Origin of the sequence: Rhodobacter sp. 24-YEA-8, from assembly GCF_900105075.1 — a bacterium.
In the GTDB taxonomy this organism is placed as follows: domain Bacteria; phylum Pseudomonadota; class Alphaproteobacteria; order Rhodobacterales; family Rhodobacteraceae; genus Pseudogemmobacter.
In genome coordinates, this window is the sequence record NZ_FNSK01000001.1 from 667,871 (window position 1) to 777,860 (window position 109,990).

General features: G+C 63.7%; 112 protein-coding genes, 1 tRNA gene, 1 pseudogene and 1 riboswitch (1 of these 115 only partly in view). Of the genes and pseudogenes, 73 read left to right on the top strand and 41 right to left on the bottom strand.

Annotation, left to right across the window (positions count from 1 at the left end; all coding sequences use genetic code 11):
• Positions 1-263: 263 nt before the first annotated feature.
• The gene (locus BLW25_RS03260; RefSeq protein ID WP_253188189.1) at positions 264-2,060 is read right to left on the bottom strand and encodes a DEAD/DEAH box helicase; all 1,797 of its coding nucleotides are present in this window, start codon (positions 2,058-2,060) and stop codon (positions 264-266) included.
• A gap of 368 nt (positions 2,061-2,428) precedes the next feature.
• On the opposite strand from BLW25_RS03260, the gene BLW25_RS25470 reads away from it, so the two are divergent.
• On the top strand, positions 2,429-2,875 hold the full coding sequence (locus BLW25_RS25470) for a TFIIB-type zinc ribbon-containing protein (RefSeq protein ID WP_092896317.1): 447 nt from the start codon (positions 2,429-2,431) through the stop codon (positions 2,873-2,875).
• A 69-nt stretch (positions 2,876-2,944) separates the two neighbouring features.
• Here the strand turns inward: BLW25_RS25470 and BLW25_RS03275 are convergent, their stop codons facing one another.
• Positions 2,945-4,543 carry a peptide chain release factor 3 gene (locus BLW25_RS03275; RefSeq protein WP_092896319.1) on the bottom strand — a complete coding sequence of 533 codons (1,599 nt, stop codon included), beginning with the start codon at positions 4,541-4,543 and terminating at the stop codon, positions 2,945-2,947.
• Between the two features lie 153 nt (positions 4,544-4,696).
• Between BLW25_RS03275 and BLW25_RS03280 the strand changes: the two genes are divergently transcribed.
• A complete protein-coding gene (locus BLW25_RS03280) occupies positions 4,697-5,629 on the top strand; it encodes a hypothetical protein (protein WP_092896321.1) in 933 nt (310 codons plus the stop codon).
• Between the two features lie 12 nt (positions 5,630-5,641).
• Here the strand turns inward: BLW25_RS03280 and BLW25_RS03285 are convergent, their stop codons facing one another.
• Complete coding sequence (locus tag BLW25_RS03285) at positions 5,642-6,799, bottom strand: Hint domain-containing protein (RefSeq protein WP_092896323.1); 1,158 nt, start codon at positions 6,797-6,799, stop codon at positions 5,642-5,644.
• 368 nt (positions 6,800-7,167) lie between these two features.
• Between BLW25_RS03285 and BLW25_RS03290 the strand changes: the two genes are divergently transcribed.
• On the top strand, positions 7,168-7,947 hold the full coding sequence (locus BLW25_RS03290) for an SDR family oxidoreductase (RefSeq protein ID WP_092896325.1): 780 nt from the start codon (positions 7,168-7,170) through the stop codon (positions 7,945-7,947).
• A gap of 19 nt (positions 7,948-7,966) precedes the next feature.
• Here the strand turns inward: BLW25_RS03290 and BLW25_RS03295 are convergent, their stop codons facing one another.
• The gene (locus tag BLW25_RS03295; RefSeq protein WP_092896327.1) at positions 7,967-8,338 is read right to left on the bottom strand and encodes a helix-turn-helix transcriptional regulator; all 372 of its coding nucleotides are present in this window, start codon (positions 8,336-8,338) and stop codon (positions 7,967-7,969) included.
• 247 nt (positions 8,339-8,585) lie between these two features.
• Here BLW25_RS03295 and BLW25_RS03300 point away from each other — a divergent pair, with 247 nt between their 5' ends.
• The 5 genes from BLW25_RS03300 (at position 8,586) to BLW25_RS03320 (ending at position 12,989) form a co-directional block, all read left to right on the top strand.
• Positions 8,586-8,807, top strand: a complete 222-nt coding sequence (locus tag BLW25_RS03300; protein ID WP_092901423.1) for a twin-arginine translocase TatA/TatE family subunit — start codon at positions 8,586-8,588, stop codon at positions 8,805-8,807.
• Positions 8,808-8,967: 160 nt separating this feature from the next.
• Positions 8,968-9,867, top strand: coding sequence for a Sec-independent protein translocase protein TatB (gene tatB / locus BLW25_RS25475; protein ID WP_216279324.1), 900 nt, complete (start codon positions 8,968-8,970; stop codon positions 9,865-9,867).
• Complete coding sequence (gene tatC / locus BLW25_RS03310; protein ID WP_092896329.1) at positions 9,864-10,772, top strand: twin-arginine translocase subunit TatC; 909 nt, start codon at positions 9,864-9,866, stop codon at positions 10,770-10,772. The genes tatB and tatC overlap by 4 nt, the downstream gene beginning before the upstream one ends.
• Positions 10,769-11,641: an ATP-binding protein gene (locus tag BLW25_RS03315; RefSeq protein WP_092896331.1), complete on the top strand. Its 873-nt coding sequence runs from the start codon at positions 10,769-10,771 to the stop codon at positions 11,639-11,641. Before tatC ends, BLW25_RS03315 begins: the two co-directional genes overlap by 4 nt.
• 64 nt (positions 11,642-11,705) lie before the next feature.
• Positions 11,706-12,989 carry a hemolysin family protein gene (locus BLW25_RS03320; RefSeq protein ID WP_092901426.1) on the top strand — a complete coding sequence of 428 codons (1,284 nt, stop codon included), beginning with the start codon at positions 11,706-11,708 and terminating at the stop codon, positions 12,987-12,989.
• Between the two features lie 145 nt (positions 12,990-13,134).
• Here BLW25_RS03320 and BLW25_RS03325 read toward each other — a convergent pair whose 3' ends face one another.
• From BLW25_RS03325 to surE, 3 genes are all read right to left on the bottom strand, one after another.
• Entirely contained in the window at positions 13,135-14,265 is a 1,131-nt protein-coding gene (locus BLW25_RS03325; protein WP_171909596.1) for a peptidoglycan DD-metalloendopeptidase family protein, read from the bottom strand.
• Positions 14,266-14,420: 155 nt separating this feature from the next.
• A complete protein-coding gene (locus BLW25_RS03330; protein ID WP_092896335.1) occupies positions 14,421-15,101 on the bottom strand; it encodes a protein-L-isoaspartate(D-aspartate) O-methyltransferase in 681 nt (226 codons plus the stop codon).
• Positions 15,098-15,883: a 5'/3'-nucleotidase SurE gene (gene surE / locus BLW25_RS03335; protein ID WP_092896337.1), complete on the bottom strand. Its 786-nt coding sequence runs from the start codon at positions 15,881-15,883 to the stop codon at positions 15,098-15,100. Before surE ends, BLW25_RS03330 begins: the two co-directional genes overlap by 4 nt.
• A 232-nt stretch (positions 15,884-16,115) precedes the next feature.
• Here surE and BLW25_RS03340 point away from each other — a divergent pair, with 232 nt between their 5' ends.
• The 9 genes from BLW25_RS03340 to BLW25_RS03380 all read left to right on the top strand — a co-directional run bounded on the left by BLW25_RS03340 (position 16,116) and on the right by BLW25_RS03380 (position 24,018).
• A complete protein-coding gene (locus BLW25_RS03340; protein WP_092896339.1) occupies positions 16,116-16,913 on the top strand; it encodes a S49 family peptidase in 798 nt (265 codons plus the stop codon).
• Position 16,914: 1 nt separating this feature from the next.
• The gene (locus tag BLW25_RS03345; RefSeq protein WP_092896341.1) at positions 16,915-17,097 is read left to right on the top strand and encodes a hypothetical protein; all 183 of its coding nucleotides are present in this window, start codon (positions 16,915-16,917) and stop codon (positions 17,095-17,097) included.
• The gene (locus tag BLW25_RS03350; RefSeq protein ID WP_092896343.1) at positions 17,094-17,879 is read left to right on the top strand and encodes an SDR family oxidoreductase; all 786 of its coding nucleotides are present in this window, start codon (positions 17,094-17,096) and stop codon (positions 17,877-17,879) included. Before BLW25_RS03345 ends, BLW25_RS03350 begins: the two co-directional genes overlap by 4 nt.
• A gap of 326 nt (positions 17,880-18,205) precedes the next feature.
• Entirely contained in the window at positions 18,206-20,059 is a 1,854-nt protein-coding gene (gene uvrC, locus BLW25_RS03355) for an excinuclease ABC subunit UvrC (RefSeq protein ID WP_092896345.1), read from the top strand.
• Between the two features lie 90 nt (positions 20,060-20,149).
• A complete protein-coding gene (locus BLW25_RS24630) occupies positions 20,150-20,830 on the top strand; it encodes a hypothetical protein (protein WP_216279325.1) in 681 nt (226 codons plus the stop codon).
• 68 nt (positions 20,831-20,898) lie between these two features.
• Positions 20,899-22,158: a PAS domain-containing protein gene (locus tag BLW25_RS03365; protein ID WP_143040431.1), complete on the top strand. Its 1,260-nt coding sequence runs from the start codon at positions 20,899-20,901 to the stop codon at positions 22,156-22,158.
• Positions 22,159-22,651: 493 nt separating this feature from the next.
• Entirely contained in the window at positions 22,652-23,317 is a 666-nt protein-coding gene (pgsA, locus tag BLW25_RS03370) for a CDP-diacylglycerol--glycerol-3-phosphate 3-phosphatidyltransferase (protein WP_092896351.1), read from the top strand.
• On the top strand, positions 23,314-23,562 hold the full coding sequence (moaD, locus tag BLW25_RS03375; RefSeq protein ID WP_092896353.1) for a molybdopterin converting factor subunit 1: 249 nt from the start codon (positions 23,314-23,316) through the stop codon (positions 23,560-23,562). The genes pgsA and moaD overlap by 4 nt, the downstream gene beginning before the upstream one ends.
• 3 nt (positions 23,563-23,565) lie before the next feature.
• On the top strand, positions 23,566-24,018 hold the full coding sequence (locus tag BLW25_RS03380) for a molybdenum cofactor biosynthesis protein MoaE (RefSeq protein ID WP_171909462.1): 453 nt from the start codon (positions 23,566-23,568) through the stop codon (positions 24,016-24,018).
• Between the two features lie 19 nt (positions 24,019-24,037).
• On the opposite strand, the gene BLW25_RS03385 is transcribed toward BLW25_RS03380, so the two are convergent.
• Positions 24,038-25,048, bottom strand: a complete 1,011-nt coding sequence (locus BLW25_RS03385; protein ID WP_092901432.1) for a P1 family peptidase — start codon at positions 25,046-25,048, stop codon at positions 24,038-24,040.
• 296 nt (positions 25,049-25,344) lie between these two features.
• Here BLW25_RS03385 and BLW25_RS03390 point away from each other — a divergent pair, with 296 nt between their 5' ends.
• Positions 25,345-26,223: a L,D-transpeptidase gene (locus BLW25_RS03390; protein WP_092896355.1), complete on the top strand. Its 879-nt coding sequence runs from the start codon at positions 25,345-25,347 to the stop codon at positions 26,221-26,223.
• Between the two features lie 158 nt (positions 26,224-26,381).
• Here the strand turns inward: BLW25_RS03390 and BLW25_RS03395 are convergent, their stop codons facing one another.
• On the bottom strand, positions 26,382-26,729 hold the full coding sequence (locus BLW25_RS03395; protein ID WP_092896357.1) for a cupin domain-containing protein: 348 nt from the start codon (positions 26,727-26,729) through the stop codon (positions 26,382-26,384).
• 214 nt (positions 26,730-26,943) lie between these two features.
• Between BLW25_RS03395 and panB the strand changes: the two genes are divergently transcribed.
• On the top strand, positions 26,944-27,783 hold the full coding sequence (panB, locus tag BLW25_RS03400; RefSeq protein ID WP_092896359.1) for a 3-methyl-2-oxobutanoate hydroxymethyltransferase: 840 nt from the start codon (positions 26,944-26,946) through the stop codon (positions 27,781-27,783).
• A complete protein-coding gene (gene panC, locus BLW25_RS03405) occupies positions 27,780-28,619 on the top strand; it encodes a pantoate--beta-alanine ligase (protein WP_092896361.1) in 840 nt (279 codons plus the stop codon). The genes panB and panC overlap by 4 nt, the downstream gene beginning before the upstream one ends.
• Before the next feature lie 175 nt (positions 28,620-28,794).
• Here the strand turns inward: panC and BLW25_RS03410 are convergent, their stop codons facing one another.
• Entirely contained in the window at positions 28,795-29,844 is a 1,050-nt protein-coding gene (locus BLW25_RS03410) for a substrate-binding domain-containing protein (RefSeq protein WP_092896363.1), read from the bottom strand.
• A gap of 287 nt (positions 29,845-30,131) precedes the next feature.
• On the opposite strand from BLW25_RS03410, the gene BLW25_RS03415 reads away from it, so the two are divergent.
• The 7 genes from BLW25_RS03415 to mdoH all read left to right on the top strand — a co-directional run bounded on the left by BLW25_RS03415 (position 30,132) and on the right by mdoH (position 38,482).
• Positions 30,132-30,371, top strand: a complete 240-nt coding sequence (locus tag BLW25_RS03415) for a hypothetical protein (protein ID WP_092896365.1) — start codon at positions 30,132-30,134, stop codon at positions 30,369-30,371.
• A 249-nt stretch (positions 30,372-30,620) separates the two neighbouring features.
• Positions 30,621-31,535 carry a LysR family transcriptional regulator gene (locus BLW25_RS03420; RefSeq protein ID WP_092896367.1) on the top strand — a complete coding sequence of 305 codons (915 nt, stop codon included), beginning with the start codon at positions 30,621-30,623 and terminating at the stop codon, positions 31,533-31,535.
• Positions 31,536-31,667: 132 nt separating this feature from the next.
• Entirely contained in the window at positions 31,668-32,042 is a 375-nt protein-coding gene (locus BLW25_RS03425; protein WP_092901435.1) for a pore-forming ESAT-6 family protein, read from the top strand.
• A 121-nt stretch (positions 32,043-32,163) separates the two neighbouring features.
• On the top strand, positions 32,164-33,588 hold the full coding sequence (locus tag BLW25_RS03430) for a protein adenylyltransferase SelO (RefSeq protein ID WP_092896369.1): 1,425 nt from the start codon (positions 32,164-32,166) through the stop codon (positions 33,586-33,588).
• A gap of 303 nt (positions 33,589-33,891) precedes the next feature.
• Complete coding sequence (locus tag BLW25_RS03435) at positions 33,892-35,154, top strand: OpgC family protein (protein ID WP_092896371.1); 1,263 nt, start codon at positions 33,892-33,894, stop codon at positions 35,152-35,154.
• Positions 35,151-36,752 carry an OpgD/OpgG family glucan biosynthesis protein gene (locus BLW25_RS03440; protein WP_092896373.1) on the top strand — a complete coding sequence of 534 codons (1,602 nt, stop codon included), beginning with the start codon at positions 35,151-35,153 and terminating at the stop codon, positions 36,750-36,752. The genes BLW25_RS03435 and BLW25_RS03440 overlap by 4 nt, the downstream gene beginning before the upstream one ends.
• A gap of 2 nt (positions 36,753-36,754) precedes the next feature.
• Positions 36,755-38,482 (top strand): glucans biosynthesis glucosyltransferase MdoH, encoded by a 1,728-nt coding sequence (mdoH, locus tag BLW25_RS03445; protein ID WP_092896375.1) that lies wholly within the window; start codon positions 36,755-36,757, stop codon positions 38,480-38,482.
• Between the two features lie 190 nt (positions 38,483-38,672).
• On the opposite strand, the gene BLW25_RS03450 is transcribed toward mdoH, so the two are convergent.
• Positions 38,673-40,316 carry a CTP synthase gene (locus BLW25_RS03450; RefSeq protein WP_092896377.1) on the bottom strand — a complete coding sequence of 548 codons (1,644 nt, stop codon included), beginning with the start codon at positions 40,314-40,316 and terminating at the stop codon, positions 38,673-38,675.
• 151 nt (positions 40,317-40,467) lie between these two features.
• On the bottom strand, positions 40,468-40,935 hold the full coding sequence (secG, locus tag BLW25_RS03455) for a preprotein translocase subunit SecG (protein WP_092896379.1): 468 nt from the start codon (positions 40,933-40,935) through the stop codon (positions 40,468-40,470).
• 307 nt (positions 40,936-41,242) lie between these two features.
• Here secG and BLW25_RS03460 point away from each other — a divergent pair, with 307 nt between their 5' ends.
• Complete coding sequence (locus BLW25_RS03460) at positions 41,243-42,244, top strand: DMT family transporter (protein WP_290438660.1); 1,002 nt, start codon at positions 41,243-41,245, stop codon at positions 42,242-42,244.
• On the opposite strand, the gene BLW25_RS03465 is transcribed toward BLW25_RS03460, so the two are convergent.
• Positions 42,205-42,897, bottom strand: a complete 693-nt coding sequence (locus tag BLW25_RS03465) for a thiamine diphosphokinase (protein WP_092896381.1) — start codon at positions 42,895-42,897, stop codon at positions 42,205-42,207. The two genes, BLW25_RS03460 and BLW25_RS03465, sit on opposite strands and share 40 nt — an antisense overlap.
• A gap of 135 nt (positions 42,898-43,032) precedes the next feature.
• On the opposite strand from BLW25_RS03465, the gene BLW25_RS23870 reads away from it, so the two are divergent.
• Complete coding sequence (locus BLW25_RS23870; RefSeq protein WP_143040432.1) at positions 43,033-46,188, top strand: hypothetical protein; 3,156 nt, start codon at positions 43,033-43,035, stop codon at positions 46,186-46,188.
• 599 nt (positions 46,189-46,787) lie between these two features.
• On the top strand, positions 46,788-48,392 hold the full coding sequence (locus BLW25_RS03480; RefSeq protein WP_092896385.1) for a trimethylamine N-oxide permease: 1,605 nt from the start codon (positions 46,788-46,790) through the stop codon (positions 48,390-48,392).
• A 73-nt stretch (positions 48,393-48,465) separates the two neighbouring features.
• Here BLW25_RS03480 and BLW25_RS03485 read toward each other — a convergent pair whose 3' ends face one another.
• Genes BLW25_RS03485 through BLW25_RS03495 form a run of 3 tightly spaced genes read right to left on the bottom strand, consistent with a single transcriptional unit; the run spans position 48,466 to position 50,303 of the window.
• Entirely contained in the window at positions 48,466-48,750 is a 285-nt protein-coding gene (locus BLW25_RS03485; RefSeq protein WP_092896387.1) for a putative quinol monooxygenase, read from the bottom strand.
• 1 nt (position 48,751) lies between these two features.
• Entirely contained in the window at positions 48,752-49,006 is a 255-nt protein-coding gene (locus BLW25_RS03490) for a DUF2842 domain-containing protein (RefSeq protein WP_092896389.1), read from the bottom strand.
• Positions 49,007-49,010: 4 nt separating this feature from the next.
• On the bottom strand, positions 49,011-50,303 hold the full coding sequence (locus BLW25_RS03495) for an adenylosuccinate synthase (protein WP_092896391.1): 1,293 nt from the start codon (positions 50,301-50,303) through the stop codon (positions 49,011-49,013).
• A 225-nt stretch (positions 50,304-50,528) separates the two neighbouring features.
• Here BLW25_RS03495 and BLW25_RS03500 point away from each other — a divergent pair, with 225 nt between their 5' ends.
• The 6 genes from BLW25_RS03500 (at position 50,529) to BLW25_RS03525 (ending at position 58,521) form a co-directional block, all read left to right on the top strand.
• Positions 50,529-51,908 (top strand): L-serine ammonia-lyase, encoded by a 1,380-nt coding sequence (locus BLW25_RS03500; RefSeq protein ID WP_092896393.1) that lies wholly within the window; start codon positions 50,529-50,531, stop codon positions 51,906-51,908.
• Between the two features lie 229 nt (positions 51,909-52,137).
• A complete protein-coding gene (gene rpiA / locus BLW25_RS03505) occupies positions 52,138-52,923 on the top strand; it encodes a ribose-5-phosphate isomerase RpiA (RefSeq protein ID WP_092896395.1) in 786 nt (261 codons plus the stop codon).
• Positions 52,923-54,347 (top strand): FAD-dependent oxidoreductase, encoded by a 1,425-nt coding sequence (locus tag BLW25_RS03510; protein ID WP_171909463.1) that lies wholly within the window; start codon positions 52,923-52,925, stop codon positions 54,345-54,347. Before rpiA ends, BLW25_RS03510 begins: the two co-directional genes overlap by 1 nt.
• A 119-nt stretch (positions 54,348-54,466) precedes the next feature.
• Positions 54,467-55,690, top strand: coding sequence for an FtsH protease activity modulator HflK (gene hflK, locus BLW25_RS03515; RefSeq protein WP_092896399.1), 1,224 nt, complete (start codon positions 54,467-54,469; stop codon positions 55,688-55,690).
• The gene (hflC, locus tag BLW25_RS03520; RefSeq protein WP_394328421.1) at positions 55,690-56,652 is read left to right on the top strand and encodes a protease modulator HflC; all 963 of its coding nucleotides are present in this window, start codon (positions 55,690-55,692) and stop codon (positions 56,650-56,652) included. Before hflK ends, hflC begins: the two co-directional genes overlap by 1 nt.
• A gap of 462 nt (positions 56,653-57,114) precedes the next feature.
• Positions 57,115-58,521: a Do family serine endopeptidase gene (locus BLW25_RS03525; protein ID WP_092896403.1), complete on the top strand. Its 1,407-nt coding sequence runs from the start codon at positions 57,115-57,117 to the stop codon at positions 58,519-58,521.
• Between the two features lie 103 nt (positions 58,522-58,624).
• Here BLW25_RS03525 and BLW25_RS03530 read toward each other — a convergent pair whose 3' ends face one another.
• Positions 58,625-59,230: a peptidoglycan-binding domain-containing protein gene (locus BLW25_RS03530; RefSeq protein ID WP_092901441.1), complete on the bottom strand. Its 606-nt coding sequence runs from the start codon at positions 59,228-59,230 to the stop codon at positions 58,625-58,627.
• 346 nt (positions 59,231-59,576) lie between these two features.
• On the opposite strand from BLW25_RS03530, the gene BLW25_RS03535 reads away from it, so the two are divergent.
• On the top strand, positions 59,577-59,900 hold the full coding sequence (locus BLW25_RS03535) for a 2Fe-2S iron-sulfur cluster-binding protein (protein WP_092896405.1): 324 nt from the start codon (positions 59,577-59,579) through the stop codon (positions 59,898-59,900).
• A 120-nt stretch (positions 59,901-60,020) separates the two neighbouring features.
• On the opposite strand, the gene BLW25_RS03540 is transcribed toward BLW25_RS03535, so the two are convergent.
• The 3 genes from BLW25_RS03540 to BLW25_RS03550 form a co-directional block, all read right to left on the bottom strand.
• Positions 60,021-60,419: a hypothetical protein gene (locus BLW25_RS03540; RefSeq protein ID WP_092896407.1), complete on the bottom strand. Its 399-nt coding sequence runs from the start codon at positions 60,417-60,419 to the stop codon at positions 60,021-60,023.
• Positions 60,420-60,517: 98 nt separating this feature from the next.
• The gene (locus BLW25_RS03545) at positions 60,518-60,880 is read right to left on the bottom strand and encodes a VOC family protein (protein WP_092896409.1); all 363 of its coding nucleotides are present in this window, start codon (positions 60,878-60,880) and stop codon (positions 60,518-60,520) included.
• Positions 60,881-60,927: 47 nt separating this feature from the next.
• Complete coding sequence (locus BLW25_RS03550; RefSeq protein ID WP_092896411.1) at positions 60,928-62,130, bottom strand: pyridoxal phosphate-dependent aminotransferase; 1,203 nt, start codon at positions 62,128-62,130, stop codon at positions 60,928-60,930.
• Positions 62,131-62,226: 96 nt separating this feature from the next.
• Here BLW25_RS03550 and BLW25_RS03555 point away from each other — a divergent pair, with 96 nt between their 5' ends.
• The 3 genes from BLW25_RS03555 to BLW25_RS03565 all read left to right on the top strand — a co-directional run bounded on the left by BLW25_RS03555 (position 62,227) and on the right by BLW25_RS03565 (position 63,545).
• On the top strand, positions 62,227-62,649 hold the full coding sequence (locus BLW25_RS03555) for a helix-turn-helix domain-containing protein (RefSeq protein ID WP_092901444.1): 423 nt from the start codon (positions 62,227-62,229) through the stop codon (positions 62,647-62,649).
• Positions 62,650-62,652: 3 nt separating this feature from the next.
• Complete coding sequence (locus BLW25_RS03560; protein ID WP_249496727.1) at positions 62,653-62,946, top strand: FAD assembly factor SdhE; 294 nt, start codon at positions 62,653-62,655, stop codon at positions 62,944-62,946.
• A gap of 101 nt (positions 62,947-63,047) precedes the next feature.
• Positions 63,048-63,545 (top strand): MarR family winged helix-turn-helix transcriptional regulator, encoded by a 498-nt coding sequence (locus BLW25_RS03565; RefSeq protein WP_092896413.1) that lies wholly within the window; start codon positions 63,048-63,050, stop codon positions 63,543-63,545.
• A gap of 2,089 nt (positions 63,546-65,634) precedes the next feature.
• On the opposite strand, the gene BLW25_RS03585 is transcribed toward BLW25_RS03565, so the two are convergent.
• Both BLW25_RS03585 and BLW25_RS03590 read right to left on the bottom strand, forming a co-directional pair.
• Entirely contained in the window at positions 65,635-66,102 is a 468-nt protein-coding gene (locus BLW25_RS03585; protein ID WP_092896421.1) for a DUF1178 family protein, read from the bottom strand.
• A 126-nt stretch (positions 66,103-66,228) separates the two neighbouring features.
• Positions 66,229-66,702: an NUDIX hydrolase gene (locus BLW25_RS03590; RefSeq protein ID WP_253188191.1), complete on the bottom strand. Its 474-nt coding sequence runs from the start codon at positions 66,700-66,702 to the stop codon at positions 66,229-66,231.
• A gap of 260 nt (positions 66,703-66,962) precedes the next feature.
• On the opposite strand from BLW25_RS03590, the gene thpR reads away from it, so the two are divergent.
• The 3 genes from thpR (at position 66,963) to neuC (ending at position 69,775) form a co-directional block, all read left to right on the top strand.
• Positions 66,963-67,529, top strand: a complete 567-nt coding sequence (thpR, locus tag BLW25_RS03595) for an RNA 2',3'-cyclic phosphodiesterase (RefSeq protein WP_253188193.1) — start codon at positions 66,963-66,965, stop codon at positions 67,527-67,529.
• 84 nt (positions 67,530-67,613) lie between these two features.
• Positions 67,614-68,654: an N-acetylneuraminate synthase family protein gene (locus BLW25_RS03600; protein ID WP_171909464.1), complete on the top strand. Its 1,041-nt coding sequence runs from the start codon at positions 67,614-67,616 to the stop codon at positions 68,652-68,654.
• Entirely contained in the window at positions 68,651-69,775 is a 1,125-nt protein-coding gene (neuC, locus tag BLW25_RS03605; protein ID WP_249496723.1) for a UDP-N-acetylglucosamine 2-epimerase, read from the top strand. The genes BLW25_RS03600 and neuC overlap by 4 nt, the downstream gene beginning before the upstream one ends.
• Before the next feature lie 21 nt (positions 69,776-69,796).
• Here the strand turns inward: neuC and BLW25_RS03610 are convergent, their stop codons facing one another.
• The 4 genes from BLW25_RS03610 to BLW25_RS03625 form a co-directional block, all read right to left on the bottom strand.
• Positions 69,797-70,588, bottom strand: a complete 792-nt coding sequence (locus BLW25_RS03610) for an SDR family NAD(P)-dependent oxidoreductase (protein WP_092896425.1) — start codon at positions 70,586-70,588, stop codon at positions 69,797-69,799.
• Positions 70,581-71,291, bottom strand: coding sequence for an acylneuraminate cytidylyltransferase family protein (locus BLW25_RS03615; protein WP_092896427.1), 711 nt, complete (start codon positions 71,289-71,291; stop codon positions 70,581-70,583). Before BLW25_RS03615 ends, BLW25_RS03610 begins: the two co-directional genes overlap by 8 nt.
• Positions 71,288-72,235, bottom strand: coding sequence for a Gfo/Idh/MocA family protein (locus BLW25_RS03620; protein WP_092896429.1), 948 nt, complete (start codon positions 72,233-72,235; stop codon positions 71,288-71,290). The genes BLW25_RS03615 and BLW25_RS03620 overlap by 4 nt, the downstream gene beginning before the upstream one ends.
• A 144-nt stretch (positions 72,236-72,379) precedes the next feature.
• Positions 72,380-73,825 carry an amidase gene (locus BLW25_RS03625; RefSeq protein WP_092901459.1) on the bottom strand — a complete coding sequence of 482 codons (1,446 nt, stop codon included), beginning with the start codon at positions 73,823-73,825 and terminating at the stop codon, positions 72,380-72,382.
• A 172-nt stretch (positions 73,826-73,997) separates the two neighbouring features.
• Positions 73,998-74,237, top strand: a riboswitch (cobalamin riboswitch).
• 137 nt (positions 74,238-74,374) lie between these two features.
• Here BLW25_RS03625 and BLW25_RS03630 point away from each other — a divergent pair.
• The 7 genes from BLW25_RS03630 (at position 74,375) to BLW25_RS03660 (ending at position 80,764) form a co-directional block, all read left to right on the top strand.
• Entirely contained in the window at positions 74,375-76,270 is a 1,896-nt protein-coding gene (locus BLW25_RS03630) for a TonB-dependent receptor plug domain-containing protein (protein WP_092896431.1), read from the top strand.
• Positions 76,270-77,130, top strand: a complete 861-nt coding sequence (locus tag BLW25_RS03635) for an ABC transporter substrate-binding protein (RefSeq protein WP_092896433.1) — start codon at positions 76,270-76,272, stop codon at positions 77,128-77,130. The genes BLW25_RS03630 and BLW25_RS03635 overlap by 1 nt, the downstream gene beginning before the upstream one ends.
• A complete protein-coding gene (locus BLW25_RS03640; RefSeq protein ID WP_092896435.1) occupies positions 77,127-78,110 on the top strand; it encodes a FecCD family ABC transporter permease in 984 nt (327 codons plus the stop codon). The genes BLW25_RS03635 and BLW25_RS03640 overlap by 4 nt, the downstream gene beginning before the upstream one ends.
• The gene (locus BLW25_RS03645; RefSeq protein WP_092896437.1) at positions 78,107-78,850 is read left to right on the top strand and encodes an ABC transporter ATP-binding protein; all 744 of its coding nucleotides are present in this window, start codon (positions 78,107-78,109) and stop codon (positions 78,848-78,850) included. The genes BLW25_RS03640 and BLW25_RS03645 overlap by 4 nt, the downstream gene beginning before the upstream one ends.
• On the top strand, positions 78,847-79,533 hold the full coding sequence (locus BLW25_RS03650) for an adenosylcobinamide amidohydrolase (RefSeq protein ID WP_092896439.1): 687 nt from the start codon (positions 78,847-78,849) through the stop codon (positions 79,531-79,533). Before BLW25_RS03645 ends, BLW25_RS03650 begins: the two co-directional genes overlap by 4 nt.
• 421 nt (positions 79,534-79,954) lie before the next feature.
• Positions 79,955-80,122, top strand: a complete 168-nt coding sequence (rpmG, locus tag BLW25_RS03655) for a 50S ribosomal protein L33 (protein WP_023666545.1) — start codon at positions 79,955-79,957, stop codon at positions 80,120-80,122.
• 87 nt (positions 80,123-80,209) lie between these two features.
• Positions 80,210-80,764 carry an AAA family ATPase gene (locus tag BLW25_RS03660; RefSeq protein WP_092896441.1) on the top strand — a complete coding sequence of 185 codons (555 nt, stop codon included), beginning with the start codon at positions 80,210-80,212 and terminating at the stop codon, positions 80,762-80,764.
• 92 nt (positions 80,765-80,856) lie between these two features.
• Here the strand turns inward: BLW25_RS03660 and BLW25_RS03665 are convergent, their stop codons facing one another.
• Positions 80,857-81,633, bottom strand: a complete 777-nt coding sequence (locus tag BLW25_RS03665; RefSeq protein ID WP_092896443.1) for a Bax inhibitor-1/YccA family protein — start codon at positions 81,631-81,633, stop codon at positions 80,857-80,859.
• Positions 81,634-81,852: 219 nt separating this feature from the next.
• On the bottom strand, positions 81,853-82,074 hold the full coding sequence (locus BLW25_RS03670; RefSeq protein ID WP_092896445.1) for a DUF1127 domain-containing protein: 222 nt from the start codon (positions 82,072-82,074) through the stop codon (positions 81,853-81,855).
• Positions 82,075-82,201: 127 nt separating this feature from the next.
• On the opposite strand from BLW25_RS03670, the gene BLW25_RS03675 reads away from it, so the two are divergent.
• Positions 82,202-83,065, top strand: a complete 864-nt coding sequence (locus BLW25_RS03675) for a LysR family transcriptional regulator (protein WP_092896447.1) — start codon at positions 82,202-82,204, stop codon at positions 83,063-83,065.
• 11 nt (positions 83,066-83,076) lie between these two features.
• On the opposite strand, the gene BLW25_RS03680 is transcribed toward BLW25_RS03675, so the two are convergent.
• Positions 83,077-84,054 carry an NADPH:quinone oxidoreductase family protein gene (locus tag BLW25_RS03680; protein ID WP_092896449.1) on the bottom strand — a complete coding sequence of 326 codons (978 nt, stop codon included), beginning with the start codon at positions 84,052-84,054 and terminating at the stop codon, positions 83,077-83,079.
• A gap of 419 nt (positions 84,055-84,473) precedes the next feature.
• Between BLW25_RS03680 and BLW25_RS03685 the strand changes: the two genes are divergently transcribed.
• Together BLW25_RS03685 and BLW25_RS03690 are read left to right on the top strand one after the other, a co-directional pair.
• Positions 84,474-84,830 (top strand): helix-turn-helix domain-containing protein, encoded by a 357-nt coding sequence (locus BLW25_RS03685; RefSeq protein ID WP_092896451.1) that lies wholly within the window; start codon positions 84,474-84,476, stop codon positions 84,828-84,830.
• Between the two features lie 171 nt (positions 84,831-85,001).
• A complete protein-coding gene (locus tag BLW25_RS03690) occupies positions 85,002-85,868 on the top strand; it encodes an inositol monophosphatase family protein (RefSeq protein ID WP_092896453.1) in 867 nt (288 codons plus the stop codon).
• Positions 85,869-85,959: 91 nt separating this feature from the next.
• Here BLW25_RS03690 and BLW25_RS03695 read toward each other — a convergent pair whose 3' ends face one another.
• Complete coding sequence (locus tag BLW25_RS03695) at positions 85,960-86,430, bottom strand: hypothetical protein (protein ID WP_143040433.1); 471 nt, start codon at positions 86,428-86,430, stop codon at positions 85,960-85,962.
• A 316-nt stretch (positions 86,431-86,746) separates the two neighbouring features.
• Here BLW25_RS03695 and BLW25_RS24225 point away from each other — a divergent pair, with 316 nt between their 5' ends.
• The 3 genes from BLW25_RS24225 (at position 86,747) to BLW25_RS03710 (ending at position 89,679) form a co-directional block, all read left to right on the top strand.
• Positions 86,747-87,076, top strand: a complete 330-nt coding sequence (locus tag BLW25_RS24225) for a ribonuclease E inhibitor RraB (protein ID WP_171909465.1) — start codon at positions 86,747-86,749, stop codon at positions 87,074-87,076.
• A 295-nt stretch (positions 87,077-87,371) separates the two neighbouring features.
• Entirely contained in the window at positions 87,372-89,240 is a 1,869-nt protein-coding gene (locus tag BLW25_RS03705) for a polysaccharide deacteylase family 2 protein (protein ID WP_092896459.1), read from the top strand.
• The gene (locus BLW25_RS03710) at positions 89,230-89,679 is read left to right on the top strand and encodes a GNAT family N-acetyltransferase (protein WP_216279326.1); all 450 of its coding nucleotides are present in this window, start codon (positions 89,230-89,232) and stop codon (positions 89,677-89,679) included. Before BLW25_RS03705 ends, BLW25_RS03710 begins: the two co-directional genes overlap by 11 nt.
• A gap of 35 nt (positions 89,680-89,714) precedes the next feature.
• On the opposite strand, the gene BLW25_RS03715 is transcribed toward BLW25_RS03710, so the two are convergent.
• Both BLW25_RS03715 and BLW25_RS03720 read right to left on the bottom strand, forming a co-directional pair.
• Positions 89,715-90,413, bottom strand: coding sequence for a nuclear transport factor 2 family protein (locus BLW25_RS03715; RefSeq protein WP_092896461.1), 699 nt, complete (start codon positions 90,411-90,413; stop codon positions 89,715-89,717).
• Between the two features lie 96 nt (positions 90,414-90,509).
• Positions 90,510-90,971 (bottom strand): Lrp/AsnC family transcriptional regulator, encoded by a 462-nt coding sequence (locus BLW25_RS03720; RefSeq protein ID WP_092896463.1) that lies wholly within the window; start codon positions 90,969-90,971, stop codon positions 90,510-90,512.
• 103 nt (positions 90,972-91,074) lie between these two features.
• On the opposite strand from BLW25_RS03720, the gene putA reads away from it, so the two are divergent.
• A complete protein-coding gene (putA, locus tag BLW25_RS03725; RefSeq protein ID WP_092896465.1) occupies positions 91,075-94,515 on the top strand; it encodes a bifunctional proline dehydrogenase/L-glutamate gamma-semialdehyde dehydrogenase PutA in 3,441 nt (1,146 codons plus the stop codon).
• A 187-nt stretch (positions 94,516-94,702) separates the two neighbouring features.
• Here putA and BLW25_RS25480 read toward each other — a convergent pair.
• The 3 genes and pseudogenes from BLW25_RS25480 to BLW25_RS24870 form a co-directional block, all read right to left on the bottom strand.
• Positions 94,703-95,650, bottom strand: a pseudogene (locus BLW25_RS25480) (integrase core domain-containing protein); the annotation flags it as partial.
• A 61-nt stretch (positions 95,651-95,711) separates the two neighbouring features.
• Positions 95,712-96,035, bottom strand: coding sequence for a hypothetical protein (locus tag BLW25_RS03740; protein ID WP_092896467.1), 324 nt, complete (start codon positions 96,033-96,035; stop codon positions 95,712-95,714).
• Complete coding sequence (locus tag BLW25_RS24870) at positions 96,028-96,384, bottom strand: ClbS/DfsB family four-helix bundle protein (RefSeq protein WP_290438661.1); 357 nt, start codon at positions 96,382-96,384, stop codon at positions 96,028-96,030. The genes BLW25_RS03740 and BLW25_RS24870 overlap by 8 nt, the downstream gene beginning before the upstream one ends.
• On the opposite strand from BLW25_RS24870, the gene BLW25_RS03750 reads away from it, so the two are divergent.
• Positions 96,349-96,912 (top strand): Rossmann-fold NAD(P)-binding domain-containing protein, encoded by a 564-nt coding sequence (locus BLW25_RS03750; protein WP_171909431.1) that lies wholly within the window; start codon positions 96,349-96,351, stop codon positions 96,910-96,912. The two genes, BLW25_RS24870 and BLW25_RS03750, sit on opposite strands and share 36 nt — an antisense overlap.
• 203 nt (positions 96,913-97,115) lie before the next feature.
• Here the strand turns inward: BLW25_RS03750 and BLW25_RS03755 are convergent, their stop codons facing one another.
• Positions 97,116-97,856: a sulfite exporter TauE/SafE family protein gene (locus tag BLW25_RS03755; protein ID WP_092896473.1), complete on the bottom strand. Its 741-nt coding sequence runs from the start codon at positions 97,854-97,856 to the stop codon at positions 97,116-97,118.
• Positions 97,857-97,953: 97 nt separating this feature from the next.
• Between BLW25_RS03755 and BLW25_RS03760 the strand changes: the two genes are divergently transcribed.
• Positions 97,954-98,850 (top strand): LysR family transcriptional regulator, encoded by an 897-nt coding sequence (locus BLW25_RS03760; protein ID WP_092901465.1) that lies wholly within the window; start codon positions 97,954-97,956, stop codon positions 98,848-98,850.
• Here the strand turns inward: BLW25_RS03760 and BLW25_RS03765 are convergent.
• The gene (locus tag BLW25_RS03765; protein ID WP_092896475.1) at positions 98,816-99,754 is read right to left on the bottom strand and encodes an alpha/beta hydrolase family protein; all 939 of its coding nucleotides are present in this window, start codon (positions 99,752-99,754) and stop codon (positions 98,816-98,818) included. The genes BLW25_RS03760 and BLW25_RS03765 overlap by 35 nt on opposite strands.
• Before the next feature lie 60 nt (positions 99,755-99,814).
• Between BLW25_RS03765 and BLW25_RS03770 the strand changes: the two genes are divergently transcribed.
• From BLW25_RS03770 to BLW25_RS03810, 9 genes are all read left to right on the top strand, one after another.
• Positions 99,815-100,387, top strand: a complete 573-nt coding sequence (locus BLW25_RS03770) for a TetR/AcrR family transcriptional regulator (RefSeq protein ID WP_092896477.1) — start codon at positions 99,815-99,817, stop codon at positions 100,385-100,387.
• A 92-nt stretch (positions 100,388-100,479) separates the two neighbouring features.
• Entirely contained in the window at positions 100,480-100,923 is a 444-nt protein-coding gene (locus BLW25_RS03775) for an Rrf2 family transcriptional regulator (RefSeq protein ID WP_092896479.1), read from the top strand.
• Between the two features lie 397 nt (positions 100,924-101,320).
• Positions 101,321-101,503 carry a hypothetical protein gene (locus BLW25_RS03780; RefSeq protein ID WP_092896481.1) on the top strand — a complete coding sequence of 61 codons (183 nt, stop codon included), beginning with the start codon at positions 101,321-101,323 and terminating at the stop codon, positions 101,501-101,503.
• Entirely contained in the window at positions 101,500-101,775 is a 276-nt protein-coding gene (locus BLW25_RS03785) for a hypothetical protein (protein WP_092896483.1), read from the top strand. The genes BLW25_RS03780 and BLW25_RS03785 overlap by 4 nt, the downstream gene beginning before the upstream one ends.
• Positions 101,762-102,127, top strand: coding sequence for a hypothetical protein (locus tag BLW25_RS03790; protein WP_092896142.1), 366 nt, complete (start codon positions 101,762-101,764; stop codon positions 102,125-102,127). Before BLW25_RS03785 ends, BLW25_RS03790 begins: the two co-directional genes overlap by 14 nt.
• On the top strand, positions 102,124-102,315 hold the full coding sequence (locus BLW25_RS03795) for a hypothetical protein (RefSeq protein ID WP_092896140.1): 192 nt from the start codon (positions 102,124-102,126) through the stop codon (positions 102,313-102,315). Before BLW25_RS03790 ends, BLW25_RS03795 begins: the two co-directional genes overlap by 4 nt.
• 1 nt (position 102,316) lies before the next feature.
• Entirely contained in the window at positions 102,317-102,502 is a 186-nt protein-coding gene (locus tag BLW25_RS03800) for a hypothetical protein (protein ID WP_092896138.1), read from the top strand.
• Positions 102,475-102,759, top strand: a complete 285-nt coding sequence (locus BLW25_RS03805; RefSeq protein ID WP_143040425.1) for a hypothetical protein — start codon at positions 102,475-102,477, stop codon at positions 102,757-102,759. Before BLW25_RS03800 ends, BLW25_RS03805 begins: the two co-directional genes overlap by 28 nt.
• On the top strand, positions 102,756-103,025 hold the full coding sequence (locus BLW25_RS03810; protein WP_092896134.1) for a helix-turn-helix domain-containing protein: 270 nt from the start codon (positions 102,756-102,758) through the stop codon (positions 103,023-103,025). Before BLW25_RS03805 ends, BLW25_RS03810 begins: the two co-directional genes overlap by 4 nt.
• A gap of 164 nt (positions 103,026-103,189) precedes the next feature.
• Here the strand turns inward: BLW25_RS03810 and BLW25_RS03815 are convergent.
• Positions 103,190-103,264 (bottom strand) — tRNA-Thr (locus BLW25_RS03815).
• A 127-nt stretch (positions 103,265-103,391) separates the two neighbouring features.
• Between BLW25_RS03815 and BLW25_RS03820 the strand changes: the two genes are divergently transcribed.
• The 3 genes from BLW25_RS03820 (at position 103,392) to BLW25_RS03830 (ending at position 105,571) form a co-directional block, all read left to right on the top strand.
• Positions 103,392-103,643, top strand: coding sequence for a hypothetical protein (locus tag BLW25_RS03820; protein WP_092896485.1), 252 nt, complete (start codon positions 103,392-103,394; stop codon positions 103,641-103,643).
• 172 nt (positions 103,644-103,815) lie between these two features.
• A complete protein-coding gene (murA, locus tag BLW25_RS03825) occupies positions 103,816-105,084 on the top strand; it encodes a UDP-N-acetylglucosamine 1-carboxyvinyltransferase (protein WP_092896487.1) in 1,269 nt (422 codons plus the stop codon).
• Between the two features lie 10 nt (positions 105,085-105,094).
• Positions 105,095-105,571, top strand: a complete 477-nt coding sequence (locus BLW25_RS03830) for a DUF2948 family protein (RefSeq protein ID WP_092896489.1) — start codon at positions 105,095-105,097, stop codon at positions 105,569-105,571.
• Between the two features lie 45 nt (positions 105,572-105,616).
• Here BLW25_RS03830 and BLW25_RS03835 read toward each other — a convergent pair whose 3' ends face one another.
• Together BLW25_RS03835 and tyrS are read right to left on the bottom strand one after the other, a co-directional pair.
• Positions 105,617-106,135 carry a hypothetical protein gene (locus BLW25_RS03835; protein ID WP_092896491.1) on the bottom strand — a complete coding sequence of 173 codons (519 nt, stop codon included), beginning with the start codon at positions 106,133-106,135 and terminating at the stop codon, positions 105,617-105,619.
• Positions 106,132-107,382, bottom strand: a complete 1,251-nt coding sequence (gene tyrS / locus BLW25_RS03840; RefSeq protein WP_092896493.1) for a tyrosine--tRNA ligase — start codon at positions 107,380-107,382, stop codon at positions 106,132-106,134. The genes BLW25_RS03835 and tyrS overlap by 4 nt, the downstream gene beginning before the upstream one ends.
• 78 nt (positions 107,383-107,460) lie before the next feature.
• Here tyrS and BLW25_RS03845 point away from each other — a divergent pair, with 78 nt between their 5' ends.
• A complete protein-coding gene (locus BLW25_RS03845; protein ID WP_092901468.1) occupies positions 107,461-108,621 on the top strand; it encodes an anhydro-N-acetylmuramic acid kinase in 1,161 nt (386 codons plus the stop codon).
• Positions 108,622-108,834: 213 nt separating this feature from the next.
• Positions 108,835-109,851, top strand: coding sequence for a Hint domain-containing protein (locus BLW25_RS03850; protein ID WP_171909466.1), 1,017 nt, complete (start codon positions 108,835-108,837; stop codon positions 109,849-109,851).
• Positions 109,852-109,936: 85 nt separating this feature from the next.
• On the opposite strand, the gene purN is transcribed toward BLW25_RS03850, so the two are convergent.
• A protein-coding gene (gene purN, locus BLW25_RS03855) for a phosphoribosylglycinamide formyltransferase (protein WP_092896497.1) crosses the window boundary here: on the bottom strand, positions 109,937-109,990 show its 3' portion. Its footprint extends 540 nt past the window's final position; 54 of the gene's 594 nt are visible here — the last part of the coding sequence; its start codon lies beyond the right edge, outside the window — the gene reads right to left on this strand; its stop codon occupies positions 109,937-109,939.

Consider the following 109,990-nt stretch of genomic DNA (forward strand, 5'->3'; position numbering starts at 1 on the left):
GATCATGTCCTGCGGCATGTGATCATAGCCTGATTGCGCTGACAGATCGTGGACAGCGGCCCTACATCGGCGACGGCGGCGTCTTCGAAGCTGCAGTGATGGTTGAGATGAGGATCAGCCGGAGATTTATCGAGGGCGTGGGTGGGGCGCGGTGCGATCTCTGCCTTTGCGAAGGCTGGCAGTCCTCCTGCGGGAGATCGGGGCCTGCTCTGTCAGGTCTGACTGCGCGCATCGGATACCAGGCCCGATGCGCGCAGACGGGGTCAGGCAGGCTGAGCCCGCTCTTCGCTTTCGCCAGGCTCATCTGAGGCCTCCGGAGCCACAGCGGGTGCCTCTGCGGAAACAGGGATGCTTTCCGGGTCACGGGCAGCGGCCGGAGCCGCAGCCAGGGGTGCAGCGTCCTCTTCCGGGCCGTGGTCCGGGGCGATATGATCCTCGGCTGCGCTGTCCTCGGCGGGGGAGGGCGTGCTGATCCGGAAGCTGCGCAGCAGAAAGTCGGGGACATGGTCGCCCATGCCGATCACGGCGGGGCCATCGTCACGGCGGTCGCGGCGGTCGTTGCGGCGGCCACCTGCATCACGGCTGCCAGCTTCACGGGCGACCGGATCGCGGCGGGGTTCGCTGTAGGAGGAGCTGCGCGAGCCACCCTCACGCCCTGAGCTGGCCCTGGCGCTGGCCTCTTTCTGGGGGGCCTCGCTGCGCTCGGGCTGCGCCTTCGGCGCGACGGGTTCGGCCTGGGGGGCAGCGGCGGCACGGTCTTCGTCCTGAGCGCGCTCGCGCCCGCCGCGGGAACGTTCGCGGCCCTTGCCACCGCGCGAACGCTCGCCACGCTCTGAGCGTTCCCCACGTTCGGACCGATCGCCACGCGGTTCGCTGCGCGTGCGCGACGAACCGGCGTTTTCAAGATCGAGCCCTTCGGGCAGCTCTGCGCGCGGGATTTCCTGTTTCACGAGGCTTTCCACAGCCGCCAGCTGTTTGGCGTCGGACGGCGTGGCCAGGGTGAAGGCGCGGCCATGGCGGCCGGCGCGGCCGGTGCGGCCGATGCGGTGCACGTAATCCTCGGGATGGCCGGGCACGTCGAAGTTGAACACATGGCTGACCGCCGGAATGTCCAGCCCACGCGCCGCCACATCAGAGGCCACAAGGATATGCAGCGAACCGTCGCGGAAGGCGTCGAGCGTCTTCGTCCGCTGCGACTGGTCAAGATCGCCATGGATGGGGGCTGCGTTGAAACCGTGCGATTTCAGCGATTTGGCGACAACATCCACATCCATCTTGCGGTTGCAGAACACGATGCCATTGGTGCAGGCGGCGCCTTCGGCCGCGATCAGCGCGCGCAGCACGGCACGCTTTTCGGTGAAGGACCGGTCTTTGCGTGACGGCGTGAAATACACGACCTTCTGGTCGATATTCGTATTGGTGGTGGCTTGGCGCGCAACCTCGATCCGCGCGGGGGCGGTCAGGAATGTATTGGTGATCCGTTCAATCTCGGGCGCCATGGTGGCCGAGTAGAACATCGTCTGGCGGGTGAAGGGCGTCAGCTGGAAGATGCGCTCGATATCGGGGATGAAGCCCATGTCGAGCATCCGGTCGGCCTCATCGACCACCATGATCTGCACGCCGGTCAGCAAGAGCTTGCCGCGTTCAAAATGGTCGAGCAGCCGGCCCGGCGTTGCGATCAGCACGTCGACACCGCGATCGATCAGCTTGTCCTGTTCGCCAAAAGCCACGCCGCCGATCAGCAGCGCCTTGGTCAGTTTGGTATGTTTGGCATAGATGTCGAAATTCTCGGCCACCTGGGCCGCGAGTTCGCGCGTCGGCGCCAGCACGAGGCTTCGCGGCATCCGCGCGCGCGCCCGGCCCTGGCCGAGCAGCGTGATCATTGGCAGCGTGAAGCTGGCGGTTTTGCCGGTGCCGGTCTGGGCGATCCCAAGTACATCGCGGCCCTTCAGAGCTTCGGGAATGGCTTCAGCCTGGATCGGCGTGGGCGTCTCATACCCTGCTTCGGAAACGGCCTGGAGAACCCGGGGATCAAGGGCGAGGTCGGAAAATTTGGTCATATGCGTCCAATAGTGGCGGAAAGGGTCATAAGGACCGGCCGCGAGTGGGGGCGGGACGCAGGATTTCAGGCGCCCCATCGGAACAGCCCGCCGGATTGCGGGTTCCGGCGCGAGATAGCGCGATTTTGTACAATGGTCAATCTGAGGCACCTTTTTGTGCCGGATTGTGACCTTCTGGTTGCGAGTGCGGCGTGTTTTCGGCGGATTGGTTCCGCTCTGGCAGCGGCGCAAAAAAAAGGGGCGCCCCCGGGGCAGGCAGCGGATCTGCGCCTGTTTCGCCGGCAGGCCGCAAATTGCGGACGCGCGGGGCTTGTGCGGGAGAGCTGCTATCCCGACATGCGCAAAAGATAACCAGTTCGGAGACGAGAATGAAATGTCCGGTCGACAACGAGACGCTGCTTATGACAGAGCGCCAGGGGGTCGAGATCGACTACTGCCCGAAATGCCGGGGCATATGGCTCGACAGGGGGGAGCTGGATAAGCTGATCGAGGTTGCCGCCAGCAAGGCGATGCCGGCTGTGACCCAGGCCGAGCCGCAGCGCGCAAGCCCGCCGCCGCCGCCTCCGGTCAGCGAAGCGGCCAGGTCGCACCACGCGCAGGACCGCTCTGTCTCGCACGGGGGCCGTGCGCCAGAGCGCGGGGGCTTTGACCAGAGCGTGCGACACACGTCCGTGCCGGACCCGAGGGATCAGGACATGTCCGGCAACCGCAGCCGCAAACGCTATGATGACGATGACGATGATTATGATGACCGTGGCCGGGGGCGCCGCAAACGCGGAATGGGCAGTATCCTCGGCGATATATTTGATTTTTGATAAAAAAAGGCCGGGAGAGGGATCTCCCGGCCTGTTCCGATCTGAGCCCGTGATGAAGCGTTCTCGCGCTCAGGCCATCATTTCTTTCGTTGCCGTCAGCCGCAGCGCCGGATAGTCGCGCACCACCCGGTCAATGTCCCATTGCAGGCGGGTCAGGAACACGAGGTCGCCGTCATTATCGGTGGCGATATGCTGCTTGTTCAGGTTCACCATCTTTTCGATCTCGGCCTTGTCGCCCGAAATCCAGCGCGCCGAGGTGAATTGCGAGGGTTCGAACCGCACCGGGATCTGATATTCCAGCCCGATCCGCGAGGCGAGCACGTCGAATTGCAGCGCGCCCACGACGCCCACGATAAAGCCGGATCCGATGGCGGGCTTGAAGACCTTTGCGGCACCTTCCTCGGCGAATTGCATCAGCGCCTTTTCCAGGTGCTTGGCCTTCATCGGGTCGGTCGCGCGGATGTTCTGCAAGAGCTCGGGCGCGAAAGACGGGATGCCGGTGAAACGCAGCGTCTCGCCCTCGGTCAGCGCGTCGCCGATCCTCAGCTGGCCATGATTCGGGATGCCGATAATGTCGCCGGCCCAGGCCTCATCGGCCAGTTCGCGGTCGGCGGCAAGGAACAGCACCGGATTGGTCACCGCCATCAGCTTTTTCGAGCGCACATGCGTCAGCTTCATGCCACGTTCGAAATGGCCCGAGGCGAGGCGGACAAAGGCCACGCGGTCGCGGTGCTTGGGGTCCATATTGGCCTGGACCTTGAAGACAAAGCCGGTGACTTTCGGCTCTTCTGCGCCGACGGCGCGTTCAGCGGATTTCTGCGGCTGCGGTTCGGGGCCGAAATTGCCGATCCCTTCCATCAGCTCTTTCACGCCGAAAGAGTTGATCGCCGAGCCGAACCAGATCGGAGTCATCGCGCCATGCAAAAACGCCTCGCGGTCAAAGGCGGGCAGCAATTCCCGCGCCATGGCGATTTCCTCGCGCAGCTGCGCCAGCTGGTCTGCGGGGATATGGTCGGCAAGGCGCGGGTCATCCAGCCCGTCGAGCTTGACCGATTCCGCCACCTTGTTGCGGTCGGCGCGGTCCATCAGCTCAAGGCGGTCATTCAGCAGGTCATAAGCGCCGAGGAAATCGCGCCCCGAGCCGATCGGCCAGGAGGCCGGCGCCACGTCGATCGCAAGATTCTCCTGGATCTCGTCGATGATCTCGAATGTGTCGCGCGCCTCGCGGTCCATCTTGTTACAGAAGGTCAGGATCGGCAGATCGCGCAGCCGGCAGACCTCGAACAGTTTCCGCGTCTGGCTTTCCACGCCTTTCGCCCCGTCGATCACCATGATCGCGGCATCGACGGCGGTCAGCGTGCGATAGGTGTCTTCGGAAAAGTCCGAGTGGCCGGGCGTGTCGACCAGGTTGAACCGGAACTCGCGATATTCAAAAGACATTGCCGAGGCCGAGACCGAGATGCCCCGGTCCTGTTCCATCTTGAGAAAGTCCGAGCGCGTGCGGCGGGCTTCGCCCTTGGCGCGCACCTGGCCCGCCATCTGGATCGCCCCCCCGAACAGGAGGAACTTTTCGGTCAGTGTGGTTTTGCCCGCATCCGGATGCGCGATGATCGCGAAGGTCCGGCGGCGGGAAATCTCGGGCGGAAGGGTGGGGGCGTTGTCCAGCATGGCCGGGCTTTTAGCGCCTGTCGCTGTCGCCGTCTATCGCGCAGGCGGGCCGGGGGAAAGATCCGCCCCCGAAACCGGTCAGGCGTTGCCGGCTGGACAAAGCGGGGCCCGCATGTTTGCCTTTTGCTCAGGTGTGTTACGGGAATCTGGTCGATGCGTCTTCTGTCTGTTGTTTTTGCGCTGTTGCCGGCCCTTCCGGTGCAGGCGGCCTGGTTCACCGACAATGGCACGCGCGAAGCGATGTCGGTTCTGCGCGCGAAGCCTGTCGCAGATCTCAGCCCGACCGAACGCGAGATCCTGACGGCGGCGAACCGCATCGGCTGGATTGCTGTTCCTGACTGTGGCTGGGGTTCGAATGCGGTTCTGGTCACGGTGGAGGGCCAGGATTACGCGGTGACCTCACTGCATCTTCTGACCGGAAGGGGGCCGGGCCAGGTGCATTGCGACCCGGGTCTTGACGCGATTTTCCTGCCCAATGCCTCTTATATCTTGCCAGACATTTCGTACCAGGCCGGCGACGAGGCTGTTCGCCGCATGGAATTCGAAAACAGGATTGTCGATCTGGAGCCGGATCCGGTGAATTTCACCCGCTCTGGTGCGGGGATGCCCTGGGTCGGAGACTGGGTCGCCTATCGGCTGACCGAGACCGTCTCGGATGATATCATGCCCGATTTTGCCTGGGGGGCAGGGGGCCTGCGCGGGGCGATGCCCTGGTCCGCGCGGCAGAACCCGGCCGGTCCGGTCTGGGTGATCGGCTATGACGGGCGGTTCGAGCAGGAAAACGGCTGGGAGTTTTCCTGGCAGGGCTGTGAACAGCGCAAGACGCGGCCCGATAATGGCATGATCTATTTCACCTGCGATGCCGCGCCCGGGGCAAGTTCCTCGCTGATTGCGGTGATGGAAGACGGGCGGCTGACCTTTCAGGGCATTGTGACCGGGATCATGGATCCGGCAATCGGCACGGATATTCCGGTTCCGAAAAGTGCGCTGTTGTGGAACATCGGCACGCAAAGCGCGGGGATTCAGGCGAAACTCGACCCCCGATCCCTGCCGGAACCAGACGGCTGGCGCGGCCTCTGGCGCTGAGTTGCGCGCGGCTCAGCCGGGCCTGGTGCGGTCTTCGCTGCTTTGTCCGGAGACGCCGGGCGCTGTGTCCCGTTCTGCGCCCGAATCGTTTGTGACAGCACCGGCCCGGCTTTTGCCGCTTGCGCCACGGCTGCGCCAATGTGTCGGGCCGCCGATGGAATCGAGGAATTGCCGCCCTGCCTCGGTCCCGAAATGCTGCAGATGGGCAAGGCCGGGAAACTGTGCCCGCACCTCCGAGGCGAATTGCGGTGGCAGACGCGAGATGGTGGCGTCATTGACCATCAGGCTTTCGACCGGGATACCCTCGGCATAGATGATCTCATGCTGGTCGAAGATCAGGCTGAACCAGTCGGTCACACCCGCTTCTCGGATGAAAACATGTTCTTCATCAACAAGATGACGGGCCTGGACCAGCAGTTCCGACGTGGCCAGCCCCGGCAGTTTATGACGCTGGTAGAGGAACATCCTGTGATGCTGGCCGACGAACAGATCGCCTGAATTCCCAAATGTGCCGGCCAGGATCACCACCGGCGCGAAGGCCCCGATGGCGCGCAGGCTTGCCCGCCCGATATGGCGCAATTCCTGCGGGCCATGATCGCGGGTCAGAAGCTTCATCCCCGGGCGCAGCGTCTCGATCGCGACCATGCGACCGCTCGCGAGCGAGATCCTGGTGCCGCGCGCGAAGGAGAGGCTCATCATCGCCGTCAGCCGGGCATCGCGGGGCGAGACCTCAACCGCCAGAAGCGCATATTCCGCGCGGTCCGAAACCGGAGACAGCGGCAGTACCCAAAGCGCGTCCGCCCCGTCCTGGCCGATCCGGATCAGCAAAAGCTCCACCCGGTCGCCATCATCGGCCATCAGGGTATAACGCGCGACCAGCTGCACGAGATCGCCCGCCTGACCGACGGCAGAGCCGGGGGCAACCCGCTGCGCGCCGCAGTCAGCGGCGGCCTCAAGCAGCAGGCGCGACGGGGCTGCGCCCAGCTCAAGCTGATAGATGTCGCCGCTTTCAACCTCATCGGGCAGGCCAAGCCCGTCACCGCTGTTCACACCGGAAGAGACGAAAATATCCCCGGCGGCGAAAACCTGACAGGCCTGCCCGGGCGCCGCGCCAGCCGCTGTTGCGGCGCGCTGGTCCTGGCTGGGGCTCTGGTCGGGGAAAGAAGTCATTTTGCCGGATCTGTCCTGAAACTTTGCCCATCAAAACGAGACCTGTTGCTCTGAAATCAGGTCTCAAAATCGTCCGGGCCACGGCCTGGACAGTGGCGGCCCGAATTTGACCGCAAGGTATTTCCGACTGGTTATTACGCTTATGTATAACAGTTCGCGTCGCGCGGGGTCAAACGCGGCTTGTGACAAATACCCGGGAAGACGCGCATTTTCCTGCGCGAATCCGGCGGTTCCACCCGGAGGGAATGCGCGCCCCGGCCACGCATGACAGCTGGGCGTATAACGGGGGTATTGGGTTCGAACGGGGGCTTGCAACCCGGAAGGGGCATTGTCAGGCTGGCCGCTGTAAACGCGCGAAAGGAAGCGATATGGATCTGGGCATCAGAGGTAAGACCGCGCTGGTCACGGCGGCGTCTAAGGGGCTTGGCCGGGGCTGTGCGGAGGCATTGGCGGCGGCGGGGGTCGATCTGGTGATTTGCGCACGCGGCGAGGCGGCTTTGGTGAAGACTGCTTCGGAATTGTCTGAAACCTATGGGGTTTCGGTGACGCCGGTGGTGGCCGATATCACCGATGCGACGGCGCGGGCGCGGGTGCTGGAGGCCGCCGGCGCGGTGGATATTCTGGTGACCAATGCAGGCGGCCCGCCTCCGGGTGTCTGGAGCGACTGGGACCGCGACGATTTCATCCGCGCGCTTGATGCGAATATGCTGACACCGATCGCGCTGATGCAGGCGACGGTGCCGGGGATGATGGAGCGGGGCTGGGGCCGGGTGGTCAATATCACCTCGGCTTCGGTCCGGGCGCCGGTGGATGTGCTGGGTCTTTCCAACACCGCGCGCACCGGGCTGACCGGTTTTGTCGCCGGAACTGCGCGCCAGGTGGCGGGGAAGGGGGTTGCGATCAACAATCTTCTGCCCGGCATCCATGCCACCGACCGCGCTGTCGCGCTGGATCAGGGCCTGGCGGACAAAACCGGGCTCAGCCCTGAGGAGGCGAAGCGCCAGCGCGAAGCCACGATCCCGGTGCAGCGCTATGGCACGGCGGCGGAATTCGGGGCGACCTGTGCCTTCCTCTGTTCCGTCCATGCCGGGTTCATCATCGGGCAGAATATCCTCGCGGATGGCGGGGCGACCAATCTGACGATCTGATCATCTCTCCCCGGCGGGGTCATTCATCCGCCGGGTCCATATCGTCGGGTCCAATCCCGGCCTGGGGCAACAGCGTCGTGATCTTGTAAAGCAGATTGCGCGCGGCGCGTGCGAGGCCGGGATCATTGGCCTCGACATGTCTGAGCCCGCAGGCCAGGGCTTCCAGCTCGTCGGGCGTCAGAACGGTCGGCGGCAGCATCAGCGGCGAGCGCAGGATATAGCCCAGCCCGCGTTCGCCTGTCACCGGCAGCCCGGTCGCCGCCATCATCGCCATGTCACGCCAGACCGTGCGGGTCGAGACGCCAAGGCTGGCCGCCAGCTCTTCCGCCGTATGCAGCTTGCCGTCGCGCAGGATCTGCACGAGGTCGTAAAGCCGGGCATCGCGTTTCATCTTATGGACCTCTCCTCTCCCGCGACGCCTGTCTCTGCGCCTCCTGTGCTGCCGCCAGGGCCGGGCATCCCCGTCAGGGCAACTGACAAAATACTGTCAGTTGACCAGAGGACACAAGCGGAATGGCTCTTTTATCCGCCCGTCGATTGGCCCTACCCTGGGGACATATCGCGGTCACAGCGGCTGCGAAGACGTGAATCACGCTCCGGCTGTCAATCACCGGGGCCCCGTTTGGATGGAGGTTTCCATGCTTCAGAATATCGGCCTTCCCGGCCTCCTGCTTATCGCCGTTGTTGTTCTCGTGCTCTTTGGCAAGGGCAAAGTATCCTCGCTGATGGGCGAGGTCGGCAAAGGCATCACCGCCTTCAAGAAAGGCGTGTCCGATGGCACTGCCGAGATCGAGAAAGAGCGCGCCGAGGCTGCCAAGGACGTGACCCCGGCCGAGACGGCAGCAAAAGACAAGGTCTGAGCCGCAGGGGTCATCACCCTCTTTGACGGCCCCTGACCGGGCCGGGCAGAGACGGGCGAGACAGCCTTGTTGCAGGCGATGCCGCTGGCCGGATGGCCGGCCGCAAGTCTTGCAGGCGGGCTGATCCTGGGGACAACACGCAGTTTAAGGAGAGGCGCGGATGGAAGTCGGCTGGTCCGAGCTTCTGGTCATTGGTGTGGTGGCGCTGGTCGTCATCGGACCGAAAGACCTGCCCGAGATGTTCCGCACTTTGGGGCGGTTCACGGCGAAACTCAGATCCATGGCACGGGAATTCTCGCGCGCCATGGAAGATGCCGCGAAAGAAAGCGGTGTCCAGGATGTCGCCAATGACCTGCGCAAGGTGACGAGCCCCAAAAGCATGGGGCTCGACGCGGTGAAATCGGCGGCGGATAAGTTCGAGAAATGGGATCCGCTCAAGACCGCGCGGGGCAGCACGCCTGCCACGACGGCGGCCGCGGGCGGGGCTGTGGCACCTGCTGCGGCGGTCGGGCTCGGATCCGCCGTTGCGGCCGATCCCGCAGGGGCTGAGACGGGCGCGATCCCGGATCCCAATGCGCCTGTCGCTGCCGGAGTCTCTGCTGGCCCGAACACCACCGATCTCGCGATGAAACGCGCCGAGCGTGAGGCCATTGCCCGCGAAGCGGCAGAGCGGCTGCGCAATACGCCGCCTCCGGCACAAAGCACGGCCAGCGCTTTCGAGGATGCGCCAGAGACAATCCCGGCGTCGATCATCACGCCGCCGGTGACCAGCACACCGCTGGGCACCGCACCCGCCGCAAAGCCGGCCGCAAAGCGCAAGGTCGCGGCGGCGAAGGCCGAAGCCGCTGGCGATCCCGGCCCCAAAGCCAAACCCAGGACCGCCGCAAAGACCAAAGCGGCACCGGCCCCGAAGGCCGAAAAGCCGGTGACAAAATCCAGGACGGCAGCGGCAAAGGCAGAGACCGGCACACCCGCCGCGAAGCCCCGCAAGACTGCCGCAAAACCCGCCGTCAAAGCGGCTGCAAAAACTGGCCTCGATAAGGCGGAGGATCAGGCATGACCCAGGAGATCGAAGACAGCTCCGCCCCTCTGATCGAACATCTGATCGAGCTCAGGAACCGCATTCTGTGGTCGGTCGGGGCCTTCCTTGTCGCGATGCTGGCCTGTTTTGTGGTGGCGGAACCCATTCTCGGCTTCCTGCTCAAGCCGATCGAAAATGCGATGCGCGCGCTCGGAAACCCCAATCCGGTGATGCAATATACCGCGCCGCAAGAATATTTCTTTACCCTGATCCATGTCTCGGTGATCGCGGGACTGGTCGTCAGCTTTCCGGTGATCGGCTATCAGATGTGGCGCTTTGTGGCGCCGGGGCTTTATAAAAGCGAAAAGCGCGCTTTCCTGCCCTTCCTGCTGGCCTCGCCGGCACTGTTCCTGCTCGGGGCGGCATTCGCGCAATTCGTCGTCACCCCGATTGCGATGCAGTTCTTCCTGGGCTTTGCCTCGGTCACCTCGATGTTCAACGCGGTCTTCGGCCAGGTCGCGGGGGCGCTGCATGACAGCTCGCAGGTAGTGGTTCCTGGCGCGGCACCGGCGGTGCCGGCCGCGACCGGCAGCGGGATCGGCATCGTCTTCCAGGGTAAGGTCAATGAAACGCTTGATATCTCGCTCAAGCTGATCTTTGCCTTCGGCCTGTGTTTCCAGCTGCCGGTGCTTCTGACCCTGATGGGGCGCGCGGGGCTGGTGACGGCAAAAGGCCTGGCCGGGGTGCGTCGCTATGCCATCGTGATCATCCTGATCGTTGCCGCAGTCGTCACCCCGCCCGATGTCATGTCACAACTGATCCTGTTCGCCGCCGTCTATCCGCTTTATGAGGTTTCCATTTTCCTCGTGCGCCGGTTCGAGAAGAAACAGGAAGCCGAGGCACGTGCGAATGGCGAATGGGAAGAGGACGCAGACGAAGCATGACTGATAAGCTGAGCGGGGGCGATCTGGCCCCCCAACTCACCCGGATCGCAGCGGCGCTGGAGCGAATGGCTCCGGCGCCTTTGCCCGATCCTGATTTCACCGCCGCCGAGGCCTTTGTCTGGGCCTCCGGGCCTGAACGGCTTGACCCCGTTCCGCATGTGTCGCGCGTCGATATCTCGCTGCTGGTGGGCGTCGACAGGTCGCGCGACACGCTTCTGGAAAACACCCGCCATTTCGCGCGCGGGCTGCCCGCGAATAACGCGCTTCTGTGGGGCGCGCGCGGCATGGGCAAATCGAGCCTCGTCAAAGCCGCCCATGCGCAGATCCTTGCAGAGGGGCTGAGCCTCAAGATCGTCGAACTCGCACGGGAAGACCTGCCGACGGTCGCGCGGCTCCTGTCGCATCTGCGCGCGGCGCCGGAGCAGCGCTTCCTCCTGTTCTGCGACGATCTCTCCTTCAGCCATGACGACCAGCATTACAAATCGCTGAAGGCGGTGCTGGATGGCGGGATCTCGGGCCGGCCGGAAAATGTGCTGTTCTACGCCACCTCGAACCGCCGCCATCTGATGCCACGTGATATGATCGAGAATGAGCGTTCCTCGGCGATCAATCCCGGCGAGGCGGTCGAGGAAAAGGTCTCGCTCTCAGACCGGTTCGGGCTCTGGCTCGGCTTCCATCCCTGCAGCCAGGACGAATATCTGGCGATGATCCGGGGCTATTGCGACGCGCATGGCGTTACCGTCAGCCCCGAGCGGCTGCGCGCCGAAGCGATTGAATGGCAGGCGACGCGCGGTTCGCGCTCGGGCCGGGTGGCCTGGCAGTTCTTCTGCGATCTGGCAGCGCGCGAAGGCGTGACGCTGGCGGTGTGACAACAGACTGAAGGTGGCGCGGGCCGGCCACTTTGCGCCCGTTGCGCTGAGAAAGGGCGGCCCGATGCTGACGGAAATCCTGATCCTTCTGGCGCTGATCGCGTTGAACGGCGTTTTTTCAATGTCAGAGCTGGCGGTGGTGTCGTCGCGGCCGGCGCGGCTGAAAAGCATGGCCGCCACATCGCGCGGCGCGGCCCAGGCGCTGCGTCTGTCTGAGAATCCGGGGCGGTTCCTCTCGACGGTGCAGATCGGGATCACCGGTGTCGGGGTGCTTTCAGGCGCGCTGGCGGGGGATACGCTGGGCGGGCGCCTTGCTGCCTGGCTGGCCGCCGGCGGGATGAGCGATGCCTGGGCCTCGCGGATCGGTGTCGGCGGTGCGGTGATCGCGATCACCTATGTCTCGCTGATCATCGGCGAACTGGTCCCGAAACAGATCGCGCTGCGCAATCCCGAGGCGGTGGCAGCAAAGGTCGCGCCGCTGATGGCGCTTTTGTCGGTCGTGGCGGCGCCGGTCGTGTGGTTTCTGGAAAATTCCGGCCGGCTGATCCTGAGGCTTCTCGGGCAGCGCGGCGAGAGCGGTAACAGGGTCACTGAGGAAGAGGTCAATGTGCTTCTGACCGAGGCACAGCAGGGCGGCGTTCTCGAGGAAGAAGAGCGCAATATGATCTCGGGTGTGATGCGGCTGTCCGATCGCACCGCACGCGCGCTGATGACGCCGCGCCAGGAGGTGACGACGCTGCCGGTGGATCTGGAACCCGATGAGGTGGCAGCGCGGGTCAGTGAGATCGGCCAGAGCCGTATCCCTGTCGCCGATGCGGCGGGGGATGTGCTGGGGGTGATCCGGCTCACGGATCTCTATGGGGTATTGGCGCGGGGCGACCTGCCGGATTTGCGCAGGCTTTTGCGCAATGTGCCGGTGATCTCGGACCGGATGGAGGCACTGGATGTGGTCGCTGTGCTGCAACGGGCGGGCGAGCACCTGGCGCTGGTCTATGACGAATATGGCAATTTCGAAGGGCTGATCACGCAAAGCGACCTGTTGCAGGCGATCACCGGCGCCGAGGCCGGGGCGGACCCGCGCGAGCCGCCGGTCTTCGAGCGGGCCGACGGATCGCTCCTGGTGGCAGGCTGGATGCCAGCCGATGAATTTTGTGACCGTATGGGGCTGCCGCGCGATGCGGCCGGCGAATATGACACCGTGGCGGGTCTGGTCCTGCACCAGCTCGGCCATATGGCGGGTCTTGGCGAGCGTTTTGCCCTTCAGGCTCCGGATGGCGTGGCCCTAAGCTTCGAGGTCGTGGATCTCGACGGGCTCAGGATTGACAAGGTGCTGGTGTCAAAGCTCTGATGCCGGCGCGTCTGGCAGGCTTCAGATGCCTCCGGCGGGGATATTTAAGAGACAGATGAAATCCGCTCTTCGTCTTTTCATCTGTCTCTAAATATCCCGGGGGGGCTGCGTCAGCAGACGGGGGCAGCGCCCCCTTCCGCAGGTGTCACTGGAGATAGGGCATCGGATCCAGGCTGTCGACGCCTTTGCGGACCTCGAAATGCAGGAAGGACGGGTTGCCCGAACGCACCACACCGATCTGCTGTCCGCGGCTGACAGAGTCGCCCTTTTTCACCTTCAGCTGGTCGACCCCGGCATAGACCGTCATCAGCCCGTTCGAATGCCGGATCACCACGATCTGCACCTGTTCGGTATCGCGGGTGATCGCGGCCACTGTGCCGCCATCTGCGGCCTTGACCGCCGAGCCGGCTGCCGCGCCGATATTGATGCCCTGGTTCGACTTTCTGTCATAGCCTTTGACGATGCTGCCCGAGGCCGGCATCGTCATGCGCGAGGCCGAAGCGCCGGTGCGGCTTGCCCCCATATCGGGTGAGGAAGGAGTGCCTGCGGGTTTCGTGCCGGTCGGCGTCGTCTTCTCATCGGGCAGGGGTTTCGAGGCCGAGGGCGGCACCGGGGTCGCGCTTCCCGAGCCCGGTGCCGAGGGTTTCGGCTCGGGATTCGGGGCGGCGCCGGTTGCGACCGGGATGATCAGTGTCTGACCTTCGCGGATCGCCATATCCGATCCCAGCCCGTTCCATTCTGCCAGCGATTTCGCCGAAACATTATAGGCGCGCGCGATGATGAAGGCCGTCTCGCCGCGTTTCACCGTGTGGCGGGTCGGCTCTTTGCCGCCGCCCGGCGTGGTCACGGCCGCCGGTTTCGTGCTGGCGGGAGGCGGCAGGGCCGAGCTTTCCACCCGGTCAAGCGCCGCCGTTGCGCCTGCGGTGATATCGACCGGGGCAGTTGCGACCATCGGCTGCGGCGCCGCGGCGACCCGGCCGGGGAGCAGCAAAAGCTCGCCCTCGCGCAGCGGATCGTTGATCTGCAGCGAGTTGGTGCGCGCCACATCGGTTGCACTCAGCCCCAGCCGCGAGGACATGGTGGCGACCGTTTCGCCGCGCCGCGCCTGGGCCATCTGATAGCCAGGATATGACAGCACGCCATTGCCATCGGGGACCGGGCGCGAAGCTGTCGCCTGGCGCGCCTCTTCCGAAGTCCCGCCGGGGCCGCCGCGCAGATCCCAGTCGAAATTATTGTTGTTCACGCAGCCTGTCAGCGCCATCGTGGCACAGGACATGAGAACCAGCCCCAGCCTCGACCGTCCCCTGCCTTGGCCTGGCAAAACGCTGCGCCTCACGGGATCATGGGAAATCTGGGTCATCTGCTCCGCCTTTTGCCTTTTCGCCTCATTCTTCCGGGATTTGCCCCCGGTTCTGCCTGTTTCAGGTGATTCTACTCATTCCCGAGCCCTTCGACCAGAGGGACAAACCGCACCGGGCGAAGTTCCTCGTAATCAAAGCCATTTGGCAGCCGTTTCACCCGGATCAGCTGCTGCACCGTATCGGATTGCCCGACCGGCAGCACCATGATGCCCCCGGGTTTCAGCTGCGCGAGCAGCGGTCCCGGCGGGTCTTCGGCGGCGGCCGTCACAAGAATGCGGTCGAACGGCGCCTGATCGGGCAGGCCGAAAGACCCGTCCCGCGCCAGCGCCGTCACATTGGTCAGGCCCATGGATGCGAAAATCTCCTGAGCCTCGCGCGAGAGGCGGCGCCAGCGGTCGACCGTATAGACCCTTCGCGCCAGCGAAGACAGGATCGCGGCCTGATAGCCCGAGCCGGTGCCGATTTCGAGCACGGTATCGCGAGGGCCGACCTGGAGGGCCTGGGTCATCAGCCCCACCACCGAGGGCTGCGAGATCGTCTGGCCGCAAGAGATCGGCAGCGGCATGTCATCATAGGCGCGCGCGGCAAAGACGCCTTTCACAAAGCGGCCGCGATCCACCTTTTCCATGGCCGAAAGCACGCGGCTGTCGGTCACCCCATGCGAGCGCAAGGCAAAGAGAAAACGCATTTTTCGTTCGGCATGGCAGCCGGAGGCCTCGTCCTCGGTATCCTCCGGCTGCCATGCGCTCATCCGAGGCGCGCCGCCAGATCGGCGAGCAGGTCATGGGCGGTCAGATCGGCGCGCAAAGGCGTGACCGAGATATGACCTGCGAGGTTCACCTCGGCATCGGTTCCGGGAAGGGTGGGGCTGTGCTGCGGCCCGCCCTTGATCCAGAGGAACCGGCGCCCATTGGGCGAGACCTGACCTTCGGCCGAGAAAGACGTATCGCGGCGGAAGCCCTGGGCGGCCACGCGCAGGGGCCTGGTCTGAGCTGCGGGCAGCGGCGGGAAATTCACATTATAGAAGATGCGGTAATCATCTTCGGTCCAGATGCCATTTTCCAGCAGGCGGCGGATAATCCCGGCGCCATGAACGCGCGCGCTTTCGAACTGGTCAGACAGACCATCCGTCTCGGGTCCCATATATTGCGACAGCGCAACGGCGGGAATGCCCTGCAGCGCGCCTTCCATTGCGGCGCCGATAGTGCCGGAATAAAGCACATTCTCGGCCGAGTTATTGCCGCGATTGACGCCCGACAGCACCAGATCGGGTTTTGCGCCCTGAAGCACATCATAGATCGCCGCCAGCACGCAATCGGCGGGGCTGCCCTCGGCCGCATAGCGGCGATGGCCGAGTTTCGCGATGGCCATGGGCTTGTTGTAGCTGATGCAATGGCCGACGCCCGATTGCTCGAAAGCGGGGGCAACGGTCCAGACCTCACCGCCCGGTCCGGCGATTTCGGTTGCGATCTCGTACAGCACTTCAAGCCCCTGGGCGTTGATGCCGTCGTCATTGGTGATCAGAATGCGCATGATATCCTCTGGCTGGACTTCTGATTAGCCGGATCGGGGCTTTGCTTCAAGCTATGTGGCCCTGAAAGACCCGTCAGACGCGCTGAATGATGTGCATAATTGCGGCCTGGATACCGCAGGTTGACATCTGACAGCACCGGACCGCGCAAAGCCCGCAGCGCAAAGGGGCGCAAAGCCATGCGCAGGCGGTGGGGGACTTGCCGCGAAGGGGCAGAGGCCTTAGCTCTGGTTCATGCGAAAATTCATCCCCTTTCTGAAAAAGCCGCCGCTGGTTCCGGTGATCCGTCTTGAGGGCCAGATCGGCCAGGGGGGCAGGGCGCTGAATGATGCCGGCCTTGCTCTGGCAATCGAGCGCGCCTTTTCGCGCGGCAAACCTGCGGCTGTGGCGCTGGCGATCAATTCGCCCGGCGGCTCGCCGGTGCAATCAAGCCTGATCGCGGCGCGGGTCCGGCGGCTCGCCGATGAAAAGAAGATCCCCGTCCATGCCTTTGTCGAGGATGTGGCGGCTTCGGGCGGCTATTGGCTGGCGACCGCCGCCGATGATATCTGGGTCGATGCAAGCTCGACCATCGGCTCGATCGGGGTGATCATGGCGGGCTTTGGCCTAACCGATCTGATCGCCCGCCACGGGATCGAACGCCGGGTCCATACGGCCGGCACGTCGAAGAGCTTCGCCGACCCGTTCCGGCCCCAGAGCGAGGAGGATGTCGCCCGCATCCGCGCGCTGCTGACGCCGCTGCACCAGAATTTCATCGCGCATGTGAAGGCGCGGCGCGGGGCAAGGCTGGAGGCCGGGGCCGATCTCTTCAACGCCGATATCTGGCTGGGCCAGCAGGCGGTGGATCTGGGCCTTGTCGATGGCGTTGCGCATCTGAAACCGAAGCTGCGCGAGATTTACGGCGACAAGGTCCGCCTGCTTCCGGTGACCACCCGCAAACGCGGGCTGCTCAGCCGTTTCGGCCTCAACCTTGGCGAGGCGGCGCTGGCTGCCGCAGAGGAGCGCGCGATGTTTGCACGTTACGGGCTCTGACATGGTGTGGAAAATCATCCTCATCTTTCTCTGCGCCATGGCTCTTGTCGGGATGATCGGCAAGATCCTGTTCCCCGATGCGCGGATGCTGCGCGGGCGCCCGGCAAAGGCCGCAAAATGCGGGCATTGTGGCCGGCCGTTGCTGGGGCGCTCGCCCTGTGACTGCCGCAAGGGGAAGAAGTGAAGACGGCGCTGGTCACCGGGGCCGGGCGCAGGCTTGGCCGTGCGATGGCGCTGTACCTGGCCGGTCGCGGCTGGGATGTGGCGGTGCATTACCAGAAGTCCGGGACGGCGGCGGCGGAGGTGGTGGCCGGGATCACCGCGCTTGGCCGGCGCGCGGTGGCCTTAAAGGCCGATCTGCTGGATGAGGCCGCCTGCGAGGCGCTGATCCCGCAGGCGGTGGCCGCGCTTGGGCCGCTGACACTTCTGGTGAATAATGCCTCGATATTCGAGCCGGACACGATCCGCTCTGCCACCCGTGACAGCTGGGATCGCCATATCGGATCGAACCTGCGCGCGCCCTATCTGCTGATCCAGGGCTTTGCCCGCCAATGCCCGCCTGCGCTGACCGATGCTATGGGCGAGCGGCTGGCGCAGGGGATGGTGATCAATATGATCGACCAGCGCGTTCTGGCGCCCGGACCGGATTTCTCGACCTATACGATTGCCAAGATGGGCCTCTGGGCGCTGACGCAAACGGCGGCGCAGGAGCTTGCGCCCGATATCCGCGTCAATGCCATCGGGCCGGGGCCGACCCTGATCGCAGAAAGCCAGTCCGAGGCCGATTATGGCGCTGAACGCAGCGGCACGATTTTGCAGCGCGGTGTCGGTCTGGACGACATCACTTCCGCGCTTGGCTACCTGACCGAGAGCCCTGCCGTGACCGGCCAGATGATCGCGGTCGATGCCGGTCAGCACTTCGGCGCCCGGGGCCAGGGCGCGTTCCGGCCGGGTCAGGGGCGTTAACTTGTCCACTTTCGCCCCTTTCTTCACAAGCCTGTTACGAAAAGGCCTGATTTCTCAACGCCTTGACGTAAGTGAGAAAATATTCTCCTGTTTTTCAATGCTTTATGAAAATGCCCAAAAATTAGGCAAACCGGTGAGGCCTGCCGAAAACAAGGAAAATTCCGGCTTCACGAAAGTTTCTCCTCATACTTATCCACAGAAACGGTGGACTTCTTCCCTCTTGCTCCTGGCTCTGGTTCATTGCAGCGCGGAGGCAGAATCGTGACCTTCTGCATTTGTCTTTTGACGGCAACGGATATGTCAGCGGATGCGCCACGGGGCAGGCCATGAGCACAGCGACACGCAGCGGATATGAGGTGATCCAGGACTATCTGCGGCTGCTTGACGGCAGCCCGGGGGTGTACCGCATGCTCAATGCCGCCTCCGAGGTGCTTTACGTCGGCAAGGCGCGTAATCTGAAAGCGCGGGTGTCGAATTATGCGCGCCCGACCGGCAATTCGAACCGTATCCAGCGCATGATCGCGGAAACGCATTCGATGATGTTCCTGACGACCCGCACCGAGGTCGAGGCTTTGCTGCTGGAACAGAACCTGATCAAGCAGCTGAAGCCGCGCTACAATGTGCTGATGCGGGACGACAAGTCGTTCCCCTATATCCTGATCGGCGGCGCGCATGATTTCCCGCAGCTGAAAAAGCACCGCGGCGCGCGGAAGGAAAAGGGCAGCTATTTCGGGCCGTTTGCGAGCGCGGGCGCGGTGAACCGGACCCTGAACCAGTTGCAGAAAGTGTTCCTGCTGCGGAACTGTACCGACAGCGTTTTCGCCAGCCGGACGCGGCCCTGCCTGCAATATCAGATCAAACGCTGTGCCGCGCCCTGCGTGGGCAAGGTGTCAGAGGCGGAATATGACGCGCTGGTGCAGGATGCCGGGCGCTTCCTGTCGGGGAAATCCTCGACCATCCAGGCCGAACTGGCGGCGCAGATGCAAAAAGCCTCGGACGAGCTGGAATTCGAACGCGCGGCGGCGCTGCGCGACCGGATCCAGGCGCTGACGGCGGTGCAGTCTTCGCAGGGGATCAATCCGCGCACGGTCTCTGAGGCGGATATCGTGGCGCTGCATCTCGATCATGGCCAGGCCTGTGTGCAGGTGTTTTTCATCCGCGCGAATCAGTCCTGGGGCAATCAGGATTTCTACCCGAAAACCGGCTCGGGGGCCGAGGAGGCCGAGATCCTCGAGGCCTTCCTGACGCAGTTTTACGACAATAAGGAGCCGCCGCGCCTTGTGTTGCTGTCACATGCGCCGGAGGACCCGGATCTGGTCAGCGCGGCGCTGAGTGAGCGCGCCGGCCATAAGGTCGAGCTTGCGGTGCCGCAGCGGGGCGAGAAGGCCGAGCTGGTCGAGAATGCCGCGAGGAATGCCCGCGAAAGCCTTGCGCGGCGGATGTCGGAATCGGCGACGCAACGGCGGTTGCTTGACGGTCTGGCAGAGGCATTCGGGCTGGAAGGCCCGCCGGACCGCATCGAAATCTATGACAACGCCCATATCCAGGGCGCACATCCGATTGGCGGTATGGTGGTGGCGGGGCCGGAGGGCTTTCTGAAATCGCAATATCGCAAGTTCAATATCAAGGGCGCGGCGGGCGCGGCCGGTGACGATTTCGGCATGATGCGAGAGGTGATGACGCGGCGGTTTGAACGGCTGGTGCGCGAAGACCCGGACCGCCAGTCCGATGCCTGGCCGGATCTCCTGCTGATCGACGGCGGCGCCGGGCAGATTTCGGCGGTCGAAGAGATCCTTGCCGATCTCGGGATCGAGGATATGCAGGTGATCGGGGTCGCGAAGGGCATTGACCGCGATCACGGCAAGGAAGAATTCCACCGCAAGGGCCAGCGTCCCTTCGCGCTGCAACGCAATGACCCGGTGCTTTATTTCATTCAGCGCCTGCGTGATGAGGCGCATCGCTGGGCCAATGGCGCGCATCGGGCGAAACGCGCGAAAGTGGTCAGTGCAACGCCGCTCGACGAGATCCCGGGTGTAGGGGCCGCGCGCAAACGCGCCCTGCTGGCGCATTTCGGCTCGGCCAGGGCGGTCAGTCGGGCGGCCCTGCCGGATCTGATGGCGGTCGAGGGGATTTCCGAGGCGATGGCCGAGACGGTCTATAATTTCTTCCATCGCGAGTAGGGGCCTGACGCCGGGGGCTTCGTTCTCCCGGATCCCCGCGGGGTACTTTCTGGCAGAAAATGAGCGGATCTTCAGGCAGCAGGGGGCAATATGCGGTTTCTGGATTTCACCTCATGGCAGACATTGCTGGCGACGGTTGCCAGTTTGCTGCTGGTGACGCTGATCGGTGTGGGGATCCGCATTGTCATGATGCTGACGATTCAGCAGCGTCAGCAGCGGATGAACCGTCAGATCAATGAGCGGCTGAAAGTGCTGATCGCGGCTTACAAGGTGCTGGGCGGATCATTTACGGGCACGCTGACGGTCGATCCGACCCATTTGCGTGACCTGCGGGCCCGGCTGGAAGCCGAGGGCGCCGAGGCAGAAGTGATCAACTCGTCAGCCAGCCGGCTGGAGCGGACACGGGTGGTGCGCGATGCGGTGGAGGCGGCGCTGTCGGATATCATCCTGCTCGGGACAAAGGAACAGGTGCGGCTTGCTGCGGCGGCCGCGGCCGATATGGCGGCAGGGCGGCCGGTGCCGACGGCGGAGCTGGTCATTTCCCTGCGCGCCTATATCCGCGCGGCGCTGGATCTGGAGCCGGTGCCGGCTGATGTGGTGATCCCGGCTCAGGGTCCGACACGGGGCGGTGCTGCGGCGGGCAAATCCGGAGGGCGCGGCGGAGATGGCGGCGGCTCTGGTGGAGGTGGCGGCGGTATGGGCGGCGGCGGTGGCATAGGGGGCGGTGGTATGGGTATGGGACCGGGCCAGCGCGAGGGCGAAAGCAGCTGAGGCGGCTGGCAAGGAGTCCTTAAACCTCTGGCGGCAACATAGGGTGATTCTGATCGACAGGTGCCAATGTGACCCGCCCGACCGAGCTGACCGATAATTGTGAGGCTGAGTTCGCCTTTTCCGAGCTGATCTATTCGCGCACCTGTCCGCGCGGGCTGATCCGGTCGGGGAATTCCGTGTTCCGACGCATGGCCGGGATCCCCTGGGCCGATCTGATCGGGGCGCCGCACCGGGTTATTCGCCATCCTGATATGCCGAAAGGGTTCTTCTACCTGTTCTGGCAGATGCTGAAAGCGGGCGAGCCCGCGGTCGGCTATGTCAAAAACCGCAAGGCGGATGGCGGCTATTACTGGGTCCTCGCGGCTGCAATGCCCTGCGAAGGGGGGTTCTTTTCGGTGAGGTTACGCCCCTCAAGCCCGATTTTTGAAAAGACCCGGTCGGAATATGCCGGGTTACGCGAGCGCGAACAAAGCGAGGGACTGACGCCCGAGGCCTCGTCGCAGATCCTGCTGGCCCGGCTCGCAGAGCTGGGGTTCCCCAGCTATGATGCCTTTGCGGCCCAGGCGCTGGCGACAGAAATCCGGTCGCGGGATATGCAGCTGAAACGGCCGGTGGATCGCAGCACCGAGACGCTGGCCTCGCTCCTGAGCCTTCTTGTCGAGACACTATCGGAACAGGCGCGGCTGGTGTCGCAGTTTTCCGATCTGGTGCTGCTGCCGGTGAATATGCGGCTGGTTGCGGCCCGGCTGGAACCCCAGGGCGGGCCGATCAGCCAGATTTCGGTGAATTACAAGAATTCCTCGGAAGAGATCTCGCGCCGGCTTTCGGAATTCGTATCGGGCAAGGGCAATCTTTGCGGACAGATGGCCAGCGCCGTGCGCCGAAGTCTGATCCTTGCCGGAACCTCGCGGCTCCAGGGCGAGCTGGTCGAGATCTACAATAATGGCGAAAGGGTTGAACGCGAAAAAGACGGCGAAGAGCGACGGGTCGAAGGCAAGGTTCTGGAAGGGGTGATCCGCGATTCCCGTACTTCGGCCCAGGTTTCCCTGAAAGAGGCCGGCAAGCTGGCGGGGATCCTCAATGAGGCCAGTATGGATCTCAGGCGGATGATCCTGGGCCTTGATACGATCCGCATTCTGGCCCGGGTGGAAAGCCGCAAGACCCAGGACAGCCAGACCGCGCTGACTGCCACAATTGATCGTATTGACGAGGTGCAGGCGTCGGTCTCGGAAAGCCTGAAGGCATTGATGGATCGCTCTGCCGCGATTGATCAGGCGCTGACCCTGCTGCGCGCGCCTGAGCGCAGCAAGACCCTGGCTGCGAGCTGAGGGAACCGGCGAGGGGATACCTGTCCGTTTCCCGGCAGCAGGAAGGGCTTTCTGAAAGCGGAGGCTTTTGTGGAGTCTCTGGCGACATCGGGATCACCTGGCTGACAGCGGGCCGCGCCAGATCCCGCCCGCGTCGAAATGGTGAGGCAGTGAGAAGGCAAGGCCTCTGCCGCAGCTGACGCCAGCCATCACGGGCACCAGACTGGTGCTGGTACCGTCCGGCAGCAGGAGGTAACCGTTATGTACAGGTCAGAACCGGTAGGCGGATTTCAGCTGCCGCAGATTCACCCGGATCAGAAAGCGGCTTCGGCCTGCATCCGGAAAAAATACGACGCATTTCTCCTGTTCCTAACGGGCGGCCGGCAAAGAGGTCTGGCCTGTATGCGATAACAGGCGGTCGACAGCGGTATAAAGGTCACCCTGTCGGGCAAGGTCTTTGTCAAATCCTTTGTCCCCCTTTCCAGAGGCCGAAGCCTCGGCTACGAATGGCGGCATGCGCTGGACGATCCCAAATACCCTCACTTTCATGCGGCTGCTCGCGGCTCCCGGCGTAGCTGTGTTGTTTCTCTATTTCCACAGGCCATGGGCCGACTGGCTGGCGCTCGCGCTTTTCATTGGCGCGGCGGTGACCGACTATTTCGACGGCTATCTTGCGCGGTTGTGGAAACAGGAATCCAAATTCGGGGCCATGCTGGATCCGATTGCCGATAAGGCCATGGTGGTGATCGCGATCATGGTTCTGACCGGCTATAACGGCATGAACCCCTGGCTGATCCTGCCCGCCACCGTGATCCTCTTCCGTGAGGTTTTTGTCTCGGGGCTTCGCGAGTTTATTGGGGCAAAAGCCGGCACGCTGCGTGTGACACAGCTCGCCAAATGGAAAACCACAGCGCAAATGGTTGCGATTGCAGCGCTTTTCCTTGGGACGGGGCTCGATTACGTCAACGGAATCGCGGCGCGCGGCATGACGGTCGAGCAATATGTCGATGCTGTCCGTGCCGGTACGGCCGATCCGATCCGGGCCTGCGTCACCCAAAACTGCGCTTCTTATGCCAATTCCGTCGGCCTTGTGCTGATCTGGATCGCGGCCATCCTCACCGCCTTCACTGGCTGGGAATATTTCGCGAAATCAAGACCATATCTGCGGGATGATCCATGATCGAGATCCTCTATTTCGCATGGCTGCGCGAAAAGATCGGTCTGCCGCGCGAGAGGGTCGAGACCGGGGCGGCAACGGTCGCCGATCTCGTGCAGGAGCTGGCGCTGCGCGGCGAGGCCTATGCTCTGGCCTTTGCCGATCTGACCAGCCTGCGGGTGGCACTTGATCAGGAACTGGCGGATTTTGAAGCCCCGCTTGCAGGGGTGCGGGAAGTGGCATTCTTCCCGCCAATGACCGGGGGCTGAGCCGTGAACGCGCCAGAGATCCGGGTGCAGGCGGCGGCGTTTGACCAGGGGGCAGAGCTGAACCGCTTTACCTCTGCCGCCGGTCCGGCTGGCGCGGTGGTCAGCTTTTCCGGCATCGTGCGCGATGAGGGCGGTACGCTCGAAGCACTTGAAATCGAACATTATCCTGCGATGACCGCCGTCGCGATCCAGGCCATTGCCGAAGAGGCCGCGCGCCGCTGGGCGCTTACCGCGACACTGGTGATCCACCGTTTCGGGCGGCTGGTTCCCGGCGAGGCGATCATGATGGTCGCCACCGCCGCCCGCCATCGTCGTGAGGCTTTCGAGGCGGCGGAGTTCCTGATGGATTATCTCAAATCGCGCGCGCCGTTCTGGAAAAAGGCCTTCACCGCCGGGGGCGCCGAATGGGTTGCCGCCAGAGACAGCGATGAAGAGGCGCTGGGCCGCTGGGGCTGACGCACTTGCCCCGACGCGACTAACCCTTCCGACCGAACCGTTCAGACCAGCAGGGTTGCAGATCGCCGCGCTGAGGGCTGGCGAGCCAGACCGCGTGGGCAATGGCGCGCGACAGGCAGACTGCCGCCGAATGGCCGATCTGGAACAGATCGGTCAGCGGATCATGCAAGTCCCGTGCCCCGCTCGCGGCTGCGAAGACCAGATCTCCGTCGATCAATGTGTGCGACGGGCAGATCGCCCGCGCCATGCCATCATGTGCCGCCACCGCGACCCGATGCGCCTCGGCTTTGGTCAATGTGGCGTCGGTGGCGACAATGGCGATGGTGGTGGCCTCGCCCATCCGCTTCATCGGCAGGGGGGCTGCCGCTGCGGGCAGCGCGGGGGCGGGCCCGAGGCCGCCGAATTCGGCCCCCTCTTCGAACGGGGCTGCGAGAAACCAGGGGCCATCGCCCGCCGTCACCTGACCAAGCGCATTGACCGCGACCAGCGCGCCGACCGTGATCCCCGAGGGCAACAGGGCCGAGGCCGAGCCAAGCCCGCCCTTCAGCGTGCCGGTCATTGCCCCGGTGCCGGCCCCGACGCTGCCGAGCGTGAAATCCACCGCCGCCGCCTCCAGTGCGGCACGACCCAGGGCAGGGTAGGGGCTGGTCACCGCCTCTTTGGCCCAGGCTTTGTCGCCGCCATTGAGCAGGTCGAAGAGGATGGCACCCGACACGATCGGCACCCGCTGCTCGCCCACCGCATAGCCACGGCCCATCGCGCGCAGCCCCGCCATCACGCCGGAACAGGCATCAAGGCCAAAGGCCGACCCGCCGGATAGCACCAGCGCATCCACCTCGCTCACCAGCCGGTCGGGCGCCAGAAGATCGGTCTCGCGGCTGCCCGGGGCGCCTCCCATCACATGTACCGCCGCCGTGAAGGGGCGGTCAGCCGTCAGGACGGTAACACCCGAATGCAGCACCGGATCCGAGGCATTGCCGACCCGAAACCCCGCGACATCGGTGATCAGATTGCCTGGTCCTGGCCGCATCTGCCGCATCCCTTCCGCATCGCCTGCTCTGCCCTGTTCCAGGCGCAGACTGCCCGCATTTCTGCCATTGATCCAGTGCCTGCGCCTGCGCCACCCCGTCCGGGCCGGGCGAAGCCCGCCGCGGGGCGATGTCTGATTTGTTGCCACAGTCGCAACACTTAACCCGTGCATTGGCCCGTCTGGCACCTGAATCGACGCGCGCGGCCCTTCGGGACTTGACGTGGCGCAGAGGGCGTGGCGCATGGACTCTATGCGGGACGGCGGCGGCCGTCCTGAGTCGTTTTCACCACACCGGGATGACCTTCGTGATTTTCACACTGCCCCGCCTTGTTGCCGTGCTTGCCCTTTCCGCCCTTGCTGCCTGTGGCGCGAAACCTCATATCGAAGAGACGCCGGGCGTGGTCGCCGGCTACGAGGCCGTGGATGACGGCAAGATCCATATTCCGGCCGTTGCGCCGAAATATCTGATGGAGGACCATCGCCGCGCAGAGGTGGCCTATAACGGCGATGATGCGCCCGGCTCTATCGTGGTCGATGTCTATTCACGCAAGCTCTACTGGGTGCTGCCCGACGGGCGCGCGGTGCGCTATGCCATCGCGGTGGGCCGCGAGGGAACCTCGTTCCGTGGCAATGGCTATATCGGGCGCAAGGCGGAATGGCCGTCCTGGACGCCGACCGCCAATATGATCCGCACCCGCCCCGATCTTTACGCGGAATATGCCGGCGGTCTGCCGGGAGGGCTTGAAAACCCGCTGGGTTCGCGCGCGCTTTACCTTTATCGCGGCGGCCGTGACACCATGTTCCGCATCCATGGCACCATCGACAATGCGTCGGTCGGGCTGGCGACCAGCGCGGGCTGCATCCGTCTTTACAACCAGGATGTGATGGATCTTTACACCCGCGCCGGCAATGGCACCCATGTGAAGGTCCGCAGCGAGGCCGAGAGTGTCGCGCTTGAGGGGCCCTATATGGATGACGCCTTTGGCCGTGCCGTGCCGGAGACCGAGGCGAATATCGCGAAGAAGGCGGCGGATGAGGCGGCCATTGCCAAAGCTGAGGCCGATGCCCGCGTGGCGGCTGAAAAGGCCGAGGCAAAGCGTCTGAAGCAGTGCAAGCGCAAGAAGATCGCGCCCGAGGATTGCCCGCTGCCAGAGACCGAAGCCGCCGCTGGCTGAGCGCCTTCGCCCTGACCTGATGAAAACCGCGCCAGAACATGGCGCGGTTTTTTCATGTGACGGGAGTTTTGCGTCTGCCGTGATCGCGGCTTTCCCCTGATCATTGCGCCTCGGTTTCGGGGAATTGACCGGGGTCCTTTCGGGGCCTCAGGCGGTGTTCAGGCGACGATCACATAATCTTTGAGCGTGGTCTCGATCACCTCCCAGGTACCGGCATAACCAGGGCGGATGATGAAACTGTCGCCCGCTTTCAGATGGGTTTCAGCGCCATTCTGGTCGGTCACCACCGAATGGCCCTCATGGATATAGACATATTCCCATTCATCATAAGAGACCTTCCACTTGCCTTTGGTCGCCTGCCAGAGGCCGGAATAAAGCCCCTCTTTTTCCTCAAGGCTCCAGGTCGTATGGACCGGATCGCCCGCGATCACCTTTTCGGGCGAAGGGCGGTCCGTCTCGGGCGTGATGCCGTCACGGGTGACGCGCAGGATCAGGGGATGGGTCATAAATTGCTCCGTGGCTGAAAGGGGCTGCACGGGGCATAAGCCCTGGCGAACCGGTTTGGCCCATTGGCGCCGGGAGGCGCCACGGCGTCAAGAGGGGGCAGCCGGAGGGGCAAAAGCCAGGTGCTGCACTGCGGCGCTTAATTCTTGCACAAGTTGCAGCGCTATGCCCTTATGCTGCACAATTTGTTAACGAAGCCCGGGACCTGCATCGCCCATGAGCGCCACTTCCTCCGCCAGGGCGGTTCTGCCGCCCGATATCAGGGCCATGAAAGGGGGGGCGCCGATTGTCACCCTCACCGCCTATACGACGCCGGTTGCGCGGCTGGTTGATCCGCATTGCGATGTGATCCTGGTGGGCGACAGCCTTGGCATGGTGATCCACGGACTGCCCTCGACCATTGGCGTGACGATGGAGATGATGATCCTGCATGGTCGCGCCGTGGTCCGGGGCGCGTCAAAGGCGATGGTGGTGATCGATATGCCCTTCGGGTCTTATGAGGAAAGCCCGGCCCAGGCCTTTCGCAATGCGGGTCGGCTGATGGCCGAGACCGGTGCGACCTCGGTCAAGCTTGAAGGCGGCGCGCATATGGCGGAAACGATTGCGTTCCTGACCGCGCGCGGCGTGCCGGTGATGGCGCATATCGGGCTGACGCCGCAATCGGTGAATACGCTGGGCGGCTATAAGGTCGTCGGGCGTGACGGTGAGGCCGAGAAGGTGATGGCCGACGCCCGGGCCGTCGAGGCGGCGGGCGCCTATTCGGTGGTGCTGGAAAAGGTGCCCGCAGGGCTCGCGGCGCAGATCACCGGGGCACTTGCGATCCCGACCATCGGGATCGGTGCGGGCGTCGATTGTGACGGCCAGGTTCTGGTAGTCGATGATATGCTGGGGCTTTTCACCGAATTCCGCCCGAAATTCGTCAAGCGCTATGGCAATCTGGGCGAGGCTGCCGATCAGGCCATCGCGACCTATGCCGCCGAGGTGCGCGCACGCGCCTTTCCTGGCCCTGACCATTCCTTTGCTGACACTATGCCAGGACCAAAAACCTCCAAATGACTGAAATCATTCATACTGTAGCCGAGCTGCGCCAACGTGTGCGGGCCTGGCGGTCGGCTGGCGATATGACCGGCGTGGTGCCAACGATGGGCGCTTTGCATGAGGGCCATCTTTCGCTTGCGCGGCGGGCGCGGCTGGAATGCGAGCGCGTGATCACCACGATCTTCGTCAACCCGCGCCAGTTCAATAATCCTGACGATCTGAGCCGCTACCCCCGCACGCTGGACTCCGATGCGGCGCTTTTGAAATCGGTACCGGTGGATGTGGTCTTTGCGCCGGATGTCGATGAGGTCTATCCCGATGGTTTTATCACCACGGTCTCGGTTGGTGGTGTGTCAGAGCCGCTTGAGGGACGTATGCGCCCGGGCCATTTCGACGGTGTGGCGACGGTGGTAACCAAGCTTCTTGGTATGACCGAGGCGCAGCGCGGCTATTTCGGTCAGAAGGACTGGCAGCAATTGCAGGTGGTGACGCGGCTGGTGGCCGATCTCAACCTGCCGGTGCAGATCGTGGGTTGCGAGACGGTGCGCGAAGCGGATGGCCTCGCCATGTCCTCACGCAATCGCCAGCTGACCGGGGCGGGCCGCAACATCGCTCCTGTGCTATATGCCGCGATCAGCCGCGCCGCCGACGAAATCCGTGACGGCCAGAGCGACCGTATGGCGATCCGCGAGGCGGCGGAAACCATGCGCAATGCCGGGTTCGAGCGGGTGGAATATATCGAATTGCGCGATGCCGGCACGCTGATGCCCTCGGATGACCCGAAACGCCCGCGCCGGATGCTCGCCGCCGCCTGGCTCGACGGCGTGCGCCTGATCGACAATATCCCGGTCTGACCCTTCCGGGTGGAAGATAGAAGCCAGGAGGAACGGCCGGCTTCCTTCTGATCCGCACAGCCCCGGGGGGAGGGGGCGGCCGCGCCGCCTTGCACCGTCAGAAAGACAGAAAAAGGCGTCCGGATATTCTCCGGACGCCTTTCGTCTTTCGTGAAGTCACCAGTCCCGGCAGGGATCAGTTCAGCGGGCCCATCGGGGTTTCTGCCTCGACCATAGCCTGGGTCGCAGCCAGTTCCGGATCCGAGACGAGGCCGTAAGCGGCGAGCGGGCCATCCGGGCCAGCCACTTCATCCGAGACGAAGAACTGGACGAAATCCTTCAGGCCAGGCACCACGCCGAAATGGGCTTTCTTGACGTAGATATAGAGCGGGCGCGAGATCGGGTATTCGCCGGCCGCGATGGTTTCCACCGAAGGCACGATACCGTCGATGGTGGCGACGCGCAGTTTGTCGGTGTTGTTCTGGTAGAAGCTCAGGCCGAAGACGCCGATGGCGTTCTTATCGGCGTCGATGCGGGCGAGGGTCTCGGTATAGTCGCCGTCGATATCGACCGAAACGCCATCGGTGCGCAGGGCGTGGCAGCCCGAAACAGCGGCTTTTTTCTTCGCATCGTCGTCGCCTTCGGCAGCGGCGAAGAACAGGTCATAGGCGCCGGTGGCCTTGCAGCCGACTTCCAGAACTTTCACGTCGAACACTTCGCGGGTGCCGTGCTTGGTGCCCGGGATCATGGCGAGGATGTTTTGCGCCGGGAAATCGGCCTTCACATCGGCCCAGGCTTTGTTCGGGTTGGCCACCAGAGCGCCGTCTTTGGCAACCTGAGCGGCGAGCGCATTGTACCAGTCAGCCGGCTCGAAAGCGAATTCCGGACCGTCCACGGCCGAGGCAAAGACGATGCCGTCATAGCCGATGCGGACTTCGAGGATCTCGGCCACGCCGTTTTTGGCGCAGAGGTCGATATCCGACTGCGAAATGCGCGAGGACGAATTCGCGATATCGATGGTGTTTTCGCCAACGCCTTCGCAGAGTTTCTTGCGGCCGCCACCCGAACCACCACCTTCGACAACCGGGGTCGGGTGGTCGAAATTCTCACCGAAAGCCTCGGCGACGATGGTGGCATAGGGCAGAACGGTGGACGAGCCCGACAGCTGGATCTGGTCGCGCGCAGAGGCGGCCGAGGCCGCAGCAGCCATCGCAAGGGCGGAGACGGCGAGTTTCACGGTGTTCATGGATCACTCCTGATGTGCAGACCGGCGAGTCGGCCTTCGCCAGCCGGAATATGCGGGTTCGGTAACGGCAATCCTGCATTTGTGTAACAGAGGCATGACGATTTCGGTCTCCCGGCCCGCAGATCTCTAGGGCTCGCGCTGCCAGGGCAACTTCTGCGCTGCGGCATTGATCAGCATATATGAACACAGATGTCGAAAAAGCGGGCCTGCTGTTAGCGGATGTGCAGGTCTATATCCCTCTCATCCGACGCAAAACAGCGTCATGAAAAACCCGAAAGGACAATGAAATGAAACGCTTCGCTACCATCGCCACCGCTGCCGCCCTCATCGCTGCTTCGAGCCAGTTCGCTCTGGCCGCTCTGCCGGCTCCGAAAATCACCCGCGCTGCTCCGGAAATCATTGAAGTGCCGGCTGCCCAGATCAAATCCAGCAAAGAACTGCATCAGCTGGGTCTGGAACGCTCCACCCCGGTTGAAGTGACCAAAATCCCGGCTGGTCCGCGCGACACCAGCAAAGGCCGTGGCTGAACCAGGATCCGGACGCAATGCGGCCGGATAGCAAAAGGGGCAGCTGCATCAGCGGCTGTCCCTTTTTTAAGTAAGACGACAGAAAAGGGCCGGTATCTGCACCGCGCATGTTCTTCTGTCATTTAACAGTAACATTGATGTGAAATTCGCGCTCTGCCGCACAGATGTGACGCGTGGTCTCCGGTTGTCGGAAGACCTTCGCATGCCTAAATCCTGCACATATAAATCACCGGAAACCGGGTATGTGTTATGGATACGGCAGTTCTGCGTACTTATGTTCATATTATCGAGGAAGGCAGCTTTGCGGGTGCTGCCAGGCGGATGGGGGTCTCGCGCAGTCTTGTCAGCAAATATGTCTCGGATCTTGAGGCGCGGCTTGGCGCGCAGCTCCTGACCCGGTCGACCCGCTCGCTCAGCCCTACTCAACTGGGGCGTTCCTATTTCGAACAGGTGCGCGAAATCCTGCAACATCTGGATGACGCCGATGATTCCGTCCGTCAGGGCGTGGGAATGGTGGCGGGCAAGCTGCGGATCGGCGCGCCGGTCACGTTCACGCTGCAGGTTCTGAACCCGCATGTGATGCGCTTTATGGAAGCCTATCCCGATGTCCGGCTGGATCTTTCGCTTGATGATGGCTGTGTTGATCCGGTTGCGGCGGGGTTTGATGCTACCATCCGGGTGGGGGTGCTGGATGACAGCAGCATGCGGGCCCGGCATCTGTGCGAGGTCGATACGGTGCTGGTCGCCTCACCGGAATATCTTGCCGAACATGGCACGCCGACAGAGCCGGCCGATCTGAGCGAGCATCGCATTCTCTATTACACCAATACGAAAAGTGCCGGCACCTGGCCGTTCCGTCGCGGCAATGAGGTGATCCATCAGAAGGTGACGCCGGCTTTTTCGACCAATAACGGCGATATGATCCGCACGGCGGCGCTGGAGGGGCAGGGGGTCGCGCTGACGGTCGGCTTTCAGGTTGCGGCGGATCTGGCGGCGGGGCGGCTGGTGCCGATCCTGACGAATTACGGCCTGCCGGAACTGCCGGTGAGTGTGATCTGGCCCAGCTCGCGCAATATGGGGGCCGCGCTCCGGGCCTTTGTCGATTTCCTTGGTCAAAGCGATTTCCACACCCGTCGGGTCGTCACTCCGGAATTGGTCAAGTAGCGAAATCCCGCCGTTTCATATTGAATTTCAGCAGGTTCTTGCCTTGATGCGGGCGCTTCACGATGAGAACTTGCTCTTTGCGTGGCACGCCTGTCTTGTGCCGCAGCAATGATCCCAATTGTGGAGTTTGATATGCGTAAGTCTCTGGTTCTGTCTTCGGCCGCTCTGGTGGCTTCTCTTTTTGCTGCGCCGCTGATGGCGCAAACGATGGATGATGCCGTGGCTGCGGCGCGCAATCAGCTTGGTTTGCTGGAATACTGCCAGGCCGAGGGTCACACCGATGGCGCGGCTGTCGAGGCCCAGACCAAGATGATGGCGCTGCTTCCGGCAGCGACCGATGCCACCAAAGGCGACGAAGCCTATGCCAAAGGCAAAGAGGGCAAGCTCTCGGTCGGTGGCGTCGAGCAGGATCTGGCCGCGGCGGAAGCCCAGGGCAGCAGCATTGCCGATATGTGCAAGCAGATGGCGGATGCTGTCGTTGCGGCTTCGGCCCAGATGGGCGGCTGATCGCCCCGACTTGTTCCGGGATCGTGACGCGGTCCCGGCGTGTCAAAGGCCCCCTCAGGGGGCCTTTTTCATTGCCCGCCAAACCCCTATCTTTTGTATGGGATTTTAAGGGGACCGTGCGATGCAGCTTCACCACAGCTATCTGACCGAGCTTCCGGGCACATTCCTGCGCCACATGCCGGATACGGCGCCGTCGCCTGCGCTGATCGTGCTGAATGAAACGCTGGCAGAGGCCCTGGGTCTGGATCTGAAGGAGTTGCGGGACGAGGGCGCGGCATGGTTTTCGGGGGGGGGCGTGCCGGAAGGGGCGGATCCTGCGGCGCTGGCCTATGCCGGGCATCAGTTCGGCGGCTTTTCCCCCGCTCTGGGCGACGGGCGGGCGCATCTTCTGGGTGAGATCCGGGGGCCGGACGGGCGGCTTTGGGATCTGCAGCTGAAAGGTTCAGGCCGCACACCGTTTTCGCGGGGTGCGGATGGCAAGGCAGCCCTTGGGCCAATGCTGCGCGAATATCTGCTATCCGAGGCGATGGCGGCGCTTGGCGTTCCCACGACCAGGGCGCTGGCGGTGACGACAACGGGCGAACGCATTGCGCGGGATGGCGCGTTGGTGCCCGGCGCGGTTCTGGCGCGGGTGGCGGCGAGCCATATCCGGGTCGGCACTTTCCAGTATTTCGCCGCGCGCGGTGACGGCGAAAAGCTGCGCGCGCTCGCCGATTACGCGATCCGCCGCCATTATCCGGAAATCCCAGACACGTCAGAGCGTTATCTGGCGTTCTTCGATCAGGTTTGTGCCCGCCAGGCCGCGCTGATTGCCGAATGGATGGGGCTTGGTTTCATCCATGGCGTGATGAATACCGACAATATGGCGATCTCGGGCGAGACCATCGATTATGGCCCCTGTGCATTCATGGAAGATTACGCCCCCGGCACGGTGTTTTCCTCGATCGACCGCCAGGGGCGTTATGCCTGGGCCAACCAGCCGCTGATCCTTGCCTGGAACCTGGCGCGACTGGCGGAATGCCTGCTTCCGTTGATCGCGGAGGATGAGGCGGCGGGGGTAGAGCTGCTGAACACCCGGCTTGAGGGGATCGCGGGGCTTTACCGGCGCGAATGGCTGCGGGTGATGCGGCGCAAACTGGCGCTTTCGGGCGAAGATGACGCGGATGGCGCGCTGATCGACGATCTGCTGACCGCGATGACCGGTGCAGACTGGACCCTGACCTTCCGCCGCCTTGCACCCCTGGTCGAGGGCGATGCGGTGCCGCTGAAAGCGCTGTTCGAGGATTTCACGAAGATGGAGGCCTGGCTGCCGCGCTGGCAGGCGCGGCTTGCGCCCGACGCGGCGGCAAAGCTTCGGGCCGCCAATCCGGCAGTGATCCCACGCAATCACCGGGTCGAAGAGGCGCTCGCCGCTGCAACAGAGGGCGATCTTGTGCCCTTCCGCGCATTGCTGGCTGCGGTGCAGAAACCGTGGGACGAGGCAGAATATTACATGCTGCCCGCGCCGCAGGGTTTCGGGCGCTATGTGACTTTTTGCGGCACCTGACCCGGGAAACGGTTCCATCACATCTTTTTTGCAGAGGCAGCAACCACCCCATCGGCGGAAAGCTGCACAAAGACGTGCCCCGGGGTCGTGCTTTCCCGCACGAACCGGTGTTTTCAAACACTTATCAGTTGAAGGAAATGTGTCACAGCAGTATCGAATCGCCCGATGATCCCAATGCTGCAGGTGCGAAATACTCGATTCGCGTCCTGAGGCAGTAAGGATCGCCCAGCAAGACGGAAACCGGCAGTCAGGACGTCCTGATCCGCAAGGCCCGCCAGCCAGCACAGGGTTCAGAGGCGAGACGTGAGCGACAAACCAGTGACCGCCAGAGCCGAAGGCGGTGAGCGGCGTGAACGCGACATAAGGCTGGATTTTTTCCGTGGCCTCGCGATGATCGTCATCCTCATCGCCCATATCACCGATAACCCCTGGACCCTCTGGATGCCGGGCCGGTTCGGATTCTCGGATTCCACCGAGATCTTCGTCTTCTGCTCGGGCATGGCCTCGGCGCTGGCTTATGGCGTTATCTTTCACCGCGCCGGCTGGCTGATCGGGACAGGGCGTATTCTATACCGCATCTGGCAGGTCTATTGGGTCCATATCGGCGTCTTCCTCGTCGCCGTTTTCGCGATGCTCGCTCTGAACATGTCGGGGGCCTTTCCCCGCGATGAGGTCGGTTCGCTGAACCTCTATCCCTTCCTGAAAAACACCGCGTCGAATTTCTTCGGGCTGATGACGCTGACCTATGTGCCGAACTATTTCGACATTCTGCCGATGTATATGGTGCTGCTGGCGCTGGTTCCGGTGATGATCGCGCTGGCAAGGATCGATCCGCGCCTCGCGCTGGCGGCCTCGGTCGTGCTTTGGCTTTGCGGCACCACAGGCAGTCTCTGGCTGCCTGCGGAATGGTGGTTCGTGAACAATTCGACACGGCCATGGTTCTTCAACCCCTTTGCCTGGCAGCTGGTCTTTTTTACCGGTTTCGCGCTGATGTCCGGCTGGATCCCGGCGCCCCCCCTGCGGCGTGAGCTGGTGGTCCTGGCGCTGGCCATCGTGATCCTGACCGTGCCCTTCGCCTGGCATGTGGTGATCGGCAAATCCACGATCCTGCAGGACTGGCGCAATGAATGGCGCCTGCTTTACGACAAGACCGGCTTTGGTCTGCTGCGCTATGTGCATTTCCTGGCGCTGGCCTATCTCGCCTGGGCAGTGGCGGGCGAAAAGGGCGCGCGGCTGCGCGGCCTCGCCACCGACTGGCCGCGCCTTATTGGCATGGTCACCGATATCGGGCGGCAATCGCTTGCGGTTTTCGCGGTGTCGATGGTGCTGGCGCGGGTGCTGGGCGCATTCCTCAAACTTTTCGGCCCGGGCGTGATCGTGACCCCGGCCATCAATTTCACCGGTCTCCTGCTGATCTGGCTGACGGCGCGTATCGCTGCCTGGTTCAAGGGGCAGGGCTGGAAACGTCATATGAGCGCTGGTGCAGCACCGGATCCGGTGCCGGCCCAGGCGCCGCACATACATGAGGCCGGCCGCGTCGTGCCGTCTCAGGGAGCCAAGGCATGACCAGGACCGTTTCCGATATCCTCACCTCGGGCGCACTGAACCGGCGCGGCGCGCTTGGCCTCGTGCTGGCCATGGCGGCGGCGGGTGTGTTGCCGCGGGCAGGGCGGGCGGAAGAGCTGCCCGAAGGCGGGATCGTCACGCCCGAAGGCGTGAAGCTCGGTGCGGCCGAGCCCTTTGCCGATGGCATGGTCGAGGCACTGGCCCGCGCCATGGCCGAACAGCCCTATGCCCCCCCGACCGAGATCTCGCCGGAATGGAAGGGCCTGACCTATGACCAGATCCGCGAGATCTGGTTCGATGGCAAACATGCGCTTTACGGTGCGACTGACAGCCCGGTCCGGGCCGAAATGTTTGTGGCTGGACTGTACCAGCATTTCCCGGTCGAGATTTTCGCCGTCGCCCGGGGCGAAGCGCGCGAGATCCTGTTCGACTACGATCTCTTTGTCCGCACCGACCGTTTCCCTGAACTGCCCGAAACCGGTACCGGGTTTTCGGGCTTCCGCCTGACGGGCGAGATCGAGACCAAAGGCACCTTCCAGGAATATGCCGTTTTCCAGGGCGCGACCTATTTCCGCGCGGTGGCCAAAGGTCAGCAATACGGGCTTTCGGCACGCGGTTTCGCGCTGAACACCGCAGCGCCGGATCAACCTGAAGAATTTCCGCAATTCCGCCGCTTCTGGATCGAAGAGGGCAAGCTGCATGACGAAGAGGCGGTGGTCTGGGCGCTGATGGACAGCCCGTCTTTGACCGGCGCTTACCGATTCGCGATCCGCAAGGGCGATGTGACCACGATGGATATCGAAGCCGTCGTTTTCCCGCGCGTCACGCTGACGGCGACGGGTCTGGCGGCGGGGACGTCGATGTTCCTGTTCAATGATATGAACCGGATCGCCTTTGATGATTTCCGCGAAGGCGTGCATGACAGCGACGGGCTGCTGGTCGCGACCGGTTCGGGCGATCTGTTGTGGCGCCCGCTCAACAACCCGAAATCGGTCGAAACATCCTGGTTCAGCGATGAGAACCCGCGCGGGTTTGGCCTGATGCAGCGCGCGCGCGATCCGGGCAGCTATAATGACTTTGCCGCGCATTATGAGCGCCGCCCGTCTTTGTGGGTCGAACCGAAAGGCGACTGGGGCAGGGGCTCGGTCGTGCTGGTCGAGATCCCGGCGGATAAGGAAATCTATGACAATATCGTCGCCTTCTGGCGCCCCGAGGCGCCGATGGAGGCCGGATCGGAGAACCGCTTCGCTTATCGCCTTTACTGGGCCGATGGCGCGCCGCCGGTCGATGGTGAAAAGGCCCGCGTGATTGCGTCCCGTCAGGGGGACCGGGTCTTCGAAGCCGGTCGTATGTTCGCGATTGATTATGAGGCGCATCCGGCGCTCGGCTCTGATCCGGGCGCGCTTGAGGCGCGGGTCACGGCCTCGGCCGGAGACGTGACCGGCACGCTGATCCACAGGAATGACGCGACCGGCGGAATGCGGGTCGATGTGACGCTGATCCTGCCGGAGGACCGACCGGTGGAGCTGCGGGTAGAGCTGTGGCGCGGTGGTGTGACCATGGTTGGTGAAGTCTGGCTTTATCGTTGGGTGGCCTGAACATGTCTCGTGCCTTTCGTCCGCAATATGGCTTCCGCCCGGTCACGCTGCCGGCGCCTCTGTCGATGCCTGACCAGCTGCTCGACCGGCCCGCGCATGACCCGGCCGCGCGGGCAGGCGGGCCGATCCGCAGCCATTCGCGGCTGGCCCGCGCGGCTGTGCTGCTGGTGCCGCCGCCCTTTGCGATCGGCTTTGGCTATATGACCGGCACGGTGCTGGCGGCGGATGGCATCTTTACGCCGGCCGATCTGCTGCTGGCGGCTTTGTCGGGCTTTGCGGTGTTCTGGATGGCGATGTCGGTCGTGTCGTCTTTCTTCGGCCTCTTCTGGCGCGCGCCGGCAAAGGCCAATGCGGCGGCCCCCGGCCTTCGGATCGCGATCCTTTTGCCGATGTATGGCGAGGATCCCGAAGCGACGCTGGCGCCGTCGGTGGCGCTGCTCGACAGCCTGCGGGCGCCGGGCCATGCGCATCGCTTTTCGCTGCATGTTCTGTCGGATACCCGCAACGGGCGGGCGGCACTGGACGAGGCGGCTATGGTTGCGAAACTGACCGCGAGCCGCCCGGATCTGGCGATCACCTATCGCCACCGGCTTAAAAATACCGATTACAAACAAGGCAATGTGCGGGACTGGATCACCCGTCAGGGCGCGGCCTATGATGCAGCGCTGATCCTTGATGCGGATTCGGTGATGGGGCGCGGGACGGTGCTGACGCTCGCCGATACGCTGGTCGCAGATCCGGGCTGCGCGCTGGCGCAGACCCTGCCGATCACCGGCGCGGGCGAAAGCCGCTGGCAGCGTATGCAAAGCTTCGCGAGCCGGGTTTATGGCGGCCCGCATGGTCGTGGCTTTGCGATCTGGACCGGGTCTGACGGTAATTTCCTCGGCCATAATGCGATGGTGCGGATGAGGGCTTTTGCCACCAATTGCGGCTTGCCGCATCTTCCGGGCCCGCGCCCGATGGGGGGCGTGATCCAGAGCCATGACTTTGTCGAAGCGGCCTTGCTGCGCCGGGCCGGCTGGGGCGTGCGGATCATCCCCGAAGCCGCCGACAGCCATGAAGAGGCGCCGTCGAACCTGCTGGCCCATATCAAGCGGGATGCGCGCTGGTGCCAGGGAAATCTGCAACATATGCGGCTCTTGAAAGTGCCGGGGCTGCACTGGGTCTCGCGGCTGCATTTCCTCTCGGGGGCGATGGCCTATATCGGTTCGGTTCTGCTTTTGGTGATGCTGGTGCTCTGGGCGATGGCCGATCAGGGCCGTACGGGCCAGACGACGGACCGGCTGGAGATCTGGCTGGCAGCCACGGTGATCTTCCTTCTGTTCGCACCGCGTGCCTTCGGGGTGCTGGATTACCTGCGCCGGGTGGGCGTGGCGAAGGGGCGGCGGCTTGGTTTTGTGAAGCTCTTGCTGATCGAGACCGTGGTGGCGGTGCTGTCGGCGCCTGTGATGATGCTGCACCATGCGAAGATCATCTTCCGGGCGCTGACCGGTGCAGATACCGGCTGGCCCCAGCACATGTCGGGACGGATCCCCCTGAAGGCGCTGCTGAAGTTCCATGCAGGCGAGACCGGGCTTGGCGTGCTGTTGAGCGGGATGATCGCACTTGGCATCCTGAGCGTCTGGTTCCTGCCGGTGGCGGCCGGGCTTTTGCTGGCGGTGCCGGTTTCGGCCTGGGTCTCGGAACCGGCTGGGGACCTGGCAGTGGTGCCGCTTGTCCCGGAGCGCTGAGGCCTGAAGCGGAATTGAGGCCGAGGCTGAGCGGTTTCTGAGGCAATGCAAAAGGGCGACCCGATCGGGTCGCCCTTTTGCATTATGGCGGGCGGGAAGGGGGCTCTGCCCCCGTCTGCGCCTGTGGCGCAGACTCCCCCGGGATATTTTGAGACAGATGAAAGGGGCGGGTTGCGCCTCAGATCCCGGGTCAGACCAGGCGGCCGCTGTCTTTCGCGGCGCGGACGAAGTCGGCAAAGAGCGGGTGCGGCGAGAAGGGTTTCGACTTCAGTTCCGGGTGGAACTGGACCCCGATGAACCAGGGATGGTCTTTGATCTCGACGATTTCCGGGAGTTTGCCATCGGGCGACATGCCCGAGAAGGTCAGGCCGCAGGCTTCAAGCTGCTCACGGTACTGAATGTCGACCTCGTAGCGGTGGCGGTGGCGTTCCTCGATCACGGTGCCGCCATAGACTTCGGCGACGCGCGAGCCTTCTTTCAGCTGCGCGGTATAGGCGCCCAGACGCATGGTGCCGCCTTTGTCGTCGGAGGCTTTGCGGCGGACCTTGTGATTGCCCTGCACCCATTCTTTCAGGTGATAGACCACGGGGACGAAGCGATTCCCGCCCGCCTCATGGTCAAACTCTTCCGAGCCGGCGCCTTCGATTCCGGCAAGGTGGCGCGCGGATTCGATCACCGCCATCTGCATGCCAAGGCAGATGCCGAGATAGGGCACGCCCTTTTCGCGGGCGAATTGCGCGGCGCGGATCTTGCCTTCGGTGCCGCGTTCGCCAAAGCCGCCGGGGACGAGGATGGCGTCATAGCCATCGAGCCAGGCAGCAGGGTCTTCTTTCTCGAACAGGGTCGAGTCGATCCATTCCGCGCGCACCCGCACCCGGTTTGCCATGCCGCCATGGGTCAGCGCCTCGGCAATCGATTTATAGGCATCTTCGAGCTGGGTATATTTGCCGACCACCGCGACGCGGACCTCGCCCTCGGCATGGTCAAGCCGGTCCATCACATCTTCCCACCGCTCCAGATTGGGGCGGGGGGCGGGCGAGATATCAAAACAATCCAGCACCGCCTGATCGAGGCCGGCGCGGTGATAGGCCAGCGGCGCCTCATAGATCGATTTCAGGTCATAGGCCGGGACCACATGTTCCTGGCGCACATTGCAAAAGAGAGCGATTTTTTCACGCTCGCGGTCCGGGATCGGATGTTCCGAGCGGCAGACGAGCACATCTGGCGCGAGGCCGATCGATTGCAGTTCCTTGACGGAATGCTGGGTCGGTTTGGTCTTCAGCTCGCCCGATGCCGCCAGATAGGGCAGGAGGGTGAGGTGCATCAGGATACATTCGCCGCGCGGGCGTTCATGGATGAACTGGCGGATGGCCTCGAAGAAGGGGAGGCCTTCTATATCGCCCACGGTGCCGCCGATCTCGCAGAGCATGAAATCGACCTCATCCTCGCCGACGCGCAGGAAGTCTTTGATCTCATTGGTCACATGCGGGATCACCTGGATCGTCTTGCCAAGGTAATCGCCGCGCCGTTCCTTTTCGAGCACGTTGGAATAGATCCGTCCCGAAGAGATCGAATCCGTCATCCGGGCCGATACGCCGGTGAAACGTTCATAATGGCCGAGGTCGAGATCGGTCTCGGCGCCGTCATCGGTCACAAAGACTTCGCCATGTTCAAAGGGCGACATCGTGCCGGGATCGACATTCAGATAGGGGTCAAGCTTTCTGAGCCGCACCGTATAGCCCCGGGCCTGCAACAGCGCGCCCAGAGCCGCAGACGCGAGACCTTTCCCGAGTGACGATACCACGCCACCGGTGATGAAGACATAACGCGCCATTGGGGACTCCCGTAGTTCTGGAAACAGGCGATTCGGACAGGTGGAATCGCATCACCACGGGAGTCGGCAAATAGCCTGATGCGCGTAAGAACGCAACCGCCTGCCGCAAGATCATGTTTGCGGCAGGCGAAACCCGTCAATGGATTGTAGATCAGTTGGCCGGTTGGGCCGGTGTGGTTTCCGGGGCCGCTTCGGGCGCGGTTTCAGCCGGTGCGGTTTCCGCAGGGGCAGACGCGGCAGGTGCAGGATCGGCAGGGGGTGCGGCGGGGTCCACAGCGGCAGGCGGTGCTGCCGGATCGGTGCTGCCCGAGGCCGGAGGCGGCATCATGCCCGAGATGTCCGGGCTGTTGCTGTTCGTCTGCGCGGCCGGGGGCATCAGCCCGTCAATCACCGAGCCGGTGCTTGCTCCGCGCGTGGCCAGAACGGTCAGCGCCAGCGAGGTCACGATGAAGGCGCCTGCAAGGATCCAGGTCACGCGTGTCAGGCCATTGGGCTTGGCGCGCGCCTGCATATTGCCGCCGCCGGACAGCAGGGCGGAGCCTTCGCTCTTCTGGACCAGCACCACTCCGATCAGCAGCAAGGCAAGGATCAGGTGGATCGTAAGGACAAAGGTTTCCATCGGGCAGAGGCTCCATCAGCGGATGCGGCTATCTATTCACAAGATCGCGCCTGCGCAAGGGCAAGGCGGTCTTACCGGTGCCAAAGGCTTCAGGAACGGGTGGTGCGGGCCGTGGTGCCGGCCAGGGCGGGGCGGAGCCGCCAGGCGTGAGGCAGGGGTGAGGGGCGCGCAGCCGGACCCGCGCCCGCGTCGTCATATCCCGTGTTAATATCCGGAGCGCTTCGCGTACGGCCTTTGCTGTGAAAACGGGCTGCGTGCTGTCGCTTTCAGCATGGCAGCGATCGGCGGGGCAGGGTAGCCAGGATCTATGACCCAGGCCATTTCCCCTTCCCGTCCGACTGGCGCCCGTGCCGCCTCAGCCGGTGCCCGTGCCACCGACCGCATCCTGCCGGGCATCATTCTGATGCTGGCCTTTTGTACCCTGGCGCCGCTGCTGGATGTGTCGTCGAAGCTTGCAGCCGAGGCGGGCGTGCCGGTCGGCTGGATCACCGCGGCGCGGTTCATCGTCCAGGGGCTGATGATGGCGCCGATCATCCTCGCGATGGGGATCTCGCCTGCGCTGAACCTGCGCGCGCTTGGCCTTGTGTTCCTGCGCGCCTTCCTCCTGGTCTTTTCGACCTTTTCCTTTGTCTCGGGTCTGACGGTGATGCCGATCGCCGATGCCCTTGCCGTCGCCTTTCTCGAACCCTTTATCCTGCTGCTCCTCGGCAGCTGGATCTTTGGCGACGAAGTCGGACCGCGCCGGATCGCAGCCTGTATCGTCGGCTTTGCGGGGTCGCTTCTGATCATCCAGCCCTCGATCACCGTTTTCGGGCTGATGGCGCTCTGGCCGCTCGGGACGGCTTTTGGTTTCGCGCTTTATATGCTGGTCACGCGCGGTATGTCGTCTTTCATGCATCCGGTTGCGATGCAGTTCCACACCAGCTGGGCGGGGGTGGTGCTTTGTCTGCCGGTTCTGGCGGTGCTGTGGAACGGCCCCCTGCCGCAATTCGCCTTTGTCATGCCCGAGGGGATTACATGGCTCTGGCTGGTCGGCGTCGGCTTCTGGGCCTGCATCAGCCATATGTGCATGACCATGGCGCTGAGCTATGCGCCTTCGGCCACGCTGGGGCCGCTGCATTACTTCGAAATCGTGATCGCGGTGATTCTGGGTTATCTCGTTTTCAACGATCTGCCGAATGGCCTGAGTTTCGCCGGCATAGCCATCATCATCGCCTCGGGCCTCTATCTGGTGCATCGTGAGCGGGTGGCGATCCGCGAGCGGGCGCGTCAGACCGCCGCCGCCGGGCAAAGTGCCCGGATTACCTGACGCAGCCGGCGGCGCGGCAGAATTGCGATCATGCCCGGCTGATCGGGCCTGAGCACCACATCCGCAACTGAAGCGCGGTTCGAGGTGGCGATAAAGCCGTCGGGCTGAAAGACATGGCCATCCAGCGGCCATTCCAGCCCCTCGCTTGTGCCCGTCACGCGCGCGAAGGGATACAGGGACACCCTGTCCCCGGCCTTCAGCCGCAGCCTTGTCTCGCCCGGGGGCAGCGCAAAGGCCACATCCTGCGGGCCAAGCACCAGGCAGGGCCGTTCGGGATGGCGCACGAGGCTGTTCAAGACGGCAAGCCCGTGATCCATCCTGGCCCCGGTAAAGCCCAGCCCTAGGATGAAGGGCGCCGCAATCCGCCGCAGCGCCTTGTCAAAATCGGTACTGTCCTGTTCCGCAATCCGGTGCAGCCGGTCGGAAGGGATCTGCGCCAGTGCTGTGGGCGAAATCGAATCAAGATCGCCGATCACCGCCTCGGGGGCGATTCCCGCCGCAATCAGCCGGTCGGCGCCGCCATCTGCCGCAATTGCGACCGGTGCGAGCCGCAGCGCCAGCGCCAGATCGCGAGCAGGCACCGGGCCACCGCCCACAAGCGTAATCCCAGCGGAGAAGTGAAGGTTCGGGCATTGATCAAGTGGCAATTTCATGCGGATACTGTTCGAATTAAGGCAAAACCCGGGGCGGGGGAACACAATCAATCCTTCAAATTACCCCGGTCTGTCCATGGATTCGAACAGAGCGTCAGCAATGTTTCCGTGATGGAAAGTATGAGGTCCGCGTCGATGAATGATGCCAGCAAGATCCTGACTGTCTCTTATGGGACCTTTAGCTGCACGCTCGAAGGCTTTGATGAGCCCTTTACCACGATGCGGGCGATTGCCGAATATTTCCGCGATCTCGCCGCCGAGGACCGCTATTTCGGCGCGGAACCGCCGCAGCCCGATGCGGCCATGTTGCACCGGATTGCCGAACGCGAGATCCAGCGCCGGGTAGAGGCGAAGATTACCGACAACAGAGTGGTGCTGCGTGCCGGCGACCAGCAAGACGGCGTTCCCGCCGCGGATGCGCCTGCGCCGCTGACGGTTGCGCCTGTTGCCGCTGTGGCGCCGGCATCGGTTGCCCAGGAAGAAAGGAACCTCCCGGCTGCGGTGCTTAAGCCGGTGGCGGAGGAGGTTATTGAAAGGGCTGCAGAAGCGGCTCCGGCAGAGGCATCCGCGCCCGCCACGGCTGGCGATCGCAAGGCTGCGCGCGACTCTGTTATGCGCGCCACGCCTGAGAACCCCGCACTGACGGCAGAAGATCCGGCACAGGCTGCACCACCCCAGGCGGCGATAGCGCGGCGCGACGATCCGGTGGGCACCGCTGCTCCCGCGCTTCGTGATACGGTCCCGGAAGGGGTGGCCGCAAAACTCGCCCGTCTGCGCCGCGCCATCGAGCCGGCCTCGCGCGTTGAAGAAGCGGCGGCGGCACCACTGGCAGCTGCGGCGGCGGCATTTGCCGATATCGCGGAAGATGCTGATCTCGCAGAGCCGGAACGGGTTGCGTCCGACCTGGGGGAAACTGCCGCATTTGTGCCGGAAATGGGTAAGCCGGAATTTGGCACAGATGAGGATTTCGAGCCTGAACTGGGCGATATCTCAGACGATGCCACTCTCGCGGCGGTCGATGACGATCTGCGCGCGGCCTTTACCGAGGTAAGCGAAGCGGCCGAAACTCCGGCGGCGCCGGAAGAGGGCGAGGCGGCGCTGGCCGAAATCGAGCTCTCCGAAATCGGGCTGGCCAAAATCGTGCAGGAAGCTTCCTCCGAAACGCCCGCCGGGATCGAAGAGATTGCGGCGACGCCCGTTGCGCTGGACATCCCGGCTGAGGCCCTGAACGAAAGCCCTGATGACTATCTTGCGCAGGCTCCCTTGGCGTCCCAACCACGTGCGGAGGGCACCAGTGCTGCCGCTTTGGCCGAGCTGCGGGAACTGGCGGCGGAACTCACCAGCGCGCCTGGCACAGGGCAAAGTGAGGCTGCTCACACTGCCTCCATTGTGGCGGAAGAGGCCGTTGCGCATACCGCAACTGCGGCTGAGGTCGACATCGGCAGCCTGATTGCCAGCCTCTCGCGTGAAGCATCGCCCGAAGAGGCCGCCTCGGCCGCTGCGGCAGCGACGCAGGCAGAAGCCGATGCGGAAGAGGCCGCGCAGAAGGCGAAGGCGAAAGCCGCGAGGATCCCGGGCGACGCCTTTGCTGATGACCCTGAATATGACGAAAGCGAAGCGGCCTGGGCGGCCGCACTGGAAGAGACCCCGCCGGAAGCTGGTGCGGCGATTGCTGCGGGCACGGCGGAGGATCTTTCATCCGAGGACGCGGTTGCCGGGCTGGATCAGGAACTGCGCGCCGAACTGGAACAAATCGAAAGCGAGCTTGGCGCGCCGCGTGGCGAAGTCGTGGCCGACAGCGGTTTTGAAAGCGATCTCGCAGCAGCGCTGATGGCGGATGCACCGGTGGCGGCGCGTGATCTTGCGGATAAATCGGAGGAGGCAAAAACCCCTGGTGACGCTGATGCCGCGCGGAGCGCTGCGGCGGAAAGCCGGGTCGGGACCGTGGCCGATGATCTGCAGGCGCAGTCCGCTGGCGACGTTGCCCTGGACACAGAGGGTGCAGGCATCGAATCGTATCAAACGGTGGCGCCGGATGCCTCTGCTGTGCCCACAGGCCTGGATATGGAAGCCCGCCCCGGCGCCGGTCTGCCCGCAGATGACGCCGCAGGCCCCGCGCCGGAGGCGCCGCCGCTTGAACCGGCCGCCGCTGCCCGGCTGGAGCGCGCCCGCGCCAGGGTGATCCGGATCCGCCGCGTCGATGCAGTTGTGACCAGCCCCGAGGCCGCTGCGCCCGGCACCGAAGCCGCTGCCCCGGCAGAGGTGACCAGTCCGGTTGAAGCCCCGGCTCCGGCCCCGGAAGCCGTTTCCACGCGGTCGGATGACGATCTCGCCCGGCTGATGAAACAGGCCGATGACGAAATGGCCGGGCCGGAAAACAAGCGCCGCATCGCCTCGATCCAGCATCTGAAGGCGGCTGTGGCGGCTGCCATCGCGGATCGCCGCGCCGGCGTGACGCCGGCAGATCCCGGCCAGCGCGAAGGCGCCTACCGCGATGACCTCGCGCAGTCGGTGACCCAGTCGATCACCCCGTCCATGCCGCATGCGCCGCGCCCCGTGCGTCCGGTCCGGCCGGTGCGCCCGATGCGTGAGGGTGGCGAGACTGCCCCGGCCACGGGCACGCTCAAAGCTGCGGGAATGGCACAGGAGTCCGGGGCTGTGGCGCAGTCGCACCCTCAGACGCCGCCCGGCGCCGCGCGCCCGGCGCCGCTGGTACTGGTCTCGGAGCAGCGGATTGATCAGTCGAAGCGCAGCGATCTGCGCGATACCGGCCCGCGTCCGCATCTGGTGCATGGCTCTGCCGCAGTGGCAACGCCGCTTGGCAGTTTTGAGGCCGAGCCGGAAGAGGCGGCAACCGCGCCCGGCGCGACGCAGGAAATCCGGGAGTTTGTCAGCTCTTCCGATGCCGATGCCGCAGATCTGACCCTGGATGATCTGGCCGCAGAAGATGGTGCGGAGGAAGACGAGATCGCGGATGACGGCAATATCTTCGCAACCAACGGGGCATTCGCGGCCTTTACCGAAGAGGTGGGCGCCCGCAGCCTGCCCGATCTGATGGAGGCCGCCGCTGCCTGGGCCGCCTGTGTCGACAAGCGCGAGTATTTCACCCGTCCCTATCTTATGAGCCGTGTCATTGCGGGCGAGCTGGGGGAGATCTTCACCCGCGAGGAAGGTTTGCGCGCCTTTGGGACCCTCCTGCGCGAGGGGCGTCTGGTGAAGATGCACCGTGGTCAATTTGCCATCGCTGAAACCTCGGCGATCCTCGCCGAAGCGCGCCGCAGTCTCGGTTGACCGGATCCCGGCCTGAAGCCGGGGCCGGTCCTGTGGCCATTGAAATCTGATGAAAGGCCGGTGCCGCTGGGTGCCGGCCTTTGTCTTTGTGGCCGCCCTTCGGCACGGCTTTCCCGACAATCCCAGAATTCCGCGACCGGTCCCGCCCGGATTTTCCGCAATCAGAGCGGGAATGGGTTTTCTTCTCCTGGGAATTAATTTCCTGAGATTAAAATTAAGCTTCCCGAATCAGACCTGAGGCCGCATCGTCCGGCTGGTATTTCGCAGCCTTGGCCTGGCGCCCCGAGCGCCTGGCTGGTTCGGGCGTCGGGCAGTCTTGGGTGTCGGGGAGGTCCAGGGTCGTGATTTCGGCGAATTCCTCTGCTCCGGTCTTTGGGCCGGTGGCTGCCCATTCAGCCTTTTTCAATAGCGTGCAGCGGCCTTTTGCGCCGCAGGTCCTTCGGTCCGGAATTGCGCCGGACAGCACGCGACACTTCCGGCGGCACCGGACAGATCCGGGCCGGAAAAAAGGTGGCCCCTGAGCGCCACTTTCCAAAAGGGCACCGCAAAATAAAAGCCGCGGGCCCATCAACTCTGACCAACAGGAGGGGGATTTGAGCATGAATGATGCGGGAACGGGGCGTGAGGAGAACACGCTTCATCGGGTGATTGGCTGGCCTGCGGCCTTTTGGGTGGCGGCCGGCGTCCCTGCGCTGGTCTTGTTTTCCATTGGCGGGATTGCTGCGACCGTCGGTACGCCGAGCTGGGTGATCTGGATCATCTCGGTCGCCTTTGGCTTTATCCAGGCGCATACCTATGCCGAGATCGCGGGTCTTTTCCCGTCGAAAAGCGGCGGCGCCTCGGTTTACGGGGCTTCGGCCTGGGTGCGTTATTCCAAGGTGATCGCGCCCTTGTCAGTCTGGTGCAACTGGCTTGCCTGGACGCCGGTGCTGGCGATCGGGTCGGGTCTGGCGGCGGGCTATATGCTGAACGCCTTCGCCCCGGCCGATTCGGCGCTGCTGTCCTGGCAGATCACGCTGGCGGATCTGGGCTTTCTGAAAGAGGGGATCACACTGAGGATCAACGCCACCTTCTTCATCGGGGCGGCGGTGTTGCTGGCGGTGTTTGCGATCCAGCATCGCGGTATCCTTTCAACCGCGCGGATCCAGACAATTTTCGGCATTGCAGTGATCGTGCCATTGCTGGTGGTGGGTCTCGTGCCGCTGCTCTCGGGCAATGTCCATTCCGAGAACCTCTTCCCGCTGGTGCCGATGGCGACCGACGAGGCCGGGAATGTTGTCGACGGGATCTGGGACCGCCATGGCATCACGCTGTTCCTCGGTGGCCTCTTTATCGCGGCCTGGTCGACCTATGCGTTCGAAACATCGATCTGCTACACGTCCGAGTTCCGTCGTCCGGAGCATGATACCGTGCGGGCCATCCTTTTTTCTGGCCTGCTTTGCGTGGTGATCTTCACGCTCGTGCCGCTGGCCTTCCAGGGCTATCTGGGCGTTGATGGTATCCTGCAGCCGGGCATCGTTGATGGCACGGCAGTCGCCGGTGTGATGGGCGAGATGGTCGGAGGCGGCGCATTCATCACCAAGCTGATGGTGGTTTTGCTGATCCTTGCGACCATGCTGGCGATCATGACTTCGATGGCGGGCTCGTCGCGGACGCTCTATCAGGGCTCGGTTGATGGCTGGCTGCCGAAATACCTGTCCCGCGTCAATGAACACGGGGCACCGGTCACCGCCATGTGGACGGATCTCGCCTTTAACCTGATCCTGCTGATGATGTCGGATTACCTGTTTGTGCTGGCGGTTTCCAACTGCTGCTACCTGATCTTCAACTTCCTCAACCTCAATTCCGGCTGGATCCACCGCATCGACAATGCGGATGTGCCGCGCCCCTGGCGCTGCCCGACGATCCTGATGGCGGCAGGTGTGGCGCTCAGCTTCGTCAATATGGTGCTGCTTGGCGCCGGGGCGAACGTCTGGGGGGCAGGGACGCTGATGTCGGGCATCGTGGCGGCGGCTTTGATCATCCCGGTCTTTGCCTGGCGCCATTATGTCACCGACAAGGGTAGGTTCCCCGACCGGATGCTTGAAGATCTTGGCGTCTCGTCGCGCGATCTGCTGGTGAAGAAGGCCGGGATCCTGCCCTATCTGGTGCTGGCTGCCGGTATCGCGGTGGCGGCGGCCTCGAACATGTATTTCACCCTCTGATCTGCGATCAGATATGAAGAAGGCGCGCAGGGGATATCCCTTGCGCGCCTTTTTTCATGAGCTGAGGCTCGGATCAGAACGCATCCATCAGAAGGAAGGTCCCCTCCTGCCGGCGCAGCGCGTCAATTTGCGGCACCAGGCGGCGGAAATGCTCGGTCTCGCAATGCAGATCCAGGGCGGCACGATCCGGCCAGGTCTCGACAAAGATGAAATGACCGGGATCTTTCTGATTGGTGAACAGATCATAGCTGATGCACAGGGCTTCGGCCTGGCTCAGCCGCACCAGTTCCTCATAAAGCGGACGCACTTCGGCAAGCGCCTCCGGGCGGATGAAATCCTGCGCGATGACTTTCAGCATGTCAGGGCCCCTTTGGCGCCCCGGGGTCGGGCTGGCCGATCCCGAGGAAAATCCTGCGCAAAGGCAGCGCCCAGGCAAGGCCGAGGCCGATGAAGATCATCGCTTCCAGGAACAGGGGCATCCGCTCGCCAGGCTCTGACCACCAGGCATCATTCGCCAGCCCGATCAGCACCAGCGTGACAAAGCAATAGACCGGCACCCCGATCACGAGGATCAGGAGCGCCAGATTTTTGCGTTTGCGGTAGCTGAGCGCCATCAGCTCAGTCCGCGAAAGGGTCGGTGACGAGGATGGTGTCGTCGCGTTCCGGGCTGGTCGACAGCAGGGCGACCGGGCATTGGATCAGCTCTTCAATGCGGCGGACATATTTCACCGCAGCCCCGGGAAGGTCATTCCAGGACCTGGCACCTTGCGTCGATTCGCTCCAGCCTTCCATCTCTTCATAGATCGGCTTCACCCGGGCCTGAAGGTTCGCAGCCGTCGGCAGATAGTCGTAACGTTCGCCATCAAGGTCATAGCCGACGCAGATTTTCAGCGTTTTGAACCCGTCAAGCACATCGAGCTTGGTGAGCGCGATGCCCGATACGCCCGAGGTCGCGCAGGTCTGGCGCACCAGCGTCGCATCGAACCAGCCACAGCGGCGTTTCCTGCCGGTGACGGTGCCGAATTCATGGCCGCGCTGGCCCAGACGCTCGCCGTCTTCATCGAACAGTTCGGTCGGGAAGGGGCCTTCGCCGACGCGGGTGGTATAGGCCTTGACGATCCCCAGCACGAAATCAATCGAGGTCGGCCCGAGGCCCACACCGGTCGCGGCCATGCCCGCAAGGGTGTTCGACGAGGTCACATAGGGATAGGTTCCGAAATCGACATCCAGCAGCGAGCCCTGCGCGCCTTCAAACAGGATGCGCTTGCCGGCGCGGCGCGCCTCGGTCAGATGCTTCCAGACCGGTTTCGCATAGGGCAGGATCTTGCCCGCAACCTCTTGCAGCGCGGCTTTGAGGGCGCTCACATCAACCGGCTCCAGCCCGAGGCCGTTGCGCAGGGCGTTGTGATGGGTCAGCAGCCGGTCGATACGGGTATCCAGCGTTGCCTCATCGGCCAGATCCGCCACGCGGATCGAGCGGCGACCGACCTTATCCTCATAGGCCGGCCCGATGCCACGCCCGGTGGTGCCGATCTTGCCAACCGAATTCTGCGCCTCGCGGGCGCGGTCCAATTCGCCATGGATCGACAGGATCAGCGGCGTGTTTTCCGCGATGATCAGGTTGTCAGGGTTGATCTCAACCCCCTGCGCCGAGAGCTTTTCGATCTCGGCCAGCAGCGCCCAGGGGTCAAGCACCACACCATTGCCGATCACCGACAGCTTGCCGCCCCGCACGATGCCCGAGGGCAACAGCGAAAGCTTATAGACATTGCCGTCGATCACCAGCGTATGGCCGGCATTATGGCCGCCCTGGAACCGGGCAACGATATCGGCCCGCTCCGAGAGCCAGTCGACGATCTTGCCTTTACCCTCGTCACCCCATTGGGCGCCTACGACAACCACATTGGCCATTGAGCAGCCTGCCTTTGCGAAAGAAAAAATGCGGCTGAGCTATAGCGGCTGTGTCGTCCGGGGGAAACAGGAAAAACCGGTGACACGCCAAACCTGCCTGCGTCCGCACAAACCCATGCAGCTCAATGAAAGCCGCTCGCAGGATTGCTTCTGTCGTTTTAGCGCTTACCTGTAAAGCCGCGCCCGGTCATTCTGGCGCGAGAAAACAAGCCAGGATTCGCGCGAATGTTCCTTTCGGTCTTTGATATGTTCAAAGTGGGGATCGGCCCCTCGTCGAGCCATACGATGGGCCCGATGGTGGCGGGGGCCCGCTTTCTGGACCGGCTGCGCAATTCGCCATTCCAGGTGAAAGGGGTGCGGGCGGTGCTGCATGGCTCGCTGGCCTTTACCGGGGTAGGCCATGCGACCGATCGCGCGACCGTGCTGGGCCTCGCAGGATTCGTGCCGGAAAGCTATGATAACGACAAGGCCGAGGCGGCACTGGCCGCGATCCGCGCGACGAAGACGGTGACGCCGCCGGGTCTTCCGCCACTGGCCTTTGATCCGACCACCGATCTCAGCTTTGATTTCGGCCCGTCTTTGCCGGGTCACGCCAATGGCATGGTGCTGAAAGCGACCGATGCCGAAGGTGATGTGATATTCGAAGAGATCTATTACTCGATCGGTGGCGGTTTCGTCCTTACCGCCGAAGAGCTTGCAGATCAGGCCGGGGGTGGTGCCCGGGCCAAGGCAGATGTGCCCTGGCCCTTTGAATCCGCGGCTGAAATGCTTGAGATGTCGAAGAAATCCGGCCTTACGGTCGCGGCGATGAAACGGCAGAACGAGCTGAAATATCGTTCGGCCCCGGATCTGGATCGCGGCATGGCGCGGATCTGGGAGGTGATGAACAACTGCATCGACCGCGGCATCGAGGTCGATGGTATCCTGCCCGGCGGGCTGAAGGTGCGCAGGCGGGCAAAAGGCATTTATGACGCGCTCCAGACCGAGCGCGGACTGAACCTTGTGGCGCCGCATACGATCAATGACTGGATGTCGCTTTACGCGATGGCGGTGAATGAGGAAAACGCCGCAGGAGGGCAGGTGGTGACCGCGCCCACGAATGGCGCCGCCGGCGTGGTGCCGGCAGTGATCCGTTACTGGCTTGACCATGTACCGGGGGCCTCCGCGTCGAAAGTGGGCGATTTCCTGCTGACCGCGGCCGCCATCGGGGGGCTGTGCAAACATAATGCCTCGATCTCGGGCGCGGAATGCGGCTGCCAGGCCGAGGTGGGCTCTGCCGCCGCCATGGCCGCAGCCGGGCTTTGCGCTGTGATGGGGGGGACACCGGAACAGGTGGAAAACGCAGCCGAAATCGCGCTCGAACACCATCTCGGCATGACCTGCGACCCGGTCAAAGGCCTCGTCCAGGTCCCCTGTATCGAGCGCAACGGCCTCGGCGCGATCAAGGCGGTTTCGGCCGCTTCCCTCTCCCTGCGCGGGGACGGCCAGCACCTCGTCAGCCTCGACGCCTGTATCGAGACCATGCGTCAGACCGGACATGACATGCATGAGAAATACAAGGAAACCTCGCTGGGAGGCCTTGCGGTCAACGTGCCCAATTGCTGAGCGCCGTGCCACTTGCCGGCTCCGGAAGCCTCCGGCGGGGATATTTAAGAGACAGATGAAAGGTGCAGCTTCTTTCATCTGTCCTTAAATATCCCGGGGGTGAGGCTCCTCAGGAGCCGAGGGGGCAGGGCCCCCTTTCTCTGCGGCCAAAAGCCTTTTGCCCTCCGGCTGCGATTGAGGTAAGCCCGGGCCCAGGCCGCGCGCCGCTGTCACAGCCCGGAGACCCCCCATGCCTGCCGATCTGAACCCCATCGACAAAGCCAAATTCGTTGCCGCCAAACGGGCGGTGGAATTCGTCGAGGACGGGATGAAACTCGGGCTCGGTACCGGATCGACCGCGGCCTGGATGGTGCGCTGTCTGGCAGAGCGCGTGCGCGAAGAGGGGCTGCGGGTCACCTCGGTTGCGACCTCCAGCCGCACGGCTGAGCTTGCCACCAGCCTCGGGCTGAGTGTTCGCAGCCTTGATGAGGTGCGCTGGCTCGATCTGACGATTGACGGCGCCGACGAATTCGACCCCGATCTCAACCTGATCAAGGGTGGCGGCGCCGCGCTTTTGCAGGAGAAGATCGTCGCCACAGCCTCGGATCAGATGATTGTCATCGCCGATGCCGCGAAAGAGGTCGCGCGGCTTGGCGCTTTCCCGCTGCCGGTCGAGGTGATTCCCTTTGGCTGGCAGACCACCAGGGCGCTGATCGAGGAAACCCTTGTCGCGATGGATGTGATGACGCGCGATGTGAGCCTGCGGATGACCGGCGAGCGGGCTCTTGTCACCGATGAGGCCAACCATATTCTCGACCTGCATCTGGGCCGGATCGGCAATCCGCGCCAGCTGGCGCTGGTGCTCAACCAGATCCCCGGTGTGGTGGAAAACGGTCTTTTCATCGATATCTGCGATATCGTGGTGATCGGGGCGCCGGATGGCAAAGTCTCGGTGCGCGACATCAATACGGGCTCGGTCACCGATGATCAGATCGTATTCGCACCCACCGACAATATTTTTGCGGATCTCGACTGATGGCTTTTGACTGCGATCTCTTTGTTATCGGCGGCGGCTCGGGCGGCGTGCGCGCCGCACGGATGGCTGCGGCCACCGGCGCAAGCGTTCAGCTGGCCGAGGAAAGCCGGATGGGGGGCACCTGCGTCATCCGGGGCTGTGTGCCGAAAAAGCTGATGGTTTTCGCCTCGTCTTTCCGCGAATTGCCCTCGCAGGCCCGCGCCTATGGCTGGGATATTCCGGAGGGCCATTTCGACTGGCAGGCCTTCCGCACCCGCCTTCATACCGAACTTGACCGGCTGGAAGGCGTCTATCGCCGGTTGCTGGATGGGTCTGGCGTCACCATCCATGACAGCCGCGCGAAGCTGGTTGACCCGCATGAGGTCGAGCTGGCCGACGGGCGCCGGATTTCGGCGAAACATATCCTGATCGCCACCGGCGGGCGCCCCGAGCGCCCCGATCTGCCCGGTGCGGGAATGGGGATCGTCTCGGATGATGTGTTCAATTTTGAAAAGCTGCCCGAGCGGCTGCTGATCGTCGGTGGCGGTTTCATCGCCTGCGAGATGGCCTGTATCCTTCAGGGTCTCGGTGTCCGGGTCACGCAATTCTACCGCGGCGCCCAGATCCTGCGCGGCTTTGACGAAGAGGCGCGGGGCCTTGTGGCCGAGGCGATGCGCGCCTCGGGCATCAACCTGCGCGTCGGCACCAATATCGCGGCGATGGGGCCGAAGGGCGTGTTCGAAGATGGGTTCGACGCACCGGTCTCGGAGCTGCAACTCGAAACGCGCCGGGGGGTTGCAACGGCCGGGCCCTGTGCGGTCCGTTCGACCACGGGCGAATTGTGCGAGGTTGACCATGTGCTCTTCGCGACCGGACGGCGGCCGAACAGTGATGGCCTCGGACTGGAAGAGCTGGGCATCGGTATCGGGCGGCGCGGGCAGATCGAGGTGAATGAATACAGCCAGACCGCCGTGCCTTCGGTCTATGCCATTGGTGATGTCACCGACCGCGTGAACCTGACCCCGGTCGCGATCCGCGAAGGCATGGCCTTTGTTGATACCGTGTTCCATGGCCGGCCCACGCCGGTCGATCACGACCTGATCCCGATGGCGGTCTTTACCCAGCCGGAGCTCGGCTCGGTCGGGCTGACCGAAGAGGCGGCGCGCGATCTGGGCCCGATCGAGGTCTATGCGACCAGCTTCCGCCCGATGCGCACCGCCTTTGCCGGCTCGGATGCGCGGGTTCTGATGAAGCTGATCGTCTGCGCCGACACGCGCCGCGTGCTGGGCTGCCATATCGTCGCGCCCGAGGCGGGCGAGATGATCCAGCTTGCTGCCATCGCGGTAAAGATGGGCGCGACCAAGGAAGATTTCGACCGCACCTGTGCGGTGCATCCCACCATGGCCGAGGAACTGGTGACGATGCGCAACCCTGTGCGCCGGTAACAATTGCGAAAATCCTGACTTTCCCGCGAGATCGGACCGCAGCGACCCTGCTGTGGCTTGAATTCCGGGGCGGGATGCACAATTGAGATCATGATATTGTGAAGGAAAAGGACGTATCGATGGCAGGAGGTCCCTGGGGCGGAGGCGGCGGCGATGATGGTCGCGGCGGGAACCGTGGTTCTGACGACGACGGGCGCCGCGGCCCGAACGGGGGTCCGAATGGGGGCCAGAACGGCGGCCCCAATGGTGGCCGGCGTCCGGAAGGCGGGGTGCCGGAAGTCGATGATCTTCTGCGCAAGGGGCAGGAGCAGCTGCGTGTCCTGATGGGCGGGCGCGGCGGCCAGCGTGGTAATGGCGGCGGCCCCCGTGGTCCGCAGGGACCGGGCCTTGGCCCGATCTTTACCAAACAGGGGCTTGTCTTTGGCGCCCTCGCGGCGGCGGCGGCCTGGGCCTTCATGTCCTTCTATACGGTGCGCCCGGAAGAACGCTCGGTCGAGCTGTTCCTCGGTGAGGCGTCGGGCATCGGCAATCCCGGTCTGAACTTTGCGGCCTGGCCGGTTGTGACCTATGAAAAGGTCCAGGTGACGGGCGAGCGCACCACCGATATCGGTGCTGCCGACGGCAATGCCGGCGAGCTGATGCTGACCCGCGACCAGAATGTCGTCGATATCGGCTTCCAGGTCGTGTGGAACATCACCGATCCGCAGGCCTATCTCTTCAGCCTGGCTGATCCCGAGGAAACCATCCGCGCTGTGTCGGAATCCGCGATGCGCGACATCATTGCGCGTTCGGAACTGTCGCCGATCCTCAACCGCGACCGGGGTGCGATTGCCTCCGATCTGCGGGTGGCGGTGCAATCCACGCTCGACACCTATAATGCCGGGATCCAGGTCATCCGTGTCAACCTTCGTCGTGCGCAGCCGCCGGCGGATGTGGCGGATGCGTTCCGCGCGGTGCAATCGGCCCAGGCCGAACGCTCGCGGCTGGAGAACGAGGCTGACGGCTACGCCAACCGCGTGACCGCCGGCGCAAGGGGTGAGGCCGCGCGCCTGACCGAAGAGGCCGAAGCCTACCGCGCCAATGCGGTGAACTCGGCCGAAGGTGAGGCCGCGCGCTTCGTCTCGGTTTATACCGAATATGTCAAAGCGCCGGAAATCACCCGCCGCCGTCTTTATCTCGAGACGATGGAGCGTGTTTACGCGGGCATGAACAAGGTGATCCTTGACGGGGTTGCCGGTGGGGCGAATGGTCAGGGCGTGTTGCCTTTCCTGCCGCTTAATGAACTTGGACGCGGGTCTTCCGCAACAGCCGCCGCACCTGCGGCAGCAGGGGGGGCTAACTGATGCGCTCTGTCATCATTGTTCCCGTGATCGTCGCCCTTGTCGCAACCGCGCTGTCTTCGGTTTTCATCGTTGATGAACGCAAAAAGGCGCTGGTGCTGCAATTCGGTCAGGTCAAGCAGATCAAGGAAGATGCGGGTCTGGGCTTCAAGATGCCCTTCATTCAGGAAGTGGTCTATTACGAGGACCGTATTCTGGGCCTGAAAACCGCGCCGATCGAGGTCACGCTGCTGTCGGATCGCCGGCTGGTGGTGGATGCTTTCGCGCGCTGGCGGATCAGCGATCTCCAGGCATTCCGCCAGGCGGTCGGGGCCGGAGCTGAAGACCGCGCCCAGGCGCTGCTGAACAACATCCTGCAACAGGCGATTCCCGAGGTGCTGGGTAATACCACCCAGGACCGCGTGCTCAGCCAGGACCGTAACGCGCTGATGAACGAGATCCTGACCATCGCGCGGCGCGAAGCGCAGTCGATGGGCGTTCAGGTGATCGACGTGCGGCTGACCCGCACCGACCTGCCGGATGCCAACCTCAAGGCCACCTTCGACCGGATGCGCTCGGAACGTGACCGTGAGGCAGCAGACGAGATCGCACGGGGCGGCGAAGCCGCGCAGCGTGTTCGCGCTGCGGCTGACCGGACCGTGGTCGAGGAAACCTCCTTCGCCCGTCGCAGCGCCGAGGTGATCCGCGGCGAGGCCGATGCAGAGCGCAACGCGATCCTTGCCGATGCCTATGGCGCGGATCCGGAATTCTTTGCCTTCATCCGCTCGCTCACGGCTTATGAGCAGGCGCTGAAGGGGCAGAATTCCTCGATCGTGATGGAGCCGGACAGCGATTTCTTCGCCTATCTGCGTTCGCCGGGAAGCACGGCCTATACGCCGGTCGAGACGCCGGAAAACCTGCCCGCCCCGCCGGTCGCGCCAGAGGCCGTCCCGGCACCGCAACCGGTCCCGGCTCCGGTCGAGTGAGGCAGACCCCGCGCAAATGCGCGTCAATTACAGAAGGGCTGGCTTTTGCCGGCCCTTTTGATTTTCGCAGACGGGGATCGCGGGCGGGTACAGTCCCGGCTTGTGAACCAAGAGCTCTGCAGTCTTTCGTGATAATCTGAGCGAGATGCGGGCAGGGCGATTTTCCCGCCCGCAGGCAGGGTTGCCCCTGAAGGAACGAACGCTTGCGTCAGGGTTCGGTTACGCGCCGATCCGGCCTGTTCACGCGGCTTTGACAGGGCGCGACAGGGTTTGCATTGCGCGCCGCTTTGGCTCAGAGTTTCTTATGCACTTATCCGGACCGGCCTCAGGCGACTCCAACCCGCGACGATCCGGCTGCACGTCCAAAGGAGACCAGATTTGTCCCGCCCCCACACCGTTTCCCTGCGGCCCGCCCGCTCGTCCATCCGGTCCTCCGTCCTGACCGGATTGCGCAACAGCACGATGCTGGCACTCGTGCTCAGCGCCGGGCTTGCCTTTACTGCGCCGGCCCCGGTGCTGGCCTTCGGCGCCCCTGATACTTTCGCCGATCTTGCCGAAAAGATCAGCCCTGCAGTGGTCAATATCACGACCTCTTCCGTGGTCTCGCGCCCCTCGGATGGCGGCCCGGTTGTGCCCGAAGGCAGCCCGCTTGAAGATTTCTTCAAGGATTTCGGGGGCAGGGGCAATTCCGGCCCGCAACGCTCAGAAGCGCTCGGATCGGGTTTCGTGGTCTCGGAAGATGGCTATATCGTCACCAATGATCACGTCATCAAAGGCGCGGACGAGATCACCATCGAATTTTTCGGCGGCGAGAAACTGCCGGCGAAACTGATCGGCACCGACCCGCAGACCGATATCGCGCTGTTGAAGGTCGAGGCTGATAAGCCGCTGGCCTTTGTGTCCTTCGGCAATTCCGATCTGGCGCGGGTGGGCGACTGGGTGGTCGCGATGGGCAACCCGCTTGGCCAGGGTTTCTCGGTCTCGGCCGGGATTGTCTCTGCCAGAAACCGTGAGCTTTCGGGTACTTATGACGACTATCTGCAAACCGATGCTGCGATCAACCGCGGCAATTCGGGCGGGCCTTTGTTCAATCTGGACGGCCAGGTGATCGGGGTGAATACCGCGATCCTGTCGCCGACCGGTGGCTCGATCGGGATCGGGTTCTCGATGGCCTCGAATGTGGTGACCAAGGTTGTCGATCAGCTGAAACAATATGGCGAGACGCGGCGCGGCTGGCTCGGGGTCCGCATTCAGGACGTCACCCCGGATATTGCCGAGGCGATGGGGCTGGCCAATGCCACCGGCGCACTGGTGACGGATGTTCCGGAGGGCCCGGCCAGAGAGGCGGGCATGATCGCCGGCGATGTGATCCGGCTTTTCAACGGTCAGGATGTGAAAAGCGCCGGCGATCTGACGCGCCGCGTCGCCGATGCGCCGGTGGGCGAGGCGGTTCCGGTCGTGGTCATACGCGATGGCGGTTCCGTGACGCTGAACGTGACGCTGGGGCGGCGCGAAGAGGCGGAGCCGAAGACCTATCCGGCCTCGGCCGACCCGCAGGAGGTGCCGCAGGGGCAGCTTGAGATCCTTGGGATGCAGCTGGAACTGGTGACAGACGGTCTGCGCGATCAGCTTGGCCTGCCGGGCTCGGCCGAAGGGCTGGTGGTTGCCGGCATCGACCAGACCTCGGAAGCCTGGACCAAGGGGTTGCGTGAGGGCGATGTGATCACCGAGGTTGGCCAGCAGAAGATCGCGCGGGTGCAGGATATGAAGGACCGGATCGAGGAAGCGAAAAAGGCGGGCCGCAAATCGGTGCTGCTGCGCTTCAGCCGCGGTGGCGATCAGCGCTTTGTGGCGCTGCTGGTGAAGTGAGCCGGTCCCAGAACCAGGCCTGACATCGGGGCGGTGGGGGAAACCTCGCCGCCATTTTTGTTCGTACGGGGCGTAGGATTTCGGGGGGAGCTGCGCAAAGCGGTCAGAAATCCCCGACCACAAGTCCCAGCTCGCGCGCGGCCGCGAGCGAAAGGTGATCCGAATCGAGCCCCCGGCTTTGCTGCCAGCTTCGCAGCGCCTTGCGGGTCGGCGCGTCTGTCACTCCGGTCAGCGGCAGTAGATATAGGCCGCGCGCCTTCAGCGCACGTTGCAGGGTGGCGATGAATTCGGGCGTCATAACCTCGGGGCAGGGCACGCGGAACCAGACGGTGCTGCGATCCGAGACAATGCGCTGCCGGGCCTCAGACGCAAAGCGTGCCGGAGTGAGGAGCGTACCGGCCTCATCCCGGGTCTCGGGTGAGATCAGCACCTGTTCCGTGACCGTCTCGATGACGGCCGGGCGGATGTCGGATTGCCAGCAGGCGCCCTTCGGCCCCTTGGGCGGACCGGGTTTTCCCTTCAGATCCACCAGCTCGGCCGAGAAATCAGCGCGGGTCGGGCCTTTAGGAATGCCCGCGCCGGTGCAGGCGGCGAGGATCAGCACGAAAGGGATAAAGCAGGCGAGATGCCGCTTGCGATATGCGTTTGTCCTGTCACGGGCGAACCCCTGATGCGGCGCAGCGAGGCAGGGCAGGTCAGAGGGGGTCATCGGCTTCTGCTCTTGTTTTCCGGTCACCGGCAGGCCCGATCGGTTCCTGGGGGTCTTTTCTGGTCCGGCGCTGCTGCGGGCACCCGCTCAGGCTGTAAGGCTATCCGCATCGGGAGAGGGTGGCAACAAGCGGCAGGCGCCGGACAAGGAAAAGACATGGTCATTCTGCATGTGGCGATCCTGCAGGGCGTCGCAGGCAGGGAGCCCCCCATTTGTCGCAATTCGCCTGTGTGGTGACTGCTCTGGCACAGCGGCACGGGATGACATATGTCATGGGCAAGACAGGGAATTCAGCGCCGGGCCCGGCTTACGGGCCCCAGAAAACAGACGGAAACCGGGGACGGCAATGGCGAAGATCACCTATATAGAATTTGGCGGCAAACAGCATGAGGTCGAGGTCGCCTCTGGTCTGACGGTCATGGAAGGGGCCCGCGACAACGGTATTCCCGGCATCGAGGCCGATTGCGGTGGCGCATGCGCCTGCTCGACCTGCCATGTCTATGTCGATCCTGCCTGGGTGGATAAGATCCCGGCCAAGGATGCGATGGAGGAGGATATGCTGGATTTCGCCTGGAATCCGGATCCGCTGCGGTCGCGCCTGACCTGCCAGCTGAAGGTTACGCCGGCAATGGATGGGCTGATCGTGCATATGCCCGAGAAGCAGATCTGAGCGTCGGCCAGCGGTTGATCCGGGCGGGCTGAGATTTTTCAGAAAAAATCTCAGAAAATTTCTTAAAAGAAATTTGACCGGAATTCATTGAATTCCGGCGCCGCTCGCTTTTTTTGCACCTCAGGAGGTCAGTCGCGCGGCCTTTCTGCGCACCAGGACGCTGCGCAGGTCATGCATTGCAAGCAGCAGGGCATCGGTGACCTCGTCAAGCTGCGCATCACTGGCCTTTGACTGCACCCATTGCGAGGTCATGTTCAGATGATCCACCGTGCGCAGGATGTCATCCGTCTCGCGGCCGTCGAGCAGCGCGCGGCGCTTTTCAAGCCAGGTGCGGATCGCCTCAAGATCCGCCTCTGACAGTTCGCGATCGCCATGCGGCCGGATGGTGCCGTTCTTCACATTGACGCTGGCGATCTCGTCCAGCTCGATGCGGCGCTGGCGGTTTTCCGTATCCACCCGGCAGACCGTGGCCCCGTTTTCCCGGATACGAAAGTAATAGGGGGGCAAGCTGTCGGACATGTCGGGACTATTCCAAGCGCTATGGGCAAAAATCGTCAATCCGGCTGATTTAAGCGCAAATTCCCGCGAAAACCAACCCCCGCTGACGCCCGCCCATCTCAGTCACGATTGTCGATCACCCGCAGCAAAGATCCCTCCGGATCAATCAGCGCGAACATTCGCGGCGCACCATCCGGGCGGAAAAACCCGGTGAGGCGCGGGATCCCCTCGGCGGGGAGGCCGAGCTTTTGCCATTCCCCAAGCAAAGCATCCGGGTCATCCAGCCGGATACAGGCCGAGAAACTGCTCTGTGCCGGATCAAAATCGGGCCAGGTGAAAAACTCCAGCTCCAGCGCGCCGCGTCCGAGGATCATCCAGCCCTCGCTGAAATAGCGCGTGGCAAAGCCGAGCCGGGCATAGAATTCTGCCGTCGCCCGCATGTCGCGCGACGGCAGATTGGCAGTGATCCGGTCATGCGACATGGTTGTTCCCGACGGCTCCCTGTCTGATCATGACGTCAGGTTTCCGCTCAGACAAGGCTCGCGCAGAAGTTCTGGATCCGGGCACAGGCATCGCGCAGCACCTCGTCCGAAGTGGCATAGCTCACGCGGAAATTCGGGCTGAGGCCGAAGGCCGATCCAAAGACGACCGCAACCCCGGTCTCTTCCAGAAGCGCCGTCGCAAAGACCTCGTCATTGGTGATCACCACGCCTGCGGGTGTCGCCTTGCCGATACAGCCAGAGATGTCCGGATAGACATAGAAGGCGCCTTCCGGTTTCGGGCAGGTGATGCCGGTCGCCTTGTTCAGCATCGAAACCACCAGGTCGCGGCGCCCCTGGAACACGCGGCGCCAGTCGGCGAGGAAGTCCTGCGGCCCGCTCAGCGCCTCCAGCGCGGCCCATTGGCTGACCGAGCAGGTGTTCGAGGTCGATTGCGACTGGATCGTTCCCATCGCCCTGATCAGCGCCACGGGGCCTGCCGCATAGCCGATCCGCCAGCCGGTCATCGCATAGGCCTTCGAGACGCCATTGCAGGTCAGGGTGCGGTCATAAAGCCCCGGCTCGATCTGGGCCGGGGTGGTGAATTCGAAATCGTCGAACACCAGATGTTCATACATGTCATCCGACATCACCCACACATGCGGGTGGCGCATCAGGACATCGGTCAGGCCCTTCAGCTCTTCGCGCGAATAGCCCGCACCGGTCGGGTTCGAGGGCGAGTTGAAGATCAGCCATTTGGTCTTTGGCGTGATCGCAGCTTCAAGCTGTGCGGGGGTGATGCGGAAATTATTCTCAAGCGTCGCCACCACTTCGACCGGGGTGCCACCGGCGAGCTGGACCATATCCGGATAGCTCACCCAGTAAGGCGCCGGGATGATCACCTCATCGCCTTTGTTCAGCGTGGCAATCAGCGCGTTGAAGAGGATCTGCTTGCCACCGGTGCCCACCGTCACCTGGTTCGGCGTATAGGTAAGGCCGTTCTCGCGCAGGAATTTCGCGCAGATCGCGGCCTTGAGTTCGGGGATGCCATCAACGGCGGTATAGCGGGTCTTGCCCGCATCAATCGCGCGCTTTGCGGCATCGCGGATATGCTCCGGCGTGTCGAAATCCGGCTCGCCGGCGCCAAGGCCGATCACATCCTTGCCGGCTGCCGCCAGTTCTCGCGCTTTGTTTGTGACCGCGATCGTGGCCGAGGGTTTCACGCGGGCAAGCGTATCGGACAGAAAGGCCATTTCCGGGTCTCCGGTGGGATTGTTTGCATTTTCCGGTCTCGGGTCTTAAGTTCGCCCCCCCGTTCATACAAGCGATATCAGCAAAGGAGAGGCATGATGGCGGAAAGCAGCACAGGACGTGAGCCGGGCGTGGATCTGGCACCCGAGGACTGGTTCTCGGCGGATGTGGCGACCTTTGGCGACCGGCTTGCCGGTGCGCGTGAGGCGGCCGGGCTGAGCCAGGAAGATCTGGCGCAGCGGCTGGGGGTGCGGCTGACAACGCTGCAGGCCTGGGAAGACGATATGGCAGAGCCGAGGGGCAACCGGCTTTCGACGCTGGCGGGGATGCTGAATGTCTCGCTCGCCTGGCTCCTGACGGCCGAAGGCGACGGGCTGGGCCTGCCGGAGGCAGAGGCTATGCCGGCAGCGCTGAGCGATGCCCTGGCCGACCTGACGCGGCTCAGGGCAAAGGCGGCGGGGCTTGTGCAGGAGATCGCAACGGTGGAAAAGCGGCTCAGACAGGCTTTGCGGCAGGAGTGAGCGATGGTTGCGAAAGAGGGGGCGGTGCCGGGGGAAAGCCATGACGCCCGGCTCCGCCGGATGCGGATGCGCAGTTGGCGCCGTGGCATCAAAGAGATGGACCTTGTCTTCGGCCCCTTTGCCGATGCCGGGCTGGCGGCGCTGACGGCGGAAGAACTGGATCTTTATGACCGGCTTTTATCCGAGAATGATCAGGACCTGCTGACCTGGGTTCTGGGCACGGTTGCCGCCCCGGACTGGACAGCGCCTTTGCTGCCCCGGATCGCGGATTTCGCCGGGGCGCGGCTCGCGCGCTGATCTCTTCGCGACAACTCGCGGCAAAATCGTCGCGAGTTTACGGAATGTTTGTGCTTTGTGCCGATTCTGTATCCGTCTGTTACGTGCGGAGCAAAGTACAAATGTCTCTCCATCAATCCGTCCTCGATGGATCGCAGAAAGCGTTCCTCTCCTGCTATCTCGACAATCTGGGCCTGGTAGAACGCCTGCACAGATTGCTGCTTGATGTCATCAAGGACGAGTTCGAGCGCCTGCGCGTGCTGGAGGTCAACCCGGTCCAGGCCCTGCTCCTGTTCAACATCGGCGAAAATGAGGTGACCGCGGGCGAGCTGAAAAGCCGCGGTTACTATCAGGGCTCGAATGTCAGCTACAATCTCAAAAAGCTGGTCGATCTTGGCTACATGCACCATCAGCGGTCAGAGATCGACCGCCGTTCGGTGCGGGTGCGGCTGACGGAAAAGGGCCGGATCCTGCGCCATCAGGTCTCGGATCTGTTTCTGCGCCATGCCGAAGGCCTCGAAAAACGCGGCGTGATCGATGTCAGCGGCATGGATGAGATCAATACTTCGCTGCGTCGGATGGAGCGATTCTGGACCGAACAGATCCGCTATATCTACTGAGATATTGCCTAGCCTCCGGGGACGGTGTCCGGGGCGCGGCCCTCCGGGACCGGCGCGGGGATACGGTCGTGAAAGCCGTCGCGCCGCCGCTTATCTCAACGGCCTGAAGGGCCTTACATTCGCGCAGGGAGCTCTTTGCTGGCCGTGAGGGAATGTGGCGTGCAGCCACAATGCCGCACAGGAAAATAAGATCATCACGAGGGCGCCGCATCGTGCAGATCACGCTATGAAGGGTCTCAGCCGAAGCTGTGGGGCCATTGAGAGATCTGGGTGTCGCTGTGGCACAGGCCAGGCGCGATCGCGCTGTCGCAGGGCGCGATTGGCGCCGCAGGACGCCTAGGGCTGGCATCGGATCCGACGGCGGCGTTTCCCGGCAATTGGCCTTTTCGGATGGTTCTGGCCGGGAACGCAGCCTTTGACAGGTCGCTGAAATCATCGCGCGGCAGGTCTGCCTTCTCCCGGGGCTGTCAGCGGCCTGGGGCGCTACCTCTGTTTCAGCGGTTGACCGGCATTCTGCAGTGCCTGCGGTCAGGCAGGGAGGAGCTTAGGCAGGCGGGCGAGATCGTTGGCGGCCAGGAGGAAGATGACGCGGGAACGCACCTTCCCGATGCTGTGACCGGCTGTCTCAGCCATGCCGCCGACGGTCTTATTCCGGCCGAAAGCCTCTTCGTTCCAATTGCGGTGGCATTGGGATCGGCATAACCGGGCTACCGTGTGGTTCGACCATCAATCACGGACTGTCTCGATCTCTGCGTGAGACGCGGCGTGGCGCAGGTCTCACGCAGTTCGGCCACAAGATCCACGGGATCATAGGCGCAATCGGCGCCGGGTGTCAGCCTTCGGGTCGCTGCCAGAGCATTGCGGTCCGTCCTGGCAGGTGACCCCTGCGCGCGGCCGGATGCTCTTCATCAAGTCCGAGGCCCTGAGCCGCGCGCCGCTGACCGGGAAGAGGGGCTGCATCAGGCCTGACCGGATCGAACGGCTGATGCGGATCTGGGTCCCGAAGGCTCGGCCAGCATGTCGGGGAAAACCAAAACTCATCATGGATCGTTCGACGTCGCCAATAACATCCTCGACCGGGGCATCCAGGCGGACTGGCCGCACCAGAAATCGCAGGCCGGTTTCAACTGCAGTTGCGGCGCGAACTACTGGCACTGCGTTCCAGTTTTGCCGGACCCTTTGTCAGGAAAATGCCCCTTCTCCTACTGCCACGAGATCGTCGGGCGGTCCTTGAGGGCGAATGCGGTGCCACTCTGGCCAGGGATGTGCTGACAGTGGTGGTCCGGCGGCGCAGCCGGCTCGATGCGATCCTTCATCCGTCAAAAAAAACTGGTGCGCTTCATTATTAAACAATTTCAATGAGATATCGTCAGAAAACGGGATACCCTTTCCTTAGAGCCAGGCGGGGAATGACCGCAGTCTGGCCTTGGGCGCCACACGGGGCCGGGGATCTCTGCGGGGCGCGCGATGGAGTGCGTCTTCCCGTCACTGGAGACCGCCCGGACGGACCGGAAAGTCTGCCGAAGCGGCGACTAATGGCATGCTGAAATGTCAGGTAACAGGAACGCTCTTACGATCCGCAGCACTGAGAGGCAAAACCTGATGAACTCTGGCCTGTAAAGTGTGAGGCCGGATCAGGGGGGGCCTGCCTCGCGGGTCGCGCATCTCGTTCCCGAATTCTTGCCAGCCATCCGGCGGGGTTCCCCGCAGGGGATCATCAGACCAGTCCTCGATCCCGGACCGAGTCAGGGCAAAGCTCTGGCCGGTCTTTGCCACCGTGGTTTTGCGCCTCTGCTGATCCCGACGGCCAGCGCCGATCTGCGCTGCGGCGACGATCATCAGGTGATGCCCCCTTCGCCAGGTTTTACACCCTGCAGCACGCTCAGATTTCATCGGGGCGATATACTATTACACAGCGTCGTCGCCCTGTTCTGCGCGATAACGCGCTATCCCAGCGATCAGGGGCGGTCAGCGCTGTCCGGACATCCCCGGGACACCCCTGGAACAGGGCCATGTCAGGCTCGTCTCGTGCCTCGGCCGCCCTTGCCAAACCGGTCTCTGGCGGTGTCGCCTCCCGCCGGAGGTGCGCTCAGTTGGCCTTGCGGCGCGGCAGGAAGGGTAAAGGCATCACACGCACGCCGTCTTCGAGCAGTTTCCGTGCCTCTTCCGGCCTCGCCTCGCCATAGATCGAGCGCTCGGGTGCATCGCCGTCATGGATGCGGCGCGCCTCGGATGCGAAGTTCACGCCGACATATTCCGAGTTCTTTTCAACCTCGCGGCGCAAAACAGCCAGGGCATTCTCGATCTCGGCGCGCGAGGGGGGCGGTGACGCAGCAGGGGAGGCTTCCGGCGTGGCCGAAGCCGGCAATTCCCCGGTGGGTGCCGCCTTGCGGGCGGGACCGAGCGAGGGCGTCATCAGCGCCTTTTCAACACGCGCGCTGCCACAGACCGGGCAGGCGAGGTGGCCGGCGCGCGAAAGGTTGTCAAAGGCCTGGCCATCGGCAAACCAGCTCTCAAACCCATGGCCTGCTTCGCATTGCAGCGTGTAGCGGATCATTCTTCGTAATCTCCTGCTGGCCCGGGCCTTTGGTGCCGGACCACATAGCGCGGAAGCTAGTGTTTCGCGGGCGCGGGTCAAGACCACAGCCGCCGGTTCCTGTCGGGGCCGGTGAAAGGCCGTAAGTCAGACCCTGGCCACGCCCTGCACTGAACCGCTTTCCTCTGCGCCGGTCTGTTTTGCATTGCCTGCCGCGAAGGCAAGGATCAGCTGTTGCAGATCCGGCTCGTCAACCTTGCGGGCCGCTTTTTCCGGGCTGAACCATTTGCGGCGGCGCTGACGATATTCGGGATATTTGCGGGCAAGGCTGGCGACCCGTACCGGATAGACTTCGACATCGCAGCGCAGCGCCAGATCGGTGTCGCGGCACAGAACCTTGTCATAGCTGTAATTTCCGACCGGAAACCCGTCGGTTGCCCCGGTCACCCCGGCCTCTTCCCAGGCCTCGGTCAGCGCCGCATCGGCATGGCTGCGATCCGCCATCGGCCAGCCTTTGGGCAGCACCCAGCGGCCGGTGTCACGGCTGGTGATCAAAAGGATCCGCGTCCCGTCCTTGCTTTCATTCCAGCACAATGCCGCAAGCTGAACCCTGACATCCAAGTCGGAATCCCGATATGTTACCCTGACCTCTTTGTTCATATTCTTTACCAGCTACCTTCGCACCCGTTCGGCCGTCGCAGCAAAACCCTGCGGGCCCGGGAGTCTGTTATACATATGGTTCATTCTGCCTGACGCGCATCGTCCGGCCTATGGCTATATAGAGATTTATCAAGATTTTCTGCCTGTGAGACTAATATGCACAAGATTGTGACGGTGTGCCGGATCGAAATCCCCGCCAGTGCGGGATGTGGGGTGGGCTGATGCGGGTATTCATCGGGCTGGAAATGCCGGAATCTGTGCGCGAGGCGCTTGTCCTGCAGCAATTCCTTCTGCCGCTGCAGCGCAGGGTTGCGGCAGAGGACATGCATCTGACGCTGCTCTTTTGTGAGGATCTCGCCGATGACCTCGCGGATGCATTGCATGTCGCGCTGTCCGATCTGCATCTGCCGGGCTTTGCGCTGTCGCTGGCGGGGCTCGGGCTTTTTGGCGGCACGAAACCCCACAGCGCCTGGGCCGGGGTTGCGCCCTCGGCGCCGCTTGCCGCACTGCAGGCTGCGGTCGAGGCCGCCGGGCGGCGCGCGGGGCTTGATCTTCCGCATCGCCGTTTCATGCCACATGTGACGCTGGGTCGTTTCAGCCGCCCCGATCCCGCCACGCTGATGCGGCTGGAACGCGGCGTCGCGGCCGGGGCGGGCTTTGCCAGCGACGAATGGCATGTCGATGAGATTGTGCTCTGGCAAAGTGTGCTGACCGCGGGCGGCCCCCGCTATAGCGCGCTTGCCCGCTATCCGTTTGCGCAGCATCGCCGCCCGCCGCGCGATCCCTGACCGCTTCCTTGACAAGTCCGGGGCAGGGGTGCAGCACGGGCAGAGCTTTACACGATCAGTCCAGGACAGAAAGCAGACCTGCCGATGACCCGTTCCATCACCATTGCCGGCCGCGAGATCGGCCCCGCCCATCCGCCGCTGGTCATCGCCGAAATCGGCATCAATCACGGCGGCGATCTGGATGTCGCGAAAGAGATGGTGCGCCTTGCCGCCGGGGCCGGCTGCGAGATGATCAAGCATCAGACCCATATCCTTGAAGACGAGATGACGGAGGAGGCAAAGCAGATCTTTCCGCCGAATGCCGATGTCTCTATCTGGGAGGTGATGGCGCGCTGTGCTCTGAGCCAGAGCGACGAGGCCGAGCTGAAACGCTATACTGAAAGTCTCGGGATGATCTGGATCTCGACGCCGTTTTCGCGCGCGGCGGCCGATTTCCTCGAAACCCTCGACGTGCCGGCCTATAAGATCGGGTCTGGAGAGGCTGATAACCTGCCGCTCATTCGCCATATCGCGAAAAAGGGCAAGCCGGTGATCATGTCGACCGGCATGCAGACCATCGACACGATCCGCGCGAGCGTGGATATTCTCGATGCCTCGGGCGTGCCCTATGCACTGCTGGAATGCACCAATCTTTACCCGAGCCCGCCAGAGATCGTATCCCTGCGCGGGGTGACCGAGCTGAAGGACGCCTTTCCGAACGCGGTTGTCGGCTTTTCCGACCATTCCATCGGGCCGGAAATGGCGCTGGCCTCGGTCGCGCTTGGTGCCACGATCCTTGAGCGCCACTATACGGACTCGCGCTACCGCAAAGGCCCGGACATCATCAATTCGATGGACCCGGCCGAGCTGCGTTTCCTGGTAGACCGTTCGAAAGAGATCTGGATCGCGGCGAATAACCCGAAACAACGCTCGGCGCCGGAAGAGGATGTCTACCGTTTCGCGCGCGGCTCGGTCGTGGCGGATCGTGACCTGCCGGAAGGCCATGTGATCCATGAAATCGATATCTGGGCGCGGCGCCCTGGCTCGGGTGAGATCCCGGCCTATGAGTTCGACAAGCTGATCGGCAAGCGTCTGACACGCGCGGTCACGCGCAATACCCAGCTGAAATGGAGCGATCTGGCGTGACGTCGGTGCCGCGCAGGATCCTCTTCCTCACCGGCACCCGCGCCGATTTCGGCAAGCTGGAGCCGCTTGCGGCGGCGGCGCGTGAGGCGGGGCATGAGGTCACGTTTTTCGTGACCGGCATGCATATGATGACCCGCTACGGGCTGACCGCGCATGAGGTGCGCCGCCAGCCCGGTATTGCGACGCATGAATTTCTGAACCAGCGCCCCGGCGATCCGCAGGATATCGTGCTGGCGAAAACCGTCACCGGCTTTTCGGATTTTGTCACCGAAAGCCGCCCGGATCTGATCGTCCTCCATGGCGACCGGATCGAGGCCATGGCGGGCGCGCTGGTTTCGGCCACGAATTACATCCGCTCGGCCCATATCGAGGGGGGCGAGGTTTCCGGGACCATCGACGAGGTGTTCCGCCACTGTAATACCAAGCTTTGCACCCATCATTTCGTGTCATCCGAGACCGCGAAACGCCGGGTGATGGCGCTTGGTGAGCCCGAGGATGTGATCCATGTGATCGGCTCGCCGGAACTCGATTTCCACGCGCGCGCCTCGGGCGTGACGCTGGACGAGGTGCGGGCACGCTACGCGATCCCCTTCGAGGAATACGGTATCGCGACCTTCCATCCGGTGACCTCGGAGCAGGCGACGATGGGCGCCCAGGCCGAGGCGCTCTTCGCGGCTCTGGTCGAGAGCCAGCGCGATTTCGTGGTGATTGCGCCGAATAACGACCCGGGGTCCGAGGCGATTTTCCGGGTGCTCGACAGCCTGCCGAAGGCGCGGTTCCGGGTGCTGCCCTCGATGCGTTTCGCGCATTTTTCCGAACTGATGCGCAATGCCGCCTGTATCGTCGGAAATTCCTCGGCCGGGGTGCGCGAGGCGCCGTTTCTGGGCGTGCCTTCGCTCGATGTCGGCACGCGGCAGACCAACCGGTCAGATGCGGCCTCGGTCACGGCGGTGTCGGCCTTTGACCGCGCGGCGATCCTTGGCTTCCTCACCACGGCCTGGGGGAACAAAGCGCCCCGCGATGCCGGTTTTGGCGAAGGCGCTGCGGCGGATCGTTTTGTCGAAGTGCTGGCCGACCCCGCCTTCTGGGACCGGCCTTTGCAAAAGGCGTTTCACGACTGAGGCGCCGCGAGGGGCGGGCCGTTACCAGCCCGAGAAACCGCCATCCACATTGATCAGCTGCCCGGTGATATAGCCGGATTGCGGGCTTGCAAGGAACAGCATCGCATCGGCAATCTCATCGGGTTTTGCCATACGGTCGAGCATGATCAGCTCACCCACGCGTTTCTGGAATTCCTCGGAATGGCCATTGAACACCGCGCCCGGCGCGATGGTGTTCACGGTCGCGCCACGCCCGGCCCAATAGCCGGCAAGCCAGACCGTCAGCCCATGCACCCCGGCTTTCGAGACGCCGTAGGCCGAGAAATTCTTGAAGGGCATCCCGTCATAGATCCGGTGATGCGCGCCGTTCAGCGCATACATCGAGGCGACATTGACCAGTGTGCAGGGGCGACGCCCGACAATGTCACGATCCATCTGCCGCGCGATCATGAAAGGCGCGGTCAGATTGGTGCGCATGGTCTTTTCCCAATCCGCCACCTCGAGATCGGCGAAATCGGGGAACCCCTTGCCGGCGCCCATCAACAGCTCGCCGGTAATGGCGGCATTGTTGAGAACGACATTGGGTTCCCATCCGTCTTTTTCGATGCGCTTGAAGATGGTTACGACCTGATCTTCATCCGACACATCAAGGTCGTAAAAGCGGAAATTCTCGTTTCCGGCATGGGCCTCTTTCAGCGCCTCGGCCCGGTGCCCGGCAAGGTCGGAACTTACCACCCGCGCGCCTTCGGCCAGCATGCGGCGCACATAGGTGCTGCCGAGCACGCCGCCCGATCCGGTGATGAAAACCGTGCGGCCTTTCAGTTGATCAGCCATGATGCGCCCCTTCCTGTGCTTCTTTCAGCAAAAATTCGACCAGCCGGAAATCGAACGGGCTGTCGATATCGACGCAGCGCTCGGGCGGCATGAGGTAAGGGATCACGCGCCCCTCCCAGAGCCCTTTCGAGCGATGCAGGTAATCGGGCGCAACGACATAGGTCGAGGCCGCATGTTCATAGACCACCGGCGCCTGCTGACGCGCGACCACGCCGCCGGGCAGGGGTTTTGAGACATGCAATGCGCCGGTCGCATCGGGTTCCACAAGGTTGAAATAGGGGTTCTTGCGCGCCTCGCAGCAGGACATGACCATGTCCGGCCTCTCACTCGCAAAGAGATCCAGCGCGCCGGTGATATCCTCGGGCAGCCGCAAAGGCGAGGTGCAGTCAAGGTCGAGAAACGCGGTCACCGGGCGGTCAAGCAAAGCCTGCGAAGCATCAAGCGCATGCGCCCAGACCCCCCATTTCCCCGCCTGATCGGTCGCCAGATGCGCAGGCCGCAGCCCGATTTGCAGCGCGCCCTTTGCCACGGCATGGTCATAGATCTCTTCATCATCGGTCGAGACCACAACGGCATCGACGCCGGGATGCGCGAAAAGCTGATCCAGCGACCAGTCGATCAGCGGCTTGCCGCAGATTTCACGGAAATTCTTGCGCGGCACGCCCTTGGACCCTTTGCGCGCGCCGATATGACCCAAAATCATGTGAGCTCCTTATCGATCAGGCCAATGAACCGGCGATTCTGCCAGGCCTCGCTGATGAGTTTCGCTGATGCGATGACGCGATCCAGCCGTGGCAGCCGTTCGACCGGATCGGGGCTTTGCCCGGCCACCAGCGCCAGAAAGGCCCGCATCGCATCCAGGAACATCGCATTGCGCTCCAGCGGCAGGTCAAGCACCCGCTCGCCCGCCCGGTCCTGGATCCGGTAGATCTGGGCCGCGAAATCAAAATCAAAGCTCTGGCGGGTGCCGTGCAACACCGTCCGCCGATGCAGGCGCGGCGTCAGGTAATCCATTGCGACCGAGCCCGCCGCCTCTCCCTCGCGCTGGCGGAGTGTTACGAAACTCGCCAGATCAACACCCGGGTAATCGGCATGGCCCTGTGACAGCACCTCGTCTGGCTGCAGCCCGGGGAACAGGCATTGCGCCATATCAAGCTCATGGCACAGATCCAGCAGCACACCGCCGCCTTTCTCCTGCGCGGCATAGCTTTCCGCAAAGGACCAGTTCTGCCGCCATTGGGTGACATCATGGCCAATCGCAAAGGAAAACCGAAAAATATCCGACAGATCGCGGCGCGCGAGTTCGCGAAACGCCGGATGCCAGCGCATCATATAGCCAACCATTGACCGCTCTGCGACCGGCGCAGTGCAGGTGCTGATCAGCTCCACTTCTTCTGTCGTAAAGGACAGCGGTTTTTCTACATAGACCGGCAGACCCTGGTCCGCCGCCGCACAGATCACTTCCTTTCGGATATCGGTCGCGGTCGCCACCACCACCGCATCATGGTCGCGCAGATCCGCCTGCAATCCGGCCGCGCCGTATCCTCTCCAGCCGCGCAGGCTCGCCACCGCCCCAAGCGTCTGCAGGTTGTCATGATGGCGCCGCCCGATCGAGCCCGCACCCACCACCAGAACCTTCACCACCATCGCCAGCCTCCGCTTTCTCCGTCCGGCATCGCATGAACCTGCAGCGCCGAACAGCCCTTTCATCTGTCCGAAAATATCCTCGGGGGGAGCGCGGGCACCGCGCGCGGGGGGCAGACAGCCCCCCGTTGCCCGATCCGTCAGGCCTCACCCCGCCAGGGCTGCGCGCCGGTTCCAGTACACGGCCGCCTCCACCTCGGCGCAAAGTGCGATCAGCTCCTCATCCGCACCAAAGGGCGCCGCCAGATGCACGCCGATCGGCAGGCCCGAGGCCGACCAGCCGAGAGGCAACGACGCCGCCGGCTGGCCGCTTGCGTTGAACACGGCGGCAAAAGGCGAATAGTCGAAACAGCGCCCCGGCCCGAGGCGGTAATCGACGTAATCCTCGGTCTCATGGCTGAACCGCCCGACTTTGGCCGGTGGTTCGGCCAGGGTAGCCGAGAGCAGGATGTCGTAACCGGGGCCGGTTTCAGGCCGGAAGAAGGATGCCATTTCACGGCCGAAATCATGGATATCCTCGACCGCTTCCAGATAGCGCAGCGGCCCGAGCGCTTCGGCATGTTTCACCGCGCCGCGCCCGACACCCTCGACCAGATCCTCCGTCAGCGCGCTGCCTTTCAGCTTCTGCCGGATCGTAAGCGCGGTGCCGACCGCAACGATATCGGTCCAGGCCCGCATCATCGCTCCGATATCCGCCTTTGGCCGCGCCGGCTCCACATGGTGCCCAAGGCCTTCCAGCAGCCGCCCGGCCTCCTGCACCGCGGCTGCGACCTCCGGGTCAATCGCGGCGCCGGTAAAGGTCGTGTCGCAGATCGCCACGCGCAGCCGCCGGGGCGGGGCCGAGATCGCCTGGCCGTAGCCCTTTGCCAGCGGCGGCGCGCAATAGGGGGCACCGAGGTCGGGCCCCTCGCAGGCATCCAGCATCACCGCCGTGTCGCGGACCGAACGTGTCAGGAACCCGTCAATCGCCATGCCGGCCCAGCCCTCGCCGGACCATGGCCCGTCGGGCAGCCGCGCGCGGGTCGGCTTGAAGCCGAAAAGCCCGCAATTCGAGGCTGGAACCCGGACCGAGCCACCACCGTCTGATCCATGCGCGAAAGCGACGATCCCTGCCGCGACCGCCGCCGCCGCGCCGCCCGACGAGCCGCCGGCGGTATGGTCAGTGTTCCAGGGGTTGCGGGTTGGCCCGCCATAGACGGCGGCCTCGGTTGCGATGCCGACCCCGCCTTCGGGGCTTGTCGTGCGCCCGAATGTCACCACCCCGGTCGCCCGCATCCGGGCCATCATATTGCAATCGGCGGCATAGGTCCTGGCCGGACCAAGCCGCGTGCCGTTAAGGGACGGCAGCCCCTTTGCCTCGAGCCCCAGATCCTTGATCAGAAAGGGCACGCCGCGAAACGGTCCGCGCGGAAGGCCTGCGCGGATTTCGGCGCGCGCGACCTCTTCCTGCACCAGCACCACGGCGTTGATTGCCGGATTTCGGGCGCCGACCGCGGCCAGCGCCGCATCCAGCAGCTCATCCGGGCTGACCTCGCCCTTTGCCACCAGCCCCGCAAGTTCGGTCGCATCCCGTGCGCCCAGATCCCCGATCATCTGCGATTCCCCGTTATTCATCCCGATGCCAGTCTGGACGCGGCGCCCGGGAAAGGTCCAGAGGCGCCGCGCATCATGCTGTTACCGCAACCATGTGACCCGGGCGACCAAAGCGGCGACTGCCGCAACCTTGCGCCCCGTCAGCCGCTTGACAGAGGGCAAGGGCGGATCGCATGGAGGACAGAGCAACGGTTCCGGCGCCGCGCCCGCAAAGCGCGGTTTTCCGGAGAATAGGGAATGTGGCCGGTCCTTTCTGCACAGGGATCCGGGACCACAGCTGCCCCCGCAACTGTAAGCGGCGAGCGGCGGTTGATGATGCCACTGGAGCCTCCTCAGGGGGGCAGTTCCGGGAAGGCCAGCCGTCCGCCCGGACCCGCGAGCCAGGAGACCTGCCGCTGCTGATCACCCTTTCCCTCGCACGGGGCGTGCGGCGGAGGGCGGAGTGCCGCCAGAGGTGACGTTCACGCGCATCGGGCGGGCTTTCCCCCGAAGCGAAAACGCATCAGGGCGGCGGTCAGGGACCGGCGGCTCCGAAGAAAGGGCTGAGAGATGTTTCACAGGGTTTCCCATCTTGCAGTGATTGCCGCGCTGGCTGCCGGTGCGGCCGGCAATGCGCGCGCACAGACACAGGACGAAGACCCTGTTGACCTGGGCACGATCACGCTCTCGGCCCTGCGTTACGGGGCCGATATTGCGCGCTCCGGCGTCTCGGTCAGTGTGGTTGACCGCGCCGAGCTGGACAAAAGCGCCGATCTGCGGCTCGCGGATTTTCTTGGCACATTGCCGGGGGTCTCGGTGATCAGCCAGGGTGGTTTTGGTGCCAATACCGCCTTGCGGATCCGTGGCTTCGACGGGCGTCATATCGCGGTCTATATCGACGGGATCCGCATTGACGACCCGTCCGGCGTGCAGGTCTCGACCGATTTCGGCGCGCTGATGACCGATGATATTGCCCGGATCGAGGTGCTGCGCGGGTCGCAATCGGCGCTGTGGGGCGGCTCGGCCGTGGCCGGGGTGATCAATATCTCGACATTGTCCGGGGCAGAGCCGGGGCTGCATCAGAAGGTGAGCGTCGAAGGGGGCAGCCATAATTCGGCCCGCCTTGCCTGGGGCCTGACCCAAAAGGATGACCAGCTTGAACTGGCCCTGAATGCCAGCCATTTCCGCACCGACGGGATATCGGCCTTTGACGGGGGCACCGAAGCGGATGGCGCCGAGGCCAGCCGGCTGTCGTTTTCGGCGCGCTACCGGGTCTCAGATCTGGTGACGCTGGGGGGCGCCGCTTTCTGGCAAAAGACCCGCAGCGATTATGACGGCTATATCGATACGGATGGCGATGGCTATACCGATACTTTCACCGATCTGCCCAATGAGATGCGCCGCCAGGACCTTGGCCTGCGCCTCTTCGCAGAGCTGGAGACCGGCAATACGCTGCATGTGCTGGGCATCGGCTTTTCACGCAACAAGCGCGATATGGATGACGAGAACGGCAAAAGCGCCTTTACCGGCGAGCGTCTGACGCTGGACTGGCAGGCGACCAGCACGCTGTCTGACCAGCTGACCCTGTCTTATGGTGCGGATTTCAACCGTGAAGAGGCGAAAACCTCGGCCATGCCCGGAGGCTCGGGTAATACCGATACCAAAGGCATCTGGGGCCAGCTTGCCTGGTCGCCGCGCGAAGGCTTCGATGTGACTGCGGCACTGCGGTATGATGACCATTCGGCCTTTGGCGGTTTCGGCACCGGGCGGCTTTCCTTTGCCTGGGCGGCTGCCGAGGGGCTGACCCTGCGCGGTGCCGTCGCGCGGGGCTTCCGCGCGCCCTCGCTTGACGAGCTGTACGGTGATTATCCGGGGCTGTTCTTCACCGGTAATCCCGATCTCGATCCCGAAACCAGCGTCTCATACGAGCTGGGTGCAGATTATGCCTTCGGGACAGGTGCGTCGCTGTCTTTCACGGCTTTCCGCATCGAGGTCGAAGACCGTATCGCCGCCGATCCCGCGACCTTCTGGTCGACCCTGGGCAATCTGGCGGGCAGCTCGGTGTCGAAAGGCGTCGAGCTGGCCGCGAAAACCAGGCTGAGCGATGCGCTGAGCCTCACGCTCGCCTATACCTATACCGATGCGCATGACCCGAATGGGGCGCGCCTGACGGCGGTGCCGCGCCATAATCTGGCGCTCGCGCTGGATGCACAGATCAGCGAGCGGGTCTCGGCGCGCTTTACCCTCAGCCATCTGGCCGGACGCCGCGACAGGCATGTGAACAGCTTTGCCGCCCTCGATATGCCCGATGTCACCTTGCTGGATGCCGCTTTCAGCTATCGGATCAGTGACAGTATCGGGGCCACATTGCGCATTGAGAACGTGACCGATGAGCACTGGCAGTCGTCGCATGGTTACGGCACGCCGGGTCGCACGGCCTGGCTCGGGCTGCAGGCACGGTTCTGATGCTGCGCGCCGCCACCCTTGTCCTGCTCTTTGGGGCCTTGCCGGTGGCGGCCGACCCTCTTCCCCCTCCGGGGCGGGTGGTCTCGATCAACCTGTGCACCGATCAGCTGGCGATGATGCTGGCGGCGCCGGGGCAACTGGTTTCGGTCAGCCATCTGGCCTCGGACCCGCTGGCCTCCTCCATGCCGGAGGAGGCCGCCGCCTATACCGCAAACCGGGGCGGCGCCGAGCAGGTATTTCTCATGACGCCCGGTCTCGTGCTGGCCGGCACCTATACTGCCCGTGCCAGTGTCGATCTGCTGCGCAGGCTTGGCATCCGGGTGGAACAGGTGACGCCGGTCACCTCGCTGGAGGGCGTCAGCGCTCAGATCCGCGAGGTGGCGGGGTATCTCGGGCGCGAGGCGGCGGGCGAGGCGCTGGTCGCTGAATTCGAGGCCGGTCTTGCGGCGCTGGCGACTGATCTGGCCCTGAAACCGGCAGCACTTTATTATCCCAATGGCTATACGACGGGGAAGGGCACCCTGTCGGATGATGTCCTCGCACATACCGGTTTCGCCAATATCGGCGCGGTCGCGGGCGTCACTGGCGGAGGTGTCCTGCCGATGGAGCTGCTCGTGATGGCGCAGCCCGACCTGGTCGTGACCTCGAAACCCTATCCCGGCGCCTCGCGTTCGGAAGAGATCCTTGACCACCCCGCGCTGGCGCTTTTACAGGCTGAGGCCGGGTTGGTGGCCTTCAGCGATGCCGACTGGATCTGCGGCACACCGCATATCCTGCGCGCCGTCGCGGCGATGCGTGCGGCGCGGCTGGGGCTGGAGGCCGCATCGGCCACAAAAGACGCGGGGGAGCGAGCGGAATGAAAATGCTGATCCCGCTGTTGCTGGCGCTGGTGGCGGCGCTGTTTGCGGCCTCGCTTCTGATCGGGCCGGCAGGGCTGGGCCTTGGCGAAAGCCTGCGCGCGCTTTTGGGCGGCGAGGGCGGGCCGGTCATGCTGGTGATGCAGGAGATCCGCCTGCCGCGCGCGCTCCTCGGGCTGCTGATCGGCGCGGCGCTCGGGATTTCCGGCGCTGCGATGCAGGGCTATCTGCGCAACCCCCTGGCCGAGCCGGGGCTGATCGGTGTTTCGGCCTCGGCGGCCCTGGGCGCAGTTCTGACCCTGCAGACCGGGCTTGCAGCGGCTTTTTCGCTGGCCTTGCCGCTGGCGGCGCTGGCGGGGGCGGGGCTGGCCTCACTGCTGATCCTGGGGCTTGCGGGCCCGCGCGGCGGCGCGCTGGCGCTGATCCTTGCCGGGATCGCGATTTCCGCGCTGGCTGGCGCGGCGACCTCGCTGGTCCTGAACCTCTCGCCCAACCCCTTTGCCGCGGCCGAGATCGTCTATTGGATGATGGGTTCGCTCGCGGACCGGTCTTTCACCCATGTCTGGCTGGCGGCGCCGTTTATCCTTGTGGGCGTTGTGGCGCTCCTGAGCCTCGGGAGGGGCCTTGATGCGATGACGCTGGGCGAGGATGCGGCCGAGAGCCTCGGCATCCGCCCGGCAAGGCTGCGCCTTGTGCTGATCCTCGGGTGTTCGGCGGCGGTGGGTGCCTCGGTCGCGGTCGCGGGGGCGATTGGCTTTGTCGGGCTTGTGGTGCCGCATGTGCTGCGCCCGCTGGTTGGCGCCAGTCCCTCGCGGCTTTTGCCGGCGGCGGCCCTTGGCGGCGCCGCGGTGCTGCTTGCCGCCGATATCGCGACCCGGCTGATCGCGCCGGATCGCGACCTGAAGCTCGGCGTGCTGACGGCTCTGGTCGGGGCGCCTTTCTTCCTGCATCTGATCTGGAAGATGCGGAGGGTTGAGGCATGACATTGCTGACGCTGGACAGGGTGACCGTGCGGCGCGGCGCCCGCGCAGTGGTCGAAGGTGTTTCGCTGACGGTGTGCGAGGGAGAATTCGTCGGGCTGATCGGCCCGAACGGCGCCGGCAAGACCACTCTGATGCGCGCCGCTCTGGGGCTTTTGCCGCATGAGGGGCGATCGAGCCTTGCCCTGATGCCGGCCCGGGCCCGGGCGCGGACAGTCGCCTTCCTGCCGCAGGGGCGCGAGATCGCCTGGCCCGTCTCGGTCGCGGATCTGGTGGCTCTGGGCCGTGCGCCCTGGGGCCATGCCGATCCTGCCGATCCGGCAGTGGCGCGGGCACTCAGACGTCTCGGCATAGAGCATTTCGCGACCCGGCCCGCGACCGAGCTTTCGGGCGGCGAACAGGCGCGGGCGCTGATTGCCCGCGCGCTGGCGCAGGAGACGCCGCTGCTGATCGCCGATGAGCCGGGCGCCGGTCTCGACCCGGAGGCGCAGATCCGCATGATGACGATCTTTGCTGATCTGGCGCGCGAGGGGCATGGTGTGATGGCCTCCGTCCATGATCTGGGCCTCGCCGCCCGCCATTGCACCCGGCTTTTGCTGATGGATCGCGGGCGTCTGGTCGCCGATGGCCCGCCACGCGAGGTGCTGACCGAGGCGCGGCTTGCGGTTACATTCGGCATCCGCGCCCATCTGTCGGAAAGCGCGGAGGGGCTGATTTTCCAGCCGCTCGGGGTGATCCGGTGATCCGCGACCATCTCGCGCGGCCCTGGCTGTTCGCGCAATTGCCGGGCCCGATGCGCATCCTGTCCCATGCGCCTTATGGCGCGGGGTTCGTGACCGGCGACACCATCGCCTGGCGTGAGGTGCGCGACCAGGATCTGAAGCCGGATTTCCCGGTGGAAATCTGGTTCGGGGCCGAGATGGCCCGCGCCCCGATGCAAGCGACGGTTGGCGTGATGACCTCGCGCGATGTATCGAGCCGGGTGCTGGCCGAGGCTGAGGCGGAAGGTGTCCGGGCGGCGGCGCTTGTGACGCTGGGCCTCTCGAATGCCGAATCCGTCGGGCGGCGCCTGCCCTGGCACAGCGCCGATGGATCGGGGTTTGGGACGGTGAATATCCTCGTCAGCACCGATGCCGCCCTGTCGCAGACCGCACAGATCGAGGCGCTGACCATTGCGGTCGAGGCCCGTACCGCCGCGATCATGGATCTGGGGCTGGATCTCACCACCGGCCGCGCCACGGGGACCGGCACCGATTGCCTGGCGCTGGCCTGCCTGCCGGGCGAGGGGCGCTATGCCGGGCTTCATACCGCGGCAGGCGAAGCGGTGGGCGCCGCCGTGCGCAAGGCGGTGGCGCAGGCAGGCGCGGAATGGATGGCCTGGCGCGCGCGGAAGCTGCGCGACCCGGGCACGCAGGCCACCCGTTAAGGCCCGCCTCCCGAAAATCTTACCCGTGGAGATCTGAGGCAGATGAACTCCGGCGCGACGGGAGGGGCGTCTCCCCGCTTCGGACAGCGTCGGGCAGGGGCCTTTCATCTGACAGCGGTCGGAGAGACCGGAAACACGGGGCTTCATCCCAAAAGGATCCGGCGCAGGCAGGTCAGGCATGTCTTTGCCACCGATCCCCGGGGGCGGCAGGTGTCCGGCAGGTACCCGCCAGGGGCGTTCTGCGCCATGCCGGCCTTTCCGCCGCAGCCTTCCCTGGCGGCAGCTGACGGGAAGGCGGCGCAGCTGCGGAAACTCGCCCATCAGAGCATTTTTGACTGTTGACACCGGCAGGGATGCCCTTAAAAGGCTGGCTCAGAGATTTCGCGGGGAAGCCATCTTTCCCGATGCAGGAGAGACGACTATGGCGAAGCCGACGACGATCAAGATCCGTCTGAACTCGACGGCGGGCACCGGGCACTTCTACGTGACCAAAAAGAATGCCCGCACCATGACCGAGAAGATGGTTGTTAAGAAATACGACCCCGTCAAGCGGGAGCATGTCGAATATAAAGAAGGCAAGATCAAGTAAGATCTGCCTCCCATTCGGGATGAAAGGCCGTGCCCTCAGGGCGCGGCCTTTTCGCTTTTGCGGCACAGAGAATCCGGGGAGCCTGGCATGCAGCGCATCATGATCATCGGTCAGCCTGGCTCGGGGAAATCGACACTGGCGCGGGCCCTGTCGCAGATCACCGGGCTGCCGGTCATCCATATCGACCGCATTCACTGGCAATCGGGCTGGGTGGAGCGCTCGCGTGCGGAAAAGACCCGGCTGTGTCATGAGGCAGAAGCGGGGGAGGCCTGGATTTTCGAAGGCGGGCATTCTGCCACCTGGGACAATCGTATCCGGCGGGCAGATCTGCTGATCTGGCTGGATCTGCCGCTGGGGCTCAGGATGTGGCGCGTGCTCTGGCGGCTTGTTCGCCATTATGGCCGCAGCCGCCCCGATCTGCCCGAGGGCTGCCCCGAGCGTCTGGGGCGCGAGAGCCTGGCATTCTGGGCCTGGATCTGGAACACGCGCCATTCGGCGCGCCAGGGGATGGCGCGGCTTGCCGGATCGGAAGCGGCAAGGGGCAAGCTGATCCATCTGCGCTCGCGTCGCGAGGTGGCGGCATGGTTGCAGGCGCAGGAATGTGGGCGCAGGAACGGGCCTGGCAACGCTGAGCTGCGATAAGGAACAGGTACGGACAAAAGAAAACCCCGCGCTGCCGGAAGGCTGCGCGGGGTTTCGTTCTTACCAGGCCAGGTCTGGCCCGGACGGTCTGCTTATTCGCGGTTGCCCATGAATTGCAGCAGGAACATGAAGAGGTTGATGAAGTCGAGATAGAGGCTCAGCGCACCCATGATGGCTGCCTTGCCGAGCCATTCCTGATCACCCGACACTGCGTGCTGGATATAGGTGTTCTTGATGTTCTGCGTGTCATAGGCGGTCAGGCCGGCGAAGATCAGCACGCCGATCACCGGGATCGCGAAGGCAAGACCTTCCGATTGCAGGAACATGTTCACGATCATCGCGACGATCAGACCAACGAGGCCCATCATCAGGAAGGTGCCCATGCCCGACAGGTCGCGCTTGGTCAGATAGCCATAGAGCGACAGCGCGAGGAAGGAGATCGAGGTCACGAGGAAAGTCGAAGCGATCGATCCGCCGGTGAAGACGATGAAGATCCAGGACAGCGAAAGGCCCATGGCCGCCGCATAGACGTAGAAGAACAGCTGGGCCGACGCGACCGAGAGGCGGTTGACCAGTGCACCAAAGGCGAAAACCATCACCAGCGGCAGGAACATGATCACCCATTTCAGCGGCGAGGCGAAGAGGGTGTAACCAAACTGGGTCAGATAGGTGCCGCTGCGGATTTCAGCCACAGCCAGCGACGGATCGGTGGTCGTGGTCAGGCCCGAAATCCCCCAGGCCACAGCAGCCGTGATCAGCATCGCTACGGACATCAGCCCGTAGACCTTGTTCATATGGGCGCGAAGCCCTTCGTCGATCTGAGCGCGGGCGCCAACGCCTACGCCGCGGATCGTTTCATATTGAGCCATTTAAGCCTCCGATGTTGTCCCTAAGGGCAACGCCGGGGAGTCCGGCGCACCTCACTGCCCGAATATCGGAAAGGATCGGCGTGATTTCAAGGATTTCCGCCCTCGCCAGGGTTAAAAATCATGTCATCTGTTGCGAATTGTTGTATCCGGCCCCGGATCGGGCAGGCGCGCGGGGCGGAGTTGCGCCGTGAATGCCCGCGCGGCCCGCAGTGATATCTCTCAGTGATACCAATGGCCCGGCGCATCCCAGAACGGGCGCGCGGCCTCGGCTTCGGCCTCGCGATGGCTCAGGCCGATATCCAGCAACAGCCGGCTGTCCAGCCGCGCGAGCTGTCGGCGGTGGCGCCGGAGGGCATAGGCAAGCGCGATGCGGCGCCAGAAGCCGGAGCGCGCGTTTTTGCGGGGCAGGCGCGAGAGGAAAGGCAGGCTGAGGGCGCGCATCACCGGAATCCTTGTGATCTGATTTTGTGATGCGGACCTTTGGTTGCATCAGGCATGTTGATGTTTCGCCGAAATCCTTCCATAATGGAAATGAATGATTGTTGGGTTAATCATCAGGATCTGTGATATGCCGCGCAACCTCGACATGACCGCTTTGCGCTCTTTCGTCACCGTGGCCGATGTCGGCGGTGTGACGCGGGCGGCGGGCTTTCTCAATCTGACGCAATCGGCGGTTTCGATGCAGATCAAGCGGCTTGAAGAGGCGCTTGGGCTGCCCTTGTTCCTGCGGGCGGCGCGCAAGCTGGCGCTCTCGCCCGAGGGAGAGATGCTGGTCTCTTATGGTCGGCGCCTGCTTGAGATCAATGACGAGGCGCTGTCGCGGCTGGGGGGCGCGAAATACCAGGGCGAGATCCGGCTGGGTGTGCCCTATGATATTGTTTATCCCGCGATTCCCCAGATCCTGAAACGGCTGGGGCAAAGCTGGCCACTGATGCGGATCAATCTGGTGTCCTCGTTCACGCTGCACCTGAAAGAGGATTTCGCGCGCGGCAAATTCGATGTGATCGTGACCACCGAAGACCAGCCCGATGCCGGCGCCGAGGTGCTGTCATTGCGGCAGTTGCAATGGATCGGGGCGATTGATGGCACCGCCTGGCAGCGCCGGCCGCTGCGGCTTGGCTTCAAGCAAAGCTGTATCTTCCGGCCGCTGGCGATGACTGCGCTGGATCAGGCCGGCATCCCCTGGGAGCTGGCGGTGGATGGCGAAAGCGACCAGGTGGTGGATGCCTCGGTCGCGGCGGATCTTGCGGTGACGGTGCGCATCGCAGATGGCCTGCCCGAAGCGACCCAGCCGATCAGCGGCGAGAATGCGCTGCCCGCCCTCGGGCGGACGAAGATCGGGCTCTATGCGCTCGACACGATGCGCGGCGATGCCGGGGGTGAAGTGGCGGCGGCGCTTTTGTCCGAATTGCGCTGCGCCTATGGGGGGTAGGGGTGGTCGCCTCAGCCGGGGGTGGTCAGCAGAACCAGCTTGCCGGTCGCCTGGCGGCTGCGGATGGTCTCCAGCCCTGCTTCCAGCTGCGTGAAGGGCAGCTGTTGCGAGATCAGCGGATGAATGCGCCCCTCCTGCCACCAGGCGAAAAGCTGGCGCAGGCTCGCCGCAAGCTCGCCGGGGGCGAAATCGGAATAGCCGCCATACCAGAAGCCGATCACCGTAATATTGCGCACGAGCAACTGATTGAGCGGCACCTGCGGCACCTCGCCGCCGGCGAAACCGATGGCGAGCATCCGCCCGCCTGGCCTTGTTGCCCGCATCGCGGCATCAAATCCCGGGCCGCCCACCGTGTCATAGGTCACGTCGATGCCGCCAAGCGCGCGCAACCGGTCCTTCAGATCGGGCGCATCGCTGTCGATCACCTCATCGGCGCCGGCCGCGCGGGCGATGGCCGCTTTCTCTGTCCCCCGGACTGAGGCAATCACCCGCGCGCCGAGGAGATGCCCGATCGCGACCGCCGTCAGCCCGACCCCGCCCGCAGCGCCGGTGACGAACAGCGTCTCACCCGTCCGCAGCATGGCCTTGCCCGCAAGTGCGAGATGCGAGGTGCCCCAGGCAATCTGGAACCCGGCGGCGGTGGCGAAATCCATACCCTCGGGCAGCGCGACCAGCGCCGCCGCCGGCGCGACCGCATATTCCGCAAATCCGCCCTTTGAGACCAGCGCCGCCACGCGCGCACCGATTGCGGGCCCGCCGTTTTCAGCGTGTCCGGGCCCGAGGGCGATCAGGCTGCCGGAAAGCTCCAGCCCGCCGGTCACCGGCAGCGTATGGCGCACCTGATAACGCCCCTGGTTCATCAGCAGATCGGCAAAATTCAGCCCCGCCGCTGCAACCTGCACCAGAGCCTCGCCAGGGCCGGGGATGGGGATATCCACCTCGCAAAGCTGCATCGGCGCCCCTGGGGCCAGCGTCTGCCATGCTTTCATCCGCGTCATCTGCCTGATCCCCCCCAGCCTCTGGCGCAGACTTCCCGCACAACTGCCAGAAAGCAAATGGTTTTCTCGCAGATGTCGCGCAGGTTCAACAGCATCGTTCTCAGGGGCTTGTGCAATTTGCACAATATTATCATTTTGAGACGCATAATGGAGGTATCGCAATGGGCGAGTAGTCGCCTGTTCAAAGCATCTATAGGTGAAGTTGCCTAGGGCATCCGGAGTAAATTGCGTGGCCGGAAATTTCATCGGGCCAAAACCAGCCTGTTTTATGGTCGTTTGTCGGATGGTGCTAAAAAATCTCGGTGCCGCTGTGCAAATGGCATGAAATATGCTTGTATCCTTATGGGAGGAGCCCGTCGAGAAGGCTCACTTGCGGTTTAGTTCCTGGTAGAAGTCGTACGGAGTTAAGAATGAAGCACCCTGTTGACGCCCATGTGGGCAAACGTATCCGCCACCGTCGCTGGATGGTGGGGATGACTCAACAACAGCTGGCCGACAAGGTTGGCATCAAATTCCAGCAAATTCAGAAATATGAAACCGGCATGAACCGGGTCAGCGCGTCGCGGCTCTGGGATATTGCCGATGCTCTGGGGGTGCAGATTGCCTTCTTCTTCGAAGGGCTCGCCGAGGGTGTCGAGGCTCATTCCGGGCAGGGTGATATGATGGCCGATAAAGAGGCGCTGGAACTGGTGCGCTCCTATTATTCCATCCCCGAGGCGCAGCGTCGTCGCCTCTTTGATCTCGCCCGGGTTCTTTCCGCCGCCTGATCGCCTGACGCGAAATTTCCCGCGTTATTGGCCCTGACAGGCCAGCCCGTTATTTTCGGGCGACGGGGATGGCCGGGATGTGGGCGTAGCCGCGCCCCATCCTGGCCACCGGGGTTTCTTGACCTCATGACCCGGGGCGGTTAGCGCCGGAGGGACATGTAAGGTGAGACGATGACATCTGATTCCCTGACGCTTTCCGACAGCACGCTGCGCCGCCCGCCCTCGGGCCTTGCCGCTGCGCTGCCGCTGACCGAGATCAACGCGCTGATCGCCACCGCCCATGCGCTTGCCGATGCGGCGCGGGTGGCGACGCTGGACTATTTCCGCCGCCCCGGCCTTGCAGCCGACAACAAAGAGACTGCGCGCTTTGATCCGGTCACCATGGGGGACCGCCTCTCAGAGCAGCGGATGCGCGAGATCCTCGCGCAGCAGCGGCCGCAGGATGCGATCCTTGGTGAAGAATTCGGCACAACCACCGGCACTTCGGGCCTGACCTGGGTACTCGACCCGATCGACGGCACCCGTGGCTTTCTGACCGGCAGCCCGACCTGGGGCGTGCTGATCTCTCTGCGTGACGAGACCGGCCCGGTTTATGGCATCATCGACCAGCCCCATATCGGTGAGCGTTTCGAGGGCGGCTTCGGTCTCTCCCGCGTCGCCGGGCCGCATGGCACGCATCCGCTTGCGACACGCCCGGAGCGGGGTCTGGAGGAGGCGTTTCTCTATACCACCTTCCCCGAGATCGGCAGCGAAGCGGAATATGCCGCTTTCCGCCGCGTGTCCGAAAAGGCCAAGCTGGTCCGCTATGGCATGGATTGCTACGCCTATGCTTTGCTGGCGGCTGGGCAGATCGATCTTGTGATTGAGGCCGGTCTGCAGGCCTATGACATCCAGGCGCCGATGGCGGTGATCCGGGCGGCGGGGGGGATTGTGACCTCCTGGGATGGGGGCGACTGCGCACAGGGCGGCCGGGTTCTGGCGGCGGCCAATCCCGGGATCCATGCGGCGGCGCTGGAGCTTCTGAACGCGACTGCCTGATCTGGTATCGGGTTCCGACATGAAAAAAGGCGGTGCCTGCGGGCGCCGCCTTTTCTGGTTCAGGCGATCGGGCAAGTGCTTTGCGCCCGGATTACCTCCGGTCCCAGCCGATCAGCGCTGCAAGCAGCAACAAGGCCGAGCCGGCAACCCAGGCCCAGGCGCCTGGCCCGGCAAGGTCGGTGACGGCCCGGACGACATCATTGGCCTTCCCGATATCGACATTGACCGGCACCGGCAGGTCTGAGGCGCCCTTGCTGATCTTCCACACCGTCCAGCCGGTCAGGCCCACACCAAGGCCCCCGCCCAGAAGGCCAATCAGACGCGAGGGCAGGTTGAACAGAACAAGCACCAGAAACACCGCCGCCAGCACAAAGGTCGCAAGGAAAGCCACCAGTTCCCCGGGTGAGCTGGCGACGAAACTGCGCAGCGCCGCGACATCGGGTTTCAGCGCGCTGATCAGATCCCAGGGCGTGACCGCGGGGATGGGAAGAGCAGGGCCGGTCCAGGACAGGAAAAGGCTGACCAGAATGGCAATGGCGGAAAGTATAGAAAGGGCACGCAAATCAAGGCTCCGATACTGACTGTCCGGCGGCCAGGCGATATGCGGCCCTGCCGGCGGTTCACGGCGATGTGATGGATGTGATCCGGCCATCGCTTTGTGGTCAAGCATAAAGATCGGGATGTCGAAGGCCGGGCAGAGAGCCGGCGGGGCGGCGGCGCTTATGGGGCTATTCCAGGACGGTTTTGCCCGGATGGGCGCGATTTTGCTGACTTACGGCACAGGGATCGGCCTGTCCCGGCGCGTTTTTCTTTGCCTGCATTCGGGGCCTGCATTCGGGCGATTGAGCCGGCGGCCCGGCTCGGCTATCACTGGCGCCATGAGCCATGATTTCAATTTCCAGCGCCGTGAGACCTTTGACACCTTCCGCGAGTCGAAAGGGGTGAAACTGCCGGCCCGCGCCGTGGTGGATTTCGCCTTTTTCCCCGAGCTGGAAAAGCCCGACTGGACGGGTATTTCCCGCGCGCTTGAGGCGGCGGGCTACCGTGTCAGCCGCCCCGATGCAGAGGGGGAAGAAGGCGAAGAACTGATCGCCTCGACCGGGCCGATCCCGATCAGTGCCGAGGAAATCTGGAAATATGAAGAGGCCGCGACAAAGATCGCGATCCGCTTTGATTTCTATCCCGATGGCTGGGAACTCGATATCTGAGGCGGGGGCGGCGCCGGTGGTGTTCTGTGGCGCCTGCAGGCCCCGTCGTGCCAGGCCACGCAGCGGCTTTTCACTCACGGAAGCTGAAAATGGATGAAGCACGCCGATGCGCGGGCTATAAAGATGCAATCAGTTGGATCATCTTATCCGAATGCGGGTCCGGGCCCGACGGGCCTGGCAGGCATCGGGGTGATCCGGGCGGCCGTAACGGGCCGGATGAGAGATCAGTATAAGGGACAGCAGGCAGTTCTGCATAAATGTCCGGCGTGTGCGGTTGAGCGGCAGGGAGAAACAAGTGTTCGGCAGATTCCTTCTTGGAGCGGGGCTGGGTGGTCTGGTCGGGACCGGCGTGCTTGCGCTGGTGTCGGTATCGCTTTCCGGGCCGCTCCCGCAAAACTCCACCGCCAGCACTGTCCGCAGCGAAGCCGGTATCGAAGACCCTGACGCCCGCCTGGCCCCTGACGCCAAAACCCTGACCGAAGAGACCGCCGGCGAGGCTGCCGCAGTGGTTGATCCTGCAACCGATCCTGTGGCCGGGACCCCGACAGTACCGCCCCTCAATGCTGCGGAAGCGCCGGAGGTCACAGAGACCGCAAAGCAGACCGCGCCCGAGGAGAGGGCGGATCCCGAATTCGCTGCAGCGCCGAAACTGATCGACCTTCCCGAATTGGCGCTGGAACATTCTTCGGACCCGGCGCTGGCTGCTGCGCTGGAGGCTGCGTTTGATGCGGGTGATACGGCACCGGGCCTTGTCCCGGATCAGCCGGCGGATCTTGCCGATGCCGCAAATGACGCGGTGCCGCAGGCCCCGGCCGCGCCTGAAGCCGCGCCGCTGGTCGCGGGCGTAACGGAGGAGCCCGACACTGTCGTGACGCCGCCGGCTGACCTTGCGGGGCTGCCTGAAACACCGGCTCTGCCGCAAGACGGTCTCGCGAATGGCGAAACCGGGGGCACCGCCGCCGGAGCGACGGTATCGCGTCCGGCAGATCCTGCAGAGGACAGCGCGCCGGCGCTCGCATCGGTGCCCGAGCCACCGCCCCTGACGGTTGAGGAAGAGCAGATGCTGGCGCAGATGGCGGCTGATCAGCTGTCGGAGGGCACAGCGCCGGCCAAAGACGCAACTGCGCTGCCGGCGGGCGATGGTTTTGTGATCATTGAAGACATGCCCCCGTCCGCACCGACACCGGCAGAGGCTGCAGCCGATACCGCTCTGGCAGATGCTGCAGGCGGGCAGGGCGCCGTCGAAGACCTGCCTGCGGATCGCGACCCTGCACCAGATAGCGCGGAGCTTTCTGCCGACAGCGATGGGCCAGAGACCGGAGCGGCATCGGACCCGGCGGCGGTTAAAATGCTCACTCTGGACGATAATTCGTCATTGCCCGGCAATGGCGCGATCAGCCGCGAAACCGGTGATGGCAGCAGCCGCCTGCCGCGGATCGGCGAAACGCCGCAAGAAGTGACGGCGGAAGGCGCGGCAATCGGGTCTGACGCGCCGCGCCTCCTTTTTGCGCGCGATTTTGAAAACCCCGCCAACAAGCCGCGTTTTGCGGTGATCCTGCTGGATGACGGCTCGCCGGAGCTGGATCGTGCCGCCCTTGCCGATCTGCCTTTCGCGGTCAGTTTCGCGATCGATCCGCAATTGCCCAATGCCGCTGAGATCGCCGCGCTGTACCGCGCCGCCGGCCAGGAGGTGATCATGGTCGCGTCCGGCCTGCCGAAGGGCGCCGTGGCGAGCGATGTCGCGGTGGCCTTTGGTGCCATGGCGCAGGTATTGCCCGAAGCGGTGGCGACAATGGACGCGCCGGGGCGCAGCTTTCAGGCCGACCGCCCGCTGGCCAGCCTTGTCGTGCCCGAGATCGCCGCTCAGGGGCGCGGGCTCATCACCTGGAATATCGGCCTCAACGCGGCTGACCAGGTGGCAAAGCGCGAGGATGTTCCGGCAGCCGTGATCTTCCGCGATCTTGATGCCGAGGGTGAGGAGGCGCCGGTGATCCGCCGCTATCTCGACCGTGCAGCCTTCAAGGCGGCGCAGGATGGCGGCGTGACGGTCTTTGGCCGGGCCAGCCATGCGGCAACGGTGACCGCGCTTCTTGAATGGGCCGTCGAGGGCCGCGCCGCCAGTGTCGAACTGGCGCCTGTTACGGCGATGCTGGATGTCGACTGAGCAGATGGTAATGATCCGCCCGGCCCTGCGCGCCGATGTGCCAGCGATCTTTCGCATCCGTCTTGCGGTGCGGGAAAACGCGCTGAGCGAGGCGGAACTGGCCGCGCTGGGGATCACGCGCGAGACGGTGGCAGAGCTGGTTGAGGCGCCTGGCACCGCCTGGGTGGCGCAAGAGGCAGGCAAGATTCTTGGCTTTTCGATGATCGACCGCGAGGAAGGCTGCCTCTTTGCCGCTTTCGTGGCGCCGGAGGCCGAGAGCAGGGGCATTGGACGCGCGCTGACCAGCGCCGCCGAAGCTGCACTTTTCGCCGATCATGCGGAAATCTGGCTGGAAACGGCGGCAGGCAGCCGGGCCGAGGGCTTTTATCGCCGCCTTGGCTGGGGCGGGGATACGCCGGTGGGGGATGGCGATCTGCGGCTGACAAAGCAGCGCGGCTGAGGTGTCACGCCGCGTCACCCGCTGACAGGCGTGGCTCAGCTGCGCGCCTTGCGGTAGCTGTCTTTCACCGCGATCAGCACGCCGTCAAAGCTGAAAATATCGCAGCCCCGCATATCGACGCTGGCCCCCGCCGCCGAAGTGCCGCGAAAGCGCCAGGTCGACAACCCGGTCTCGCCGGTGATGTGATGCGCGCCCTCAAGCCAGGCGGCGTCAGGGAAGGCCGCGAACAGCGCCGCATAGGCCGCCCGCACTGCCGCCTGACCCTGATGGATCAGGCCTTCGGCCTCGGGCCCGGCCGCGCCGTGAAAGGCAGGATCGGCTGACATACAGCCCATCAGCCCGTCAAGATCGCGCGCATTGAAACAGTCCATCAGCCGCGCCATGGTTGCGAGGCGTGCCTCATCCCGGGCATCATCAACCACCTCAACCTCGAGGAAAGACAGCGGCGCGGTGCCGGCATTGGTCACATTGTGTTCAACCCCCACCCGGCGCGAGTAGGGCACGCCCTGGCTCAATGCCGCCTGTGCCCGCCCGCCACCGGAGAGATCAAGGCCCAGCACACCATCCGTCAGCGGCACGATCACATAGTCATGGCCATGGCGGTGCCAGCCAGTTTCGGCCCCCGGCACGAAACGCCATTCGGTGACGCGAAAACGCTCGTCGTCAATATGGGTGACGGGTTCGGCCTGGGGTTTCGGGGCCCGGGGTTCAGATGCGGGCGGGTGTTCAGACATGGTGACCTCCGGTTTGCTGCACCGATGCTTGCGCAGGCCGGTTGCCTGCCGCAAGCCTGTCGTCCGTCTGGCCTGACCATGCGGAGCGGTCTGGCGTTAAAGCGCCTCTTTCACCGCCTCCATCGCGACATAGGTCGAGGTCTGCGCCACATGCGGCAGCGCCGAGATCCGTTCGGCCAGCACCCGGCGGTAATCGGCGATATCGGCGGTGCGCACCTTAAGAAGGTAATCGAAGCGGCTGGCAATCATATGGCATTGCTCAACCTCGGGCACGGTCAGAACGGCGCGGTTGAAGGCCTGGAGCGCCGCCTCGCGTGTATCGGCCAGCCGCACCTCGACAAAGGCCACATGCGCCAGCCCCATTTTCACCGGGTCGAGAATGGCGCGATACCCCGCAATCACCCCGTCTTCCTCAAGCCGTTTCATCCGCGCCTGGACCGGGCTTTTCGACAGACCGACCCGGCGCGCAAGTTCCACCGCTGAAACCCGGCCCTCGACGGCCAGAATGCGCAGAATCGCATGATCAAATCGATCAAGATCAACAAGGGGATTTGGCATGTAAAATCAACCTTTTCTGGCCATAATGGCCAGCGTTTGCGGAAAGATCAGGAATACTGACTGGCAGATCAGGTGTATCATAGTCAAAACGCAGGAGGTCTGCATGACAAATTCGCTTGATCTGGTCGCTGATGGAAGTCTTGCCCCCGAGGGGGAGCTGGTGCGGGATCTGATCGCGCAAAGCGGTTTGGATCAGGCGGACCGTGACCGGATCGCGGCGGCGGGTGCCGATCTCGTGCGCCGCATCCGCTCGGGTGCGAAGCCGGGGCTGATGGAGGTTTTCTTCGCCGAATACGGGCTCTCGACCGATGAGGGTATCGCGCTGATGTGTCTGGCCGAGGCGCTTTTGCGGGTGCCGGATGCGCCGACGATGGATGCTCTGATCGAGGACAAGATCGCGCCCTCGGACTGGGGCAGGCATCTGGGCCAGTCGGCCTCGTCGCTTGTCAACGCCTCGACCTGGGCATTGATGCTGACCGGCAAAGTGCTGGACGAGCGTGGCCCGGGGATCGCAGGCAGCCTGCGCGGCGCGATCCGGCGGCTGGGCGAGCCGGTGATCCGTTCGGCCACCACGCGCGCGATGAAAGAGATGGGCCGCCAGTTCGTGCTGGGCGAAACCATTGAAAAGGCCATGAAACGCGCGACCGAGCTGGAAGGGAAGGGCTATACCTATTCCTATGATATGCTGGGCGAAGGCGCCAAGACCGAGGCCGATGCCCGCAGCTATCACCTCGCCTATACCCGCGCGATCACCGCAATTGCCGGGGCGGTAAAGGGCCGCGACATCGGCGCCAATCCGGGCGTTTCCGTTAAGCTTTCCGCAATCCATCCGCGTTATGAAGTGGCCCATGAGGCGCGCGTTATGGACGAACTTGTGCCGCGATTGCGGGCTTTGGCGGGGCTCGCGAAATCGGCCGGGATCGGGCTGAATGTCGATGCGGAGGAGGCGGACAGGCTCGATCTGTCGCTGAAGGTGATTGCGGCCACGCTGGAAGACCCGTCGCTGGCGGGCTGGGACGGCTTTGGCGTGGTTGTGCAGGCATATGGCCGGCGCTGCGGGGCGGCGATCGATGTGCTTTACGATCTTGCGACCCGGCTGAACCGCCGCATCATGGTGCGCCTGGTGAAGGGCGCCTATTGGGATTACGAGATCAAACGCGCCCAGGTGATGGGGCTGGAAAGTTTCCCGGTCTTTACCCGCAAACAGGCGACGGATGTGTCTTACATCAGCAATGCGCAAAAGCTGCTGGGCATGACCGACCGCATCTATCCGCAATTTGCGGGTCATAACGCCCATACCGTGGCGGCGGTGCTCGACATGGCGGCGGCGGCGGGCGTGAAACCCGAACAATATGAGTTCCAGCGCCTGCATGGCATGGGCGAAAGGCTGCATGAGATCGTTCATGCCGATCAGAACACGCGCTGCCGCATCTATGCGCCGGTCGGCGCGCATCGCGATCTGCTCGCCTATCTCGTGCGGCGGCTGCTGGAAAACGGGGCGAATTCGTCCTTTGTCAACCAGATCGTTGATGAGGACGTGACCCCGGAACAGGTCGCCGCCTGCCCGCTGGCCTATATGGAAAGCGTCTCGCCGGTCGAGAACCCGGCTGTGCCGCCGGCACCGCAGATCTTCCCGGGCCGGGTCAATTCGAAAGGTTTTGACCTGACCTCGCGCACCGATCTCCGTCAGATTGAGGCCGCGATGCAGCCGCATCTGACCCAGACATACAGCGCCGGGCCGGTCATCGCGGGCCGCGCCGCCGGTGCTTTGCGCACGGATGTGGTGAACCCGGCGACGGGCGAGAGGGTGGGCCATGTCCTCGCCGCCTCCCGCGCCGATGTTGATACCGCCTTGCGCCTGGCCGAGCCCTGGGCCGCCGATGCTGCCACCCGGGCCACCGTCCTGCGCCGCGCAGCCGACGCCTATGAGGCAAATTTCGGCCAGATCTTCGCGCTGCTCACGCGTGAGGCCGGCAAAAACGCCCCCGATATGGTCGGCGAACTGCGCGAAGCGGTTGATTTCCTGCGCTACTATGCCAATGGCGCCGAGGCCCTGACCGCCCCCGCCCGGGGTCGCTTCACCTGTATCAGCCCGTGGAACTTCCCGCTGGCGATCTTTTCGGGCCAGATCGCGGCGGCGCTCGCGGCTGGCAATGCCGTGCTGGCGAAACCGGCGGAACAGACGCCGCTGATCGCCGCGCTGGCCGTCGATCTTTTGCATCAGGCCGGGGTGCCGGTCACCGCGCTGCAGCTTTTGCCGGGCGAGGGCGATGTGGGCGCCTGGCTCACATCGGATCCGCGCGTGGATGGGGTCGCCTTTACCGGCTCGACCGAAGTGGCGCTGCTGATCCGCCGTGCGATGGCGGAAAACCTTGCCCCCGGCGCGCCGCTGATCGCCGAGACCGGCGGGATGAATGCGATGGTGGTTGATTCCACCGCGCTGCCGGAACAGGCGGTGCGCGACATCGTGGCCTCGTCCTTCCAGTCGGCGGGACAGCGCTGTTCGGCCTTGCGTTGCCTTTACGTGCAGGAAGACATCGCGGCCCCGATCCTCGAGATGCTGGAAGGCGCGATGGACGAGCTGTCGATCGGCAATCCGGGTCTTCTGACCACCGATGTCGGGCCGGTGATCGATGCCGAGGCCCTTACGACCATCCGCGCCCATATCGATCAGGCGCGGGTCGAGGGGCGGCTGGTCAAGGAACGCGCGGTGCCGGGGCAGGGAACATTCGCGCCGCCTGCGGTGATCCGCGTGCCGGGGATCGCTGCGATGGAGCGTGAGATTTTCGGCCCTGTCCTGCATGTCGCGACCTTCAGGGCCGGTGAGATCGACAAGGTTATCAATGAGATCAATGCCACCGGCTATGGTCTGACCTTCGGCCTCCATACCCGCATCGATGACCGCGTGCAGCATTTCGTCGAGCGCATCCATTCCGGCAATATCTATGTCAACCGCAACCAGATCGGCGCGGTGGTGGGCAGCCAGCCCTTCGGTGGCGAGGGGCTTTCGGGCACCGGACCAAAGGCCGGCGGCCCGGATTACCTGACCCGCTTCACCCGCCAGGCGGCGCCGCTGCAAGGCGCCACCGGGGCGGTCACCAGCGAGGCCGAGGTCGCCGCAGCACTTGCCAGGGCAGCTGAGGTCGCACCGTCAGAGCCGCTCGATCTGCCCGGTCCGACCGGAGAATCGAACCGGCTTGGCCATTTCGCCTGCCCGCCGGTCCTGTGCCTCGGACCAGGAGCTGCGGCGGTGGCGGCCCAGGCCAATGCGGTCACCGCGCTCGGCGGCGTGGCGGTTGCGGCTGACGGTCTTGACCCTGAGGCGCTGACCAGGCTGCAGGGCTTCAGCGGCGCACTGTTCTGGGGCGAAGAGGCCGGGGCACGCAGCCGCGCCCTCGCATTATCCGCCCGCAAAGGCGCCATCCTGCCGCTGATCACCGGCGCACCCGATCGCGCCCATGTCACGCTCGAGCGTCATGTCTGCATCGATACCACGGCATCGGGCGGCAACGCCAAGCTGCTCTCCGAGGTGGCGGAAGCATAGCGGCCCGACCTGATGGGCGGGCCCTGGCAAGGCTCGCCCAGGTTTGCGACCCGCCCAACTGCTCCCCCGCGCTTGCGGTTTTCTTTGCGTTCGCTTTGACCGCGCTGAACATGGTGGGGCTCTGGCTGGGTAAACTGTCCCGTGGATTGGTAATCCTCCCCGTTTTAAAGGGGTGCAGAAGCAGACTTCAGGCAGCCATCTTCAGTTGTCTCGAGCGGGTGTGATACCGCCGATACCCATGTTGGGCGCCCATTGTTGTGAGTCCATAGCCAGTCAGTTGCGATCTGTTGCGCCTCCTCGATGGCTTCAAAGACGCAGAGGCCCAGCCATTCATGCCGGACCGTTCTGTTGTATCGTTCGACATATATCGAGCCCGAACGCCATGCGTTCGAGTGAGGGCGAGATGGTTCTGCTGGGGTTTCCCGGGCTGGATGTGGTTCAGGGCGCTGCCCTGCTTTTCGGCCCAGATCATCAGCGTAGAGCTGATGTATTCCGGGACATTGTCCACTCGTATCGCCAGAGGTTTGCCTCGCCATTCTATGTGGAGGAGGATCAGGAAACGGTCCAGTGGACAGTTTCCCCGACGAACGGGTTCAGGGACAGGACCACCCGCTCAGCCAGGTATGAGTAGGATCAGAAATCGATCCGGGGGATCGATTACCCGACGAATGTGACGTCGACCTCAATGCCCAGCCCCTCACGGTTGAAGCCGCACAGCGCGTTCAAGAGCCGGATCTGGCGGCCATCGGCCAATCGATCAGCCATAAAGTCCATCGACCAGACCGTGTTCGGTGCCTCAGGGGCGCTGAGCTCATCGCGTTTGTCGCGCTTGATCCTCCGGCGGGGCTTGATCCTCAGGTTCAATTCCAGCTCGCAGTAGATCCTATGGACGCGCTTATGGTTCCACGGGTGCCCCTGGACATTGCGCATGTGCAGGAAGCATAGCCCGAAGCCCCAGGTCCGATGTGCCTTGGTCGGCCCTTCCAGCAGGTCTGCGATGAACTCATTCTCAGCATCGCGCTTCGGGCTGTAGCGAAAGCAGGTCTCGGCTCGACCCAAATGCCCGGCAGGCCAGCGCGATGCTGCCCCCCTTCGTCGCCACTGCCTTCTCTGCCAGTTCCCGGCGTTGAGCTGGTGTTGCGCCGCGCCAGCTTCTGCACAAACGGCCGCTACTTTCTGCACAAAAAAATTTTCCGTCAGGAACTGATTACGCAGCCGGGGTATCTGCGGATCCTGACTGCGAGACTGCGCCTGCGATCACCGTCGCCCATATAGCGGCCCCGTCGAGGATCAACGGGGCCATTGGTGTTCCACCAGACCTGCGACCGGCGCGCGGTGCAGATTTTGTAAGGGCGGAACAGGTCATCCGCCTCGTCCGGATCGACCGACACGGGTTCAAACCCATTCGCGACATGTGCGGCCCATGCCTCATTCGGCGTCATGTGACGCATCTTGCCGGTTTCCGGATCCTCGAACTTCGGCAGGCCGCGATGCGGCTCATTGTTATATTCATCAACCATTGCCCATGCGGCGGTGAGAGGATGTGTTGAACTGTATCATCCGGCCCTTCGTCCATTTGCCATACCATGGCTGTCCATAAAGCTCCTCATTTGAGCGGGCCGAGATCGTAGCGGATAGTCGCACTTTGGCCGCTTTCAGCCGTAGGAGCAGCGATGGCCAGCCCTCATTGGAGTGGTCGGCGTAGAATTTCTGCGCCAGCAGCCCAAGCTGGTTCCATTGAAACTCGGTCTCCGGGAAATCCGGTGTGGCGCATTGATTGACGAAAGCATGGCCCGGAGTCCTCGCGACGCCGATGATTACTACCGCAGCAAGATGCAATCCGACGCGGCCGTGCAGGAGTTCCTGCACCGTCACCCCGAGATGTTCGCGGCCTTTGTGATGCCCGGCTGGATGCATGGCCCCGGCGATCTGGGGCCGACGGCGGCGGGACAGTTCACGCTGGACTATCTGAAGCGGTCACTTCCCGGCATTCCGCCCGGCACCTTTTCCTTCGTTGATGCCCGCGATGTGGCATTCGCCATGGCGGCAGCGGCGGAAAAGGCGCGGCGGGGAGAGCATTATCTGGCGGCGGGCCACCATATCGCCATGCCCGATCTGGTGCGGATCTATGAGCAGGTCACCGGCACACCCTCCCCACGGCGGCAGATCCCGGTCGCCATCCTCTGGCCCATTGCGGCGGTGCAGGAACTGGCCGCCCGGGTCACTGGTCGCCCGGCGCTGCTCAGCCTCGCCACGGTACGGACCATGCGGGCCGAGGCCGAGCGCACCCGCTTTAATCCCGAAAAATCGCAGACTGAGCTCGGCCTGACCTTCCGCCCCATCGCCGAGACGATCCGCGACGAGGTGGCATGGTTCAAAGCGCAGGACATGGCGTGATGCGGGGCAGGTAGCCGGGCGAGTGCGCAGGTGCGCCCATCATGACACAAGACACCCCCGAAAACAGCGTGATGGCCCTTAAAATGCTGGAACACCAGGCCGATTTGACTCAGATGCGTCGTCACGCCGATGCAAGGCTGGGTGAAACGTACACTCTTCGCCAGGTTGCCAACACTGGTCGTTTGAACAGTTTTTGCAGTGCCTCAAACAATGCCGCGCAGGAGCATTTCCGCACCCAGCAGAGCGAGCATGATGAGAAACCAGCGCCGGAAGGTCTGGGGGCTGATGGCGCGGCGCAGATAATGCCCAGCCCGCATCCCGGCCAGCGCCGGCGCGACGGCCATCACCGAGAGCACAAACTGATCGCCCTGCCAGACCGCCTGCGAGGCCAGACCAAGGGCAAGCGCGATGGTCGATGTCGTAAAGGACATTCCAAGCGCCTGCACCAGATCGTCTTTTTTCAGCCCGAGCGCCTGCAGATAGGGCACGGCCGGGATGACGAACACGCCGGTGGCCCCGGCAACCAGCCCGGTTGCCAGCCCGATCAATGGCGACAGCCAGGTTTCATGTCGCGACGGCACCCGGAACGGCGGCGCGAATAAAGTATAGAGTGCATAGGCGATCAGGGTGGCTCCAAGGGCCTTCGTCGTCAGTGAGAGATTACCCGAGCTCATCAGTGGGGCGCTGATCAGCGTTCCTGCCATGCTTGCAACCATCATGGGCCAGAGGCGCCGCACGAGGCCCGAGAGGCCGGGGCCGGCAAGAAGCTGCCAGAGATTCGTGACCATCGAAGGCACGATCAGCAGGCTCGCTGCGGCCGGCGGCGACAAGAGCGCGCCCAGAACGCCCATGGCGACCGTCGGCAGGCCCATCCCGGTCACCCCCTTGACGATCCCGGCCAGGAGGAAGGTCGCGGCAACCAGAAATATCGTGAGATCGCTCATGCACCCTGCATAGGGCACAGTGATCGTGCGGCAATGCGAAAGTTCGATAGTATGGCTTCGGCTGTTCCGAAGGCTGATTTTGCGCTATATGACGGGGATGCGCTTTGATCTTACCGACCTTCGCCTCTTTCTTGCTGTGGCCGATGCCGGCAGCATTACCCATGGCGCTGCCGATGCCGGGCTGTCGCTGCCCGCCGCAAGCGAGCGGTTGCGGGATATGGAACTCTCTGCCGGCCTTCGGCTGCTCGAGCGCGGTCGGCGCGGCGTCACGCTGACCGAAGCGGGCGCGGCCCTTGCCCATCATGCACGGCTGATCACCCGGCAGATGGCGGTAATGCGTGGCGAGCTTGGCCACTACGCCACCGACCTGCGCTCGACGGTGCGGCTGTTGTCGAATACCGCCGCAATGGCCGAGCACCTGCCGCAGCGGCTGGCCGGATGGATGACCGCCCATCCGCGCGTCGATCTCGATCTGAAGGAACGCCAGAGCCCCGACATCGCGCGCAGCGTGGGGGCGGGCTTTGCCGATATCGGCGTTCTTTCGGCGGCAGGGGCGGTACAGGACGGGCTGATCCTGCAGCCCTTTGCCAACGACCGGCTGGTCGTCGTCGCCGCGCAAACGGATGATCTTGCAGCCCTGCGCCGGGTCCGTCTTGCGGACCTTGCCGGGCGTTCTTTCATCGGGCTGTCGGCAAGTGCCCTGCAGGATCACATCACCGCGCAGGCTGCCGCAATCGGGCTGCACCTACACTACCGCGCAAGATTGCGCAGCTTCGAAGCCATCTGCCACATGGCCGGAGCGGGCGCCGGACTTGGCATCGTGCCCCAGACGGCGGCCGCGCGTATGAAGCGACCGGCCCGGATCGCGATCATCCCGCTTGCCGAGGGTTGGGCGCAGCGGCGCCTGTCGGTCTGCATCAAGGCGGGGATCGCGCTTTCCGCGCCGGCACAGAGCCTCTTCACTCATCTGACAGGGGCGGCATCCGCAGGGTGACGCGATCCGGCCAGGGGTTTCTTCCCTCGCGCAACCAGTCCAGGGTTTCACGCCAGAACCCGTCGGCATGACTGCTGTGGAACAGGTTGAAATGGCCGATGCCCTGCCGGCCGTAATCGGCGGGATGCAGTAACGCCGCGCTGCGATCTGCGCCGGAATAATAGCCAAGCGTGCGGCGGATGGCTGGCAGTGTCCCCAATTCGTCATCCGAGACCGCCACGGCGAGAATATCCGCACGTACATTGGCCATGCGCCGCATCACATGCCTTCTTTCAGCTGCCGGATGCGACCATTCGAAACGCGCACGGCGGAAGGCCCATTCACAGGCCACACCTGTCGGCAGATCCTCCAGCCAACCCAGCCGACGCCCGGGAAAATAGCCACAAAGCGCCGTGAGAACCGGCATCGTGAGATGCCATTTGAACAGCAGTGCCAGGCGATGACGGGGGGCGTAGTCCCCCCACCACGCGTATTGCGCACCGACGGTCAGCATTCGCTCGATTTGTTCTGCACCGCGCGCAGGGCCGGGCAGAAAGCCGCCGATGCTGTGGCCCACCACCATCAGAGGCCCCCCGCCTTGCCCGGCCATAAAGTCCAGCGCCGCCGCGAAATCCCGCTCGCCCCAGTCCCGCCATCGATAGCCGCTGCCTCGCAGACTGGCCGGGCGCGACAGGCCGATGCCGCGATAGTCGTAGGTCAGAACCTCGAACCCATACCCTGCAAGGAAACCCGCATAGCGATGGTAGTACCGCGCAAGCACACCCGTGGCAGGGTTGATGATGATACGGCCTGCAGAGCGGCCCGGGCCGCACCAGAGATGACCCTGCAAAGTGATGCCATCGTCGCATTGTAGCATAACAGGGCGGAAGGATGGGGACTCGTGATGTGTGATCTGGCGTTTCATACCTGCCAGACTAACGGTCAGGCCAATTGAGTATATACACTGGTAGGTATACTTATCGGTATGGCCAAGGTATCTGCCCCAACCCGCGACCGTCTACTTGAGGCAGCTGGCAAGCTGTTCTACGCCGAGGGCCTGCGCGCCGTCAGTATGGATGATATCGCCGAGGCGGCAGGGGTGACCAAGCGCACACTGTACTACCATTTCCGCAGCAAAGACGACCTGATCGCCGCCTGGTTGGAGACACGCGATCAGCCCAACCTGGCGGCGTTTCGGCGCTGGTTTTCCAGGGCGGAAGGCGATGTCGCCGACAGGATCCAGGCGATCTTCGACAATCTGGCCCGCGCGGCGCGGCGGCGGACATGGAAGGGCTGTGGTTTCCTCCGGGCCTCGGTGGAGCTTGTCAATCTGCCCGGCCACCCGGCCATCATTGCGGCCCGTGCCCATAAGAAGCGGGTCGAAGACTGGATCTGTTCGGAGTTGCTGCGGGCTGGCATTCCCGGGGACACCAGAGCGATAGCCGCTCAGATCATTCTGCTGCTGGACGGTGCCTTTGCGGTTGTCCTGCTGCATCGCGACCCGGTCTATTTCGAGAACGCCGGAAAGGCAGCGGCCGTCCTGATCCGATCCTGCTGACGCCGTGCGGGAAACGGCAAGTTCCGGGGCGAAGGCTGCTTGCAGGCCGTCAGCATCTTGACAGCGCGTTAAATCGAAACATGTGAAGTTACATGAAACGTGACAGCCGCCTTTCCTCGGTCCTTCATGCGCTGCTGCATATGGCAGAACATGACGGGCCCATGACCTCTGAGGCGCTTGGGCTATGCCTCGGCACCAACCCTGTCGTGGTGCGCCGCACCATGGGGCTCTTGCGTGAGGCGGGGCTGGTTGCTGCCGCACGCGGCCATGCTGGAGGCTGGCGCATCTCGGCAGACCTGGGGCAGGTCAACCTGCGGCAGCTGCACGAAGCGCTTGGCGAGCCAGCGATCTTTGCCATCGGCAACCGCAACGAGACGCCGGATTGTCTGGTGGAACGGGCGGTGAATGCGGCGCTGGATCACGCGTTCCATGAGGCCGAAGCGCTGCTGCTGGAGCGGTTCGCAGAGGTTTCACTGGCCGATCTGGCCGAGGATTTCGCGCGCCGTCATGCCGAAAGGCGGGCCGCACAGGAGTAGAGACATGTAGGATGTGATCGTGATCGGGGGCAGTGGTGGCGCAAGCGTCAACCAAAACGCAAGCAGTCACCCCGAAGGGTTGTGCTTGATTTCCGAACTGAGCGGGAGCATTGTGTCCGTGGGCGTCGAAACCCGGACTGAGGTATACCCGACTGCCGATTTACACGGCCCTCCGTTGGCGCGGAGGTGTTGGGCGAACGCATCCTTGGCGGGATGCAGGACGACAGCTTGGCGGCTGTCCGTCGTCCGACAGCTTATGTCGGGACGGGGGCGCCATGCAATACCCTTTCGGGGGAAAAGCGTCCCGCCTGTCTCTCAGCAGGTTTCGAACGTCCCGGCGCCAGCCTGTCGCTGGCAAAACGGCCGTCGAAAGCCGTCTTCTGAGAGTAAAAACGATATGACCAAGCACGATATGGGGCAGTTCCATCTGCCGCCCGTTCGCCATGACCAGTTGCACGATGATGTTGCCCTTGCGCTGGACGCTATCACAGCGCCGCAGCCGAGCGCCCGCGAGTTGGCCGAAGCCGCCAGCTACCTGCGCCACGCCCTGCACCTGATCAAATCGGGGGTGGCAGCATGATTGCGGATCGTCAAATCTTCGCGGGCCTTGTTCCTGATGAGCGCGCCAATGATTTCGCCTATACGGTTGCCGCCCTGATCAGGACTGCCCGGATCGCGCTGGAGAGCAGCGATACCGGCGGTACCAGCGAGGCCGTGAAGCTCGGTAGCATCGCCCTGACACTTGAGGTCGCGGAGGAAATGCAAGCCGTAGTGATAGACGGCACCGAGGAGCATGAACGCGCGCGGGGCATGGGCTTCTGGACGAAGGAGGCTGGCCATGAAGCGGCGTGACCTCCTGACTCTCGCCCCTGCCGCCCTGGCTGGCTGCGCAGTTCCCGCCAGAGCCTGCACCCTGCGCCTCGATGAAACGCTGGTCGCCACCGCCTATCGGGAATGGGCCGCTTTCCGTGCCTATATCAACGGACCCGCGACCGAAGGGATGAAAAACACAGAGTTTAATCCGCTGGTCGAAGAACTGGACGGGATGGGGCTGGTTCTGCTGACCATCCCGGCCGAGAGCGCCGCCGACTTCATCATGAAGGTGATTGCCTCGACTGATTGGGGGCAAGGCGGGATGCCTGACATCACGGAACTCCCGGAGCTCTGGGCCGAGGCCCGCGCACTTGTGGGGGTGTCGCAATGAGCCAGGTCCTCGACGCACTTGATGAACTTACTCGTGCCCGCGATCTGGTCCAGCTTCTCGAGATGACCACCCGGCACGATCCCGATGACGACCGCAAGGCTCTGGCTTCGGGCTGTGAGGCCGCGCTGATCCGGCTGAATGCTGGACTGGCTCTCCTGAAACCCGCCGCAGAGGGGGCGAGTGAGTAATATGGAAGATTTCAAGTTTCGCGCCGCCCGCCTCTGCACTCCGCATGAAAACCTCTGCGCCGCAATCGGGCTGATCCAGACGCAGATCCTTGCGAACGAAAAGAGGTTGAACCCGGAAGTGATGTTCGGCCTAAGCCATTTCAAAACAGTGCTCTTGAAATGGCAGTCTCTTTACTGGTCGCCATGACCGGGGAGGCAGAGGAACTTCCCTGGGACGACGAGGACAATGTTCCTGCTACAGCGGCAGGCCGCGCCTCCTATGCTGCCGGGGTTCTGGAGGTCGAAGCGCCGCAGTCCCTGCTGGCCCCCGATGGCGGTCCATCTTCCGAGATCATGGACTTCTGCCAGAAGACCGGCGTGAGCCTCGACTTCATTTTCTGCGGCGATGTGAAGGGTATGCTCCGGGCTGCATATCGCCGGGAAAAGGGCGCGGCAACGGCATGACCTATTCCGACAAGGTTCGGGCCGAAATCGCCGCCCGCTATGGTGTCCCGGTGCGCTGTCAGGTGAAGATTATCCCGCCCGGGATGATCGCGGAGGCCTATGACCCATGGGCGCCCGCCGGATCTGTGCGGCGGGGGCGTCAGCTCACCGCGAAAGATCGCCGGAAGATAGTCGAGATGCGGGACGGTGGCGCGAGCTTCCGGCAGATCGGCAGGTATCTCAATCGCAGCACAAGCCTCGTTTATAGCGTGGCCGGGTGCCCGTAAGCGCAAAGCCCCCGGCTTCGATCGGGGGCTTGATCGCTTTTACAGCTTCTAGTCGATGTCATGCTGAATAAATTAAGCGCAAGCCGTGAGGTGGGCTGTGAGGTGGACTGAGAAATGCAGTCACAACCTAATGCTTTGAAACTTATTATAAATTTGAAGATGAATGGTGCTGTGAGAGAGGATTGAACTCTCGACCTCTCCCTTACCAAGGGAGTGCTCTACCACTGAGCTACCACAGCGCCGTCTCGGTGAGCGGGGGAATAAACATAATCATTCCCGACCGCAAGCCCCTTTTCTTGCTCTTGTGACAGGTTCCTTCCGGCGGGCTCTGGACCGTGCCGGGGGGAGAGGCTATTTCTTCAGGGCATGGACCAGTTCGAGAAAAATCCCCCCCAGGACAGACCCGTGGAGAGACCTGCGGACAGACCCGCGCGCAAGGTGGCCGGTGCCCCGGTTGTGAGCGCGGCGGCCACGCGGGAAGGGCGGCTCAAGGCGGCGCTGAAAGCCAATATGGCAAGGCGAAAGGCGCAGGCGCGGGGACGGGCGGAAGGCCCCGGGCCCGAGGAGGGGGCCCATGGCCAGTCGGGCGGAAATATCGGTTCGGAAGAAGGCAGTTAAGCCGTGACCCCGGGATCTGGTCTGAGGGGATCAGGTCCGTGGCATCTGACAGGCGGCAAGGTCGCCGACAGATCCAGGAACCGGCGCGGATCTGTCGGGGCGATGCGTAACAAGGGCTGTGACCGGGCCCGAGAGTGGCGGTCATAACAAGGATAAAGGGTAAGAGGCGGGCATGGATTCGATTCTGGTTAAGGGCAACGGCGCACTCAACGGGGTGATTCCCATCGCGGGCGCCAAGAATGCCTGTCTGACACTGATGCCTGCGACGCTTTTGTCGGAAGAGCCGCTGACGCTGACCAATGCACCGCGTCTTTCGGATATCCGGACGATGACGAGCCTGCTGGAATCGCTTGGGGTTGAGGTTTCGGCGCTGCAGGATGGCAAGGTCATCACCATGTCGTCGCATGGCACGCTGAACCCGACGGCGGATTATGACATTGTACGCAAGATGCGGGCGTCCAATCTGGTCCTTGGCCCGCTGCTGGCGCGGCTGGGTCATGCGGTCGTGTCGCTGCCCGGGGGCTGTGCGATCGGGGCGCGGCCGATGGATATTCATATCGATGCTCTTTCGGCACTTGGGGCCGAGATCGATCTGCGGGACGGCTATCTTCATGCGAAAACGCAGGGCGGGCTGAAGGGCGCGGTGCATGAGATGCGCTTTGCCTCGGTCGGTGCGACCGAGAATTTCGTCATGGCGGCGACGCTCGCCAAGGGCACCTCGGTCCTGAAAAACGCCGCGCGCGAGCCCGAAATCGTTGATCTTGTTCATTGCCTGCGCCGCATGGGCGCGGAAATTGACGGCGAGGGCACCTCGACCATCACCATTCAGGGCGTGACCAGCCTGCGCGGCGCTACGCATCCGGTGGTGACTGACCGGATTGAGCTGGGCACCTATATGCTCGCGCCTGCGATCTGCGGCGGCGAGGTGGAATGTCTGGGTGGACGGATCGATCTGCTGGCGGCCTTTTGTGAGAAACTTGACGCGGCGGGGATTTCCGTCACCGAGACCGAAAAGGGCCTGAAAGTCGCGCGCAAGAATGGCCGCGTGAGGGCGGTCGATGTGGTGACCGAGCCTTTCCCGGGTTTCCCGACCGATCTTCAGGCGCAGATGATGGCGCTTTTGTGCACCGCCGAGGGCACGAGCGTTCTGGAAGAGAAGATCTTCGAGAATCGCTTTATGCATGCGCCGGAACTGATGCGGATGGGTGCCAGAATCGAAGTTCATGGCGGTCATGCGACCGTGCATGGCGTCGAAAAGCTGCGTGGCGCGCCGGTGATGGCGACCGATCTGCGCGCGAGCGTGTCGCTGATTCTCGCCGGCCTCGCGGCCGAGGGGGAGACGGTGGTGAGCCGGGTCTATCACCTTGATCGCGGCTATGAGCGGGTCGAGGAGAAGCTTCTCGCCTGTGGGGCGCATATCGAACGGATCAGTGGCGTCTGAGGGGGCGGATATGGCAGATGCGCGTTTTGAGGATGGCGATGAGGCACCGCTGAAGCTGGTGGCTCTGGAGCCAGAGGATCTGACGGTGATCGCCAGCCTGATCCAGGACGCGGTTCTGCCAGCCACCGAGATGAAATATGATCGCAAGCGCCGCCGTTTTGCGGCGCTTGTCAATCGCTTCCGCTGGGAAGACAGCGGTTTTGCCGAACGTTCCGGACGTGCCTATGAACGGGTGCGCAGCCTGTTGATGGTTGAAGATGTGCTTGAGGTGCGCAGCCAGGGCATCAGCCCGGGTGACGCCGATCAGGTACTGTCCGTTCTGGATCTGGCCTATGCGCCGGGCGAGGACGGCACCGGGGCGCTGACGCTGATCCTTGCCGGAGACGGGCTGATCGAGCTGCGGCTGGAAGCCCTGGAAGTGGTGCTGACCGATGTGACGAAACCCTATATCGCGCCATCGGGGAAAAAGCCGGAACACCGGGACTGACCGCCGGCCCTTGCCGGGCTTGCGGTCAAAGGAGCTGCCGCAGTTTCAGCCGGGCGGGCAGGAGGTCAGCCAGAGCTGGTCCCAGGGCTCATCCCCCGGGCTGGAGAAAATGGCATAGCGCAGCTGGCGCCCGAGATCGGTGAAGAGGAGGCTAGACGGAGCCTTGTCGCCCTCGATGGGGAAGGCGCCGATCTGGTTGCCCTCGACCGAATAGACCAGACCCTCCCAGACGCGACAGGCTTCCAGCTGGTCTTCCGAAGGCGCATCTTCGGGCCCGGGGGGCGGGCAGCCGTCATAGATCACACCGGTATCGCGGCTGGTGCCCATATTGGTGCGGATCTCGCCCCAGAGCTCGCGCCCGTCCCGGGTCTCGATGTCAAAGATCGCAAGCACCATGCCGCTTTGTTCCCAGCTTTGCAGCGGGCGGAAGCTGAGGCGGAAGCCGGTTTCTTTGTCGGAATAGACGGATTGGGTCACCGGGCAGGCGACGTCCGCGATTGCGGGCGCCACAGTTGATGTCAGCGCGAGGGCGAGGCCCGCGCGGCTGAAAAGGCGGCGGATCACTCCAGCACCACGAGCGCGTGGCGCTTTTTACCGGCGGTGAGTTTCACCGGATCGGCCAGCTCGCCCGCGCCAAGGCGCAGGCCCGCATCAAGAATGATCTCGTCATTCATCTTCGCGCCCCCTTCGGCGATCAGCCGTTTCGCATCTTTGCCCGAACCCGAAAGCCCGGCGCGGACCAGCAGTTGCACGATGCCGATACCATCGGCCACTTCGTCCGCGGTCAGCGCCACGGTCGGCAGGTCATCGCCGATACCGCCCTTTTCAAACACCTCGCGCGCGGTTGCCTCAGCCGCCTTCGCCGCTTCTTCGCCATGCAAAAGCGCGGTGGCGAGATTGGCGAGGATGATCTTCGCCTCGTTGATTTCAGACCCTTGCAGCGCACCCAGCCGGTCGCATTCTGCAACCGGCAGCTCAGTGAAGATCTTCAGGAACCGCGCCACATCGGCATCGGTCGTATTGCGCCAGAACTGCCAGAATTCATAAGCCGAGAGCATCTGGTCATTCAGCCAGACCGCGCCATTGGCGGACTTGCCCATCTTGCGCCCGTCAGACGTGGTCAGAAGCGGTGTCGTCAGCCCGTAAATCTCTTTCTCCGCGACGCGGCGCGCAAGGTCGATCCCGTTGACGATATTGCCCCACTGGTCTGATCCACCCATCTGCAACAGGCAGCCGTAACGGCGGTTGATTTCAACGAAATCATAGGCTTGCAGGATCATGTAGTTGAATTCGAGGAAAGAGAGCGATTGCTCGCGATCCAGCCGCGACTTAACGCTTTCAAAAGACAGCATCCGGTTGACCGAGAAATGCCGCCCGATATCGCGCAGGAAATCGAGGTAATTCAGATGATCCAGCCATTCGGCATTATTGAGCATGATGGCCCCATTGGGCGCATCCGAGTAATCGAGATATTTCGCGAAAACGCGGCCCATACCGGCGATATTCTCGTCGATCTTTTCCGGGGTCAGCAGCGGGCGCTCTTCCGATCGGAACGAGGGATCGCCCACTTTGGTCGTGCCGCCGCCCATCAGCGTGATCGGTTTATGGCCGGTTTTTTGCAGCCAGCGCAGCACCATGATGTTCATCAGATGGCCGACATGCAGGCTTGCCGCCGTCGCGTCATAGCCGATATAGGCGGGCACCACCCCCTTGATCAGGGCCTCGTCCAGCGCCTGATAATCGGTGCAATCGGCCACAAAGCCGCGCTCGAACATCACACGCAGGAATTCTGATTTCGGATGGTAGGTCATGGGTCGCGCTCCGCGCTTTCGCTTGCATATAGTCAGGCGGGTATAGCCGGGCGGGGGGTAAAGGAAAAGATGGGCAGCATGGCGGAAAAAGATCCCTGGAAAAGTGCCTCCCCTAAGCATGGCGACCATAAAGGCGATCAGGGGCCGGCGGTCTGGGCGCTTGGCACCATGTCGGGGACCTCGCTTGATGGGGTCGATGCGGCGATGGTGCTGACCAACGGCCATGAGGTGCTGGAATTCGGCCCCTCGGCCTTTCGCCCCTATACCCCGGCCGAGCAGGCGGTCCTGCGTGCAGCCCTCGGGCGCTGGCCCGGCGAGCCCGGCGTGGCCGAGGCGACCGAGATTGTCGAGACCGCCCATGCCGAGGTGATGGCGCGCTTTGACGGTGTGCAGATCGCAGGCTTCCACGGCCAGACTCTGGCGCATGATCCGGGCGGGCGTGGCACGCATCAGGCGGGGAATGGCCAGCTGCTGGCCGATACGCTTGGCCTGCCGGTGTTGTGGGATTTCCGCACCGCAGATGTGCAGATGGGCGGGCAGGGCGCACCGCTTGCGCCGTTCTACCATTTCGCGCTGGCGCGTTGGATCGGCGCGACCGCGCCGGTCGCGTTTCTCAACCTGGGCGGCGTTGGCAATCTGACCTGGGTCGATCCCGCACTGCCGCATCCACAATCCGAAGGCGCGCTGCTGGCCTTTGACACCGGCCCGGCCAATGCCCCGGTCAATGACCTGATGCAGGCCCGACTGGGGAAAAGCCATGACGAGGGGGGCGCGGTGGCGGCAAAGGGACGGGTGAAAAAGCCCGTGCTGGATCAGTTCCTTGCCCATCCCTATTTCCTGAAAATGCCGCCGAAATCGCTGGATCGTGACGCTTTCGCGGGGCTGGTCGCTGCGGTCAGAAAGCTCGACACCGCGGCGGCGGCGGCGACGCTGACCGCAGCGGCGGTTGCGGCAGTGGTTGAAGGCGCGAAACATTTCCCGCGCCCGGTCTCGCGGCTGCTGGTCACCGGCGGCGGGCGGCATAATCCGGTGATGATGAAAGGCCTCTCAAAGCGGCTCGGCTGTCCGGTCGATCCGGTCGAGGCGGTCGGCCTTGACGGGGATATGCTCGAAGCCCAGGCCTTCGCCTTCCTCGCGGTGCGGGTGGCGAAGGGGCTGCCGACCTCGTGCCGGACAACCACCGGCGTTGCGGCCAATATCGGCGGCGGCACCCTGTCGCGGCCAGCACTGTCAGACTGAGCGGCAGCAGCCCCCGGACCGCAGGTTCTGCGGCGGATCGGGGGCTGATGCTGCATTATCGCACCATGTGAAGCCTGTATTGCACAGTAAACTTTGCGTGCCAGGCGTTTAATTCCTGCGCCCGAATTCTATCTGTTGCCAGACCTGTCGCGACAGGGATTGCGACCCGGAAATATGCGCCCGGCAGGGCGCTGCTCTGAATGGATGACTGGCTTGGCAACCTTTGAATTTTACGCGACCGGCGATCAGATCGGCACCTATGGCGCGGCCAGCGGGCAGGGCAATGGGATGGAGATGGTCGTCACCCTGACCAATGTCCATGCGATCGGCGGTTCCACCGATATTTACCGGATCGTTGTCTCCCAGGCCAACAGCAACGACACCACTTTGCATAACGGCCAATGGGTGTCGATCTACACCTGGTCGGAAAGCAACCCCTCCGGCACATTGGTCTACAGCCAGCTGAACCCGCAGGACGATATGTTCCAGGGCCGGGCTTCGGGCGCGAATTACCAGATTTTCAGCTACAGTTCCAACCTGGTGATTGACCTGCGCGGCGTTGCGAACGGCACTGCCACCTATGGCGCCGAACAGAACGAGGCGCTGAATGCGCAGCTGCCCTTCACCGGATTTGCTAAAGACCCGCAGGATCTGTTTCCGCCAATCCCTTGTTTCGTCAGCGGAACCCGGATCCTGACAAAGCGTGGCCCCGTTGCGGTAGAACAGTTGCAGCCCGGCGACCGGGTCTGGACCCGCGGCCATGGGATGCAGCGCATCCGATGGATCGGATCAGCGTCAGCGGCCGGTATAGCGCATCTGGCACCGGTGCGCTTTGACACCGGCATCCTTGGCAATGACCGTCCGGTCTTTCTGTCGCAACAGCATCGCGTGCTGATCAGCGGCTGGCAGGCGGAGTTGAATTTCGGCGCAGAGGAGGTCCTCGTCGCTGCGCTGCATCTGGAGGATGGCGAGCGGGTCCGGATCGAGAGCCGGCCACGGGTCGAATACTGGCATATCGCTTTCGCGCAGCATGAGATCATCTGTGCCAAAGGTATGCTGGCCGAGAGCCTCTTCCCCGGCCCGATGGCGCTTGCATCGCTTTCGCCTGCCGCGCGGGAAGAATTGCTGGCGCTGTTCCCGGACTATTTCGGCGAGAGTGCGCGGGGGGGGCCGCAGACGACGCGACAATGCCTGACCCGGCGCGAGGCGCAGCTGCTGCATCTTGTCTGAGGCGGTCTCTGGCCATAACCGCGATCTGATCTGATCTGATCTGATCTGATCTGAACAGGGACCGGATACGCGACCCAGACGCCACTCAGCCGGTGGTGAAAACCGGGCTGTGATCGCCTGCCGCATAGCGGCGCAGCAC

What these genes read in the sequence shown, in the direction of transcription:
- BLW25_RS03285 (WP_092896323.1), bottom strand. Translation starts at nt 6,799, where the DNA reads ATGACTTCTTTCCCCGACCAGAGCCCCAGCCAGGACCAGCGCGCCGCA.
- BLW25_RS03710 (WP_216279326.1), top strand. Translation starts at nt 89,230, where the DNA reads ATGTCGACTGAGCAGATGGTAATGATCCGCCCGGCCCTGCGCGCCGAT.
- rpiA (WP_092896395.1), top strand. Translation starts at nt 52,138, where the DNA reads ATGCCTGCCGATCTGAACCCCATCGACAAAGCCAAATTCGTTGCCGCC.
- tatB (WP_216279324.1), top strand. Translation starts at nt 8,968, where the DNA reads ATGGAAGTCGGCTGGTCCGAGCTTCTGGTCATTGGTGTGGTGGCGCTG.
- BLW25_RS03780 (WP_092896481.1), top strand. Translation starts at nt 101,321, where the DNA reads ATGACCAAGCACGATATGGGGCAGTTCCATCTGCCGCCCGTTCGCCAT.
- BLW25_RS03385 (WP_092901432.1), bottom strand. Translation starts at nt 25,048, where the DNA reads ATGCGGCCAGGACCAGGCAATCTGATCACCGATGTCGCGGGGTTTCGG.
- BLW25_RS03420 (WP_092896367.1), top strand. Translation starts at nt 30,621, where the DNA reads ATGGATACGGCAGTTCTGCGTACTTATGTTCATATTATCGAGGAAGGC.
- BLW25_RS03790 (WP_092896142.1), top strand. Translation starts at nt 101,762, where the DNA reads ATGAAGCGGCGTGACCTCCTGACTCTCGCCCCTGCCGCCCTGGCTGGC.
- BLW25_RS03720 (WP_092896463.1), bottom strand. Translation starts at nt 90,971, where the DNA reads ATGCCAAATCCCCTTGTTGATCTTGATCGATTTGATCATGCGATTCTG.
- BLW25_RS03760 (WP_092901465.1), top strand. Translation starts at nt 97,954, where the DNA reads ATGCGCTTTGATCTTACCGACCTTCGCCTCTTTCTTGCTGTGGCCGAT.
- rpmG (WP_023666545.1), top strand. Translation starts at nt 79,955, where the DNA reads ATGGCGAAGCCGACGACGATCAAGATCCGTCTGAACTCGACGGCGGGC.
- hflC (WP_394328421.1), top strand. Translation starts at nt 55,690, where the DNA reads ATGCGCTCTGTCATCATTGTTCCCGTGATCGTCGCCCTTGTCGCAACC.
- BLW25_RS03275 (WP_092896319.1), bottom strand. Translation starts at nt 4,543, where the DNA reads ATGCTGGACAACGCCCCCACCCTTCCGCCCGAGATTTCCCGCCGCCGG.
- BLW25_RS03490 (WP_092896389.1), bottom strand. Translation starts at nt 49,006, where the DNA reads ATGGCGCTCAGCTACCGCAAACGCAAAAATCTGGCGCTCCTGATCCTC.
- BLW25_RS03630 (WP_092896431.1), top strand. Translation starts at nt 74,375, where the DNA reads ATGTTTCACAGGGTTTCCCATCTTGCAGTGATTGCCGCGCTGGCTGCC.
- BLW25_RS03785 (WP_092896483.1), top strand. Translation starts at nt 101,500, where the DNA reads ATGATTGCGGATCGTCAAATCTTCGCGGGCCTTGTTCCTGATGAGCGC.
- BLW25_RS24225 (WP_171909465.1), top strand. Translation starts at nt 86,747, where the DNA reads ATGAGCCATGATTTCAATTTCCAGCGCCGTGAGACCTTTGACACCTTC.
- BLW25_RS03330 (WP_092896335.1), bottom strand. Translation starts at nt 15,101, where the DNA reads ATGAGCGCATGGCAGCCGGAGGATACCGAGGACGAGGCCTCCGGCTGC.
- BLW25_RS03610 (WP_092896425.1), bottom strand. Translation starts at nt 70,588, where the DNA reads ATGGCTGATCAACTGAAAGGCCGCACGGTTTTCATCACCGGATCGGGC.
- BLW25_RS03540 (WP_092896407.1), bottom strand. Translation starts at nt 60,419, where the DNA reads ATGTCCGACAGCTTGCCCCCCTATTACTTTCGTATCCGGGAAAACGGG.
- BLW25_RS03755 (WP_092896473.1), bottom strand. Translation starts at nt 97,856, where the DNA reads ATGAGCGATCTCACGATATTTCTGGTTGCCGCGACCTTCCTCCTGGCC.
- BLW25_RS03740 (WP_092896467.1), bottom strand. Translation starts at nt 96,035, where the DNA reads ATGGTTGATGAATATAACAATGAGCCGCATCGCGGCCTGCCGAAGTTC.
- BLW25_RS03525 (WP_092896403.1), top strand. Translation starts at nt 57,115, where the DNA reads ATGCTGGCACTCGTGCTCAGCGCCGGGCTTGCCTTTACTGCGCCGGCC.
- BLW25_RS03620 (WP_092896429.1), bottom strand. Translation starts at nt 72,235, where the DNA reads ATGGTGGTGAAGGTTCTGGTGGTGGGTGCGGGCTCGATCGGGCGGCGC.
- uvrC (WP_092896345.1), top strand. Translation starts at nt 18,206, where the DNA reads ATGAGCACAGCGACACGCAGCGGATATGAGGTGATCCAGGACTATCTG.
- BLW25_RS03805 (WP_143040425.1), top strand. Translation starts at nt 102,475, where the DNA reads ATGGCAGTCTCTTTACTGGTCGCCATGACCGGGGAGGCAGAGGAACTT.
- BLW25_RS03340 (WP_092896339.1), top strand. Translation starts at nt 16,116, where the DNA reads ATGCGAAAATTCATCCCCTTTCTGAAAAAGCCGCCGCTGGTTCCGGTG.
- BLW25_RS03830 (WP_092896489.1), top strand. Translation starts at nt 105,095, where the DNA reads ATGGCAGATGCGCGTTTTGAGGATGGCGATGAGGCACCGCTGAAGCTG.
- BLW25_RS03465 (WP_092896381.1), bottom strand. Translation starts at nt 42,897, where the DNA reads ATGAAATTGCCACTTGATCAATGCCCGAACCTTCACTTCTCCGCTGGG.
- BLW25_RS03675 (WP_092896447.1), top strand. Translation starts at nt 82,202, where the DNA reads ATGCCGCGCAACCTCGACATGACCGCTTTGCGCTCTTTCGTCACCGTG.
- BLW25_RS03510 (WP_171909463.1), top strand. Translation starts at nt 52,923, where the DNA reads ATGGCTTTTGACTGCGATCTCTTTGTTATCGGCGGCGGCTCGGGCGGC.
- BLW25_RS03690 (WP_092896453.1), top strand. Translation starts at nt 85,002, where the DNA reads ATGACATCTGATTCCCTGACGCTTTCCGACAGCACGCTGCGCCGCCCG.
- tyrS (WP_092896493.1), bottom strand. Translation starts at nt 107,382, where the DNA reads ATGACCTACCATCCGAAATCAGAATTCCTGCGTGTGATGTTCGAGCGC.
- BLW25_RS03560 (WP_249496727.1), top strand. Translation starts at nt 62,653, where the DNA reads ATGGTTGCGAAAGAGGGGGCGGTGCCGGGGGAAAGCCATGACGCCCGG.
- BLW25_RS03625 (WP_092901459.1), bottom strand. Translation starts at nt 73,825, where the DNA reads ATGATCGGGGATCTGGGCGCACGGGATGCGACCGAACTTGCGGGGCTG.
- BLW25_RS03555 (WP_092901444.1), top strand. Translation starts at nt 62,227, where the DNA reads ATGGCGGAAAGCAGCACAGGACGTGAGCCGGGCGTGGATCTGGCACCC.
- BLW25_RS03280 (WP_092896321.1), top strand. Translation starts at nt 4,697, where the DNA reads ATGCGTCTTCTGTCTGTTGTTTTTGCGCTGTTGCCGGCCCTTCCGGTG.
- thpR (WP_253188193.1), top strand. Translation starts at nt 66,963, where the DNA reads ATGCGGGTATTCATCGGGCTGGAAATGCCGGAATCTGTGCGCGAGGCG.
- BLW25_RS03320 (WP_092901426.1), top strand. Translation starts at nt 11,706, where the DNA reads ATGCTGACGGAAATCCTGATCCTTCTGGCGCTGATCGCGTTGAACGGC.
- surE (WP_092896337.1), bottom strand. Translation starts at nt 15,883, where the DNA reads ATGCGCATTCTGATCACCAATGACGACGGCATCAACGCCCAGGGGCTT.
- BLW25_RS03565 (WP_092896413.1), top strand. Translation starts at nt 63,048, where the DNA reads ATGTCTCTCCATCAATCCGTCCTCGATGGATCGCAGAAAGCGTTCCTC.
- BLW25_RS03415 (WP_092896365.1), top strand. Translation starts at nt 30,132, where the DNA reads ATGAAACGCTTCGCTACCATCGCCACCGCTGCCGCCCTCATCGCTGCT.
- BLW25_RS23870 (WP_143040432.1), top strand. Translation starts at nt 43,033, where the DNA reads ATGAATGATGCCAGCAAGATCCTGACTGTCTCTTATGGGACCTTTAGC.
- panB (WP_092896359.1), top strand. Translation starts at nt 26,944, where the DNA reads ATGAGCGCCACTTCCTCCGCCAGGGCGGTTCTGCCGCCCGATATCAGG.
- BLW25_RS03635 (WP_092896433.1), top strand. Translation starts at nt 76,270, where the DNA reads ATGCTGCGCGCCGCCACCCTTGTCCTGCTCTTTGGGGCCTTGCCGGTG.
- mdoH (WP_092896375.1), top strand. Translation starts at nt 36,755, where the DNA reads ATGTCTCGTGCCTTTCGTCCGCAATATGGCTTCCGCCCGGTCACGCTG.
- BLW25_RS03430 (WP_092896369.1), top strand. Translation starts at nt 32,164, where the DNA reads ATGCAGCTTCACCACAGCTATCTGACCGAGCTTCCGGGCACATTCCTG.
- BLW25_RS03295 (WP_092896327.1), bottom strand. Translation starts at nt 8,338, where the DNA reads ATGAAACGCGATGCCCGGCTTTACGACCTCGTGCAGATCCTGCGCGAC.
- BLW25_RS03315 (WP_092896331.1), top strand. Translation starts at nt 10,769, where the DNA reads ATGACTGATAAGCTGAGCGGGGGCGATCTGGCCCCCCAACTCACCCGG.
- BLW25_RS03500 (WP_092896393.1), top strand. Translation starts at nt 50,529, where the DNA reads ATGTTCCTTTCGGTCTTTGATATGTTCAAAGTGGGGATCGGCCCCTCG.
- BLW25_RS03775 (WP_092896479.1), top strand. Translation starts at nt 100,480, where the DNA reads ATGAAACGTGACAGCCGCCTTTCCTCGGTCCTTCATGCGCTGCTGCAT.
- BLW25_RS03640 (WP_092896435.1), top strand. Translation starts at nt 77,127, where the DNA reads ATGAAAATGCTGATCCCGCTGTTGCTGGCGCTGGTGGCGGCGCTGTTT.
- BLW25_RS03530 (WP_092901441.1), bottom strand. Translation starts at nt 59,230, where the DNA reads ATGACCCCCTCTGACCTGCCCTGCCTCGCTGCGCCGCATCAGGGGTTC.
- BLW25_RS03645 (WP_092896437.1), top strand. Translation starts at nt 78,107, where the DNA reads ATGACATTGCTGACGCTGGACAGGGTGACCGTGCGGCGCGGCGCCCGC.
- BLW25_RS03485 (WP_092896387.1), bottom strand. Translation starts at nt 48,750, where the DNA reads ATGCTGAAAGTCATCGCGCAGGATTTCATCCGCCCGGAGGCGCTTGCC.
- BLW25_RS03600 (WP_171909464.1), top strand. Translation starts at nt 67,614, where the DNA reads ATGACCCGTTCCATCACCATTGCCGGCCGCGAGATCGGCCCCGCCCAT.
- BLW25_RS03800 (WP_092896138.1), top strand. Translation starts at nt 102,317, where the DNA reads ATGGAAGATTTCAAGTTTCGCGCCGCCCGCCTCTGCACTCCGCATGAA.
- BLW25_RS03495 (WP_092896391.1), bottom strand. Translation starts at nt 50,303, where the DNA reads ATGGCCAATGTGGTTGTCGTAGGCGCCCAATGGGGTGACGAGGGTAAA.
- BLW25_RS03535 (WP_092896405.1), top strand. Translation starts at nt 59,577, where the DNA reads ATGGCGAAGATCACCTATATAGAATTTGGCGGCAAACAGCATGAGGTC.
- BLW25_RS03550 (WP_092896411.1), bottom strand. Translation starts at nt 62,130, where the DNA reads ATGGCCTTTCTGTCCGATACGCTTGCCCGCGTGAAACCCTCGGCCACG.
- BLW25_RS03390 (WP_092896355.1), top strand. Translation starts at nt 25,345, where the DNA reads ATGACCTTCGTGATTTTCACACTGCCCCGCCTTGTTGCCGTGCTTGCC.
- BLW25_RS25470 (WP_092896317.1), top strand. Translation starts at nt 2,429, where the DNA reads ATGAAATGTCCGGTCGACAACGAGACGCTGCTTATGACAGAGCGCCAG.
- BLW25_RS03480 (WP_092896385.1), top strand. Translation starts at nt 46,788, where the DNA reads ATGAATGATGCGGGAACGGGGCGTGAGGAGAACACGCTTCATCGGGTG.
- BLW25_RS03820 (WP_092896485.1), top strand. Translation starts at nt 103,392, where the DNA reads ATGGACCAGTTCGAGAAAAATCCCCCCCAGGACAGACCCGTGGAGAGA.
- BLW25_RS03290 (WP_092896325.1), top strand. Translation starts at nt 7,168, where the DNA reads ATGGATCTGGGCATCAGAGGTAAGACCGCGCTGGTCACGGCGGCGTCT.
- murA (WP_092896487.1), top strand. Translation starts at nt 103,816, where the DNA reads ATGGATTCGATTCTGGTTAAGGGCAACGGCGCACTCAACGGGGTGATT.
- BLW25_RS03545 (WP_092896409.1), bottom strand. Translation starts at nt 60,880, where the DNA reads ATGTCGCATGACCGGATCACTGCCAATCTGCCGTCGCGCGACATGCGG.
- pgsA (WP_092896351.1), top strand. Translation starts at nt 22,652, where the DNA reads ATGCGCTGGACGATCCCAAATACCCTCACTTTCATGCGGCTGCTCGCG.
- BLW25_RS03440 (WP_092896373.1), top strand. Translation starts at nt 35,151, where the DNA reads ATGACCAGGACCGTTTCCGATATCCTCACCTCGGGCGCACTGAACCGG.
- BLW25_RS03795 (WP_092896140.1), top strand. Translation starts at nt 102,124, where the DNA reads ATGAGCCAGGTCCTCGACGCACTTGATGAACTTACTCGTGCCCGCGAT.
- BLW25_RS03770 (WP_092896477.1), top strand. Translation starts at nt 99,815, where the DNA reads ATGGCCAAGGTATCTGCCCCAACCCGCGACCGTCTACTTGAGGCAGCT.
- BLW25_RS03715 (WP_092896461.1), bottom strand. Translation starts at nt 90,413, where the DNA reads ATGTCTGAACACCCGCCCGCATCTGAACCCCGGGCCCCGAAACCCCAG.
- moaD (WP_092896353.1), top strand. Translation starts at nt 23,314, where the DNA reads ATGATCGAGATCCTCTATTTCGCATGGCTGCGCGAAAAGATCGGTCTG.
- BLW25_RS03810 (WP_092896134.1), top strand. Translation starts at nt 102,756, where the DNA reads ATGACCTATTCCGACAAGGTTCGGGCCGAAATCGCCGCCCGCTATGGT.
- BLW25_RS03395 (WP_092896357.1), bottom strand. Translation starts at nt 26,729, where the DNA reads ATGACCCATCCCCTGATCCTGCGCGTCACCCGTGACGGCATCACGCCC.
- BLW25_RS03685 (WP_092896451.1), top strand. Translation starts at nt 84,474, where the DNA reads ATGAAGCACCCTGTTGACGCCCATGTGGGCAAACGTATCCGCCACCGT.
- BLW25_RS03450 (WP_092896377.1), bottom strand. Translation starts at nt 40,316, where the DNA reads ATGGCGCGTTATGTCTTCATCACCGGTGGCGTGGTATCGTCACTCGGG.
- BLW25_RS03425 (WP_092901435.1), top strand. Translation starts at nt 31,668, where the DNA reads ATGCGTAAGTCTCTGGTTCTGTCTTCGGCCGCTCTGGTGGCTTCTCTT.
- BLW25_RS03585 (WP_092896421.1), bottom strand. Translation starts at nt 66,102, where the DNA reads ATGATCCGCTACACGCTGCAATGCGAAGCAGGCCATGGGTTTGAGAGC.
- BLW25_RS03750 (WP_171909431.1), top strand. Translation starts at nt 96,349, where the DNA reads ATGCAATCCGACGCGGCCGTGCAGGAGTTCCTGCACCGTCACCCCGAG.
- BLW25_RS03845 (WP_092901468.1), top strand. Translation starts at nt 107,461, where the DNA reads ATGGCGGAAAAAGATCCCTGGAAAAGTGCCTCCCCTAAGCATGGCGAC.
- BLW25_RS03260 (WP_253188189.1), bottom strand. Translation starts at nt 2,060, where the DNA reads ATGACCAAATTTTCCGACCTCGCCCTTGATCCCCGGGTTCTCCAGGCC.
- BLW25_RS03670 (WP_092896445.1), bottom strand. Translation starts at nt 82,074, where the DNA reads ATGCGCGCCCTCAGCCTGCCTTTCCTCTCGCGCCTGCCCCGCAAAAAC.
- tatC (WP_092896329.1), top strand. Translation starts at nt 9,864, where the DNA reads ATGACCCAGGAGATCGAAGACAGCTCCGCCCCTCTGATCGAACATCTG.
- BLW25_RS03325 (WP_171909596.1), bottom strand. Translation starts at nt 14,265, where the DNA reads ATGTCCTGTGCCACGATGGCGCTGACAGGCTGCGTGAACAACAATAAT.
- hflK (WP_092896399.1), top strand. Translation starts at nt 54,467, where the DNA reads ATGGCAGGAGGTCCCTGGGGCGGAGGCGGCGGCGATGATGGTCGCGGC.
- secG (WP_092896379.1), bottom strand. Translation starts at nt 40,935, where the DNA reads ATGGAAACCTTTGTCCTTACGATCCACCTGATCCTTGCCTTGCTGCTG.
- BLW25_RS03460 (WP_290438660.1), top strand. Translation starts at nt 41,243, where the DNA reads ATGACCCAGGCCATTTCCCCTTCCCGTCCGACTGGCGCCCGTGCCGCC.
- BLW25_RS03660 (WP_092896441.1), top strand. Translation starts at nt 80,210, where the DNA reads ATGCAGCGCATCATGATCATCGGTCAGCCTGGCTCGGGGAAATCGACA.
- BLW25_RS03410 (WP_092896363.1), bottom strand. Translation starts at nt 29,844, where the DNA reads ATGAACACCGTGAAACTCGCCGTCTCCGCCCTTGCGATGGCTGCTGCG.
- BLW25_RS03615 (WP_092896427.1), bottom strand. Translation starts at nt 71,291, where the DNA reads ATGATTTTGGGTCATATCGGCGCGCGCAAAGGGTCCAAGGGCGTGCCG.
- BLW25_RS03765 (WP_092896475.1), bottom strand. Translation starts at nt 99,754, where the DNA reads ATGAAACGCCAGATCACACATCACGAGTCCCCATCCTTCCGCCCTGTT.
- BLW25_RS03680 (WP_092896449.1), bottom strand. Translation starts at nt 84,054, where the DNA reads ATGAAAGCATGGCAGACGCTGGCCCCAGGGGCGCCGATGCAGCTTTGC.
- BLW25_RS03665 (WP_092896443.1), bottom strand. Translation starts at nt 81,633, where the DNA reads ATGGCTCAATATGAAACGATCCGCGGCGTAGGCGTTGGCGCCCGCGCT.
- BLW25_RS03345 (WP_092896341.1), top strand. Translation starts at nt 16,915, where the DNA reads ATGGTGTGGAAAATCATCCTCATCTTTCTCTGCGCCATGGCTCTTGTC.
- BLW25_RS03300 (WP_092901423.1), top strand. Translation starts at nt 8,586, where the DNA reads ATGCTTCAGAATATCGGCCTTCCCGGCCTCCTGCTTATCGCCGTTGTT.
- BLW25_RS24630 (WP_216279325.1), top strand. Translation starts at nt 20,150, where the DNA reads ATGCGGTTTCTGGATTTCACCTCATGGCAGACATTGCTGGCGACGGTT.
- putA (WP_092896465.1), top strand. Translation starts at nt 91,075, where the DNA reads ATGACAAATTCGCTTGATCTGGTCGCTGATGGAAGTCTTGCCCCCGAG.
- panC (WP_092896361.1), top strand. Translation starts at nt 27,780, where the DNA reads ATGACTGAAATCATTCATACTGTAGCCGAGCTGCGCCAACGTGTGCGG.